82 protein-coding genes, 1 tRNA gene and 4 pseudogenes are annotated in these 82,656 nt (G+C 50.0%); 53 read left to right on the plus strand and 34 right to left on the minus strand.

The genetic code is table 11. The features are described from left to right. Window positions 1–157: urea transporter (locus ABO04_RS08800; protein WP_240141501.1), on the minus strand; the 157-nt coding region annotated here is incomplete at its 3' end. 340 nt (window positions 158–497) lie between these two features. Between ABO04_RS08800 and ABO04_RS08805 the strand changes: the two are divergent. The 3 genes and pseudogenes from ABO04_RS08805 to ABO04_RS08815 all read left to right on the plus strand — a co-directional run bounded on the left by ABO04_RS08805 (window position 498) and on the right by ABO04_RS08815 (window position 2,809). Beyond that, window positions 498–972: pseudogene (locus tag ABO04_RS08805) on the plus strand (recombinase family protein). Window positions 973–1,082: 110 nt separating this feature from the next. Further along, window positions 1,083–1,658: a YceI family protein gene (locus ABO04_RS08810; RefSeq protein WP_160810312.1), complete on the plus strand. Its 576-nt coding sequence runs from the start codon at window positions 1,083–1,085 to the stop codon at window positions 1,656–1,658. Between the two features lie 218 nt (window positions 1,659–1,876). Beyond that, window positions 1,877–2,809 (plus strand): cytochrome c, encoded by a 933-nt coding sequence (locus ABO04_RS08815; RefSeq protein WP_160810313.1) that lies wholly within the window; start codon window positions 1,877–1,879, stop codon window positions 2,807–2,809. A gap of 40 nt (window positions 2,810–2,849) precedes the next feature. Here ABO04_RS08815 and speE read toward each other — a convergent pair whose 3' ends face one another. The 7 genes from speE to ABO04_RS08850 all read right to left on the minus strand — a co-directional run bounded on the left by speE (window position 2,850) and on the right by ABO04_RS08850 (window position 9,949). Beyond that, entirely contained in the window at window positions 2,850–3,800 is a 951-nt protein-coding gene (gene speE, locus ABO04_RS08820) for a polyamine aminopropyltransferase (protein WP_160810380.1), read from the minus strand. Next, a complete protein-coding gene (gene speD, locus ABO04_RS08825; protein WP_160810314.1) occupies window positions 3,800–4,207 on the minus strand; it encodes an adenosylmethionine decarboxylase in 408 nt (135 codons plus the stop codon). Before speD ends, speE begins: the two co-directional genes overlap by 1 nt. Before the next feature lie 558 nt (window positions 4,208–4,765). Continuing rightward, window positions 4,766–5,599 (minus strand): ParB/RepB/Spo0J family partition protein, encoded by an 834-nt coding sequence (locus ABO04_RS08830; RefSeq protein ID WP_160810315.1) that lies wholly within the window; start codon window positions 5,597–5,599, stop codon window positions 4,766–4,768. A 51-nt stretch (window positions 5,600–5,650) separates the two neighbouring features. Continuing rightward, window positions 5,651–6,415, minus strand: a complete 765-nt coding sequence (locus ABO04_RS08835; RefSeq protein WP_160810381.1) for a ParA family protein — start codon at window positions 6,413–6,415, stop codon at window positions 5,651–5,653. A gap of 63 nt (window positions 6,416–6,478) precedes the next feature. Beyond that, window positions 6,479–7,123: a 16S rRNA (guanine(527)-N(7))-methyltransferase RsmG gene (gene rsmG, locus ABO04_RS08840; RefSeq protein WP_160810316.1), complete on the minus strand. Its 645-nt coding sequence runs from the start codon at window positions 7,121–7,123 to the stop codon at window positions 6,479–6,481. Next, a complete protein-coding gene (gene mnmG, locus ABO04_RS08845; RefSeq protein WP_160810317.1) occupies window positions 7,098–9,020 on the minus strand; it encodes a tRNA uridine-5-carboxymethylaminomethyl(34) synthesis enzyme MnmG in 1,923 nt (640 codons plus the stop codon). Before mnmG ends, rsmG begins: the two co-directional genes overlap by 26 nt. 254 nt (window positions 9,021–9,274) lie before the next feature. Further along, the gene (locus tag ABO04_RS08850; RefSeq protein WP_160810318.1) at window positions 9,275–9,949 is read right to left on the minus strand and encodes an EcsC family protein; all 675 of its coding nucleotides are present in this window, start codon (window positions 9,947–9,949) and stop codon (window positions 9,275–9,277) included. 548 nt (window positions 9,950–10,497) lie between these two features. Between ABO04_RS08850 and mdoG the strand changes: the two genes are divergently transcribed. From mdoG to smbP, 6 genes are all read left to right on the plus strand, one after another. Further along, on the plus strand, window positions 10,498–12,036 hold the full coding sequence (gene mdoG / locus ABO04_RS08855; RefSeq protein ID WP_345853316.1) for a glucans biosynthesis protein MdoG: 1,539 nt from the start codon (window positions 10,498–10,500) through the stop codon (window positions 12,034–12,036). Then, on the plus strand, window positions 12,029–14,635 hold the full coding sequence (gene mdoH / locus ABO04_RS08860; protein ID WP_160810320.1) for a glucans biosynthesis glucosyltransferase MdoH: 2,607 nt from the start codon (window positions 12,029–12,031) through the stop codon (window positions 14,633–14,635). The genes mdoG and mdoH overlap by 8 nt, the downstream gene beginning before the upstream one ends. A 669-nt stretch (window positions 14,636–15,304) precedes the next feature. Beyond that, window positions 15,305–15,526 (plus strand): ChaB family protein, encoded by a 222-nt coding sequence (locus ABO04_RS08865; protein WP_160810321.1) that lies wholly within the window; start codon window positions 15,305–15,307, stop codon window positions 15,524–15,526. 174 nt (window positions 15,527–15,700) lie between these two features. Continuing rightward, the gene (locus ABO04_RS12325) at window positions 15,701–16,024 is read left to right on the plus strand and encodes a CsbD family protein (protein WP_345853284.1); all 324 of its coding nucleotides are present in this window, start codon (window positions 15,701–15,703) and stop codon (window positions 16,022–16,024) included. A 301-nt stretch (window positions 16,025–16,325) separates the two neighbouring features. Then, window positions 16,326–16,640: a hypothetical protein gene (locus tag ABO04_RS08875; RefSeq protein ID WP_160810322.1), complete on the plus strand. Its 315-nt coding sequence runs from the start codon at window positions 16,326–16,328 to the stop codon at window positions 16,638–16,640. A gap of 38 nt (window positions 16,641–16,678) precedes the next feature. Then, window positions 16,679–17,020, plus strand: coding sequence for a small metal-binding protein SmbP (gene smbP, locus ABO04_RS08880; protein WP_160810323.1), 342 nt, complete (start codon window positions 16,679–16,681; stop codon window positions 17,018–17,020). A gap of 234 nt (window positions 17,021–17,254) precedes the next feature. Here the strand turns inward: smbP and ABO04_RS08885 are convergent, their stop codons facing one another. Continuing rightward, a complete protein-coding gene (locus tag ABO04_RS08885) occupies window positions 17,255–19,648 on the minus strand; it encodes a hypothetical protein (RefSeq protein ID WP_240141498.1) in 2,394 nt (797 codons plus the stop codon). A gap of 608 nt (window positions 19,649–20,256) precedes the next feature. On the opposite strand from ABO04_RS08885, the gene ABO04_RS08890 reads away from it, so the two are divergent. Further along, window positions 20,257–21,966 carry a di-heme-cytochrome C peroxidase gene (locus ABO04_RS08890; protein ID WP_205012771.1) on the plus strand — a complete coding sequence of 570 codons (1,710 nt, stop codon included), beginning with the start codon at window positions 20,257–20,259 and terminating at the stop codon, window positions 21,964–21,966. 252 nt (window positions 21,967–22,218) lie between these two features. Here ABO04_RS08890 and ABO04_RS08895 read toward each other — a convergent pair whose 3' ends face one another. The 6 genes from ABO04_RS08895 to ABO04_RS08920 form a co-directional block, all read right to left on the minus strand. Next, window positions 22,219–22,671: a DUF3465 domain-containing protein gene (locus tag ABO04_RS08895; protein ID WP_160810325.1), complete on the minus strand. Its 453-nt coding sequence runs from the start codon at window positions 22,669–22,671 to the stop codon at window positions 22,219–22,221. Between the two features lie 80 nt (window positions 22,672–22,751). Continuing rightward, entirely contained in the window at window positions 22,752–23,141 is a 390-nt protein-coding gene (locus ABO04_RS08900; protein ID WP_160810326.1) for a lysozyme inhibitor LprI family protein, read from the minus strand. A gap of 87 nt (window positions 23,142–23,228) precedes the next feature. Beyond that, complete coding sequence (locus ABO04_RS08905) at window positions 23,229–23,912, minus strand: hypothetical protein (RefSeq protein ID WP_160810327.1); 684 nt, start codon at window positions 23,910–23,912, stop codon at window positions 23,229–23,231. Between the two features lie 1,020 nt (window positions 23,913–24,932). Beyond that, on the minus strand, window positions 24,933–25,688 hold the full coding sequence (locus ABO04_RS08910) for an SDR family NAD(P)-dependent oxidoreductase (protein ID WP_160810328.1): 756 nt from the start codon (window positions 25,686–25,688) through the stop codon (window positions 24,933–24,935). Window positions 25,689–25,750: 62 nt separating this feature from the next. Then, on the minus strand, window positions 25,751–26,155 hold the full coding sequence (locus ABO04_RS08915; RefSeq protein WP_160810329.1) for a VOC family protein: 405 nt from the start codon (window positions 26,153–26,155) through the stop codon (window positions 25,751–25,753). Between the two features lie 509 nt (window positions 26,156–26,664). Next, window positions 26,665–27,348 (minus strand): class I SAM-dependent methyltransferase, encoded by a 684-nt coding sequence (locus tag ABO04_RS08920; protein WP_160810330.1) that lies wholly within the window; start codon window positions 27,346–27,348, stop codon window positions 26,665–26,667. 214 nt (window positions 27,349–27,562) lie between these two features. Between ABO04_RS08920 and ABO04_RS08925 the strand changes: the two are divergent. From ABO04_RS08925 to ABO04_RS08935, 3 genes and pseudogenes are all read left to right on the plus strand, one after another. Next, window positions 27,563–27,763, plus strand: a pseudogene (locus ABO04_RS08925) (phage integrase N-terminal SAM-like domain-containing protein); the annotation flags it as partial. 45 nt (window positions 27,764–27,808) lie between these two features. After that, a complete protein-coding gene (locus ABO04_RS08930) occupies window positions 27,809–28,000 on the plus strand; it encodes an SDR family NAD(P)-dependent oxidoreductase (protein ID WP_160810331.1) in 192 nt (63 codons plus the stop codon). Window positions 28,001–28,064: 64 nt separating this feature from the next. Continuing rightward, window positions 28,065–28,343, plus strand: coding sequence for a hypothetical protein (locus ABO04_RS08935; RefSeq protein ID WP_160810332.1), 279 nt, complete (start codon window positions 28,065–28,067; stop codon window positions 28,341–28,343). Here ABO04_RS08935 and ABO04_RS12260 read toward each other — a convergent pair. Together ABO04_RS12260 and ABO04_RS08945 are read right to left on the minus strand one after the other, a co-directional pair. Further along, entirely contained in the window at window positions 28,285–28,512 is a 228-nt protein-coding gene (locus ABO04_RS12260; RefSeq protein WP_345853318.1) for an AAA family ATPase, read from the minus strand. The two genes, ABO04_RS08935 and ABO04_RS12260, sit on opposite strands and share 59 nt — an antisense overlap. Window positions 28,513–28,722: 210 nt before the next feature. Further along, window positions 28,723–29,007, minus strand: coding sequence for an H-NS histone family protein (locus ABO04_RS08945; RefSeq protein ID WP_160810333.1), 285 nt, complete (start codon window positions 29,005–29,007; stop codon window positions 28,723–28,725). Between the two features lie 290 nt (window positions 29,008–29,297). On the opposite strand from ABO04_RS08945, the gene ABO04_RS08950 reads away from it, so the two are divergent. From ABO04_RS08950 to ugpC, 4 genes are read left to right on the plus strand one after another with little or no spacing between them, the layout of a single operon-like run. Then, window positions 29,298–30,548 (plus strand): ABC transporter substrate-binding protein, encoded by a 1,251-nt coding sequence (locus ABO04_RS08950; protein ID WP_205012772.1) that lies wholly within the window; start codon window positions 29,298–29,300, stop codon window positions 30,546–30,548. 2 nt (window positions 30,549–30,550) lie between these two features. Then, on the plus strand, window positions 30,551–31,450 hold the full coding sequence (locus ABO04_RS08955; protein ID WP_160810334.1) for a sugar ABC transporter permease: 900 nt from the start codon (window positions 30,551–30,553) through the stop codon (window positions 31,448–31,450). Next, complete coding sequence (locus ABO04_RS08960; RefSeq protein ID WP_160810335.1) at window positions 31,447–32,277, plus strand: carbohydrate ABC transporter permease; 831 nt, start codon at window positions 31,447–31,449, stop codon at window positions 32,275–32,277. The genes ABO04_RS08955 and ABO04_RS08960 overlap by 4 nt, the downstream gene beginning before the upstream one ends. 22 nt (window positions 32,278–32,299) lie before the next feature. Further along, window positions 32,300–33,475: a sn-glycerol-3-phosphate ABC transporter ATP-binding protein UgpC gene (gene ugpC, locus ABO04_RS08965; protein WP_160810336.1), complete on the plus strand. Its 1,176-nt coding sequence runs from the start codon at window positions 32,300–32,302 to the stop codon at window positions 33,473–33,475. Between the two features lie 81 nt (window positions 33,476–33,556). Here the strand turns inward: ugpC and ABO04_RS08970 are convergent, their stop codons facing one another. Next, window positions 33,557–36,469, minus strand: coding sequence for an EAL domain-containing protein (locus ABO04_RS08970; protein ID WP_240141499.1), 2,913 nt, complete (start codon window positions 36,467–36,469; stop codon window positions 33,557–33,559). Window positions 36,470–36,808: 339 nt separating this feature from the next. On the opposite strand from ABO04_RS08970, the gene msrA reads away from it, so the two are divergent. The 3 genes from msrA to ABO04_RS08985 all read left to right on the plus strand — a co-directional run bounded on the left by msrA (window position 36,809) and on the right by ABO04_RS08985 (window position 41,601). Then, window positions 36,809–38,134 (plus strand): peptide-methionine (S)-S-oxide reductase MsrA, encoded by a 1,326-nt coding sequence (gene msrA, locus ABO04_RS08975; protein ID WP_160810337.1) that lies wholly within the window; start codon window positions 36,809–36,811, stop codon window positions 38,132–38,134. 75 nt (window positions 38,135–38,209) lie between these two features. Continuing rightward, window positions 38,210–40,870, plus strand: a complete 2,661-nt coding sequence (gene pepN / locus ABO04_RS08980; protein WP_160810338.1) for an aminopeptidase N — start codon at window positions 38,210–38,212, stop codon at window positions 40,868–40,870. Window positions 40,871–41,058: 188 nt separating this feature from the next. Beyond that, window positions 41,059–41,601, plus strand: coding sequence for an OsmC family protein (locus ABO04_RS08985; RefSeq protein WP_160810339.1), 543 nt, complete (start codon window positions 41,059–41,061; stop codon window positions 41,599–41,601). A gap of 190 nt (window positions 41,602–41,791) precedes the next feature. On the opposite strand, the gene ABO04_RS08990 is transcribed toward ABO04_RS08985, so the two are convergent. From ABO04_RS08990 to ABO04_RS09005, 4 genes are all read right to left on the minus strand, one after another. Then, window positions 41,792–42,742, minus strand: a complete 951-nt coding sequence (locus ABO04_RS08990) for an alpha-L-glutamate ligase-like protein (protein WP_160810340.1) — start codon at window positions 42,740–42,742, stop codon at window positions 41,792–41,794. Window positions 42,743–42,746: 4 nt separating this feature from the next. Then, window positions 42,747–44,279: an inactive transglutaminase family protein gene (locus tag ABO04_RS08995; RefSeq protein WP_160810341.1), complete on the minus strand. Its 1,533-nt coding sequence runs from the start codon at window positions 44,277–44,279 to the stop codon at window positions 42,747–42,749. Continuing rightward, window positions 44,276–44,866: an ATP-dependent zinc protease gene (locus ABO04_RS09000; protein WP_160810342.1), complete on the minus strand. Its 591-nt coding sequence runs from the start codon at window positions 44,864–44,866 to the stop codon at window positions 44,276–44,278. Before ABO04_RS09000 ends, ABO04_RS08995 begins: the two co-directional genes overlap by 4 nt. 96 nt (window positions 44,867–44,962) lie before the next feature. Next, a tRNA-Gly gene (locus ABO04_RS09005) sits at window positions 44,963–45,033 on the minus strand. A 59-nt stretch (window positions 45,034–45,092) separates the two neighbouring features. Between ABO04_RS09005 and thiS the strand changes: the two genes are divergently transcribed. The 3 genes from thiS to trmB all read left to right on the plus strand — a co-directional run bounded on the left by thiS (window position 45,093) and on the right by trmB (window position 46,871). Beyond that, window positions 45,093–45,293: a sulfur carrier protein ThiS gene (gene thiS / locus ABO04_RS09010; RefSeq protein WP_160810343.1), complete on the plus strand. Its 201-nt coding sequence runs from the start codon at window positions 45,093–45,095 to the stop codon at window positions 45,291–45,293. Between the two features lie 64 nt (window positions 45,294–45,357). Next, the gene (locus ABO04_RS09015) at window positions 45,358–46,164 is read left to right on the plus strand and encodes a thiazole synthase (RefSeq protein WP_160810344.1); all 807 of its coding nucleotides are present in this window, start codon (window positions 45,358–45,360) and stop codon (window positions 46,162–46,164) included. A gap of 32 nt (window positions 46,165–46,196) precedes the next feature. Next, the gene (gene trmB / locus ABO04_RS09020) at window positions 46,197–46,871 is read left to right on the plus strand and encodes a tRNA (guanosine(46)-N7)-methyltransferase TrmB (RefSeq protein WP_160810345.1); all 675 of its coding nucleotides are present in this window, start codon (window positions 46,197–46,199) and stop codon (window positions 46,869–46,871) included. A gap of 249 nt (window positions 46,872–47,120) precedes the next feature. On the opposite strand, the gene ABO04_RS09025 is transcribed toward trmB, so the two are convergent. Beyond that, window positions 47,121–47,498 carry a SaoD/DsrE family protein gene (locus tag ABO04_RS09025; RefSeq protein WP_160810346.1) on the minus strand — a complete coding sequence of 126 codons (378 nt, stop codon included), beginning with the start codon at window positions 47,496–47,498 and terminating at the stop codon, window positions 47,121–47,123. Window positions 47,499–47,844: 346 nt separating this feature from the next. On the opposite strand from ABO04_RS09025, the gene ABO04_RS09030 reads away from it, so the two are divergent. From ABO04_RS09030 to ABO04_RS09110, 18 genes and pseudogenes are all read left to right on the plus strand, one after another. Beyond that, window positions 47,845–48,285: a Fur family transcriptional regulator gene (locus ABO04_RS09030; protein ID WP_160810347.1), complete on the plus strand. Its 441-nt coding sequence runs from the start codon at window positions 47,845–47,847 to the stop codon at window positions 48,283–48,285. Between the two features lie 51 nt (window positions 48,286–48,336). Beyond that, a complete protein-coding gene (locus tag ABO04_RS09035) occupies window positions 48,337–48,537 on the plus strand; it encodes a hypothetical protein (RefSeq protein WP_160810348.1) in 201 nt (66 codons plus the stop codon). A 20-nt stretch (window positions 48,538–48,557) separates the two neighbouring features. Beyond that, window positions 48,558–49,556, plus strand: a complete 999-nt coding sequence (locus tag ABO04_RS09040) for a GTP-binding protein (protein WP_160810349.1) — start codon at window positions 48,558–48,560, stop codon at window positions 49,554–49,556. Window positions 49,557–49,559: 3 nt separating this feature from the next. Beyond that, the gene (locus ABO04_RS09045; protein WP_160810350.1) at window positions 49,560–49,775 is read left to right on the plus strand and encodes a hypothetical protein; all 216 of its coding nucleotides are present in this window, start codon (window positions 49,560–49,562) and stop codon (window positions 49,773–49,775) included. Beyond that, window positions 49,772–50,857 (plus strand): GTP-binding protein, encoded by a 1,086-nt coding sequence (locus ABO04_RS09050; RefSeq protein WP_160810351.1) that lies wholly within the window; start codon window positions 49,772–49,774, stop codon window positions 50,855–50,857. The genes ABO04_RS09045 and ABO04_RS09050 overlap by 4 nt, the downstream gene beginning before the upstream one ends. Beyond that, window positions 50,854–52,269: a cysteine--tRNA ligase gene (gene cysS / locus ABO04_RS09055; protein ID WP_160810352.1), complete on the plus strand. Its 1,416-nt coding sequence runs from the start codon at window positions 50,854–50,856 to the stop codon at window positions 52,267–52,269. Before ABO04_RS09050 ends, cysS begins: the two co-directional genes overlap by 4 nt. Beyond that, window positions 52,266–52,520 (plus strand): membrane protein insertion efficiency factor YidD, encoded by a 255-nt coding sequence (gene yidD / locus ABO04_RS09060; protein WP_160810353.1) that lies wholly within the window; start codon window positions 52,266–52,268, stop codon window positions 52,518–52,520. Before cysS ends, yidD begins: the two co-directional genes overlap by 4 nt. Continuing rightward, the gene (locus ABO04_RS09065; protein ID WP_160810354.1) at window positions 52,514–53,131 is read left to right on the plus strand and encodes a 6-carboxytetrahydropterin synthase; all 618 of its coding nucleotides are present in this window, start codon (window positions 52,514–52,516) and stop codon (window positions 53,129–53,131) included. Before yidD ends, ABO04_RS09065 begins: the two co-directional genes overlap by 7 nt. 98 nt (window positions 53,132–53,229) lie before the next feature. Next, window positions 53,230–53,957: pseudogene (locus ABO04_RS12130) on the plus strand (NAD(P)-binding domain-containing protein). Then, window positions 53,899–54,459: a carbonate dehydratase gene (locus ABO04_RS09075; protein ID WP_160810355.1), complete on the plus strand. Its 561-nt coding sequence runs from the start codon at window positions 53,899–53,901 to the stop codon at window positions 54,457–54,459. The pseudogene ABO04_RS12130 and the gene ABO04_RS09075 overlap by 59 nt, the downstream one beginning before the upstream one ends. 9 nt (window positions 54,460–54,468) lie before the next feature. Further along, window positions 54,469–56,373, plus strand: a pseudogene (gene thrS / locus ABO04_RS09080) (threonine--tRNA ligase); the annotation flags it as partial. 113 nt (window positions 56,374–56,486) lie between these two features. After that, on the plus strand, window positions 56,487–57,362 hold the full coding sequence (locus ABO04_RS11920) for an amidohydrolase family protein (RefSeq protein ID WP_205012775.1): 876 nt from the start codon (window positions 56,487–56,489) through the stop codon (window positions 57,360–57,362). After that, a complete protein-coding gene (locus ABO04_RS11925) occupies window positions 57,359–57,955 on the plus strand; it encodes an amidohydrolase family protein (protein WP_205012776.1) in 597 nt (198 codons plus the stop codon). Before ABO04_RS11920 ends, ABO04_RS11925 begins: the two co-directional genes overlap by 4 nt. After that, window positions 57,948–58,118, plus strand: coding sequence for a hypothetical protein (locus ABO04_RS11850; protein WP_193565790.1), 171 nt, complete (start codon window positions 57,948–57,950; stop codon window positions 58,116–58,118). The genes ABO04_RS11925 and ABO04_RS11850 overlap by 8 nt, the downstream gene beginning before the upstream one ends. Next, window positions 58,115–58,633: a phosphoribosyl-AMP cyclohydrolase gene (gene hisI / locus ABO04_RS09095; protein WP_160810357.1), complete on the plus strand. Its 519-nt coding sequence runs from the start codon at window positions 58,115–58,117 to the stop codon at window positions 58,631–58,633. The genes ABO04_RS11850 and hisI overlap by 4 nt, the downstream gene beginning before the upstream one ends. Window positions 58,634–58,847: 214 nt before the next feature. After that, entirely contained in the window at window positions 58,848–59,660 is an 813-nt protein-coding gene (locus tag ABO04_RS09100) for an ABC transporter ATP-binding protein (protein WP_205012777.1), read from the plus strand. Beyond that, window positions 59,657–60,529 (plus strand): metal ABC transporter permease, encoded by an 873-nt coding sequence (locus ABO04_RS09105; RefSeq protein WP_345853298.1) that lies wholly within the window; start codon window positions 59,657–59,659, stop codon window positions 60,527–60,529. Before ABO04_RS09100 ends, ABO04_RS09105 begins: the two co-directional genes overlap by 4 nt. Window positions 60,530–60,546: 17 nt before the next feature. Next, window positions 60,547–61,440: a zinc ABC transporter substrate-binding protein gene (locus tag ABO04_RS09110; protein WP_160810359.1), complete on the plus strand. Its 894-nt coding sequence runs from the start codon at window positions 60,547–60,549 to the stop codon at window positions 61,438–61,440. Between the two features lie 231 nt (window positions 61,441–61,671). Here ABO04_RS09110 and ABO04_RS09115 read toward each other — a convergent pair whose 3' ends face one another. Further along, window positions 61,672–62,307: a c-type cytochrome gene (locus ABO04_RS09115; RefSeq protein WP_160810360.1), complete on the minus strand. Its 636-nt coding sequence runs from the start codon at window positions 62,305–62,307 to the stop codon at window positions 61,672–61,674. Between the two features lie 114 nt (window positions 62,308–62,421). Here ABO04_RS09115 and ABO04_RS09120 point away from each other — a divergent pair, with 114 nt between their 5' ends. The 7 genes from ABO04_RS09120 (at window position 62,422) to ABO04_RS09150 (ending at window position 69,265) form a co-directional block, all read left to right on the plus strand. Continuing rightward, window positions 62,422–63,024 carry a hypothetical protein gene (locus ABO04_RS09120; RefSeq protein ID WP_160810361.1) on the plus strand — a complete coding sequence of 201 codons (603 nt, stop codon included), beginning with the start codon at window positions 62,422–62,424 and terminating at the stop codon, window positions 63,022–63,024. Between the two features lie 112 nt (window positions 63,025–63,136). Beyond that, on the plus strand, window positions 63,137–63,943 hold the full coding sequence (gene map / locus ABO04_RS09125; protein ID WP_160810362.1) for a type I methionyl aminopeptidase: 807 nt from the start codon (window positions 63,137–63,139) through the stop codon (window positions 63,941–63,943). A gap of 60 nt (window positions 63,944–64,003) precedes the next feature. After that, window positions 64,004–64,732, plus strand: a complete 729-nt coding sequence (gene rph, locus ABO04_RS09130; protein WP_160810363.1) for a ribonuclease PH — start codon at window positions 64,004–64,006, stop codon at window positions 64,730–64,732. 18 nt (window positions 64,733–64,750) lie between these two features. Continuing rightward, entirely contained in the window at window positions 64,751–65,374 is a 624-nt protein-coding gene (rdgB, locus tag ABO04_RS09135; protein ID WP_160810364.1) for an RdgB/HAM1 family non-canonical purine NTP pyrophosphatase, read from the plus strand. Window positions 65,375–65,410: 36 nt separating this feature from the next. Beyond that, window positions 65,411–66,625, plus strand: a complete 1,215-nt coding sequence (hemW, locus tag ABO04_RS09140) for a radical SAM family heme chaperone HemW (protein ID WP_160810365.1) — start codon at window positions 65,411–65,413, stop codon at window positions 66,623–66,625. Next, complete coding sequence (locus tag ABO04_RS09145) at window positions 66,618–68,462, plus strand: copper resistance system multicopper oxidase (protein WP_160810366.1); 1,845 nt, start codon at window positions 66,618–66,620, stop codon at window positions 68,460–68,462. Before hemW ends, ABO04_RS09145 begins: the two co-directional genes overlap by 8 nt. Beyond that, window positions 68,459–69,265, plus strand: coding sequence for a copper resistance protein B (locus ABO04_RS09150; protein ID WP_160810367.1), 807 nt, complete (start codon window positions 68,459–68,461; stop codon window positions 69,263–69,265). Before ABO04_RS09145 ends, ABO04_RS09150 begins: the two co-directional genes overlap by 4 nt. Before the next feature lie 481 nt (window positions 69,266–69,746). On the opposite strand, the gene ABO04_RS09155 is transcribed toward ABO04_RS09150, so the two are convergent. After that, window positions 69,747–69,971 (minus strand): addiction module protein, encoded by a 225-nt coding sequence (locus ABO04_RS09155; RefSeq protein WP_160810368.1) that lies wholly within the window; start codon window positions 69,969–69,971, stop codon window positions 69,747–69,749. A gap of 96 nt (window positions 69,972–70,067) precedes the next feature. Between ABO04_RS09155 and ABO04_RS09160 the strand changes: the two genes are divergently transcribed. The 3 genes from ABO04_RS09160 to ABO04_RS09170 are packed head-to-tail and all read left to right on the plus strand — an operon-like array spanning window position 70,068 to window position 71,091. Further along, window positions 70,068–70,424: a hypothetical protein gene (locus ABO04_RS09160; protein ID WP_160810369.1), complete on the plus strand. Its 357-nt coding sequence runs from the start codon at window positions 70,068–70,070 to the stop codon at window positions 70,422–70,424. A 37-nt stretch (window positions 70,425–70,461) separates the two neighbouring features. Continuing rightward, window positions 70,462–70,752, plus strand: a complete 291-nt coding sequence (locus ABO04_RS09165) for a type II toxin-antitoxin system RelE/ParE family toxin (protein WP_160810370.1) — start codon at window positions 70,462–70,464, stop codon at window positions 70,750–70,752. Between the two features lie 9 nt (window positions 70,753–70,761). Then, window positions 70,762–71,091 carry a HigA family addiction module antitoxin gene (locus ABO04_RS09170; RefSeq protein ID WP_160810371.1) on the plus strand — a complete coding sequence of 110 codons (330 nt, stop codon included), beginning with the start codon at window positions 70,762–70,764 and terminating at the stop codon, window positions 71,089–71,091. A 397-nt stretch (window positions 71,092–71,488) separates the two neighbouring features. On the opposite strand, the gene ABO04_RS09175 is transcribed toward ABO04_RS09170, so the two are convergent. Continuing rightward, window positions 71,489–71,884, minus strand: coding sequence for a hypothetical protein (locus ABO04_RS09175; RefSeq protein WP_160810372.1), 396 nt, complete (start codon window positions 71,882–71,884; stop codon window positions 71,489–71,491). On the opposite strand from ABO04_RS09175, the gene ABO04_RS12135 reads away from it, so the two are divergent. Next, on the plus strand, window positions 71,864–72,157 hold the full coding sequence (locus ABO04_RS12135; RefSeq protein ID WP_275689230.1) for a copper resistance protein B: 294 nt from the start codon (window positions 71,864–71,866) through the stop codon (window positions 72,155–72,157). The two genes, ABO04_RS09175 and ABO04_RS12135, sit on opposite strands and share 21 nt — an antisense overlap. Here the strand turns inward: ABO04_RS12135 and ABO04_RS09185 are convergent. From ABO04_RS09185 to ABO04_RS09220, 8 genes are all read right to left on the minus strand, one after another. Beyond that, a complete protein-coding gene (locus ABO04_RS09185; RefSeq protein ID WP_160810373.1) occupies window positions 72,138–72,449 on the minus strand; it encodes an addiction module antidote protein in 312 nt (103 codons plus the stop codon). The genes ABO04_RS12135 and ABO04_RS09185 overlap by 20 nt on opposite strands. Window positions 72,450–72,517: 68 nt before the next feature. After that, window positions 72,518–72,751, minus strand: a complete 234-nt coding sequence (locus tag ABO04_RS09190) for a type II toxin-antitoxin system RelE/ParE family toxin (protein WP_240141500.1) — start codon at window positions 72,749–72,751, stop codon at window positions 72,518–72,520. A gap of 212 nt (window positions 72,752–72,963) precedes the next feature. Further along, window positions 72,964–73,461: a hypothetical protein gene (locus tag ABO04_RS09195; protein WP_160810374.1), complete on the minus strand. Its 498-nt coding sequence runs from the start codon at window positions 73,459–73,461 to the stop codon at window positions 72,964–72,966. Between the two features lie 59 nt (window positions 73,462–73,520). Beyond that, a complete protein-coding gene (locus tag ABO04_RS09200) occupies window positions 73,521–74,618 on the minus strand; it encodes a glycosyl transferase (protein ID WP_160810375.1) in 1,098 nt (365 codons plus the stop codon). A gap of 481 nt (window positions 74,619–75,099) precedes the next feature. Continuing rightward, window positions 75,100–76,005, minus strand: a complete 906-nt coding sequence (locus tag ABO04_RS09205; RefSeq protein WP_160810376.1) for a DUF6492 family protein — start codon at window positions 76,003–76,005, stop codon at window positions 75,100–75,102. After that, window positions 76,005–77,171 carry a glycosyltransferase gene (locus ABO04_RS09210; RefSeq protein ID WP_160810377.1) on the minus strand — a complete coding sequence of 389 codons (1,167 nt, stop codon included), beginning with the start codon at window positions 77,169–77,171 and terminating at the stop codon, window positions 76,005–76,007. Before ABO04_RS09210 ends, ABO04_RS09205 begins: the two co-directional genes overlap by 1 nt. Further along, a complete protein-coding gene (locus tag ABO04_RS09215) occupies window positions 77,164–79,968 on the minus strand; it encodes a glycosyltransferase family 4 protein (RefSeq protein ID WP_160810378.1) in 2,805 nt (934 codons plus the stop codon). The genes ABO04_RS09210 and ABO04_RS09215 overlap by 8 nt, the downstream gene beginning before the upstream one ends. Before the next feature lie 86 nt (window positions 79,969–80,054). Then, a complete protein-coding gene (locus tag ABO04_RS09220; RefSeq protein ID WP_160810379.1) occupies window positions 80,055–81,497 on the minus strand; it encodes a hypothetical protein in 1,443 nt (480 codons plus the stop codon). 307 nt (window positions 81,498–81,804) lie between these two features. Between ABO04_RS09220 and ABO04_RS09225 the strand changes: the two genes are divergently transcribed. Further along, on the plus strand, window positions 81,805–82,503 hold the full coding sequence (locus tag ABO04_RS09225) for a transposase (protein WP_275689231.1): 699 nt from the start codon (window positions 81,805–81,807) through the stop codon (window positions 82,501–82,503). Window positions 82,504–82,656 lie beyond the last annotated feature (153 nt).

Consider the following 82,656-nt stretch of genomic DNA (forward strand, 5'->3'; position numbering starts at 1 on the left):
ACACCGCCGCCATGAACATCCAGCTGGTCAGGACAAATGGTGAAGTTGAGGCAGGAATATCATAAGGCTGCAGAATTCTCATCAAAGCTGCCAGTACTATAGTTGATAGTATCGAGGCAAGCACCACATACAACCAGAGTTGGGGAGAATTTTCCATTCAGATAAAGTCTTGCATTGCCGATGACGCAGTCACCTCTCAGATTCCCGATTTTTCATCTATTAATGTAGCAGCTCGCAATCAACTTTTGTCGACTCACGCTAATAAGTGAAAATGAAATTTGTCCTCATGATCGCGTTGAGCGCCCTGTTAGGGTATAACCTTAACAGGGCGTCAGGCTGCAAGGCACAAAAGCCGTCAGAATAGAGTATGAATCTCCATTCATTGACATTGCTGTATAAAGGTAATAAATTTCCATTGTACTTTTGGAAATGGTTTGTCAGATAAACGTATTGGTTATGTTCGAGTCAGTAGCTTTAACCCAAACCCGGAATGACAACTGGAAGGCATTCGGGTTGACCACACATTTACGGATAAGGCATCTGGCAAAGATACCCAGCGACCACAACTCGATATGTTGTTAAATTTTGTACGTGAGGATGATACGGTCGTCGTTCATAGTATGGATCGCCTGACACGTAACCTGGTAATTTACGTCGATTGCTTTAAGAGCTTACCGGTTGCGGTATCCGAGTCGAGTTTATCAAAGAAAAATTGATCTTTACCGGTGAAGATTCGCCAATGACTAACTTTACGTTGCCGATCATAGGATCTTTTGCCGAGTTCAAACGCGCGAAGGTATTGTACTTGCCAAACAACAAGGTACTTACCGAGGGCGTAAAAAATCGCTGAACGGCGAGCAGGTTGCAGAAATAAAGCGAAGAGTCATAGAAGGTGAACAAAAAGCACTGATCGCCCGCAACTTAGGCATCAGCCGTGAAACGTTATACCAGTATCTGAAAACGGCAGACTGAAAATATCAATTCCGTATTTAATCTCTGCGGGTTCAGATACGCTGTGTACAAGCCGCTGACAGGTGTTCGATGCCTGCCACACAATACAACAACCAAAACGGATTACGACCATGAAAAAACTCATTCTTGCATTACTTCTGATCAGCGCTGTCAGCACAACGGCCTTTGCCAGCACTGACACCTATGTGCTGGACCCTAACCACACCAACGCACGCTTTGCCATTGGTCACTTCGGCACCAGTACCAACCACGGCGGTTTTTATAATCTGACCGGAGAGATCCGCATCGACAACAAAAACCAGACCGGCGCTATGACAATCGTCATCCCCGTCGCCAGCATCAACAGCGGCAACCAGCAATTTGACGATCACCTCAAGCATGCCGATCTGTTCAATGCTGAACAATTTCCACAAATGACTTTTACCAGCACACAATGGAAATTTGTCGATGGCAAGCCACAAACCATCATCGGCAACCTGGAACTACTGGGAAAAACGCACCCAGTCACCCTCAACAGTACCCGGTTCAACTGCTATGAAAGCCCAATGTTTGATGGTGCCACGGTTTGTGGCGGTGACTTTGAAGCAACCATTGACCGCACCCAATGGGGCATGAATTTTATGGTCGATGCTGGCATCCCAAAAGAAGTCAAACTCAGCATCCAGGTTGAAGCGGTAAAGCAGTAACCAGAAATCAGCGGACAGGTGTCACAACCAACTCTCATTCTGCCACGAGCGATAAGTAAAAGCATCGAAGAGACGTGGCGGGCAACACTCAAATAGGGCATTGGATTGGGTGGCATCTCCAAAAGCAGCGGTTGGTCGTGTCTGCCATAGCGTTGCTGCTTCTAGGCACCGTTAAAATGGAGGGATTACCGATTGAGTAACTGAAGTTTTCAGGACAAATGAAATACAATCGCAAAAATGCTTTCGACTGGCGATACGGTCAATGCCTGCGTATCGCGTCACGCTGTGGATATTTCATATTGAGTGCATGCCTGATGATCGGCCTGATCAATCCGGTTTACGCACAAGCCAATACAATTGGTATCTTCATCGAATTCAAAAATGAGGATGGATACGTCAGATCCCTGAAACCGGAAGCATTCAATACCTTCTCCAGGCAAACAATATTAAGCGTTTTTGAAGTACACGAACGCAGAGAACGCCAGTATAAAGTTTATCCTGTACAGCCGATCTTTGACCAGATATTCGGCCCACGCTGGCGAGCCGCAGATGAAATCATTTTCACTTGCAAGGATGGCTATCAGCCCAGTATTCCAGTTGCAAAATTTCTCGCTTATGATGCCTATTTCGCTGTTGCCCGTGCAGATGATGCTCCTTTTACACTCAACAACGCGCTCCAGAATCATGAGGCTGCGGAATTAGGGCCGGCTTACCTGATCTGGGACAATCTGAAATCTCCCATCCTGCTTGAGGAAGGTGCTTCCGATATGCCCTACCAGATCATCGGCATTGAGCTCGTTTCTTTTGCAACCCGTTTCCCGGGGATGTTTCCACCCGCAGGCACATCTGCGGAGACAAAACGTGGTTTTCTGCATTTCCGCAAATATTGCATGGCGTGCCATACGATCAATGGTCAGGGAGGTGGCAAGGCACCCGAGCTGAATTACCCGGTCAGCGTGACCGAATACTTCAAGCCCGAGTACTTGAGACGTTGGATAGATGATCCAGCCAGTCTGCGTTACAACACAACCATGCCGGCACTGGCGGCAGAAATACCAGAGCGGGAGAAGGTTATAGCGGAAATTATTGCTTATCTGACTGCCATGAGCGCGGTGAAACATATCCATCCCGCAAAAAACAGCAAAAAATAACTCTATTCCTGCTGCTGGCAGCTACGTACGGTGCGTGTTTTCAGGCCGGGATGACAGCAATATCAGGCAGTGATGCGGGGTCGTTGATTCCTTCAAGTATTTCACCCCGGTGAATAGGCTTAACCGGATGCTGCAGAATTTTATGTACGAAATTAGGCAACGCAAGCAGGGCATGGTGCATCGCGCCGTTGTAAAGCTGCAAATCCTGCAATCCATATTGATCCAGGCGTGCATCAACCGCCAGCGAACTCAAGAGGAGAGGATCAATTTCATCAGAAGCCATGGCCATACACCATAACGTACCGTAGAGCGGAACATACTGCAGATAGGGCCGGACAATAGCAAACACCTCCCGTAATGAAGCGGCAACTCTTGCCATGGATGTTTGCAGATGAATGGGGGATCCAATATGCAGTGAAATCACTCCGCCTGGATTCAAGATCTTCTGGCAGGCGCGATAAAATTCAACTGTGTAAAGATCGGTCGCCGGCCCGAACGGGTCTGTCAAATCAAGAAGGATCTGATCGAAGCGCTCGGTACCCTTTTCAATGAAAGGAAGTGCGTCACCCAGACGCAACTCAAGGCGCGGATCGTCAAACGCGCCCTGATGAATGGCCGGCAACCATTCCTGCGCCATCCGGATAACCTCGCTATCCAACTCGGCCAGCACCAGACGTTCCAACCCGGGATATTTGAGCAACTCTTCCGCTGCGCCACCATCACCTCCGCCTACAATCAGGGCTTGACGCACTCTGCCATGGCTGATTGCCGGCAGATGCACCATCGGTTCGTGGTAAAAAAACTCGTCACGCTCCGAAGTCATGAAACAATCGTCAATACGCATCACCCGGCCAAACAATGGGTTTTCTAAAATTTCAATTTTCTGCCAGGCTGAATTTACCTTTGCCAGTTGCCGGCTTTCACGTAAATAAAAACCAAAATCAGGACTCAAACGCTCCGCTACGTAGCGCGCCCTGCCGGATTCTTCCATCACGCACGCTCGACCCGATGCAGATGTGGATCGGCCGGATTAAAGGCTGCCAGAATGCTATCGAACAGCTGCTGTGCCTTGGGGCGATTGTCGGATGAATAGTTACAGACATACACATCCAGCGTCACGTAACCGGATTCTGGCCAGGTGTGTATGGATAAATGGGATTCTGCCAAGACCACTACACCGGTCACCCCCCCTCCTTCACCAAAACTGTAAAAAAGACTGCCCACTATGGTTAAACCTGCTGCAATTACATGCTGCTTACAGAGTGCTTCCAGAAAGCCAGCATCCAGCATCAAACGTTCATCACATGAACAACCGTATAAATCACCTATCAAATGCAAACCCGTTGCACTACGTTTAGTAGTAGGTAGTATAGATGTGGCGGTAATCATAGTATTCATGAATATAACTCCCCTTTCTTTTACATGGTCCGCGAAACCGGCAAACTGTTTTTTTGCGGTGCGAAATCCGCTATCCGCGGCGCTTACACATTGTGTAGTCTTTTGGCGTGTGAATACGACTGGCAGGCGTGTCGTCGGTGATCAAGTTGCCAAGCCTTCATTTCTTCATTTTACTGTCACATAACCCTGCGATAATCTGTTCAAGATTTAAACGGGTTCTAGACAAGCAACGTTGGCTACCCTCTGTCCGGCCAGGAAAGTTTTTAAACCGTTGATTATAACGCTCAAACTAGCCGAAACAAACACCACATACCTAAAAAGCAGGTAATACAGCCACAATCGGCTGAATATCTGCCATTTATGGCTCGATCTGCCATCAACTCAGAAACCACAGCTGGACACTCATCAATCTTTATTTGGAAACTCTGGCAGATAATAAGCTGCTGCTTTTGCTCATTGCCTGGTTGTACTGCTCCTCACTGTAAAAAATAACCATGTCTCTTCCGGAAGAGCTGGTTGATGATTCTGATCGATATTTCATCGATGCTGAACAGGTTCTCAGAACTTCGCAAGAATCCCGTCCAGCTGTTCAAGACTGGCGTAATGGATGATGACATTGCCGGCACCTTTTTTCCCTTGCCTGATGACGACATTGGCACCCAGTCGTGCAGACATATCCTCCTGCAGCCGTAACAAATCCCGATCCGGAAATGACTGCTTTCTTGCAGAAGATGCCTGACTTATTCGCTTGAGCAGATTCTCAGTTTCGCGCACGGACAGCTGCCTTTGCATGATCAGATGTGCAATTTCCAGTTGTTTCCCGGCCTCCAGCGCAAGCAGGGCACGTCCGTGCCCCATATCGATTTTTCCCTGCATAATCAGATCCTGTACTGGCGCAGCCAGATTGAGCAGACGCAGCAAATTTGAAATCGTGCTGCGTGAGTACCCCAGCGCCTGCCCGGCAATCTGGTGGGTCATACCGAATTCTTCGATCAGGCGCTGAATACCCAACGCAGCCTCCAGAGGATTGAGATCTTCGCGCTGGATATTTTCGATCAGGGAAAGTGCAAGCGCGGATTCATCCGGTACTTCGCGCACAATGGCCGGAATCTGCTCCAGCCCGGCAATGCGGGCGGCACGCCAACGCCGTTCCCCGGCAATAATTTCATAACCCTCTGCAACCAGCGGACGCACCAGTATTGGCTGCATAATTCCCTGTGCTTTGATTGATTCTGCCAGATCATGCAGGGATGTTTCATCCATCCTTGTCCGGGGCTGGTATTTTCCAGCCTGCAACAGATCCACAGCGAGATTCTGCAGAGAATCCGCTTTCTGGGAATTATCCGCCAGCAGCGCGTCCAAACCTCGCCCCAATCCTTTAGGCTTTGCCATAGTCACTATACAAAATAAAAATATTCATAGATATTCCGGCAAGATCAGCAATCAGCCAGCTGCCGTCAGAATTTCGTTGGCCAATTCAAGATAAGCCCGGGCACCTCGGGACTGCCGATCATGATAAAGCACCGGCAATCCAAATCCCGGTGCCTCCGCCAACCGGATATTGCGGGGAATGATGGTCTGATAAACCTTGTTGCCAAAGTGTTGTTTCAACTGATCGGATACCTGTTGCGCCAGCAGATTGCGTGGATCAAACATAGTTCGCAACAGGCCTTCTATCCGGATAGAAGGATTAAAACTCGTCCGCACCCTTTTAATGGTATTAACCAGATCACTCAGCCCTTCCAATGCATAATACTCGCATTGCATGGGGATGATAACGGCATACGCCGCACACAGTCCGTTCAGTGTCAGCAGATTCAGCGCAGGAGGGCAATCAATCAGAATAAAATCATAATCCGCCTGTACGGCCTGCAAAGCCTTCTTCAATCGGGATTCGCGCTGTTCCAGCGACACCATTTCCACTTCTGCGCCAGCCAGTTCCTGATTGGCCGGAAGCAGGTCATATTTTCCCGGTTGTGTCGATAAGCGCACTTCAGCAGCAGTGTGTTCGCCGAGCAGTATCTGATAAACAGTCCGATCCAGCAGACGTTTTTCCACACCGCTTCCCATGGTCGTATTACCCTGCGGATCCAGATCAACCAGCAATACCCGCTTGCCGATATTTGCCAGGCTGGCAGCCAGATTAATACTGGTCGTTGTCTTACCTACCCCTCCTTTCTGGTTGGCAATGGCAAGTATCCTGACCATTGAATTACGTTTCCATACCGGCAACAGGATTATAGAATGCACTTATATTCCATTCGATAACCCTCATTCGGGACAGTATTGCATCACAACCAGATGGCGCTTGGCTTTCAGACCGGGCACCGTAACCGGAATAATCTGTTCAACGGAAAACTCCGGAGGCAGTTGCATCAACTCCATATCCGGGAATGCCCCTTTCATGGCAACAAATCGGCAATCACTCCTGTTGTTCGCACACAAGTGCCTGGACAAGTTCATGAAACGCTCGAGACTGGAAAACGCGCGCGATATCACCGTATCCACCTTGGTATCCAGCTTTGTTTTTTCCACGCGTTCCTGCCTGATCGATATATTCGGGACATTCAGCTCAACCGCAACTTGCTGCAGGAAAGCTGCTTTTTTCTGATTGCTTTCTATCAACACCACTTGCCATTCAGGACGAGCCAGCGCAATCGGAATACCCGGTAAACCGGCGCCACTGCCAACATCAACAACATGTGGCCCACCGATATGTGGTAATGCAACCAGGCTATCCAGCATATGCCGTGTAATCATCGATTCGAGATTGCTGACTGAAGTCAGATTATGGGTACTGTTCCACTTTGTGATGAGCTCCATGTAGCGCAACAACTGGCTGCTCAGGTGCTCTGTGTTAGCGGACAATCCCGAAATTGCCTCCAGACCTTCATACAACTGTTTTTCCAGACTCATGTGTTTCTTCCTGTTTAGCTGTCCGGCGTGCCATACCACGCTTCAGATGTACCAGCAATAAAGATATGGCCGCCGGTGTAATGCCGGAAATCCGCGTTGCCTGGCCGATTGTTTCCGGTTGATATTGGTTAAGTTTCTGTGTGGCTTCGCTGGAAAGTCCACGCACGGCGCTGTAATCCAGGTTTTTTGGCAAAATCATGGCTTCGTGCTGCGCATGGCGCACCACCTCCTGTCTTTGTCGTTCTATGTAGCCTTCATATTTGACATCGATTTCCACCTGCTGGGCAATCTGACCATCGACCACAGGCTGCTCCACCATTTCAGACAATGACATCAGCTCCACATAGCCGATGCCAGGGCGCCGCAACAAATCGTACAGCGAATACGAACGATCGTCGGCTGATTGATCCGATGTGTGCAATTTATTTAAGGCACTGGCAAAAACCCAGGTACTACGCAATCTTGTTTTTTCAATTTCAATAGCTACGCGTTTAGCAGCAAAGGCCTGCCAGCGTGCTTCACTTACCAACCCCAGCCGATACCCGGTTTCAGTCAATCGTATATCTGCGTTGTCTTCCCTCAATTGCAAACGAAATTCGGCACGGCTGGTGAACATACGATATGGCTCTGTTACACCACGGGTCACCAGATCATCCACCAGCACACCGAGATAAGCCTCGTCACGATGTGGACACCAAGGCTCCTGCCCTCTTATCTTGAGACTGGCATTCAAACCTGCAAGCAACCCCTGAGCAGCGGCTTCCTCATACCCGGTAGTACCGTTGATCTGTCCCGCAAAGAACAATCCGTCGATTGCTTTTGTCTCCAGAGATCTTTTGAGCGCTCGCGGATCGAAATAATCGTATTCGATCGCATAACCCGGCCGGGTAATATGGGCATTCTCCAACCCCGCGATGGAACGCACCAGCTCAACCTGCACATCGAAAGGCAGACTCGTTGAAATCCCGTTTGGATAAATTTCGCTGGTTTCCAGACCTTCCGGTTCCAGAAAAACAGTATGCGCATCTCTGTCAGCAAAGCGCACCACCTTGTCTTCAATCGATGGACAGTAACGCGGCCCGATGCCTTCTATTTTCCCGGTGTACAGGGGCGATCGATCCAGCCCGGTGCGAATGATTTCATGAGTTTTCTCATTGGTGCGCGTCATCCAGCATGACACCTGGCGTGGATGCTGCGCACCATTGCCCAGAAACGAAAACACCGGTATCGGCTCATCTCCCGGCTGCTCGCGTAAAACCTGGAAATTAATGGTCCGCGCATCAATCCGAGGGGGAGTGCCAGTTTTAAGCCTGCCAACCGACAAGTCCATTTCACGCAAGCGATGCGCAAGCCTGATTGATGCAGGATCGCCTGCTCTGCCTGCCTGAAAATTCTGGTCACCGACATGCGCCAGCCCCCCCAGAAACGTGCCGACCGTCAACACTACGGCGCGCGCCGAGAAAGTCATTCCAAGATGGGTAACAACACCTGTAATCCTGTCCCCATGCAGCAACAGATCATCAACAGTGGATTGCAATATCAGCAGATCAGGTTGTGCTTCCAGCCGTTTGCGTATGGCCTGACGATACAGCACACGATCAGCCTGAGCACGGGTTGCCCGAACCGCAGGGCCTTTGCTTGAATTCAGTATACGAAACTGAATGCCTGCTTCATCGATTGCCGCAGCCATGGCTCCACCCAGTGCATCAATTTCCTTTACCAGATGCCCTTTGCCGATCCCTCCGATTGACGGATTGCACGACATTTGCCCCAACGTATCCAGATTTTGCGTCAAGAGCAATGTTTTCCGGCCCGTCCGCGCCGCTGCCAGAGCAGCTTCCGTCCCGGCATGTCCGCCGCCCACAACGATGATGTCAAAATCTTTTGAAGAATGCATAAGCAGGATTTGCTGGTTACGCAGCGTATCTGAGTAAATTCAGACAACTGCATGATCAGAATTACCAATGGAATTAACGATATTTTATCCTAAAAACTGCATTCGGCCACGTACAAGCACCTGCAAACCCGTCCTCGATCATGGCCCTCTACACCTTACCGCCGTGTTCTTCGCTGATATGCGCTGCTGTGGCAAGACGCTCAACAGTGAAAAACGGTTTGATTGTCTGTCAATAGCGTCAACCAGATAAATTATCAGACAACCGAGTCGGTCACCGAGAAAAAATCCCTTGCCTTTGTCCCGACATACCAGGTCAACCCTTTGTTGGCAGAAAAACCAATGACTACGCCAACACCAAATGGAATAGCCTTTCTTGCAGCTTTCTTTGTGAAAGCTATTCCAGCTTTCCTGAATATTTCCTGTAGGGTTTGAAAAGGTGCCTCATTCAGATATTGTTGCATCATCTTGACGGATGCTTTTTTGCTGGATTCTTTCCCGCCTACCTTCGTCATTTCACTGATCGCGCCGAGCCCCGCAATCATTAAACAAAGGCGTTTTTCTTCCTCTATTGTAATGTCACGGCCGTAAATCGTTGCAATGGCCATTGTCATTTCAATTTGATATTTCATGGAAAGAGCTGCATTGGCTGTTGCACCGCCGAATGTAGCCAGAACAGTGCCAAGTCCAGGGATTGCCCCTGTAAGAGCAGTCGTTCCACCAACAAAGGCGGTATAGTAAGAATAGTTTGAGATGATTTTATCAGCAGCGTAAGTATTGATCTCATCTTCCGAACGATCACTCCCGTACCGGGTTACATATTTCTCCTTGAGTTGGAGCGCCTCCTTTCTGATAGAAGCAGGCTCTGCGAGAACAAGCTCGACTGCTTTCAGAAGGATTGGTTTGTCATTAACTTCAATGACTTTTGACATGTCATACCTCCTTACGTTTTTGCCGTCGCCTAATGTTGCGCTCTGCGGCCAATCGGGAGTGCAGTGGATAATTTATCCGACAGTGGTGCATTGCTCATTAAGGAACCTCTGCAAAACCACCTGTGTTGTCATTTTTTCGTTAAGAATCAACTTAAAATGCTCACTTATCACGTATAAACTCCACTTTTCGCTGATTCTGCCTTGAACTGACCACCTCGCTAACGGTTTCCAGAGGTTCCTTAACAGCTCACAAATACTACTTTAAATTGGTCGGGTGTTTTCGTTCATTAATGATGCGATAACGTAGTCTTCATCCAGAAAATCCGGGATTTTGAACAGATTCCCAGAACTGATCCAGATCAAGCCTGTCGAAGCCGCAGGTAGTGCATATCTTTTGATGAACTCCATGCGAACGGCTTCTGAACGAGCAAATAAAAATTGATACCAGCCAGTAGCAGCTTGGATTATCCGAGTTTTCATTACGAATGGACCGAATCAAATCAATTAATCACATAAAAAAGAACAGACTGATGAAACATAAACCACAAATGATAAAAATGTGTTGGTTAAGTACAGCAGTAATGTTATTAACCCTGTATACCCCGTCGACCTGGGCCTTTAATATTGATGATGTCGCAAAAAAGGCTCAATTATTAGCCAGCCAAAGCTATGAAACGCCTGAAAGCAACTTGCCTTCCATTTTCCGCGATATGAAATATGCGGATTATCAACAGATCCAGTTTAACCATGATAAAGCTTACTGGAGTCAGCTGAATACTTCATTCAAGCTTGAGTTTTACCACCAGGGCATGTATTTCGATACACCGGTTGAGATTAATGAAGTCACTGCTACATCGGTACATAAAATCGAATATAACCCTGATTATTTCAATTTCGGCAATGTCCCGCATGACAAGGATGCGGTGAAAGATCTTGGTTTTGCGGGCTTCAAAGTACTCTATCCGATCAATAGCAAAGACAAAAACGATGAAATTGTCAGCATACTCGGTGCCAGCTATTTCCGCGCGATCGGCGCGGGGCAGGTGTACGGTCTTTCCGCACGCGGCCTGGCTATCGATACTGCTCTGCCTTCCGGCGAAGAGTTTCCCCGGTTCCGAGAATTCTGGATCGAACGGCCTGAACCGACTGACAGGAACCTGACGATTTATGCACTGCTGGATTCCCCGCGCGCAACAGGTGCTTATCGGTTTATCATCATCCCGGATCGCGATATCGTGGTCGATGTCCAATCAAAAATCTATCTGCGCGACACAGTCGGCAAGCTCGGCATTGCACCGCTGACGAGCATGTTCCTGTTTGGCTCTAACCAGCCCTCTCCGATGGCAAATTTCCGTCCCGAGTTACATGATTCTAACGGCCTCTCCATTCTCACCGGTAATGGAGAATGGATCTGGCGTCCGCTGAATAACCCGGAACGCCTGGCTATCAGCAGCTTCTCCATGGAGAATCCACAAGGCTTTGGCCTGCTGCAACGTGGCCACCAGTTCGCACGTTTTGAAGATCTGGATGATCGTTATGATCTACGCCCAAGTGCATGGATAACGCCGGAAGGAGAATGGGGTAAAGGCAACATCGAGCTGGTGGAAATTCCGACCAACGACGAAACCAACGACAACATTGTCGCTTTCTGGACGCCGGATCAACTACCGGAAGCGGGCAAAGAAATAAACTTCAATTACACCATCAGCTTCAGCCACGACGAGGAAAAACTGCATGCACCGGATAACGCATACGTCATGCAGACACTGCGTTCAACGGGCGATGTAAAACAATCGAATCTTATTCGTCAACCTGATGGCACGATTGCCTTCATCATCGATTTCACGGGCGAGGAAATGAAAAAACTACCTCAGGATACGCCCGTTGCAGCTCAGGTCAGTATCGATGACAACGGTACGATCGTCGAGAGCAGCGTGCGTTATAACCCGGTTATTAAAGGCTGGCGTCTGACACTACGTACAGAAGTGAAGGATGTGAAAAAAATCACTGAGATGCGCGCTGCATTAGTCAATGGTGACCAGACGTTGAGTGAAACCTGGAGCTATCAGCTACCTGCCGATGAATAAAGTCACTGAATATATTGACGCGCTGCCGCTGACTGACGCCGAGAAAGCAGCACTGCCAACAACGAACATTCGCATCCTGCATGAGGCACTGAATCCTGAGCATCACGACTATGCGCGTGAAGATGATTTACCACTGGGGTCCGCGAAAACCCGGCTTGAGCAGAGTTGGCCCGACTCTCTGGTTCACGGACAACTGACTCAGGATGACGAGGGACGCACGCAACTGGCGGCAATGCCCCAAACGACCCGCTCACCGATATCGCCGGATCCGTGGCACACCAATCCGATTGGCCGATTCTGGGATTATCTGCGTGGACGCAATGACACATCACATCATCTATCACGGCTGACCGAAGAAGAGCAGGTTCACGAACAAAAATGGAACACCGTTGGCACCATTCGCCGCTACATTCTGCTACTGCTGACGTTATCGCAGACCGCGCTGGCAACCTGGTATATGAAAACCATCCTTCCTTATCAAGGTTGGTCACTGATCAATCCGATCGATATGATCGATCAGGACGCATGGATATCGTTCATGCAGCTGTTGCCTTATATATTGCAAAGCGGCATTTTGATCCTCTTCGCCATTCTCTTCTGCTGGATATCTGCCGGTTTCTGGACCGCGCTGATGGGTTTTCTGCAACTGCTGATCGGTAAAGACAAGTACAGTATTTCCGCATCGCTGGCACGAAAAGATGTACCACTCAATCCCGAACACCGTACGGCATTGATCATGCCTATCTGCAATGAAGATGTGGATCGCGTATTCGCGGGATTGCGCGCGACCTGGGAATCTGTAAAAGCGACAAATCAGCAACAGCACTTCGATATCTACATCCTGAGCGACAGCTACAACCCGGATATCTGCGTTGCAGAACAGAAAGCGTGGATAGAATTGCTTGCAGACGTTCAGGATGAAGGCCAGATATTCTATCGCCGTCGCGGCCGCCGCGTAAAACGCAAGAGCGGCAACATTGACGATTTCTGCCGTCGTTGGGGCAGTCAGTACAGCTACATGGTGGTACTGGATGCGGATTCGGTGATGTCAGGAGAATGCCTGACCAGCCTGGTGCGCCTGATGGAAGCCAACCCGAATGCAGGTATCATTCAGTCGTGGCCCAGAGCTTCAGGCATGGATACCTTCTACGCCCGCTGCCAGCAGTTTGCAACCCGTGTTTACGGACCGCTGTTTACTGCCGGTCTGCATTTCTGGCAATTAGGAGAATCGCACTACTGGGGCCACAACGCCATTATCCGTGTGCAACCATTTATCGAACACTGTACGCTGGCGCTACTACCGGGTGAAGGCACTTTCGCAGGCTCTATTCTCTCTCACGATTTTGTAGAAGCAGCATTAATGCGCCGTGCCGGATGGGGTGTATGGATTGCTTACGATCTGCCAGGCTCTTATGAAGAACTGCCGCCGAACCTGCTGGATGAGCTTAAGCGCGACCGCCGATGGTGTCACGGCAACCTGATGAATTTTCGCCTGTTCCTGGTGAAAGGCTTGCATCCGGTACACCGTGCGGTGTTCCTGACCGGCGTGATGTCCTATCTTTCCGCGCCACTGTGGTTTATGTTCCTTGCACTTTCCACCGCCCTGCAAGTAGTACATGCACTCACGGAACCGCATTACTTTCTGCAACCGCACCAGCTGTTTCCAGTGTGGCCGCAGTGGCAGCCGGAACTGGCGATCACGCTGCTAGCCTCAACCCTGGTCCTGCTGTTTTTGCCCAAGTTTCTGAGTATTTTGCTCATTTGGTGCAAGGGGACGAAAGAATATGGTGGATTTATTCGCGTCACGATCTCCATGTTACTGGAAGTACTGCTCTCAGTACTGCTGGCGCCGGTACGTATGCTATTCCACACTGTGTTCGTAGTCAGTGCATTTCTTGGCTGGAAGGTAACGTGGAAATCGCCACAACGCGATAATGGTTCCACCTCATGGTGCGAAGCCTTTATGCGCCATGGCTCTCAACTGTTGCTGGGGTTGGTTTGGGCCATAGGAATGGCGTGGCTTGATCTGCGCTTCCTGTTCTGGCTGGCACCTATCGTATTCTCGCTGATTCTGTCACCGTTTGTCTCGGTCATTTCCAGTCGCCCGTCTGTTGGCCTGTGGGCCAAACGCTGGAAGCTATTCCTGATCCCGGAAGAGTATTCGCCACCGAAGGTATTGGTCAATACAAACAACTATCTAGCGATGAACCGCAGCCGCACACTGGGCGATGGCTTTATGCATGCTGTATTTCATCCATCGCTCAATGCGCTGGCAACAGCAATAGCTACCGCGCGCCATCGCAAGAACAAAATGCTCGAAACTGCCCGCAACGATCATATCAAGCAAGCGTTAAATGAACCTCCTGATAAACTCGACCGCGAGTGTCGTCTGGCGCTGTTGAGTGATCCGGTCATCATGTCGCGGCTACATTACCGCGTATGGGCAATGCCGGAAAAATACGCTTCGTGGGTGGATTATTATCAGCAACTGACGCTAAATCCGTTAACACTGAAACAACGCGAGCCAAACATCGAAGAGAAAATTGGCTACACGGAATCAATTGCTCAAATTGATGCGGCTCTCCCCAACATACCCTGATGTAACGCTAACGGGCAGATCAGTACTGTACTTTCGGCTCTCCAGCGACTGAAAAGAACGATGCAGCGCAGTAATCACTGATAAGGAAACCCGAACTCAACACCACAGTCCGTCCGCGAGACATAATGTACGACCATGTGAGGCTTGACTAGAGGTTCCTAAGTTCATCCATTGGTTTTTAACCCCTCCACATGAGAGCCGCTTGGATCTACTTGTGCTTTGGCTCATCATCATTCTTACATCACTAAATGACAGGATTTATCAAACTAAATAATCGTAATTTTATGATTAATATCAAACGGTTATGACTGCAACAAATATTTAATGTAAAAATATTGAACGATATAAGATATTAGTACACTTTCTTTATAAGAGAAATAAGAATAGTTCCGATCGCAACATAATCACTTTTTAGAGGATGGATCATGACTATTACTCATCATAAAACTTGTCTTTTACCAGAATGGTTATTCGTAATGATGCCAATACACGAATCCCATTGTTTCAATAAAAAACTCTCTATTTTCTTAAATAAATTCTTTGTCAGATAAACAAGGAATTTACACATTTTTATTTTTATTCAGTTAACTGGATCTGTATAAATCTGATTTACTGGATATCAGTTACACAAACAATCGATCTTACTTTTTGCTAAATGGAGATTTTTATATGCCTTACAAAAAGAACGAAGATCTGCCAGAAAACGTTATTCATATTCTGTCTTCTCATGCGCAAGATATTTACCGCGCTGCATTTAACAGTGCATGGAAAGAGCATGCCAACCCAGCAGATAGAAACGAAGAGAATTCCCGGGAAGAAACTGCTCATAAGCTTGCATGGAATGCAGTTAAGAAACCGTACCGGAAAGAGGGGGATAAGTGGACAAGATAATAAATATTTATTTTGTTTATCAATCTTTCAAATCAGGTATCACTCAGATCATCCCACTGTGGCTTTTAAGTTTAATGCTTAATTATTTTGAGTCATGAGCCCGGTAGATGAGAAATTATTTCTGCATATGGAGAATATATGAAACATACCTACTCAACCAGTGATCTGGGATGTTTGAAGTTCAATAAAAGAAGAGAAGCCATCGGTTGGAATATAGTTGAAAGAAACTGGAAGGAATTAAAAGGCACACTTAAAGAAACATGGTGCGATATGACTGATGATGAGCTGGATGTCATTGCAGGCAAACGTGAGCAACTGGTGGGAAAAATCCAAACCAAATATGAAGTTGCAAGAGAAGAGGCTGAAAAACAGGTTAACGCTTTTGTTCAAAATTGCGATAACCGCAGGAAGAAGCCAACCGGCAGGCTGTATTTCGGCGCCCGGCAAAAAAATGAATTTGTTCTGGGAAATGATAATCGAACCATCATGCAGAAATGATGATTCGATTTAAAGAGCAGAACGGTATTTATGAAACAGCAATAAGTACTGGGACTGCGCAGGCGAGTTGGAATCTCGCCCGTATTACACAAGTAGCAAATGAAACTCTTTTTACTTATTAAATTAACAGGAGTTAACCATGGAGAAGCTGAATATTTTATCAGCATTAGCTGTTACTTCTACCATAACTGCTTTTGCAGGCTTGCAACTCTGCCTCCAGTAGTACAGAAATAGATTTAAAGTGGATGCAACCGGAGAAAGACTAATCGTAGCGTCTTATAAACATACGAGGATATTCAAAATGAAAGCTTACATCCCCAAAGTAAAACTTTCTATTTTAGTTCCAGTAACCTTACTGTCCGGATTTTTTCTGACAGGAAGTACCGTAGCAACAGCCGATCCTGCTTCAGACAACAATCGCACAAACAATGAGCAATACGAAAAGAAGGAAGATGCCAGAAAATATGATCAGCGAAATGATTTGGATGAAAGTAGAAGAGGCATAGAAGGTACAGTAGTACCTGAAACTGATAGCAATTCAACTTATCAGCAAAATCACAATCCTCGCAATCCGTCAGAACAGTCTCCCGCAGAGATTATGCCGGACAGGAACTAATCTACATCAAGATCATTTTCGACAAAAAGAGGAAAGTTATGAAAAAAACATTATCAATCTTATCGAGTATTTTCATTCTGTCTCTATTTACGCCCAGCTCAGTCAGTGCACAGGTAGAGGATATTTATCTGCAAGAGGCAATCAAGCAAACGGAAGCTGTGGTTCTAGCAGTAGACGTCATGACTATGACACAACTGGCGCAGGAAGCAGAAAAGTATGCTGTTGAAGTTAAATCAACACATCCCGAAGACAAGCACCTTCAGGAAGGATTGGAACACCTGGATGACGTTATAAAGGAATCTCGGGCTGGAGAAGCTGCCGCAGCCAGAAAAGCAGCTATTGTTGCATTGAGTAAATTTAACCAAATTGAGAGCAAATAAATACAGACCAGGGCTTGGAATGACAGAACAAAACTATGTTACTCCAAGTCCTGAAGTTCTCAAATTTTGAAGACCCCCAGATTTTTAGTCCTACTTGGATTGAATATACTACATACATTGAAACGCTGATCGATCTGTTCGGACATTATCCTCAGACAGAGAAATTAACCCGTCGTTTTTAACGGACTCTACTGCTGAGAATGGGGAGATTACCTACCAATTTGCCATCGCTGGTTAACGCTGCTTCATAGCCGGTACTGGTTCCGGCACTGGGGCGTTAACTGCTGGATCAGGAGAAATGGCCGGTTCATTTTTGGCTTTTTCCGTGGCAGATCGGGGCGTGCCGTTAACTTCGGTTTGTTTGCCTTCAGCCTCCTTCGCTTCAGGCGATGCCGGCAAAGTTCCCTTTGCTGCCGCCGGATCATCTGTTTCAGCCGATTCTGCATTGCCTGTTAAAAAGCGGTCTTTCAATGTACCGATATGGCCTTTCAGCGTGTCGATCGTGCCTTTATTAAGGTAGCCACTTTGCACGAGATAAGCAATGCTCCCCAGCAAAAGCAGAATAAAAAGATAAAACTTCCATGGACGTTTTTTTTCTGCATAAGGGTCGGTAAGCGAACGCTGGGCACCTGCTGGCAACACCGCCATTTGTGTCAGTGATGTACCGAACGGAATATTGATGATTGCCCGTGTATTAACCGCCCAGCCATTGCCATCAAGCAATGGCGCCAGGTTACGCTTTCTGAGCTTGAGAAAGGCGATCAGGACGGAAGGCCCGGATATCACAAGAATCAGGCCGAGGACTGCAAGCGGCATTTGCCACCAGACCAGACTCAGAAAACCGGTGACAACCGACGCAATCGCAGTACCAATAGCACCAATAGCAAGGCCGATGGCCGCAAAAATACCGGCAAATTTACCGACATCAAAAGGCGCTGCCGGTGGTTTGCCTGCTTCCGTTTTTTGTGAAACATCTGCAATTCCCGCTGCTGCCTGATCCTGAACAGATTTTTCACGCGCACTGGCCACCTTCTCGATTTGTTCACCAATCATTTTGCCAATGCGTTTGTACGGGTACCAGAAAGCCTGACGAACACTGATGGGATGCTCGATGATCCTGATGATGGTGGCATCCCAGTCCTGTCCTTTCCGGTCATAAAAAATACCATTCCGACCCACCATCAGATTGTCGGCATCGCCGTTTGTAAAAGCGGCCGCAATAATCATGGTTTCATTGCCACCCTCGCGCCGGCATTCACAATAAGCCAGATAGGTTCCGCTCAAACCGGCCATGCTGCTGTGCTTCCCGATATCGTCGACACGCAGACAGAAATCGCAGCGACGGCCATCCAGATAAAGCGAGCCTGTCTGAAAAATAGCCTTGTTTTGTGCCGTGTAGAAATCACGAAAGGAAACAAAGTTGTTCAGAAGCTGAAAAAGATGACGGTGATAGCGAATCAACTTCTCAACCGAGTTGATGGCATCGGATACGTTTGCAAGCGCCTGATCCTTCTGCAATAACGCGCCAATGCCGTCCTGAAAACCGCCAGCCAGGATCATGCGTACACGCTGGATCCCGAGGCTTTCCACCATCGCTCCCTGTTTAACGTCCAGCCATGTTTGGTGTGCCGCAAATCGATCACAAAGCGTATGCCATTCATCTGCACTCAAATGCGTCTTGCTTCCCAGCAGAGGTTGAATGACCTGGTGTTTGAGCGCATTGATTGCATCGATCCAGGCCGGATTGATGCCTTCATCAAGCGGCAGCGGTTTATTTGCCTCGATTTTTGCAAGCGGCAATGTGGCGAGCTGTTCGGTGGTACTGGAGAGATTGGTATTGGCAAGCGCCTCGTAATCCGATAAAGCCGGATTCAGCGGATCACCTGCCTTTTGATCGAATTCAACCAGGTTACAGCGGGTAAAGTAATCCTCTATTTTAGCCCTGACTGTATCAAAGATTGTTCTGGCTGCTTCTGTATGTTCTCCCAGCGGCAATATCCCGGCGGCATCCTGTTCCGCATCCTGCCACCATTGCGCATAGGCTTTCACCTCGGTAAAGAATTGCTCAACCTGTTCTGCTGAAATGCCCGGCTGCCCGGATCGATCCTGTAGCGGCTCGACACATTTCATTATGTCCTCAATCACGCCCTGGGTTTCGGTATCACTAGCCGATGCGGCAGGAATGATACCGTCACCATTGAACTGGGTGCTGGCAAAAATCTTGTTGATATCAGCCGTATCTTCCACTGCAATGGCCACTTCATCCTGTTTGCCAGTGTTGTGCAGGATTTGTCTGGCCGACGATAGCAATGTGGCGCCTTCCGGGGTGCTGTCATCGATTGCATCCAGTTGCAGTACATCCGATCCACGCGTGAGATCTTCCGGATTTTTGAGAACGGAGCATGTCCACTGGACTGCCGCGATAATTTCGGGAACACGGATATGGCCATCACCATCTGCATCAATAAACTCAAGCGTCTTGTCATCAAACTCCAGGTTGGCGGTGGGACAACTGAGTGCGGCCCACAGCTTGGGATCAAGCTCCCCAAGGAATCTGATATCGTCTCCCGTCTCCAAACGTACCTGGTCAAAGCCACCCGATCTGAAAAAACGCCATTTATGAGTCATATTCATTCCTTGTTCCCCTTACATAAATTAAATACCTGAAAAATATCCAAGTCGCTTACAGCAAGATCGATCAAGACCAACGGAAAGTATTTTACAGGAAACAGGTTTATCCAAATTTGCGACTAATTCATTTGCGAGCGCACACCCGCTTCAACCAGTGCGCGCGGGTTGTCGCTCTGATTGTTGTCTTTCATCTACAACAAGTGTTGATCAAAAGCCACTGCCCGATCACCGGAGGACAAGTCAATCCGGTTTACCACTCTCCATCAAACTCACAACGATCAAGTAACAAGAGAAAACCGTTCCTGTCCTCTGATTACACCCATTCAGCAACTTCTATACTGTCCGCACATCCACTCCAGACTCGGTGTTGGCAACACACATGACTATTCAACACGATGGTCAGGAAAGAACAAACCCGAGAGTCAGCTCAATCTACTTATAAGTTCTCATCGTCCTGTATGCAGAGCCCGCCAGGAACATAAGTTTGATAAAGGCTCATCTCCTGCAAATATCGCTCCCTGTGTGAGTAGAACACCTACATAACTGGAGGCTGCCATGGATGGTATGAACCTTATATTCCGATTCATTCTTCAAGGAGAGCGTAAGTGCTGAAAATCAGGCTTGTATCCCGTATCGCCTCAATATTTTCCTTGCTGTTACCTGCAGTTTCACTCGCTGCAGAACCAGTAGCTGTCGATCAGGGTAGCAAATGGACAGCTTCTGCCAGAAATGATTTCTATAGTCGGGATCAGGGATCCCGGCTTATACCGCTTCGATGGATAGCAGCTTTAAAGCAGCCAAACGGTAAACCATTCATGGACGAAAGCCTTGATCGCTATGGTTATTTGCCCAATAAAGCGAGTGTTCCCGCCGGGCTGCCCGTTGGATTTACTGTTACCAACGAGGAAAGCGGGCAGGTGATCGGTATGAACTGTTCCGCTTGTCATACACGCCAGATTGAGGTTGCCGGTACTGCGTATCGAATTGATGGTGGCCCTGGAATCGTTGATTTCCAGAGCTTCCTCGCCGATCTCGACGTTGCCGTAAATACGGTCTTGACGAACCAACAGGCATTCGCCGATTTCGCTCACGCTGTACTCGGCCCGTCACCCGACTCGAAAGATCAAAAGAAACTACGGGAAGAAGTGGAAGCCTGGCATCTTCCTTACCACACCTTAGTCAAACGTGCACTTCCCTCACAACCCTGGGGGCCCGCAAGGCTTGATGCTGTATCAATGATCTTCAACCGTCTCGCCGGGCTAGATATCGGCCCTGCACCTACCTATATGATTCCCGAAAATATTCAGCCAGCTACCGCACCCGTGCGCTACCCATTTCTCTGGAATGCCGGAATTCAGGATAAAACACAGTGGCCCGGCTTTGCCAATAATGGCAATAAAATACTGGGGCTTTCCCGGAACCTCGGAGAAGTTTTTGGGGTATTTGGTATTTTCCATCCTAAAAAAGATAAGAGCCATCTGCTCGGTATTGACTATCAGAGCAACAATTCGGCTAATTTCCAGGGATTGATCGCATTGGAAAAGCTGATGAACAAAATAGGTGCTCCCAAATGGCCATGGAAAGTAGATCAGACCCTCGCCAGTAAAGGAAAAACAATTTACGAACGCAAGACTGCAGAAGGGGGGTGCGCTGACTGCCACGGCATTATGCCTGGCGACAAGCCAAAAACCTGGAAAACACCCATCATGGATGTCGGCACGGATTCAAAGGAATACGAAATCCTCGGCCGCACCGTGAAAACCGGAGTGCTCGAAGGTGCAAAGATTCCGTTCCTCGCTAAACCACTCAAGCCCGTTGATACTGCCTTCAGCGTTCTGGGAACTGCAGTTCTCGGTACCATTCTTCAGCATTATGTTCCTATTGTCATGCGGACCAAGGATATGGCACAGATAGATAGCCTGGAATTATCAGCGCTTCCACCAGAAACGGAGTCCCTCCAGGATGCATTCATTGCACCACCCGCAGTATCTGAAGAAACATCAGTCTATGCATATGAATCTCGGGTTCTTGAAGGCATCTGGGCAGCTGCACCCTATCTTCATAATGGATCGGTACCAACATTGGCAGAATTGCTAAAGCCGGCAGCCGAACGAGTCAGCTCATTCAAGATTGGCCCGATTTATGACACTGTCAACATCGGAATTGCTGTTGAGCAAACTAAATTTGATTACACGTTGCAAACTACGGATTGCAGCGACCGAAACTCCGGAAACAGTCGTTGCGGTCACGAATTTGGCACAACACTTTCCCCAGATGACAAAAAAGCTTTGCTTGAATATCTCAAAACACTCTAAATAGCCAAGTTAAATCACAGCATAACCCGCTCCTGGTAAGAATTCATTTTCTGGGGCGGGCCTACCCTTCTGATACCATCACATGATCTGTAAGCATTTCCAGCGTTGCTTATAAAAGTCAGCGAAGCAGTCAGTTCAAGGCAAAAGTCGGCGAAAAAAGCGGAGTTTATACGTAATAAATGCGTATTTTGCGCCGACTTTTAACGCAGAAATCACAACGCAGGTAGTTTTTCAGAGATTCCTTAGCCGCAGTCACTGATAGATCTGTCCGTTGTGTTTTAACCACCCTGCCACGTGGGAGCCGTTTGGATCGTGATGTGTCCAATGCACAACGCCCCCTTTTTCATTCCATTCGTACTGCCCCGAGAATTGAATGGCATCCCCTTTTTTGAGAGAGCTTATTCTCAGCGCGAGATCAATATTATGCGCAATCAAAAGCGTTTGACCGGAGCGAAGGGCAATAATGAATTTTTGATGCCTGCTGCCATCATTGTCGTCCGGGAGCAATTTCGTGACAACGCCTTCTCCGGAAACTTGCAGATTACGCTTACGATTTGAGAAAGCATCCGCAAGCGTTGCATCCGTATCATTCTGGCGCTCCGATAAAGTCGAATACTGAAGCCTGTCTGGTATTAATGTATACGGATTGCCGAGATACGCATAGCCGGCAACTATTGCCACCGCCAGTAGTATGAATTTCTGCATGTTGTTACTTCTAATTTATGGGTAAAACCACACCGCTAAGCGAAGGCAAATAGTCAGCCGGATGCACTGGCTGGATTGATTCACCGGCTGCCTCTGCACGCATCACCTTCTTTCCCAGTGAGCCAACCCGAAAGCTGCTCAATACGATGATTAACCAATGCAGCTTGCTCCAAACAACTGCACATTGGGTAGATCGAACCGTATTCCTCACGCTTGTTATCAGCGGGATAAATAGCTTCCATCTCTGCATCCTGGAACACCAGCCATGCGCTTTGCGCCCTACGTAACCTGGTCGTGAAGTTGGCATCGTCTTGATGCTGCTCCAGGAGCTGCCGATAGATGGCATTGAGCTTTTTGTCCGCTTCTCGATACACCTTGCATGCATCATCATTGAGATCAGCTTGCGTCTGTGCGTTCGCAACCGCACATAAAAGCACACAAACAAAAAAGACAGCGGATCGAATATTCATTTTATTGAAGTCTAACGATTGGGTTCAAGAGTGCGATACGACAGCGACGGCATCCCTTGGAGCTCATTGTTATATGTTTAGGTTGTTTCAACGTCGCAGTGAAGATTCGTCTTGATAAGGCATCGACTGCTCCGAATCGAGAGGTTCATACTTCGCCCATAACAAAAACCGTTTGAATTCCATGAGCTCACTCTTGCTGGTTCGGATCGATCCGATCACCATACCACCAAGCCAAAGTCCTAGCACCGCAAACAGGCTGACATACAAGAGGACCTCAACAGACCAATGCGCTGCGGCAACCCCCATGAGCGCCACAAGCCCAGTAATCAAGAAGGTGATGAGGGGATGGATAGAAATCTTACTGTCTATCTCTGTTGATTCCTGTTCATCAAGAAACCTCAGCGCATCATCGATGCTCCCCGAGTATTTTCCCTCCTGTAGATCATTTCGGAAGCGGAGATAACGCAAGTACTGGTAGTCTCGATAGAAGTGTTGAATCCTATCGCTGTAGAGTCGATACTCCTCAGAAAAGGCCGACTTCCTCGCCAAGAACACGCAAATCGCCCACGACACCGCTGAGACTAGCACCCCCGAGAAGAAGAAGAAGAAGGGTAAATTTGCAAACAACAACACCTCGAAAGTGAGGAAGGCAGCCTTTGAAGCCCAGAGACCAAACTTGAGTCTACTGGATGCGCGTTTGTAAATCTGCTTCGCAGCCCAGATTCGCGACGCCGCACGATAAATCGCTATCAGTCGAATAAAGCTGTCCACTAAAATCTAACGTGGAAATAAGGGACAACGCGACCGTGTAGCGCGGCGGTAACCAACAAGTACAGCTTGTTGACTACCCCTTCCACTGTAGAGCCACACGTTTTATAGAGTGGGATAGACAGTCTTTTCATTGTATTGACTGAATTGAATTCGTCCGACCAAATCAATTTGATGGCGTGCTTGCTCTTCGTACCCATATAGACTACCGCAGTAAGCTCCACTGACTGATATGTATTCAGGGCTCAAGGGGAAATTCTTCAGATACGTCAGATTGGACAATGCAGTCGTTTCCCTCCGAAAACTCAATTGATACGTTTCTGGTTAAAGTCTTTCCTTTATTCCATATTTTAAGCCTGTGTTTATTGCTACTAAGTTTAATGAAATTTGCACCAAGGTCGGCTTTTCTGTTGGAGATTAATTCAGACTCCTCTCTCTCAAGTAGGCGTTGATTTAGCTTCTCTTGGCTTGCAATAAGTGACTTATGCTGATTATTAAACTGCACCGTCTTCCATGCCGAATACGCAGAAATTAGAAGCGCCAAACTGGCGACAATGTCACTAACTGTAATTGAAAGTAGCATCATTTGATTTTTATGAACTTGCTGCCCTTGAAAGCTGAAGCAAGTTGTTTCTTGAGTTGATTGGCAAGATCTCAACTGTTAAATTCGATCCGTTTAAAAACGGCCTGATCAGGCACGAAAGAGAATAAAGCGTCAGCACGACCATTTAAGCTCCGAAAAAAGCCCGCATTTCATGGTTATTTATCTAGCCTCACGGACTGTGATCTTGTGAAAACAGTGGTGGTTATAGTACGAGCGGGGATTGAATTTTTCGTCTTTGCGAATTCTGCAGGGATGAAGCAATCCAAAAACAACACTGGCAGCGCTATTGGATTGTCGCGTCGACCTGTAGCGAATATGGAAGCTCTAGTTCGTGCACACCACCGACAGCCGGCATGAACTCTTCCTGCCGAGCCGAACATACTGGCCCGGCAGTTTAAACTGGTGCTGACTGGCTGCCGTTACACGCTCAGGTATCCACCATCGACCACGATCTGAGATCCACTCACAAACGATGCCTTGTTTGACAGCAGGAAGCAGACGACTTCTGCGACCTCCCCGGGCTCGCCCAGTCGACCGATGGGATGCAGGTGCTCCAGAGTCGACTTCAGATCTGTATCCGTCCACTGCGCGATAAGCGGCGTCATGATATAGCCCGGATGCACGGAGTTAATCCGAATTCCCTGCTTGCTGTACTCGATTGCTGCAGACTTGGTCAGGCCGGCAACACCGTGCTTTGAGGCACAATACGCGCCCAGGTTGGCGATGCCAGTCAGACCAGCGATAGATGAAGTGTTGACGATGGCGCCGCCACCCGCCGCCAAAATCGCCGGTATCTGGTAGCGCATGCCATAGAAAACACCATTCAGATTCACATCGATAACGCCGCGCCATTCCTCGGGCGACAATTCGCCCACATGTTTTTCTGCTCCGATGATGCCGGCGTTGTTGAAGGCCAGATGCAGTGCACCGAACGTTTTTTTAGCAAATTCAACCGTGGCCGCAGCGTCTTCTTCTTTGGCTACGTTAGCGCGAAACGCTGCCGCTTTTCCTCCGGCCTGAGTGAGTTCCTCAGCAACCGATTCCGCAGCCTCAAGACTGATATCAGATAAAACCACGGACGCTCCCCCAGCGCAAAGGAGTCGTGCCGCTTCGGCACCAATGCCTGAACCGCCCCCCGAAACAATTGCAACCTTCCCAAGAAATTCTGTTGACATCACTAAATCTCCTATCGTGGTGGTAATTCGGTCAATGTAGTCTATAGACTGAAGCAGTACAGTTACATCGAATGAAAGCCAATCATATTGCCCTCGGTATCGTTGACAAGGGCGATAAAGCCATGCTTGCCAATTGAGAATTTTTCCTTGAAAATACTGCCTCCATTCTCGGCGGCACGGGCAGCTTGCACAGCACAATCCTCACACCCGAAATAAATCAGTGTGCCACCGCACCCGGAAGGAACGCCAGTCATTTTTACCAGCATTCCGCAGGCGCCATAAGTGGTTTGAGCAGTATCTTTATCTGAGGGGAAGCCCCACATTTCCATATCTTCGCATTCAGTGGTAGGGGCGGGCATCTTTTCCAGTGTAACTGCAAGTACAGCTTCATAGAACGCTTTCGCACGTTCCATGTCCTGGACGTAAATTTCAAACCAGACGACGGGATTACTTTGATTGCGTTTCATGGAATTCCTCCTTTGAGGTGGTCGAGTAAAGTCTAACGCCAGAATTAAGCCGTGCCGCGAGCGACATCGGCTTGAGTGAAACGTTAGGTGCCAACCCGGACAGCGGCGCCTACCAATTCATCATACTCCCAGAACTCGACACTGTCCGGTACAAGATGTCTGCTGAAGATATTAGCCGCACGAGCTTTCCCCGTTCCCTCGCCAAAGATCTCTGAGCACGAACATGATTTTCCGGTACTCTGAGAGGAGCTGCGTGGAAATAGCACATGGCCTTGTTCTAAACCGTCAGCTTGGCATCTGGAGTATTGTGCCCGGACGTCTATCGGTGCGACTTGCACTCAACAAGGATCTTCTGCTACTCGCAGTCCAGATCAAAAGCAGCATCTTCTTTGTCACTCAACCACGTGAGTATTTGATCTTGCTCCTAAACGCTGGACTTACCATTGGCACCTAATGCAGAGCTAGACAAGCCGCTGGAGTAACAGAAGTAGGTCGGCTTAAGTGCTGGGTTAGACAGACTTGATAACCAGCATTTCATTACCGTCTCTCTGAAACTCATAAGGTACGCGTATGGTGTTTACGCTAAGTCCTTTGACTAAGAAATATTCATTTACCGATTTGAGATATGGCGATGATGCGCCGTCAAGAGCAAGCAACGGGAATATTCTAATTTCGTGTGCTACACGCAACATTTCTTGAAGTGTTTGGATATGGAACTCCACTGATAAGTGTGCGCTGTACAAGAATAGAAAATGGGAAGACACGGCAATGTCGAATTGTTTGCTCTCAAAAGGCAAGGAAGGCAATTCGCCTGCGACGTACCGGCCATTTTGCTTTCCCACACTGAAATCAGAGAAAAAATCTTCCATCGCAGACATGCGAATTTTGCCAAGTTGCTCGACCGATGGAATATTTTCCCAAACATAATCATCTTGATTTTTGCGCATCTGGGCTATCACGGTTTCATATGTTTCGGCTACACGGCTTCTGATTTGCGTTGTATTAAAAACATAGATCGGATCAACGGAGACGACACTTCCACCGCGTTTAGTCAACATGGAATTGAACGCGGCGGGACCATCTCCGCAGCCGAGAAAGCGAAGGCTCAAATCTTTATTGGTGAGGTTGAACATGCTGACGTATTCGTAATACGAACGTCCCCACGGAACGACTTTATCTAGCATAAATCCCATAACCGACCTGCTTGTCTAACGTAGTGCGAGGTGAGTAACATCCTCGCGTGGTTGAGCCATACGAAGTATGGCGATGCCCAAAAGGGCGTCGCGGTGAAATTAAGTAAACACCTGGTCAGGTACATAATAATCTTTAAACACGGGTGCATAGTTCTATAAAACGGCCTGTTTCTCTTGCATTTACCATGCTTACTTATTTTTGTATCGCCCTGTTATGAGCTATACAAATACATCGCCGAAACTGCTGGATCAAGTCCGCGACCGTATTCGTACCGAAACCCAATATGCGCAATGGATAAAGCGTTTTATTCTATTCCACGGCACACGCCATCCACAAGAAATGAGGGGCACGGAGACAGAGGCATTTTTAACTCATTTGGCAGTGGTTGGTAAGGTATCGGCCTCGACCCAAAACTAGGAGTTGTCAGCGTTGCTGTTTTTGTAGTATGGCACTGTTATCATGCACCGGCTGGATGTCACTCATCCTGATCAGATCAATGCTCTGGCAGAGGCGCTCGCAGAATACCCGATTGATCTGCTGATCAATAATGCGGGCGTTTATTATGAGAAATATGACCAGCCGAAGCAGGCTATTGATTATGCTGCCTGGGCGGATACGTTTCGCGTGAATACCATAGTGCCATGCGGGTGAGTCAGGCGTTGCTTCCGCATATACAGCGCAGTCAGAAACGTTTGATTGCAGTGATCACCAGCACATGGGTTCGATTGCAGGGATCGAACGTCCTGACAGTTACTATTACCGCTCCAGCAAAGCCGCATTGAATGCTGCCATGAAGGGATTCTCACTGGAAGTAAGCGCACTCAAGATCGGGGTGCTGCTGCACCCGGGCTGGGTGCGAACACGCATGGGCGGCCCGGACGGGCTGCTTTTGCCGCAGGAAAGCATCGAGGGCATGCGCGCCAGGGTGGAAGCATTCACCCTAACGGACAGTGGTCGATTCTTTCGTTATGATGGTAGTGAAATTCCCTGGTGAGCTGGTTCATGCGATACCAAACAATTGCCCTTGTTAAAAGGGCAATTGCAAGTGATACCGAGCCAGCGCGGACGAAAGAGAAATAATACTTGCCTTTCGCTGCCAACTTCAGCGCGAACGGTGTTTTATCAACATAACAATACGATTCTTCTCGAATCTCGCGAAAAATCTAAATAGTGACAGGGAGTTCTTTGCGCGACAAATTTTCCAATACAAAAAAATCAGTCAACAGTAAATACATTACTTGCAATCTTTAATTTCCTGTAAATTGTAAATTGCACTTACATTTCATAAATATATTGCATATCACTGTAATTGCTGCATTTACAGACACATTCATAAAATGGGCATCAGCCTTACCTGAAAAACAAATCTGCAATCAGATCAACAGATCTTTAAGGTCTCCACCAGATTCAAGGTGTTCCACTACCCATTTAGGCTGGCGTCCACGTCCGGACCAGGTTTGGTTTCCCTTTTTGTATACCGCAGGAGATTTAGGTTTTCTCCGTTTTTCACCCAACCCTAAATCTTTCTCTGTCAAATCATATAACTGAATCTTTGCTTTGATATCTTCAATAACATCAGCAATTTCTTTAGCACGAATTTCATCCGCCTGTTTCTGCAGTTTTCTGATTTGCTCTTGAACTTCACTATAGGTTGGCATTATTCTTTTCATCCTTAAATTAAAATAAAACGTATGCAACATTTCGTTATTTTACCGTTACTCGTTCCATAAAACAGCAATAACTCACTCTATACAACCCCGAAATTCTTTTCTTATGAACACAACCGAATATATCTATTTCAATCTTCGGATACTGCGAAACACGGTATCGTATTTCTCTGGCCTGTTTCGGATTGAACCCCTTCTTGAAAATTTCAGAAATGTACCGGATTAGTACATGCTCCATCCAGTCACACTATTGGTTTTCCCAGATCATCAGGAATAAATGAGTGATCAGCATCCGTTTGATTTCCACCTTATGCATTATTAGCCTGACCATGCTGGCGGGTTGCAGTGATCAAAAAAAGAAAGAGGTCACATCGACCTTAAACTGGTATGTTTTCAACGAACCTTCTGGCGCATTTGCCACAGCAGCTCGTAATTGTTCCGAAAACTCTCGAAATACCTATCAAATCAAGCTGGTGCCATTGCCTGTTGACCCCGATCAGCAACGGGAACAACTGGTGCGCAGACTAGCCGCTGGCGACCAATCAATTGATATCATTGGCATGGATGTCATCTGGACAGCGGAATTTGCGCAAGCGGGATGGATTTTGCCCTGGCGCAGCGAGATGAAGAAAGAAGCACTTGCAGGCCGACTTTCTGCGCCGTTGCAAAGCGTGATGTACCAGGACGAAATGTGGGGAGTACCGTATACCACTAACGCGCAGCTGTTGTGGTACCGTACCGACAGGATCAAAGAAGCGCCCGCAACCTGGGATGAAATGATTCATCTGGCCGAAACACTGGGTGAGTCAGGCATCATCCAGGCGCAGGGCGAACGCTATGAGGGACTGACCGCGTTTTTTATTTCATTACTGGCCACGGCTGGTGGATCCGTGCTGGATACACGCCATGAAAAGATTTCACTGGCGCAACAACCAACCCTCCAGGCCCTTTCTACGATGGCCCGTTTTGCTAACTCATCTGCAGCAGATCGCACCTTATCAACAACCCGGGAAGATCAGGCACGCCTGGCTTTTGAAACGGGTCATTCCAGCTTCATGGTCAATTACACATTTGTGTGGTCAAGCATACAGCAGAATGCACCCGGAATCGCCCCGCATATCGGCTGGGCACGCTGGCCTTCATTATCTAAAGACAAGCCGGGCCGAACGGCGATTGGCGGTATCAATCTGGCTGTCAGTGCCCATTCCCGCTACGCGCAGTCAGCCTTTCAGGCGGCTGTCTGTATTGCTTCAGAACAGCACCAGCGTATTGCTGCCACGCTGGGCGGCTTGCCGCCTACCATTGCTGCTTTATATGATGACACCAGAATTCGTGAGACCTTTCCTTTTGCGGATGTCCTGCGCGCTACGCTGCGCGATGCTGTGCAGCGCCCGCAAACACCGCTGTATAACGATGTTTCCCTGGCCATCAGCCGTACGTTACATCCTATGCGTAATATCGAACCCGATAAAGATTATATTCGACTGCGCGATGCAATCAGCCGGGCACTGAGTTCAAAGGGACTGCTTTGACTATGCCGCGGCGCAACGAACAGCCCAAACAGCGGCAGCGACGACATAACGAATGGTATCAGGCCTGGCTGTTATGCGCCCCGGCGGTGCTGGTACTGATCCTGATAACGGCTTATCCGATTCTATACGCCATATGGCTGTCATTTTTTCAGTATGATTTGCGCTTTCCTGATCAACGTACTTTCATCGGTCTGGATAATTACATCAGCATTCTGACTTCCGAAGTATGGTGGCAGGCTTTCGGTAATACCTTCATCCTTACTGTCAGCTCGGTCACGCTGGAATTGATGGTGGCGTTTCCACTGGCACTGATCATGTATCACACTGTACTCTGGCGTTATGCAGTACGAACAGCGACGTTGCTGCCCTATGCGATCACGACTATTATTGCCGCCTTCGCCTGGAAATTCGCTTTTGATCCGACTACCGGTTTTATCAACGCGCTATCAGGCATGGAACAAGCATGGTTGACACAGAGCTGGTCATCGTTTCTTGTCATTATTCTCACAGAAATCTGGAAAACCACGCCATTTATGGCACTCATGCTGCTGGCAGGGTTGACACTGGTGCCACACGAGCTGATTCAGGCTGCACGTGCAGATGGCGCCAATGCCTGGCAACGCTTTATGAAAATCACCCTGCCCCTGGCAAAGCCCGCCATTCTGGTTGCGGTGCTGTTTCGTATGCTGGATGCATTCCGGATTTTTGATACGGTGTTCATATTGACTCGTGGCGCACAGGGTACTGAGACGGTTTCAATGGTTGGCTATAACACATTGATTGTCAGTCTCAATTTAGGACTGGGATCCGCTGTTTCAGTATTGATATTCATCAGTATGCTGATTATTTCTGCATTATTTATCTGGGGGTTTAACATAAAGACAGGAGTAGATCAGAAATGAAGAAAAGCATCGTGGAAAACGTTTTCTGGGTGATGAGTAACGTTCTGGTTATTGCTTATGCCGTTATACCTATGCTATGGATTGTATCGCTCTCCCTAAAACGAGGCAGCGACCTGAACGACCAGCAATTTTTCCCGCAAACTATTAGCTTTGAACATTACCGGAACATCTTCTCGGACATGCAGTTTGCGTCTGCAATCTTAAATTCCATCGGCATTGCTTCGATCGCCGCTTTGTTTTCCGTTCTCCTTGGCATGCTCGCAGCTTATGCAATCGTCCGGCTGGAATTTCCCGGCCGCCGCCTGATGCTGATCGGCATATTGATGACAGCGATGTTCCCGCCTGTTGCCATTATCGGCCCGTTGTTTGATATATGGCGCATCACTGGATTGTACGATACCTGGCTGGGGCTGATCCTGCCTTATATGACATTCACTTTACCTTTGGCAATCTGGATACTGGCTGCTTTTTTCCGCGAGATTCCATGGGATCTGGAGAAAGCGGCGCGTATCGATGGTGCCACCACCGTGCAATCCTTTATCCGCATCATGGTGCCATTGGCTGCCCCCAGTGTATTCACTACTGCCATCCTGGTGTTTATTTTTGCATGGAACGATTTCTTATTCGCCATTTCGCTGACTTCAACTGATAATGCTCGTACGGTACCGGCAGCAATTGCCTTTTTTACCGGTAGTTCCCGTTTTGAATTGCCTATCGGTTCAATTGCAGCTGCTTCAGTAGTTGTTACCGTTCCAGTGATGATAATCGTATTGTTTTTTCAACAGCGTATCATCGCCGGCCTCACGTCGGGTGCAATAAAAGGTTGATATGCCAGAGGATTAAACAGCCATGGCAAAAATCGAATTACGCAATGTCACAAAACAATTCTCTGACGGTACCACAGCAATCAATGCAGCCAGCTTAACGATTCATGATGGGGAATTCTTTATACTGGTAGGCCCTTCCGGGTGCGGCAAATCCACCTTGCTGCATATGATCGCAGGCATTGAAACGATCACCTCCGGTGAAATCCGGATAGATGATGTCATCGCCAATGACATCGATCCAAAGGACCGTAACATGGCGATGGTTTTTCAAAGCTATGCGCTTTATCCGCACATGAGCGTCCGAGAAAATATCGCCTTTCCACTAGTGATGCGCAAGCTCCCCAAACCAGCGATTGCTAAACGTGTAGAGGAAACAGCAGCACTGCTGGAACTGAGCAATGTACTCGACAGTAAACCGCGTGATCTTTCCGGCGGACAACGCCAGCGGGTTGCCATGGGAAGAGCCATCGTACGTAATCCGGTCGTCTTTCTACTTGATGAGCCCCTGTCCAACCTTGATACGCGCTTGCGTGATCAAATGCGTACTGAGATCGCCCGCCTGCAAAAACAACTGCATACAACCACAATTTATGTCACTCATGATCAAACCGAAGCCATGACACTGGGTGACCGCATTGCAGTTTTAAAAGAAGGTGTCATCCAACAGATTGGCACGCCTTACGAATTATACGAACAACCGCGGAACACCTTCATTGCCGGTTTTATCGGTTCTCCCGCCATGAATTTCTTTCCGGTGCAAATTAGAAATAACCAGTTGTTTATCCCCTTACTGAACCTTGAAGCGGAACTTCCTCAAGCGAGCCGCTTAAATGATTGGCCTGATTATGTGATCGCCGGTATACGGCCGGAACATTTCAATCTGTTATCCGATACCGCTGATACAGCCGGGCAAAATAAAAAACAGATCATTTTTGACATCCCGGTGGAAATCGTTGAATGGCTGGGAGCGAATCTGCTGGTGCATTTTCGGATGGAAAATCATTATTGGCCACCTATGCCAGATCTGACAAGCAATCCGAATCTCTCAAAAAAACAGGGCAACCGGCTGCTAGATTTTACAGCGCGGCTGAATACGGATCGCATGATCAAAGAGGGCAATCGCATCAGACTCACTGTCGACCCCGATAAACTGTATCTGTTTGATCCGCAGACAGGGAACTGTTTAAGAAACCTCTGATCAGGTTATTTGAAAGCTGGAGCACTTGATCGAAAGGGTAACAATCAGTATTCACGCAGGCTTCGAAACGATCGGAAGCAATCAGCTGCAACTTCCAAAATAATAAGGCACTGAATGTTCATACAACCAGGCTTCAAGCTCCGCAGCCGGGACAGGACGGTGAAACAAGTGGCCCTGATAATAATCACAGTCATGCAGGCGCAGAAAAGCCAGTTGTTGCTCTGATTCAATGCCTTCCGCCAGAACACCCAGTTTCAGTCCGCGTGCCATGGCAATAATCGTCGCAGCAATTTCACGATCACTGGGATCATCCGCCAGATCACGCACAAAACTCTGATCTATTTTCAGCTTATCAATGGGAAAACGCTTCAGATAAATCAATGACGAGTAGCCCGTACCAAAGTCATCAATTGCCAGGTAAACGCCTAGCGCCTTCAACTTATTCAGTGTTTCAATCGATTGTTCCGCGTGTTCCATGAACATACTTTCGGTCAATTCAAGCTCCAGATAATCTGCCGGAAGCTGTGTTTCTTCTAGAATTCGCCGCACCATTCCAACCAGATTTTCCGACTGAAATTGCCGCACTGACAGGTTGACCGCCATGACAAGCGGGGGCAGGCCGGCATCCATCCAGGCACGAGCCTGCTGACAGGCGCTGCGCAACACCCATTCTCCCAGTGGCACAATAAGGCCTGTCTCTTCTGCGATCGATATAAATTTTCCCGGTGGCACCATGGCTTCACCTGGCGACTGCCAGCGCACCAGTGCTTCCACCCCGACCACATAACCGGTACGCGCATCGACCACCGGCTGATAATGCAGGACAAGCTCCCCGGCGGCGAGGGCATAACGCAAACGATTTTCCATTATCAATCGCTCATTCGCAGCAATACTCAGGGCCGTGGTATGGTAACGATAGGTGTTGCGACCTTCTTTTTTTGCCTGATACATAGCCATATCCGCATGTTGGATCAGCTCGGTTGCACTGCTCGCATCATCCGGAAAAAGACTGATACCAATACTGGCATTGATGAAAATTTCGTGACCGCTGGGTAGTACAAACGGCGAAGCCAGCAGACTGATCAGGCTTTGTGCAACAAACGCAGGATCACCCGGATCACACACGTTTTCCAGTACCAGCAAAAACTCATCCCCACCCAGACGCGCCAGTGTATCCTCTTCACGTACCCGCTCCTTCATGCGCTCTGCCAGCTTGATCAGCAACTCATCCCCGACCGGGTGGCCCAAACTGTCGTTCACATTCTTGAAACGATCGAGATCAATATAGAGCACACTGATCAGCAAATCATGCCGTCGTGCCTGTTCTACGGCATGGTGCAGCTGTGATTGCACCAGCAGCCGGTTGGGCAAACTGGTCAGCGGATCGTAATGTGCCAGTTGTGCCAGTTGCGCTTCAGATTGTTTTATTTGTGAAATGTCAGTAAATACACCAACGTAATTGCAGGGATTGTCTTCGTCACGACGCGATGCATCATATACTGCGCTGATCGTCAACCATTGTGGATAAATCTCGCCATTCCTGCGCCGATTCCAGACTTCCCCACTCCAATGACCGGTTGTTCTCAGAGTGGACCACATTGCCTGGTAAAACGCTTTGTCATGCAGGCCTGATTTGATAATTTTGGGATTTCTTCCCAGTACATATGCTTCATCGTAACCGGTAATCCGAGTGTAAGCCTGATTGACCGCAATGATACGTGGCTCCATATCCGTAATCACCACTCCCTCATGAATAGATTCAAATACCGTGGCAGAGAGCCGCAAGGCCTCAGCCGCATAAGTCTTTTGCACAGCCAGCGCTGCGAAGGAAGCAAACTCATGGATCAATGCCAGATCTTCTGACGAGGGTTCACACACTTTACGATGATAGATAGCGAAAGTACCCAGAACGTGATTATTCGCATCTTTGAAAGGCAGAGACCAGCAGGCATGAAGACCGGCTTTGTACGTTAAATCCAGCAAATGTTCCCAGTACAGATGGCGATTGATATCTGAAATAATCACCATTTCACCCCGGAAGGCAGCGGTACCACAGGAACCAACGCCCTCGCCAACTCCCAGCCCATCAACAGCCGCATTGTAGTCATCCGGCAAGCTGGGTGCAGCACCCAATTTCAGACGCTTTGCCTGCTTATCCAGCAGCAAAATGGAAACCAGCATGTCTGGATTGATGACTTCGAGACGCTTTGCGACGTCACTCAAGATTACTGGAAGCGGCTGATTGGTTACAATCAGATCCAACGTTGACTGCTGCGCCTGTCTGATCAATTCGTCACGTTTCCGCTCACTGATATCCAAGCAGGTACCGACCACTTCATGCAACCGGCCATCGGTATCCCGGATCAACCGCAATTCGTCAAACAGCCAGACAACCCGCCCGTTACGATGATAAAAGCGGTAATCATGGATCAAGCGACCTTCATTCAGCAGAGTGGATTGCCGTGCCAGTACCTGGTCACGATCCTCCGGATGTAAATATGAAGACCACCAGTCAGGAGCACACACCTCTTCCGGGGTGTAGCCAAGCACTTGCTCAACATTCTCACTGACCCAGACAAACTGCGGTATATTCTCTATAAAACGCAGGTTGTACAGCACTACCGGGCTTGCCGCCAGCAGATGGGAGAGGCGCAAATTGGTCTGTTTTACATCAGTCCGTTCACGCGCCAGTTCAGCCAGCCAGCGCACTCTTTCCAATATGGCAGGAATCTCAAGAAGATAACCTTCATGCTTGACCAGATAGTCTTCCATCTCCGGATACAGCACCTGCATAGCGGCCGCATCCATCTCTTGTCCGATAATCGGCACAACAGAAATATCCAGCTTACGTTCCTCACGCACACGCCTGATCAACTCAGAGCCTTCTCTGTCCGGCAGGCAGCAATCAACCAACAGAATATCGAAACCGGCTGGCTGTTCCGGGCCGGCAGGCAGCAATGCCAGGGCATCCCATGCACCTGTTACTATGGTCAAATCGATTGCAGGTGTTGTTTGCGCCAGCGCACATCGCACACTCTCTGCGTCACTTTGATTACACGAGATATAAAGAACACGCATTACTATTGTTTACTCAATTGATCACACCGTTCCGGTAAATTGTCATCTGCTATGCTATATCCATAAAATCACCAAAATTGACCGGCCTAATAGTATAAGAAATCGCCCTGGAATCACAGGCGTATTGAATATTCCGGTTGTCCCTCTGCACAGCAGAGCTCCGGTAAATATGAACTTATGATGGCAATCCGACAAAGCCTGAACCTACAATATTCCAGTATGTCATAAAACTATACTCGCTTAATCACATTAGAAATGAAAACGATTATTACTACATTCACCATCCTGCTAATAGCGATGGTCATAACTGTCTTTGCAATGGAGAAAACCGTGATACCAGACGCTGTTGTAAACCCAAACCAAACTGTTGATTCACAATCGGATTATATTGTTCTGGGAATGGGCTGCTTTTGGGGTGCCGAGAAGCGCATGGGAGAGCTGCCTGGAATACTTGATGTAGAAAGCGGCTATGCAGGAGGCGATCGTGCCGGCGCAGGCTATCAGGATGTTCTGAATTTTGAGCGTGCGTTGCGTATCGGCAAAGCTGCCGGACGCAATCACGCTGAAGTGGTGAAAGTCACATTTGACCCCAAGCGTATATCACTGGAGGGCGTACTGGCAAAATTCTGGGAAAGCCATAACCCAACCCAGGGAGACCGGCAAGGCAACGATATCGGCAGTAATTACCGCAGTACCATCTATTATCATAACGAGCACCAGAAAACACCTGCGCTGGCTACACGTGAAACTTACCAGCAGGCGTTGACAGCAGCCGGTCATGGCCAGATTACGACTGAAATCCTGCCGTTGAAAAATTACATGACCGCAGAGGAATATCATCAGGATTATCTGGAGAAAAACCCGGATGGCTACTGCGGCCTGGGAGGTACAGGTGTCAAATATCCTGCTATGGATTCATCATCCGTTTCCTCTCCCCCTTCCGAACAACCGCTTACCAGCAAAAATTTAAACTTTGATCAGCAACTGGTGGTTTTTGAATCGGAAAACTGTGAATTTTGCGCACAGTTCAAACAGGATATTCTCGATCACTGGCAAGCAGATATTCCCGTAGCTACGGCAATGAATGCCAACCCGCCTACTGACTGGACACTGGATAAACCCTTATTTGCGTCCCCTACAATGGTACTGTTCAGAGAAGGCAGGGAAGTGGCGCGTTATACCGGCTATAACGGGGAAAAAGAGAAGTTCTGGCAATGGCTCGGGTTTGAATTGCTGACACCGGAACAACAAAAAATCGCTTTCGAACAAGGGACTGAACGGCCTTTTACCGGCTCCAATCTGGATGAAAAACGTCCGGGCAGGTTTGTTGATCCGATCACCGGTGCTACGTTGTTTCTCAGCCAGACCAAATTCAACAGCGGAACCGGCTGGCCCAGCTTTTTTGAGCCGATCGAGGGATCCGTCAGCTACCATGAAGATAATTCCGGCTATATGCAACGGATTGAAGTGCGCAGCGCCAGCTCCGGTATCCATCTCGGTCATGTGTTCAATGATGGCCCTCCTCCCAGCCACAAACGCTATTGCATCAATGGCAATGTGCTTAAGTTTGTTCCGGATTAACTCTGACAACTTGAAATCAGAAGGCATAAGTGGGTTAATAGTTATATTTAATCCACTTACTATTTCTTGCCGATCATGTCTGATTTATCTGCTTCACCCGTCATTCCTGTTAACACCGTTACCCGCCTTGCTGATTACCGCGTTCCCGAATTTCTGATTGAAAAAACGCATCTGACGTTTGAGCTGTACGAAGAATATACCGATGTCAGCAGCAGGCTGACGATTACTCGCAATCCAAAGAGCACAAAAGCAGATGATCTTGTTTTGCACGGCGAGCAACTGGAATTGCGCTCGCTGGCGATTGGTGAACGAACATTGCATCCTGGCGATTACCAGATCACGCCGCACAGTCTGACAGTACGCAATGTACCGGAGCAGTTTGTGCTGCATTGCACCGTGCGTATTTATCCGGAAAAAAACACCGCGTTGGAAGGACTGTATTGCTCCAGCGGCATGTACTGCACGCAATGTGAAGCAGAAGGTTTTCGCAAGATTACCTACTACCTGGATCGACCCGATGTCATGAGCGAATTTGAAACGGTGATCATCGCCCGGGAAGGAGCTTTTTCAACCATGCTGTCCAATGGCAATTGTCTGTCCGATACGATGCAGGATGGAAAACGCATTGTGCACTGGCATGATCCTTTCAAGAAGCCCAGTTATCTGTTCGCGCTGGTTGCTGGCAATCTGGTTTGTCTGGAAGATCACTTCATCACCCAATCAGGCCGCGAGGTGCTGCTGCAAATCCACACCGAAGCAAAAGACCACGATAAATGTCATTTCGCAATGCAATCGCTGAAAAAAGCCATGCATTGGGATGAACAGACTTACGGCCGGGAATACGATCTGGATCGTTTCATGATTGTCGCTGTAGATGATTTCAACATGGGCGCCATGGAAAACAAAGGATTGAATATCTTCAATACGTCCTGCGTGCTGGCTCATCCGGCAAGCACGACTGATGCCGCGTTCCAGCGCGTGGAAGGCGTGATCGCGCACGAGTATTTTCATAACTGGTCTGGCAACCGGGTTACTTGCCGCGACTGGTTTCAGTTAAGCCTGAAAGAGGGCTTGACGGTGTATCGGGATTCTGAGTTTTCAGCAGATATGAACAGTCGTGCGGTCAAGCGGATCGAGGATGTCAATCTCTTGCGCAGCGTGCAGTTTGTCGAAGATGCCGGTCCGATGGCGCACCCGGTGCGGCCGGATGCCTATATGGAAATCTCCAATTTCTATACTGTCACCATTTATGAGAAAGGCGCTGAGGTGGTGCGGATGCTGGCCAATATTCTGGGGTCGGAGCGATATCGCCAGGCAACGGATCTGTATTTCGACCGTTTCGATGGACAAGCTGTCACTTGCGATGATTTTGTCCAGTGCATGGAGGAAGTATCCGGCCGCGATCTGAGTCAGTTCCGTCTGTGGTATTCGCAGGCCGGCACACCGCAATTGCATATCAGCGACAGCTACGATGCTGACCACCAGCAATATAGTCTGACTGTTCATCAACATACACCAGCAACCCCCGGACAAACTGAGAAAAAAGCGCTCCATATCCCACTCAAGGTAGCGCTCTACGGCAACCAGGGTGCACTGGCTTTGATCATTGATGGGCAGATCAGAGATGCAGAAACTGTGCTGGATATCTGCCAAACGCAACAAACGATCGTATTTGAACAGGTGGCAGAACATCCGGTACCGTCTTTGTTACGCGGTTTTTCGGCACCAGTCAGGGTATTTTATGACTATCAGCTGGATCAACTGCAAAAACTGATTTTGCTGGATAGCGATGGTTTCTGCCGTTGGGATGCGATGCAAAGCCTGATGCGCATTGTGCTGAGCAAAGCCATCGATAACAAGGGTGATCATGCAGAACAGGCGATGCTGATGGATACGCTCAGACGACTACTGACTGATCACACCGCTATGGATGCGGCGTTATTGGCACGTATGCTGGAGCTGCCTGGTGAGCAATATCTGGCAAGCCTCTATGACAAGGCCAATCCACCAGCGATCAATCAGGCGAGAACGCAACTGCAGCATAAACTCGCAACGCAGTTGCAGACAGAATTAATGAGCTGCTATCAAGCTTTGCAGAACAGTGCGTCCGGGCTATCCGCACAAGCCATGGCGGCACGCAATCTGCGCAATCAGGCACTGATGTATTTGTTGCAGATCGATGACACACACTACCGTGATCTGGCGCAGCAGCAATTTTCCCAGGCAGATAACATGACTGACCAGTTTGCCGCCCTGAGAGGGCTGGTACACGCCGAGCATGCCAGGATCGAAGCACAGGCAGCACTGCAGGTTTTTTACCAACAATGGCAGCATGAAGCGCTGGTAGTGAATATGTGGTTTCAGGTGCAGGCAACACGACCCTGGGGTAATGTCCTGCAGGAAATACAGCAGCTGTTGCAGCACGCAGCATTTGATGCACGCAATCCAAACAAACTGCGTGCCGTGATTGCCGCTTTCGCCAATCAGAATTTTGCCCGCTTTCACGACAGTTCAGGCAATGCCTATCAGTTTCTGGCGGAACAGATTGCCGATATTGATCAGCGCAACCCGCAAATGGCTTCCCGCCTGCTGACACCGCTCACGCACTGGCATCAGTTTATTGATGAACACGCCTCGCTGATGCGCAAAGCGCTGGAATCATTGTCACAACGTGAATTAAGCAAGGACGTGTACGAAGTAGTAAGCAAGAGCCTGAACGAGAGAAATGTCGGCTAGGTGGCCTTATTCATCTCGCAAGAGCAGTACCGGCTATGTTTCCTGAAAACTGTTTGAGCTGTTCAGTTCTCCCCCCATTGATCTTTTCAGCCTTGTCATTCAATTATTTACGGTATATCATCTGCAAAAGAGAACGGACAGTCTACTTTTGATCTGTCTTTCGACCATAGCTACCTGGAGGTTTAACAATGACTGCCCCGGATACCAAAAATATCGTCAACGGAATCAATATCGAGCAATCTTTCATCATACAAAAACAAATCAGCGAAGATCGTAACAGCGAGATAGCCAAACCCAGATATCAGACAACAGTTGTGTGGGATAGCGGCTATCACACCACTGCGAATGTAACCGATGGCCAGACAATTACCGGCGACGAGCCCCCACGTTACGGTGGCGAAGGCATGGGTATTTCTCCTCAGGATTTGCTGCTGACCGCCGTCGGACACTGCTTGGCTGCCTCCTACATCGGTGGATTATCGGCTGCCCGCATCAATGTGGAATCATTACGCCTGCATGTTTCCGGGCGTGTCAATTTCGGCGTGGCTTATGCAGTCGAAGCAGGCAACCCTGGATTTGAAGATATCAACGTTGTCGTGGAGATACAGACTGATGCGCCACAGGAAAAGGTGACCGCGCTGCTGGAAAAACTGAAAACAACGGCACCCATTCCGGATACCATCATGCGCCCGGTACCGGTCAATATCGAGATTCGTCACCCGGCGAAATAATCTGCAATACTTTTCTGATTGAAACCGCAAGGAGATAAAAGATAAAGACCCGTGATATCCATGATGTGGCAGTTCAGGCGATGCTATGACGTTGTAACCCGATGCCATCGCTGCAGGGAGCGGATTTCAAACTGGCTTTTCTAAGCTCAAAATACCCAGCATTATCGACGAAAAAGGCAGATCCAGAGCGTTACAAGTGATCAGGAGTTAAGAGTGTTTGTCCCAGTGTGGCGCGATCTGATGCCGAAGCAGGAATTTTTTCCAGCTTTGCGATTTTTTCCAGCAAACGGCTCATGCCTCTGCGGTTAGCGATCTGGATAGATAAGCCAGGGCGGGCATTTAACTCCAGTACCAGTGGCCCCAGCTCCCGGTCAAGCACAACATCTACGCCCAGATAACCCAATCCGGCCAGTTCATGGCATTGCGCTGCCAGCGTCAACAATTTATGCCAGTGAGGGATTACGAGCCCACTGATCGTGGCGCCGGTATCCGGGTGCTGCTCAATCGGATAATTCTGCCAGATAGCATGAGTCGTGCGACCTGTCTTCATATCGATACCCGCCCCCACCGCGCCCTGGTGAAGATTGGCCTTGCCATCCGACATACGGGTTGGCAGACGCACCATGGAAGCAACCGGAATTCCTCTGAATACGATGGTGCGAATGTCCGGTACACCACGATAGGAAACTGCCTCAAACAATGGATCAAATTTGACCCGATATTCAATCAGTGCCTGATCAGGTTGACCGCCCAGACTGTACAGACCGCTGAGTATATTGGAAACATGATATTTGATATCTTCCTCGGTCAGCAGATCACCATTATTTTGTCGGTAACGACTATTGAGACGCCCTGTAATGACACAGATACCACTCCCTCCCGAGCCGTGCGCAGGCTTGATCACAAAATCTTCATGATCCTTGATCATCTCGGAAAAGCGAGTGACATCATGCTGGATTTCGATCACTCCATATAATTCAGGCACGGCGATACCAGACGCCGTTGCCAGATATTTAGTCCGTAACTTGTCATCCACCAGCGGGTACAGCGAGCGCTTGTTATAACGCAGGATAAAATCAGCATTGCGCTGATTCATGCCGACGACCCCGCTCTGTTTAAGTCTCCCTAAGATACCAAACATGGGATTATGGTTTGTGCCGCGCAAATGCACGGAAGCGCCAAAGCTCTGTCAGCCGGTAGCCCGAGTAGCGCCCCAGTAGCAGAATTATAGCCAGCACCACCAGCAACAGTTCCGGGAAAGCAAAAAACATATACTGGAATTCACTGATATTCATAGCCAAATATCCTATCACTGCTACCAGCAAGCTGCCTGATACCTGTTTGAACGCTTCGGCCGGCCCAGCCTCTTCCCAGGTCAGTGACATGCGTTCGATTGTCATCGTCATAATAACGATCGGAAACAAGGCCACAGACAATCCGGTTTCCAGTCCGAGCTTATGCATGACGATGCTGACACCGGCGATCAGCAGCACTACCATGGTCAGCACTGCTGCCAAACGAGGAACCAGCAGCAGTTTTAGCTGTTCGACATAAGCGCGCAACAGCAATCCAAGACCAACAATCAGACAGAACAAGGTCACACCCCATAATAATTCCGTTTCGCGGAAAGCCAGTGCGATCAGAATCGGCATAAACGTCCCAAAAGTCCGGATACCGATAATGTTGCGCATAAATACCACCATCAGGGCACCTAACGGTACCATCAGTAACACCTTGTACACATTCTGGACATGTACAGGCAGCGAATACAGTGAAAACTCCATCAGATGGAAACCTCTTTCCGCTGAGCGGGAGCCGGCAATATTGATGGTCTCCTGTAGCGCTCTGGCAACGGTATATTGAACACTTGATTCCGCAGCACCTTCAATCGAGAAAACCCGGTCATCGTCAATCTGCCACACCATGAAATTCGGTGGCAACCCTTCCCGACCATCCTTGATATTCAGCGAACGCCACTGCTGACCATCATAAACCTGCAGAAAGTATTCCAGATCCGAGTACTCTTTATTATCCTGCAGACGCAGACCACGAACGATACGGGAAGGAATACGAGCACCGGCCAGTATCCAGCCCATATTTTTTGCCAGACTACGTGTTTGGTTGACGTGCTTCAGCAGCAGTTTCAGCTCCGGCATGGAAGCAGCCGCGTTCAGCTGTTCAATTACACGCTGCGAAAAAGAAACGGTATCGGCAGATTGCTGACGCGCCTTATCCAGCAGCCCTTTAATCACCGGAGTCAGATTTTCCGGATATTCCGGAATCTTCGGATAAACCGGTGCCACATCCGGTTTTTGTGCAGCCTCCGCATTTTCGAATAATACAATCCGGTAAAACAGCGATTGCTTACCCTGCGCCCTTCGTTTGGCCCAGTGCGCAATACGACCAGCGTTATCCTGTTCGATTGCCAACCCGTAATCCGCGCTGACAAAGTCCTCATCAAGAACAGAGTAACCGGGAGGATCAAGCGGCAGTGGCAGCGTTACCTTAATCGCACTATCCGGTTTGGCGCGGAAACTGACGCGCGCCTCGACATCCCATACCTCAGCCTGTTCGGAAGCACTCAAAGGCAAACCAATTACAGCAACTTTGTAATAGGCCAGCCCCAGTCCTACAAGGCATAGTATGAAAGCCAGCAAATACAGATGTAGTTTTCTCATTCAGGTTGCCCGGAATCAATTGGCTCATCATCCTTCTTCTTTTTCTTGGCATGACCACACACGGCCTTGGTGAGATAAGCGCGTGCAGGATCAATCAGCACATAGCCGGCAAGCGCCTTGCGCCCAAGCAACACTGGATAATTCAGGGCCCGGCGATCAATCAGATTGAACTCGACTTCCCGGACTTCATCTGCCAGACAGATCTCCATGGAAATGACCGGACGTTCCTGGGAAGGTCCGTCGTGCTGCTTGATTTTAAGCATCCGAACCAACGGACGTTCTATCTCGACAGAACGTTCCCCGGAGCCCTTCTTGAAATCAAAGGTAAATTTAACCCATTGTTTGCCGTTTTTTCTGAATACATCAATATCGCGAGCGCTCATAGACGAAGTATTGGCACCGCTATCAACACGTGCAGGCATCTTGATTCCCCAAGGTTCCAGGCGGACAAATTCAACCCAACCAAGGATTTTCAGAGAATCCGGGGCAACATCAGATTTTTCTGCCCAGCAGGCAGCACTATAAAGCAACAGCAGCAAAACGGCAGACATGATATGCAACATCTGTCTGGTTGAACGAATAGTCATCAGGTATTCTGGATTTTTTATAACAGTTAAAGAATCACTCTCGGTAACCGGATCATTCCGATAAATAAAATTACATGGGTTGTCAGTCTCTGGATGAGCGGATGAAGGGAATCGAACCCTCGTCGTAGGCTTGGGAAGCCTCTGCTCTACCATTGAGCTACACCCGCATGTTAGAATGAATTGCTTGTTTTAAAGTCTACCTTACCTTGGGTATTTTTTAAATATTATGCAACTCATCATTAACGGACAACAACAAAGTTACAATGGCCCGATCAATGTCCAGCAGCTGGTTGAACACCTGTCACTGCAGAACAAGCGTATCGCCATCGAACGCAACGGTGAAATCATCCCCCGCAGCAGTTTTTCCGAACAGCTCCTCAATGAAGGAGATCAGCTGGAAATTATTGTAGCAGTGGGTGGAGGCTGATTTTCAGATTATTAAAACTCACTTTGGTTCTGCCAACTGACATAAAACAACCACTGGCACGCTTATGGACACATTCGTCATTGCTGGTAAAAGTTATTCCTCCCGTTTACTGCTGGGAACGGGAAAATATAAGGATTTCGCTGAAACCCGTATGGCAGTCGATGCCAGTGGCGCACAAATCATCACCGTAGCGATACGCCGTACCAATATCGGACAGAATTCCGGTGAGCCCAATCTGCTGGATGTACTGCCCCCCTCACAATTTACGCTCCTGCCCAATACCGCCGGCTGTTACACAGCAGCAGATGCCGTCCGCACGCTGCGTCTGGCGCGTGAGCTGCTGGATGGACATGCATTGGTCAAACTGGAAGTGCTGGGCGATCAGAAAACACTGTTTCCTGATGTGATTGCCACCATCGACGCTGCAAAAATTCTGGTCAAAGAGGGTTTTCAGGTGATGGTCTATACCTCGGATGACCCCATCGTCGCCAGACAACTGGAAGATATCGGCTGTGCAGCCATCATGCCGCTGGCTTCGCTGATTGGCTCCGGCATGGGGATCCTCAATCCATGGAATCTGCAGATCATCCTCGACAAAATCAAAGTACCGGTTATCGTCGATGCCGGTGTCGGCACTGCATCGGATGCCGCCATTGCCATGGAACTCGGTTGCGATGGTGTACTCATGAACACTGCCGTCGCCAACGCCCGTAACCCGGTACTGATGGCTTCTGCCATGCGCAAAGCAATTGAAGCCGGACGTGAAGCCTGGCTGGCCGGACGCATGCCGAAGAAAATCTATCAGGCCACACCAAGCTCCCCGTCAGAAGGTATGATCACCCAATCACCACATTCTGCCGCAAACAATTAGGCAGCAACAACGCTTCTTCAGGAAATCAGTTTTTGTCTTCCCACCCACCTATTCGCAGCTATGTGCTCCGTCAGGGATATTTTTCCAGCGCGCAACGACATGCCTACGAATCCCTGCTGCCGCGTTACGGTATTCCATTTTCGGAAAACCCGATTGATCTCAACCTGGCTTTTGGACGCATCACGCCGAAAATACTGGAAATCGGCTCAGGCATGGGAGAAACCACCGCCGAGATTGCCGGACAGCATCCGGAAAAAGACTTTGTCGCCATCGAAGTTCACGCACCAGGAATCGGCAATCTGCTCGGTCAAATCGAGAAACACGGTCTGACCAATCTGCGGATTATTCCGCACGATGCCAAACCAGTCTTGCAGCACATGTTCACTGATGAATCACTGGATGGCATCCACATTTTTTTTCCAGACCCATGGCCCAAGACACGACACCATAAGCGTCGCCTGATCCAGTCGGATTTTGTCTCGCTGCTGTGTAGTCGGCTGAAACCTGGTGGTTATCTGCATATTGCTACCGACTGGGAAGACTACGCCACCCATATCCTGCATGTCTTGCACAATGAACCGCGGCTCATCAATACCACCGCTGACTATGCCTCACGTCCCCCATACCGGCCACTGACCAAATTTGAACAGCGTGGCATGAAACTCGGCCATACCATCCGCGATTTGATATTCAGCAAAACTGCCTGAATCATCTACCCCGCTCTCATCATGTAGAGGTGGCGAATCAAATCTTTCTCCAGGGAATCCCTGATCAATTGATGTTCTAAGCACGCTCACCCAAGCCAGCCATTCTTGCTAAAATCGAGCGGAAGAAGTGCGGCATCAAGTGTTAAATAATCGAACTAATTAACACTACACTAGATGTCGTCCAAGCCGATGTGGCCCGTACACAGGTCGGTACCTTCCTTCGCAGAAGCACTACGGAATAAAAAGTCCTCACAGGCTTATTACGTGGTCCGGCGGGCTACCCGCCAGTGCACTGTACAACTGAGGGAAGCAGCCCAGGCTAACGCCAGTCACCAGCCCGCGCGACCTTACTTGTCCTGAACCACATTGCTCCAATGTGCCCTCCGCCAGATTACGTCGCACCGCGCACTGGTCACAGGCCATCAACAGGATGCTCTGTTCCTGCGCGACATGTGCGAGCCGCTCGCCCACCGGGTCGCCATGGCGAAGGCATAACAGGTTGTCGTCGAAGAAGAACATGCCCACCACCTGCGCGCCATGATTTCCACCTTCCAGCTGCGGAAGAATCATGGTGGCGAGCTTGAAGGTGGAGGCCATCGACGTGGCAAACACATAGGCGATTTTCATAGAGACTCCTTATCTTGTTAAGAAATTGTTGAGAAGGGCTGCTTGGTTACACGACACGTAGGCGTTTAGACTCTCCAGCCGATCCAGCAGCGCACAGCCACTGAGCAGGCTGCTGGATCGTAATATTAAAATCTGCCAAAGATCGCATTGACCGCGTGAAATCTTTTAAGGCAAGTAGTTTCCCGTCGGCATGAAAAGCGCCTACCGTATCCAAGGAGAAGAATAAAATTCCTCATCCCTACGATCAGTGGCGTCACTGCATCACTGTATAGTACGGCCTAGCGTCCCATCATCCGGTGCTGCTTTTTTTGTATTGAATGTTATGTTATAACATAATAAAATAAAAATGAGTAAGCCTGAAATTAATCAAGAGGAGTTTCCCGTGCAACTGACCACCAACCAGCAACGAGTCCTTGAGACGCTACAGCAAGCCAATGGTCCCCTGAGTGCCTATGCGCTGCTCGACCGGCTGCGGGAGCAGGGATTCAGTGCTCCCACGCAGGTGTACCGGGCACTGGAACGTCTGACCGAGCACGACCTGGTGCATCGCCTGGAAACCCTGAACGCCTACGTGCCATGTGCCTATCCTGGCAACTGCCAACACGACTTCAGAGCGTTCGCGATCTGCGACATCTGTGGGCATGTCGATGAATTTGCAGACACTGACCTGCGTCGCTGTCTTGGCCGTTGGATAAACAGCAATGCCTTCTCCCTGCACAACTCCACCATTGAACTGCGTGGCGAGTGCGCAACATGCAATGGGGCCCGCATACCGGCAGACAGCTAAGCGCCTTCAACAGCATATGCCGAGTCACATGCCTTCCTGCGAGACATCACGATGAATATCCAAATTCTGACACCCTCCCAAGCCGAAAGAGCTCCTGTTACTGTCCTTGCCGGTTTCCTCAACCCTGAGCTGTCGCGCACTGACGAGAAGCTGATGGCGATGAGCAACACCTGCATCAGCCGCATCTTGCGCGAAAACTTACCGATGGTAGTCGATCGTCTCGCCATGATCACTGCTAGTCGTTCCCAATAACGAACCTTGAGAAAGTCGTCATGAACCTTATCCCCGTCACTGTCCTTACCGGCTTCCTTGGCAGCGGCAAAACAACACTGCTCAATCGAATCCTCCAAGAACAACACGGACACCGGATCGCGGTGATCGAAAACGAGCTCGGCGAAACCGGGATTGACAATGAATTGCTGGTGCAAGATGAAGGCGAGCAGATTGTCGAAATGAATAACGGCTGCATCTGCTGTACCGTGCGTGGCGACCTGATCCGAATCCTTGGTGAACTACATACCAAGAAACAGGCCGGCACGCTACATTTTGACCGGGTCATCATCGAGACTACGGGCCTGGCCGACCCCGCGCCCGTGGCACAGACCTTTTTTGTCGATAAGAACATCAGCGAGCACTATCTATTGGATGCCGTGGTGACGATGATCGACGCGAAACACGCGGCGCTGCAACTCGACGAACACCATGAAGCGCAGGAACAGGTGGGTTTCGCAGATCGCATTCTCATCACGAAAACAGACGTTGCAGCGCCAGAAGATGTTGTAGCACTGAAAAAACGTCTGCTAAAGATGAATCCCCGTGCCAAGATCGCCGAAGCCCGTCATGGACAAGCTGCCATCAGTGACATCCTGGACATTCGTGGTTTCAACCTCGATGCCATTCTTGAGATCGAACCTGACTTCCTGACCAACGTGGATCACGAGCACGATGATGATGTCACCTCGTTCGTCTTCCGGGAGAAAAGGCCACTCGACCTCCTGCGCATCGAGAACATTCTTGGTGCCATGGTGCAGGTTTACGGTCCTCAGTTGATGCGCTACAAAGGTGTCCTCCAAATTCAGGGAGTTGACCAGCGTATCGTTTTTCAAGGCGTGCATATGCTCATGGGAAGCGATTTAGGCGCACCGTGGAAACCAGGGGAAACGCGCGAGAGCAAGTTTGTCTTCATTGGACGCGACCTGCCCGTTAGCGTATTGACTGACGGATTGAAGCAGTGCGTCGCCGATACAACCGCAGCTTCGCCGGGCACCTGAGAAATGGACGCCATGCTGAAAACCCAAGACTGCACGGAAGATCTGCCAATCCATCCGACGCATGAAGCCAAAATGAAACTCACAGCAACTTCCGCCTTTTTACATGAAGTCATCAAGGAATGGATTTGCGATCCGAAGATGACCATCGCATACGGCCGCTGGAAAGTTTGTGACACGATTACGTCGGCGACCCCGGCACACACAGGAGTCCTTGCATGACCATCGAATCTCCATCCAGCCTGATCCCCGTCATTTTGCTGACGGGGTTCCTGGGCAGTGGCAAAACCACCATGCTCAACCATCTGGTACACCAGCCCGAGCTGGCCGATACGCTGGTCATCATCAACGAGTTCGGTGAAATAGCGCTTGACCATTTACTGGTCGCCCACAGCACCGAGAACCTGATGATGGAGATGAGCAGCGGCTGCCTGTGCTGCACCATCCGCGGCGATCTGGTCAAAACCCTGCGCGACATCACCTGGCGCTTCTCACGCGGGAGCCAGCGGCAGTTCCGGCGCGTGCTGATCGAGACCACAGGCCTGGCCGATCCGGCGCCCATCATCCACACACTGATGACCCATCCGCAGATCGCGCCGAAGTACCGGCTCGACGGCATCGTGACGACCGTGGACATGGCCACGGGCATGCACACACTGAACCAGCACAGGGAAGCAATCAAGCAGGCAGCCGTAGCCGATACACTCTTATTGACCAAGGCTGATCTGGTTTCAGCCGAACAACGCAACACGCTGCTGCGCCGGCTGGATGGCATCAACCCGGCTGCCCCACGCTGGGAAGTGTGCAACGGCGAGATCGCTCCACAGAAAGTATTGAATCTCGGACTGTTTTCTACGGACAGCAAAACCCCAGACGTCGCACGCTGGCTGCGAGAAGAAGCCTATGCATCGTCGCATGAACATGGCCACGATCATCATGAACATGCGCATGACCACCACGACGTGAACCGCCATGACGATCATATCCGCGCCTTCTGCTTTTCCGTCAATGATCCCATTCCAGAGCCGGTGCTCATCGCATGGCTGGATATATTGATGAGCTTTGTTGGCAGCAATATCCTGCGTATCAAGGGCATCCTCAACGTCGAAGGGCAGGATCAACCGGTCGTCGTGCATGGTGTGCAGCATATCTTCCATCCGCCCGTTCCTCTACCGGCCTGGCCAGACAAGGATCGCCGCTCCCGTCTGATATTCATCACCCGGGATGTGGAACAGGACATCATCGAGACCATTTTTCGGGTATTACGCGAGATGTTGCCAGCAACCTCGGAGAATGCCACATGAGCGCAACGATCACTCTCTACAATACGCTCACACGCCAAAAAGAGGCACTGCGTACTGGACACCCGGATCGGGTAACAATGTACGTCTGCGGTCCCACGGTCTACAACTACGCTCACATCGGCAACGCGCGGCCCGCCGTCGTGTTCGACGTGCTGGTCCGACTACTCAGGCATGACTACCGCGAGGTGGTCTATGCCCGCAACTTCACCGATGTCGACGACAAAATCAACACGGCCGCTGCGGCCGCCGGCGTATCCATCGGCACCATCACCGACCGCTACATCGACGCTTACCACGACGATATGCGAGCGCTAGGCGTTCTGCCGCCCGATCTGGAACCGCGCGTCACCGAACACATTCCCGCCATCATCGAGCTGATCCGGGAATTGATCGAGCGGGGGCACGCCTACGTCGAGCGGGAGCATGTGCTGTTCCATGTGCCATCCTACCCTGCCTATGGACAGCTCTCGGGGCGGCGCACCGAGGACATGCTGGCCGGCGCCCGGGTAGAGGTGGCGCCGTACAAGCGCGACCCGACGGACTTCGTGCTCTGGAAACCTTCGATGCCGGATCAGCCAGGTTGGGACAGCCCCTGGGGCCGCGGCCGACCCGGCTGGCATGTCGAATGCACGGCCATGATCGGCCAACACCTGGGCCATACCATCGACATTCATGGTGGCGGGCAAGACCTGATCTTCCCGCACCACGAGAACGAAATCGCCCAGGGTACCTGCGCGCACGGTGCGCTCTACTGCCGTACCTGGGTCCACAACAGCTTCGTTACCGTAGATGGACAAAAGATGTCCAAGTCGCTGGGCAACGTACTCCTGGTGCGCGACCTGCTGGATCAGGCGCCGGGCGAAGCGATTCGCTTCGCGCTGCTCTCCACTCACTACCGGCGGTCATTGGACTGGAATGCCCAGCGCCTTCTGGCTGCGCGACAGACCCTGACACACTACTACGAAAGTCTGTCAAAAGTCACTCAGGTCGTTGTCTTGCCGCAGACTGCACCTGACCCGGAGGTGCTGGAAGCACTGAAGAATGATCTCAACGTCCCTGGCGCGCTGGTGCGATTACACGTCTTGCTAACGCAACTTGACGATGCGAACACAGATGTCCGACGGGCGCATGCCAAATCTGTTCTGTTAGCGTCTGCCGGAGTGATGGGGTTGCTACAGCAGCCGCCGCAAACTGCCCTGCGGGCGCTATGGCCTGCAACATCGATGCCATCTGCGCAGTCGTCCGACGACGCCTCGATCAAAGCCCTGTTGGAGAAGCGCGAACAGGCACGGCGGGATCGCGATTTTGCTAAAGCGGATGCACTGCGCGAGGAGCTGGAAGCCGCAGGCTTCATGGTTGAAGACACCCCTGCGGGTCCGGTGCTGCGGCCGGCTGCGAAGGAGCTCGCATGAGACACTGGCCCGCCGATTTGCTGGTGCTGCTGGTACGCGGCTACCAATTGTTCATCAGCCCGCTGCTCAGTCAACATTGCCGATTGCATCCCACGTGTTCGCAATACGCCATCGAGGCGTTGCGAACGCACGGTGCGTTCAAGGGCTCGTGGCTCACACTGCTGCGCCTGGGACGTTGCCAGCCGTTGCATCCAGGCGGGTACGACCCGGTGCCACCCGTTCGCTCCCGACAGACAGGTGACATGTGCTGATCCGTAAATTGTTCAAGTTCGAGAACGCCCATATCGTGCGCGGATGCAGCACACGACGGTGTTCGCACTCCATCCACGGCCATTCGTACAAGGTCGAACTGCTGCTGGAGGCACATGCGTTCGACAACGGTCAGATGATCTATGACTTCGGCTTGCTCAAAGGATACGTGCACGACCTGATCGATGCCTTCGACCATGCCGTCGCACTGTGGTCAGGCGACGATCCGGACTACCTGGCTGCTATGCGCAAGCATTCCGAACGCTGGGTGCTGATTCCGGTATCGCCCAGTGCGGAGCAGTTTTCACGTCTGTTGTTCCGGCTGGTCGATGTTGCACTCACTTTCACCGAAATGAACAACGGCGAGGCCGACATGCAACTTCACTCCGTCATCGTCCACGAAACGGAAACCGGCTACGCACAGTGTTTCCGAGAGGATGCTGACAACCCGCGCATGGGTCGTATCGACCTCGATGCCATCGAGTTCTCGCCTGCAATCACTCGGGAGTGGCGCGATCCAGTTTTGTTTGAACGCCTCAGAAGCAGTGAGCAGGTGTTGGCTGCCGTCTCCATGGCGGTGAATGCTCCGCATACCGGGGAGCTGACCCCTTGACCCCTTCTCATCAGACAGCAGCCGAAACACGGCATAACGAGACTCGACTCGACGTGATCATCGTCGGGGCCGGCGCGGCGGGAATCGGCATGGCCCTAATGCTGAACAAGTTACCAGGTCTGCAATACAGTGTTCTGGAAAGCGACCACGTGGGCGAGTCGTTCCGGCGCTGGCCGACGCAGACGCGGCTGATCACCCCGTCCTTCTACAGCAATCCCTTCGGCCTGGCCGATCTGAATGCAGTCAGCGAGGCAAGTTCGCCTGCCATCTTCGCCGGCGCAGAGCATCTGAGCGGCCAGCAATACGCGGACTACCTGAACTTCATCGCTGACGCACATGAGCTGCCGATCGCCTGCAACTGCAAGGTACTCAAAGTCGCTCCCGCAGCGGACAGCGGTGCCTGCACTACGCACGGATACCGGACTGGAAGACACTGGTGCCCGGCCACTACACTGTCATCGGTGGCTACGAAAGCGGCGTGGATGCTGCTGTGAATCTACTCAAACTCGGCCACCGCGTCCGTCTGCTGGCGCGCCGACCCACCTGGGATCTGCCGGAGGTCTACGATCCCAGCCAGATGCTCTCGCCCTACACCCGTGAACGTCTGCGCAAGATCGAATCCAGCAACCGGCTGGAAACCGTCTTCGGCGCGGATGTGACCGAGGTGACGACAGGTACCGATGGTGGCTTCCGCATCCATGCGGCCGATGGCCGCCACTGGGACACCGCCGTCCCGCCACAACAAACACATATAAAGAAAGGTCTGCATGATTCGCAAGAACCCGCGCGGCGATCTGCCGCACATCCATCCCAGCGCTTTTATTGATCCGACCGCCATCCTGTGCGGGCTGGTGATCGTTGAAGAGAACGTGTTCATTGGCCCCTATGCGGTTATTCGCGCGGATGAGATGGATGCCAATGGCCATATCGACCCCATCGTGATCGGCGCCCACTCCAACATCCAGGACGGTGTGGTCATCCATTCCAAGTCCGGTGCCAGCGTGCGCATCGGACAGCACACCTCCATCGCCCATCGCGCCATCGTTCATGGTCCGTGCACGATAGGAAACGGGGTTTTTATTGGCTTCAACAGCGTGTTATTCAACTGTACGGTTGATGATGGCTGCGTGGTTCGCTATAACGCTGTGGTCGATGGTGCCCACCTGCCTGCGGGCTTCTACGTGCGCTCGACTGAGCGTATCGATCCCAAGACCGATCTGGCCGCGTTACCCCAGGTGTCTGCCGCCGCCAGCGAATTCTCCGAGGATGTGGCGCGTACCAACAACGCGCTGGTACGTGGCTACAAGGCCATCCAGAATGAGTTTTGAAACATAAGCATGGCACTTTCTCATCCCGTCATCACACTTACCTTGTCAGATGGTTCGACGCGACGCTTTGAACAACCCGTCACTGTTGCCCAAGTTGCGGCAGCGATCGGTATTGGACTGGCTAAGAACACCGTGGCAGGCAGGCTTGATGGTCGGCTCGTCGATGCGTGCGAGGTGATCGACCACGACGCGGTGTTGCAGATCATCACACCCAGGGATGAGGAAGGACTGGAAATCATCCGGCACTCCTGTGCCCATCTGATCGGCCATGCCGTTAAGCAACTCTACCCGAATGCGAAGATGGTAATCGGCCCGGTCATTGAGGACGGCTTCTACTACGACATCGCCTACGAGCGCCCCTTCACGCCCGACGACTTGGCCGCCATTGAAGCGCGGATGAAGACGCTGATTGCCAATGACTACGACGTCATTAAGCGTGTGCTGCCGCGCGAAGAGGTGATCCGCATCTTCAAGCAGCGCGGCGAAGATTACAAGCTGCGTCTGATCGAGGACATGCCCGACGAACAGCAAATGGGCATGTATTTCCACGAGGAATACGTGGACATGTGCCGTGGCCCACATGTGCCCAATACGCGCCTTCTCAAAACATTCAAGCTCACCAAATTGGCGGGAGCCTACTGGCGTGGGAACGCAAAGAACGAGCAGCTTCAGCGCATCTACGGCACGGCCTGGGCCAGCAAGAAACAGCTCGATGCGTATATTCAGTGTATCGAGGAGGCAGAAAAGCGTGACCACCGTAAGCTGGGTCGGGAACTGGATCTGTTTCACTTTCAAGAAGATGCGCCGGGTGCCGTTTTCTGGCACCCGCGCGGTTGGGCAGTGTTCCAGGAATTGATCGCCTACATGCGACGCCGCCAGCAGGACGCCGGCTATGTGGAAGTGAATTCACCCGACGTGATGGATCGCAGCCTGTGGGAAATCTCCGGCCACTGGCAGAACTACCGCGATCACATGTTCACCACCGAGACCGAAGATGGCCGCGCGCTTGCACTCAAGCCAATGAACTGCCCGGGCAGCGTATTGCTGTACCAGCATGGCCTCAAAAGCTACCGAGACTTACCAATCCGCATGGGCGAGTTCGGTAAGGTGCATCGCTACGAACCTTCGGGCGCGCTGCACGGCTTGCTGCGCGTGCGCCACTTCACCCAGGATGATGCGCACATCTACTGCACCCCGCAGCAGATGGACGCGGAATGCCGCGAGATCGTGACCCTGGTGCTTGACATCTATCACCAGTTTGGCTTCGAGGACGTGCGCATCAAGCTCTCGACCCGGCCCGACAACCGCATGGGCGATGAAGCGACCTGGGACTTGCTCGAAGGCGCGCTGATCCGGACGCTGAAAGGCATGGAGCTGACCTACCAGCTCAACCCTGGCGAAGGTGCCTTCTACGGCCCCAAGCTCGAATTCGTGCTGCGCGACGCCATCGGACGGGACTGGCAATGCGGCACCCTCCAGGTGGACATGAATCTGCCCGAACGATTCGGGATCGAGTATGTTGATGAAAACGACCAGCGCAAGCAACCGGTCATGCTGCACCGTGCACTGTTTGGTTCGCTGGAGCGCTTCACGGGCATTTTAATTGAGCATCACGCCGGCAAGCTGCCCGCCTGGCTGGCACCGGTACAAGCCATGGTGCTATCGATCACCGACGATCACGCCACTTACGCGCAGGATGTTGCCCAGCTTTTGCGCGGCGCGGGCCTGCGCACCGAAACCGATGTACGCAACGAGAAAATTGGCTACAAGATTCGTGAGCAAACGCTACAGCGCATCCCTTTCCTGCTGGTCGTCGGGGCCAAGGAACGCGACACAGCTTCTATTGCCATCCGCAGCCGTGACGGGGAGGACTTGGGCGTAATGCCTTTGACGCAAGCCGTGGCGCAGCTACAGCTGGCAGCTCAAGCCCCAGACTTTGCTGCGCGCAAAGCATCGCAACACCGTCTGTGTGTTCTCCTGAACGGCCATGAAACCTCTGCTGCGGCCAACAAACCGGAAGCTGCTTCGTGAACACTACAGGCAATTTGCCTCCGCAATCGTTGAGCTGTCATGCCGATCTTCTGGTGCAAGGCGGAACTGTCATCACCCCCAACGGCACCGAACGTATCGACGTAGCCTGCGCGGATGGCCGCATCGTTGCACTGGGCAACTTGCAAGGTGCATGGAGCGCCGATACCAGGCTGGACGCCACCGGTCTGCACGTGCTTCCGGGTGTCATCGACAGTCAAGTGCATTTCCGCGAGCCTGGCCTGTTGCACAAGGAGAACCTGGAGGCCGGCACCCGTGGAGCGGTACTCGGTGGTATCACCGCTGTGTTCGAAATGCCAAATACCTTTCCGCTGACGTTGGGCAAGACCGATCTGCACGCCAAGCTCGATGCCGCCCGCGAACGTGCGTGGTGCGATTTTGCCTTCTACGTCGGCGGCTCGGCCGTAAATATCGAGCAGCTGGCTGCGCTGGAAAACCTGCCCGGCTGTGCTGGCGTCAAGATCTTCATGGGCAGTTCCTTCGGTGATCTTTTGGCCGACGACGATGAGGTATTGCGCCTCATCCTGCACCACGGCAAGCGGCGTTTGGCTGTTCATGCTGAGGATGAAAGTCGGTTGCGCGAGCGAAAAACCATTGCTCTGGAAAGCGCGGATGTGCGCCAACATCCGGTCTGGCGTGACGTTGAAAGCGCACTGATGGCGACCCGCCGCATCGTACGCCTGGCGGCAGAGGCCAGCCGCCGGCTGCACATCCTGCATGTCTCCAGCGCCGAGGAAATGACCTATCTTGTTGGGCACAAGCACCGTGTGTCGGTGGAAGTCACCCCTCACCATCTAACCCTGCAAGCGCCTGAATGCTACGAACACTTGGGCAGCCAGGAGAATAAGATATGAATTTTATTGATCAGCAGCTGCAAGCGCCTGAATGCTACGAACACTTGGGCAGCCTGGCACAGATGAACCCGCCAGTGCGGGAACAGTACCATCAACATGCCCTATGGCAAGCGATCCGCGACGGCGTGGTTGATGTCATCGGCAGCGATCATGCTCCGCACACGCTACCGGAAAAGGCGAAGCCGTACCCGCAGTCCCCTAGCGGGATGACCGGCGTACAGACCTTGCTGCCACTGATGCTCGACCATGTGCATGCCGGCCGCCTGAGCTTGCAACGGCTTGTGGATCTCACCAGTGCCGGCCCGGCCCGTATCTTTGGTATTGAGGGTAAGGGCCGCATTTCTCTGGGCCATGATGCAGACTTCAGCATCGTCGATCTAAAGGCGCGTCGCATGATCCGCAATGATTGGATTGCCAGTGTCAGCGGCTGGACGCCGTATGACGGCTGGATGGTCACCGGCTGGCCCATCCACACGGTCGTGCGTGGGCACTGCGTCGTTCGAGACGAAGCACTGCTCGGGCGACCACAAGGCGCGGCAATTCGGTTCCTGGAATCGGGGTCGAAGGAAATCACAGGAGCGTTTGATGCCTGAATCAACCGGACTCAGAAGCCGGGGCTTGCAGGCCACCTTGCCCCACCTGCAAATCCTGGAAATCTTTCAGAAAACGAAGATGCGGCACCTGTCGGCTGATGCACAAAACTCCATGCGAACACCGACGCTACGCTGCATGAAATATGACAAGGAAAACACATGAATTCCAATCTTGATACATCCCGCCCCATCGACGCTGCTGCGCGAGTGGCATTGAACCCTAGAACTTCCGTCGAGCAGGTCGAGGAAGGCCGAGAGCTGGCTCCCAAATTCGATCGGGACGGCCTGATCGCTTGCGTTACCACCGATGCTGATAGCGGCGAAGTACTGATGCTGGGCTACATGAATCACGAAGCCCTGGAGAAGACTATTGAGACCGGCGAGGCGCACTACTGGAGCCGATCAAGGCAGACGCTGTGGCACAAAGGCGCAACCAGTGGCCTGGTGCAGACGGTCGAGGAAATGCGCATTGACGATGACCAAGATGCAGTCTGGCTTCGCGTTCGCATCTCTGGCTCCGGCGCGAGCTGTCACGTCGGCTACCACTCGTGCTTCTATCGGCGTGTTCCAGTGGCCGCGCAGCGTGACGTGGGGAGCGAGCTGATCTTCACTGAATCAAGCAAGACCTTTGATCCCAAGCTCGTCTACGGAGATGCACCCAACCCAACGCTGCTGTAAGCAGGCATCCTATTTGATGAAACAGAGGCAGCAGATTGGAGATTCCCCATCTTCATTGCTATCTCGTTATGTTATAATATAACAAAACTGAAAATTCAGCGTATCAGCCTGCCTCTATGCACTCTCACACACCATCGCGCACTAAACCGCTTGTAAGCGGACAGAGCATCTATCAACGAACCACCATGGCCAAAGGGGTAGGATATCGCCTGTTATGGGTAGCTATCGTGCTCGCCGCACTATGGTTGGCCATTATCTGGGCCATTGCTATTCCATGAATACGTATGCAATCCGTTTGTCCGACGTCACATTGAGCTATGACCGGCATCCTGCCGTGCATCACCTGTCCGGCGTTTTTTCTCCCGGTAGTTTGACCGCTATTGTCGGCCCCAATGGGGCTGGCAAGACGACGTTGCTGAAAGCCCTGATCGGGGAAGGAGGACAAGTCGAAGGGACCATCGACTATGGCTTGCTCACGTCTGACGATTTTGGATACCTGCCTCAAGCGACGCGCATTGAACGGCAATTCCCGCTGACCGTGGCAGATGTCGTGATTCTTGGTGCCTGGAGGCGACTAGGGCCCTTTCGTGGCGTAACGTCCGAAATCGCCGAGCAAGCCGAGACAGCACTGAGTGCTGTCGGACTATCGGGATTTGAACGTCGCCGTGTTGGGACGCTCTCGGATGGACAAATGCAGCGCGTCCTTTTTGCACGACTGCTGCTTCAGAATACACGGGTTGTGCTGCTGGATGAGCCCTTCACGACCATCGACGACGCTACGACACGTGATCTGCTGAGTATTGTTCGCCATTGGCACCATGGCGGCCGTACGGTCATCGCCGTGCTGCATGACTTCGATCAGGTGCGCGCACACTTTCCCGAAACCTTGTTAATTTCCCGTCGGGCGATTGCATGGGGAAATACTGCGGATGTCATGACCGAAGACAATTTGAGGCGTGCTCGCAATCATTCCGAAGCATGGAACGACGGTGCTGCAGTTTGCATAGAGTCGGAAGTCATCGCGTGAGTCTCTATGCTGCCGCTGTTCAGCCTTTTTTCGAATACGGATTCATGCGTCGGGCACTGGTGGCTTCACTTTCGCTTGGCCTGAGTGCCGGCCCGGTTGGTGTGGTGTTGATGCTGCGCAGAATGAGTCTGGTTGGAGATGCGATGAGCCATGCTGTTTTGCCGGGCGCAGCAATTGGATTCCTTGTCTCTGGAGGATTGTCGCTGTTTGCTATGGGTATCGGCGGCATGATTGCGGGGCTGACCGTGGCGTTGTTATCTGGTGCAGTGAGCCGCGCTACAGTATTGAAAGAAGATGCCAGTTTTGCAACCTTCTATCTAGCTTCGCTTGCGCTGGGCGTATTGATTGTATCGTTACGCGGCTCGAACATTAATTTGCTGCATGTTTTGTTCGGCACGATTTTGTCTGTGGATCGTGATGCTATTGTGATGGTGGGATGCATCACCTCTTTTACGTTGATTACCCTGGCATTGATTTATCGGCCACTCGTCGCCGAATGCTTCGACCCGGCATTTCTGCGTTCGGTTAAGGGGCGAGGAGCACTGTATCACCTGATATTCCTGTTACTCCTGGTCATCAATCTCATCGCGGGGTTCCAAACGCTGGGCACCCTCATGGCCGTCGGGATGATGATACTGCCGGCTGCGATCGCCCAACTTTGGGGAAGAACACTGTTCACTATGGCAGCGCTGGCTGCGATTGTCGCGATTCTTTCCGGCTATCTGGGCCTGCTGCTGTCCTATTACCTGGAGCTCGCGTCCGGACCCACGATTATTCTCGTGGCCAGCATTCTCTATGTCATTTCGCTGTTAGCAGCGCCTTCTGGCCTGCTGATGCGACGATTCAACCGCTCGCACCTATCGGGCTGAGATAAGAAGAAGTCTGAATGCGATTTCAGCGATTCTTTCGCGCCGCTGGCTGCACCGTAGTTTTCATGGTCTGCATACAGGTGGCTGTGGCCAAGACGATCAATGTCGTCGCGAGCTTCACCGTCCTGGCCGATGTAGTAAAGAACGTCGGCGGAGATCATGTCATCGTCAAGAGTCTTGTGCCGGCCAACGGTGATCCTCATGAGTTTGAGCCTTCTCCGGGCGATGCCAAGTCCATCCGCGAAGCGGCAGCAACTTTTGTCAGTGGAGAAGAACTGGAAACATGGTTCCAACGGCTCGCCAAGGCCTCGGGTGCTCAGGTCGCGCCGGTTGTCGTATCACAGGGCATTAAGACGCACACGTTTGAAGAAGGTGGCAAAGTAGTCACGGATCCTCATGTCTGGAACAGTATTCCGAATGTGTTAGTCTGGGTAAACAACATCGAAACGGCATTGTCCAAAGTGGCCCCCGACGATGCTGAGGTCTTTAAGAAAAATGCAGCGGCATATCGTCAGCGCCTGAATGATTTGGATAAATCGATCCGTGCAAAAATCACGACTATTCCAATCGAACGGCGCAAGGTCCTAACCAGTCATGATGCATTTGGCTACTATGGCAAGGAGTATGGCGTGCAGTTCCTGGCACCTCAAGGACTTTCGACCGAAACTGAAGCATCTGCGGCGAACGTTGCAAAGCTCATCGATCAGATCAAGGCCGAACACGTACGCGTCTATTTCATCGAGAATTCAAACGATCCTCGCCTGATCAAACAAATTGCTCAGGCTACTGGGGCCCAACTCGGAGGAAATCTTTATCCAGAAGCATTGTCGGAAACCGCTGGCCCAGTGCCGACTTACGAGCGATTGATGCAATTCAACACCGACCAGATCGTTACGGCGCTTGGCAAATAGCGACTAGGACGCAGCACATGTCGATGTGCGCTGACTCTGTCGACGAAGTTTCTTCGTGGACGGACACTATGATGGCCGAAGCCACACGCTCGCGAAAGGGCGTGGACATATTCGAGGGGTATTTCAGCAACCTGCATCAGAGATCAGAGGCTGCCTTATTACGATAATACAAAAACAGGAGGCTGATTCCTAATGAATGCCTCCTGTTGATCATGTCAGATAAATAAAGAATTATCTGAGCGTGGAGATATACTCAGAGACTGCTTCCATTTCCTGTTCACTCATGCGTGAAACGATCATTCGCATGGTGTTATTGGTATCATTCTTGCGTGTTCCCAGACGAAACGCCTGCAACTGGGAGAGTGTGTAGGCGGCGTGCTGACCATCAATTCTTGGATAGTGTGGTGGAATGCCCTGCCCATTGGGAGAATGACAGCTGGAGCAGGCAGGAATAGAGTTTTCCAGATTTCCGCCCTGGTAAAGTCTTTTTCCTGCCTCTGCCAGTGATGCATTACCCGCCGTTCCGGGTTTGGGTTGCTGTTGCGAATAGTAAGCAGCAAGGTTTTCAATGTCGCTCTCGCTTAATGTTGCCACCATGGGCGCCATAATCATGTTGTCACGTGCGGCGACTTCTCCACCCGCCGCCTTGAAATCACGCAATTGCTTGGCGGTATATCCAGAATCCTGCCCGGCAAGAATGGGATAAATAGGAATGGTACTGTTACCATCAGCATTGTGGCAGCCTGCACATATTCCGGCTGCAATTTCTTTGCCTTTCTCAACATCGTCTGCGGCTGAGGATTCGGCAAACACGAGGCCGGAAAATATAAGTGCGATTGCTGCTACAGTGGTTCCAATGAATTTCATGATTGTTATGGGCTATAAAGGTTGGTTTTTAATAAAAAGACAGATATATACCTGTATTCTAGCAAGATTTGTTAGTTCCAGTAAACGCTGCTGTTGTTTACGCGTAAACACAAGATGAAAAAACTGTTTCTTTTTTTGCTGCTGGCAAATATGGGCGCTGCTTTTTACTTTCATAGCGTGCCGAAAAATAAATCTTCCGTACAAAAACCGTTGATTCACCCTGAGAAAATAGAGTTATTGCCGGCAAAGGTCGCATGCCTCAGATGGGAAAATTTGGTAGTGCCTGTTGCCAGACTGGCCAGAATGAAAATTTCCGAATGGAAAACAGGAAAAGAGCATGTTACTGAAAACACTCAAGGGAAAATCACGTTTAATTGGGTACATATTCCACCATTACAAAACGCATATGAAACTGCAAAGCAGATCGAGCAATTGAAAAAACTGGCAATTCCTCATCTGCATATCCATGAAAATGCGGATAACCCATGGCATAATGCAATTTCACTGGCAATCCTATCGAACAATTCCGATGCAATGGCATGGGTAGCAGACTTAAAAAGCCAGGGTGTGGAACACGCAACGTATGACGAACAAACTCTGGAGCAATTTGAGTTTGTGATTCGCAACCCGACTGAACAAATCACTGAAAACATTCAGCAGCTGGCTCACCAGCTCCCGAGCACGCAGCTTGAAGTTACCGAATGCAGCCGCTTATAAAAGCTGGCCGCGAGCATTTCTCAAGTAGTAAAATTAACAAATTGTCTATCTATGGTTTTTCATGGATTTTCTGAAATATTAATTATGATCGTTGGAACAATCTGGAGTGGGCGTGGCAGTTCATATTAAAACAGCGCAGGAAATTGAAACCATGCGTGTCGCTGGAAAATTAGCATCCGAGGTACTCGACTACATCGAACCCCATGTAGTACCTGGCATCACAACCGGCGAACTGGATGCGCTTTGCCATCGTTATATGGTCGATGTACAGAAAACAATACCGGCTCCCCTGAATTACGCACCACCTGGTTACAGCCCTTACCCAAAATCTATTTGTACTTCTGTGAACCACCAGGTTTGTCACGGCGTGCCAGGAGATAAAAAGCTCAAAGAAGGAGACATTGTCAATCTCGATATCACCGTTATCTATCAAGGTTATCATGGTGATACCAGCCGGATGTATTACGCGGGTGAACCTTCCATCCAGGCCAAACGATTGTGCGAATTCACCTATGAAGCCATGTGGCGCGGAATCGAAGAAGTACGCCCGGGCAAGCACCTGGGGGATATCGGCTACGTGATTCAACGTCTGGCAGAAAAAACCGGTTACGGTGTTGTCAGGGAATTCTGCGGGCATGGTATCGGCGCAAAGTTTCATGAAGATCCCCAGGTACTGCACTATGGTCGCGCCGGTGCAGGCATCGAGCTCAAGCCTGGCATGATTTTCACAATCGAGCCCATGATCAATGCAGGCAAGGCTGCCATCAAGCAACTTCCGGATGGATGGACAGTAATTACCAAGGACCGCAGCCTGTCCGCACAATGGGAACATACGATACTGGTTACCGACGATGGCTACGAGGTCTTGACGGTATCATCGGGCTCTCCTGCCAAGCCTGCTTACCATTTCTCCGCCTGATGACGTTATCCGACAGTGCGCTGAAATGATCCTTTCCCGATGTAAAAACAGATAATCAATATGCCGCGATACAATCACCGTACGCCTGCGCAAATGCGCCCAGTCAAAATAACCCGCCGCTATATCCAGCATGCCGAAGGCTCGGTGCTGATTGAATATGGCGCAACCAAGGTCATTTGTACCGCCAGCGTCATCGAAAAAGTTCCACCATTTCTCAAGGGAGCCGGCCAGGGCTGGTTAACGGCAGAGTACGGCATGTTGCCCCGTTCCACAGGCGAGCGAATGCTGCGTGAAGCTGCCAGGGGTAAACAGTCGGGGCGCACCATGGAAATCCAGCGCCTGATCGGGAGAGCATTGCGTTCTGTGCTAGCTCTGGAACAACTCGGTGAACGCACCATTCAGATCGACTGCGACGTCATTCAGGCGGATGGAGGTACCCGTACCGCCAGTATTACCGGCGCATTCGTCGCGCTGTCTGATGCCATCAGACATTTGCAGGCGGAAAAAATGATTTCAAAAAATCCGATCAGAGATCATGTTGCCGCCGTTTCAGTGGGCATCCTGCAAGGCCAACCCCTTCTGGATCTGGATTATGCAGAAGATTCCGGTTGCGATACGGATCTGAATGTCGTCATGACCGGCAGCCTGGGGTTGGTGGAAGTTCAGGGCACAGCGGAAAAAGTCGTTTTCAGCCGTCAGGAACTGGATGTCATGCTGAATATGGCGCAACAGGGGTTGCAGGAACTGTTTGATCTGCAACGTCAGGCACTTGAAATCACTGTTTCCTGACAATAACGCAGCGCCATCATGCAGCCATCCCTGAACAAAATCGTCATCGCCAGCAATAATGCGGGAAAACTTGCCGAGATCAGAAAATTGCTGGCTCCGCTGGGCATCGAAGTGATGACGCAGTCATCCCTCGGGGTCACAGAAGCAGAGGAACCTCACATGACTTTTGTTGAGAATGCGCTGACCAAGGCACGGCACGCGAGTCTTGCAACCGGATTGCCTGCGCTGGCAGATGATTCCGGAATATGCGTCAGCGCCCTGCGAGGGGATCCCGGCGTATTTTCTGCCCGTTATGCAGGAGAACCCCGCTCGGACGAACGTAACAACCGCAAGCTGGCCGAGGCACTACATGGCCAGTCCGATCGCCGGGCCTATTACTGCTGTGTCATCGTCCTGTTACGTCATGGGCGCGATCCGCAACCCATCATCATCGAAGATACCTGGCATGGAGAAATTATTGCCGAACCGATCGGTCAGGGTGGATTTGGTTATGACCCACACTTTTTTCTTCCGGAGCTGGATAAAACAGCCGCCGAACTTTCCATCGAGGAAAAAAACAGGATCAGTCACCGTGGCAAGGCACTTGCCAGGCTGGTACGCATGCTGTCAGAAAACAAAACAGCACCGATCGTATCGGCATAACGTATTTACGACCATACGGTCGGCTTGAAGAAAGATATGCCCGTTTTATCCGTACCGGATTCAAAATCCCCTCATCTGACTGAACTGCCTCCCTTGGGGCTGTACATTCACTTGCCCTGGTGCGTTAAAAAATGTCCTTATTGTGACTTCAACTCGCACGCAATCAATCCTGATGGCAATCTTCCTGAATCCGAATATGTAGCAGCACTCAAGCGTGATCTGGAACTTGCGCTACCGCAGATCTGGGGACGTCCGGTCACCAGTGTGTTTTTCGGAGGGGGAACACCGAGTCTGTTCAGTGCAACCGCCATCGATGCAATTCTTTCGTATGCGCGCATGCTGCTGCCTTTTATTCCCGAGATTGAAATTACGCTGGAAGCCAATCCGGGCACACTGGAAGCGCAAAAATTCACGGATTTTCGATCTGCTGGAATCAACCGGTTATCCATCGGCATTCAAAGCTTCAATTCCCGGCATTTGCAGGCATTAGGTCGTATCCACGATGGTGCCGAAGCCGCTCGCGCCGTTGAGCAGGCACTACAGCATTTCAGCAATATCAATCTGGATTTGATGTATGCGCTGCCGGGGCAAACCTGGGACGAAGCGTTGCAGGATATTGAAACAGCCTGTAACTGGGGCGTGGCGCATATTTCCGCCTATCATCTGACCATCGAGCCCAATACTCCATTTTATCGTTATCCACCGCAATTGCCGGACGAGGACACATCAGCCGACATGCAGATCATGATCGAGCAAACTCTGGCGGAACGAGGCTACCGGCACTACGAGACTTCGGCGTTTGCTCAACCCGGCAAGTCGTGTATGCACAATATGAATTACTGGCAATACGGGGATTATCTGGGAATCGGGGCCGGCGCCCACAGCAAAATCAGTTTTCGAGACAAAATCATCCGGCAGATGCGCCATAAACATCCCAGGCAATATCTGGAGCAGGCCATGGCTGGAAATGCCTGTCTTGAGAATCTGCTTGCAACAGAGCAGGAAGTGGGGCCGCAAGACCGGTTTTTTGAATTCATGATGAATGCGCTGCGCCTGACGGATGGTTTTGACCCTGGATTATTTCATACCCGTACCGGATTAACGATTGCATCGATTCAGCAGCAGCTAACCGTTGCCGAACAGCGCGGCCTGATCGACTGGCAGCACGATTGCATCCGACCCACGCCTGCGGGAAGACGATTTCTGAACGATCTGCTGGGGATCTTCCTAAAAACCACCAGGAATGAATGATCTGATTTCAAGACGTGCTTTTCTGAAAAGATCCGGTGCACTGGGCACATTTACCGCTCTGGACTGGATGCTGCCGACCTATGCCCGATCTGATGTCCTGAATACAGCTTCCCCCGCTACGCAGTTGAGTGGCGATGTGATCCACCTCGCTATTGCCAGAACCCCATTTCGCATTGGCGATCACACTGCAACCGCTACAACCATCAATGGTACGGTTCCCGGGCCTTTGCTGCGCCTGCGCGAAGGGCAGGACATTACCCTGAATGTCACCAATCACCTGGATGAGACTTCTTCAATACATTGGCACGGAATTCTCCTGCCTTCTGAAATGGATGGTGTGCCCGGCGTCAGTTTTCCGGGCATCGAGCCGGGGGCGACCTTCTCCTACCGGTTCACGATCAGGCAGTACGGCACGTACTGGTTTCACAGTCATTCGGGAGGCCAGGAGCAGGCGGGCGTATATGCGCCGATGATTATTGATCCGATTGAGCCGGATCCGGTCAGGTACGATCGCGAATATGTGATCATGCTTTCGGACTGGAGCTTTTCTTCGGTGGATTCAATGATCGCAAAGCTCAAAAAGCAACCCGGCTATTTCAACTTTCAGAAGCGTACTCTGGGTGATTTTATCCAGGATGCGATGCGGGATGGCTGGCGCCCGGCACTCGACAATTACTTGATGTGGTCCCAGATGCGAATGGATCCAACGGATCTGGCAGATGTGACCGGCTATGCCTATACCTATCTCATGAATGGGATGACTTCGGCAGCAAACTGGACGGGGTTGTTTCGCCCCGGGGAGCGCATACGGTTACGTTTCATCCAGGTAGGAGTGATGACCTTTCAGGACATCCGTATTCCCGGCCTCAGGATGACCGTAGTGCAGGCGGATGGGCAGAATATACAACCTGTTGCAGTGGATGAATTCCGTATCGGCCCGGCTGAAACCTACGATGTCATCGTTGAGCCCAAAGAAGAGCGCGCTTACACAATTTTTGCAGAAACACTGGATCGCAGTGGTTTTGCACGCGGTACGCTGGCGCCCCGTCCCGGGATGGCCGCAGCCATTCCACCACGGCGGCCTCGCCCGCTGCGCACCATGGCAGATATGGGCATGCAACACACAAATGACACAGATCACAGCAGCCATGAACTTGGCAATGTAATCCAGAGCAGGCCGGACAAAAGCATGCACCACGACACATCGGACATGCATCATGGGGAACACGCAAAGCAGAACCTGCATGGCACGTCTGGTGAGCACGTCCAACCCGGGCACCTCGACAGCCAACCGGTCAGGCATAGTGCTGATGATCATGGATCCGGCAACCAGTTCATTCCAGACTTCACGCAGAACCGCATGGATGAACCGGGTATCGGACTGGGAGAAGATGGTCGCCAGGTGCTGGTCTACACTGACTTGAAGAGCCTCCAACCTTATCCTGACCAGCGCGAACCGGAGCGTGAGTTCGAAATTCACCTCACGGGTCATATGGAACGCTTCATATGGTCATTCGATGGTGAAAAATACTCGGATACGAGTGAATCCATCCTCTTTCGTTATGGGGAGCGGCTGCGCTGGATTTTTGTCAACGATACGATGATGGAACACACGATGCATCTGCATGGCATGTGGATGTATCTGGAAAATGGCGCTGGTGCGTACCTCCCGCGCAAGCACACGGTGCTTGTCAAGCCGGCCGAGCGTGTTTCCGTGGCCATTACCGCAGATGCGCCTGGCCCATGGGCCTTCCACTGCCACCTGCTCCTGCATATGGAAACGGGGATGTTCCGTGTGGTCGAGGTTCTGAAAGCAGCTTCCGGGACAAAATCTTGAAATCCTGCCCACAATTTGTGGTTGGCATCGTTGTGATTCTGTTCCCGGCTGCGGATATGCCGATGGCAAATGCAGAAACCTTACTCAACAAGGAAAAACAGACCTTGTCTGATCGGCCTCATACCCGGGGCGAATACCATCATCCGACTCATAGCGACCAGAACCATGCGTTTCTGCGCACCGATGTTCTCGAATACCGCCCGGGAGGAGATGACAGCGATTTCCGCTGGGATATACAGGGTTGGTACGGAGGCGATTTTAACCGCCTGTGGTTCAAAACCGAAGGCGAGCGAAATACGGCTTTCAAGGCAGATCACGACATTGATATACAGCTTCTGTACGGCAGATTTATCGGAAAATACTATGATTTCCAGATCGGCATACGCGGAGAGACGCAAACCTTCAGAGGGAAAGACGTCGCCCGGGCGCATGCAGTTATCGGATTTCAAGGGCTTGCTCCCTATCGCTACGAAATAGAATCTGCACTCTTTATCAGCCAGGAGGGGGATGTTTCTGTGCGCTTCCAGACATCCCGCGATTTCCTGCTGACACAACGGCTGATCCTGCAAGGACGTTTTGAAGCCCATGCGGCAGTGCAAAAAGTGGAAAAATTCACCACCGGACGGGGACTCAACAATATCGAACTGGGGTTCCGACTGCGCTACGAAATCAGGCGGGAGATCGCGCCTTATATCGGGATCTCGTACGACCGCAGTTTTTTCAGGACTGCGGATTTTGTGCGGGAAGAAGAGGGGGATTCCAGCCAGGTTCGCTTTGTGACCGGCGTACAGCTGTGGTTTTAATCATCCATGCGTGCGCAGCAGCCGCGTAGAATGCGCTCCACGCACCAACTCAACCAACTATGCTCACGCCAACGTGGCAATCCAGCGACTGCAGTATTGTTCTGACTACTTCATTCCCACAAGATCCGTAAATCACAGATTATAAATCTGGAGTGTAGGGTGCACCATGTGCACCGACTCTCATCGTCCTCGCAAGGAAGCGTAGCCGAGTGCTTCTTCCTCAATCTCAAGATGGAACGCGTCTGGCAATCTATCAGGATGTCCGAAATTACTTGACCACTACAGACGGGCGCAAGATTAGATTTCATCCGTGCGCGACCGCCAGTATTCAGGCGACCGATGCAGATGTGCGACGGCGATAATGAAAATTTCCTGATCTGACACGACATAGATGAGTCCATACGGAAACCGATTCATCTGACAGCGCCGGATCGAACTGCATCCTTTAATTCACGGCGAGCAGGTGGCAGAAAGCAAATCTTCAAACCTGCTTCCCCAGATCTGCAAAAACTTGCTCAGCATCTACCGCCGTAAGCTCACCAGTTCGGTATGCAGCAAGTCGATCCTCGGCTTCTTTCAACCATTGAGCGTCCAGTAACGGATCAGGCTTATCCAGGCTGAGAATCAGGTTTTCCACTAAAGCTGCGCGGTCGTTTGCAGGAAGTTTTAGTGCTTGATCTAATACAGATTCTGCTGAAGTGGTCATCGAAAATCTCCAACACTTGTCGATAAAATGTAATGGTAGTTCTTTATGAAATCTAACGTCCGAATTAATCCACAGCACAAAGCAACGTTGGCTTGAATGGCTTGGGAAAATTTCATCGTCAAACCAACAATGGATGCGCGTTATTTTATGTCGGGTAAATATCCGCCGGATTATCTTAGCAGCATTGATAACCCAGGAGGCAGCGATCGAGATTATGTACCGGATCAGTCGTCTGGGGATAAAGATGACGAAATTTCAATCTTATATATCCAGATATCGGCAATAACAACATCACGTCATGGCAAGATCCAACGGGCCGTGGCCACCCAGTACCTTTTCAACCTCGACCCCGTCATGCGAGGAGGCGTAGCCAAGTGGCAATCCAGAGCTATCCTAACAATAAAGGAAACAGATAATTTTGTACATTCTGTTACAGCGCAGTGTATTGTGTAACCCTACACAATACAGTTCAATCCAGCAGGCTGAACTAATGAAGATCAAAAGTGTTGTACATAAAGGATTACGGAGATTCATCGAAAGCGATGATGCCAGTGGATTACCGCCCGATGTTCTCGCTAAAATCAGGCGTATGGTGTCCTTTCTTCAGGATATGGAAAAAGAGAACGAATTGCACACCATACCAAACTGGAAAGCTCACATACTGACTGGCAGCCGCAAAGGTACATGGAGCCTGTTTGTCACCAAAAATTGGCGAATGACATTCCGGATCGATAAGAATGAAATCAAGATCATCGATCTCAATTTTGAAGATTACCACTAAGAGATGACTATGAACGCTAACATTGAAATTCGCTTGAAAAGTCCTGCCCATCCCGGCAGCTTTATCAAACATGAAATTATTGAACCATTAGCTCTATCTGTAAGCAACGCAGCCGAAGTACTGGGTGTTTCACGAACGGCACTTTCAGCATTGCTGAATGAGCGCGCACATCTGTCGCCAGAAATGGCATTACGCATTGAGAAAGCCTTTGGTGTGTCAATGGATACGCTTATGCGAATGCAAAACAGTTACGATATTGCTCAAACACGCAAACGAGCAGAGGAAATCAAAGTTGCGCCGTTCGGTGGAAAGCCAATTGAATCAAACTCAGCAGTCTGATTAACTCAAGCTCGTGGCTCTACAACAAACTGCCCACTCCACCATTGCGAACAGCCTCAATGGCCAAAAGTAGACCTGGTTTCTATCTCCTCTCCTTCTCGCTTAAAACACGCCTATTCCAAACGAGAGTGTTCAAACATAGAAAGATGGAAGTGGTAATATTTGCACCCTGACCCCGTCATGACAAGGCCCAACGGGCCGTGGCCACCCAGTACCTTTGCCACCTTCTCTGCTAGATTGCTTCACGCCGCAGGCAGGTGGGCAAAAGCGGAGGTGGCCGTAGGGTGCACCGCGTGCACCAACCAATGACAACAGCAGATGCGGTGCACATGGCGCACCCTACAAAACTCGCAAGACAGTTTCCCCACCCAATGCTCGAATTGTCAGGAATCCGTTTTCAAACGCCGAAGTGTTGCAGCAACCTGCTCCAACTTTCTTTATCCAGCAAACCCGCTGCTGCGGGAAAAACAACCGCATCCCGATAACGCCACGCCAGATAATCACGCTTTCTTTCCTGGTAGGACTGCCCCTCGCCTTCGAGCTCCGGCAGATATTCCACCAACCACCCCAGCCGGGAGAAATAGGCAAAATCAGCCACATCTGTCACCAGAACAGGCGCCAGAGAAGGCATATCCTGCAAATACAGGGAAAAACCCTCGCAGGCACGCCACAATTCATCACACTCCACACCAAGCGCCCAAATCAGCAAAATACGTGCGTTTTCATCCGCAGAACCATGCTTAAGCGTTGGCAACCATGCTCTCCGCACCACATGCGGTGGCATCAAGCGCATCAATCTCATGCGGCAGTGCAAAAGGTGGAGAAATTCACTACCGGACAGGGACTCAACAATATCGAACTGGGGTTCCGACTGCGTTACGAAATCAGGCGGGAGATCGCGCCTTATATCGGAATCTCGTACGACCGCAGTTTTTTCAGGACTGCGGATTTTGTGCGGGAATGTGGTGGTCAAGTAATTTCGGACACCTCGATAGGTTGTTCTGATCAAGTAAAATCGGACACATTATTAAGCACTTTTCTCGAACTCATGTGCCAACTTCTTTAGGAATTGCTTTTAAATTAATATTAAGCCCATGCAGCACTTTAAATACCGTTTCAAACTGAGGTTTTGAGCCTGCACGAAAAGATTTATAAAGACTTTCACGACCCAGGCCTGTTTCCTTAGCCAGTTGAGTCATGCCACGTGCTTTTGCAATGTAACCAATAGCACGTAGTAATTCATTGCTATCACCTTCAGCCAACACTTGCGTTAAATATTCAGCAATATCCTCGTCATCACGCAAATAATCCGACACATCAAATTCAGCAATTTCATTTAAAAATATTTTTTTACTCATGGCCGTTTTCCCCCAGATCATTAGCCAGCTGAATGGCTTTTTGAATATCTTTACTCTGTGTTGCTTTATCACCACCTCCAAGCATCAGAATGATGGTACCAGCCCTGCTGGACGTAATACATGCGCCAACCCGAGCTAAAAAACTCACGCATTTCAAACACCCCTTCACCCACGGGCTTAACATCACCCAGCAAGCCTTGCCTGGCTTTATCCAGGCGACGAATTAAGCGGATCCTGGTAGGGCGATCCTTCAAACCATCCAGCCATTTATCAAATTCATCTAATCTTTTGACAATATACATGGCTTCTGTATCCTAATGAATACATCGTGATAGATAATATTGCCATTGTTGTTCAAGAAGACCCGGTAATCCGCCCGCAAAAGCGGAGGTAGTCGTAGGGTGCACCGCGTGCACCAACCAATGACAACAGCAGATGCGGTGCACATGGCGCACCCTGCAAAACTCGCAAGACAGTTTCCCCACCCAATGCTCGAATTGCCAGGAATCCGTTTTCAAACGCTGAAGTGTTGCAGCAACCTGCTCCAACTTTCTTTATCCAGCAAACCCGCCGCTGCGGGAAAAACAACCGCATCCCGATAACGCCACGCCAGATAATCGCGCTTTCTTTCCTGATATGAAGTCCCCTCACCTTCGAGCTCCGGCAGATATTCCACCAGCCACCCCAGCCGGGAGAAATACGCAAAATCAGCCACATCTGTCACCAGAACAGGCGCCAGAGAAGACATATCCTGCAAATACAGGGAAAAACCCTCGCGGGCACGCCGCAATTCATCACGCTCCATACCAAGCGCCCAAATCAGCAAAACACGTGCGTTTTCATCCGCAGAACCATGCTTAAGCGTTGGCAGCCATGCTCTCCGCACCACATGCGGTGGCATCAAGCGCATCAATACCAGGGATCGTCTTAACCAGTACCACAGACGCCCCCCCACACCTTTCGGTGGCTTATCTATCAGTAAATCATGGCGTGCCAGAAAGACTCGATCCATCCGATTTTCCCAAACTGCAAACGCTTTCCGTAAAGTATGTGTGGTCTGAATCATATCCATCATCTTTCCCTCACGGAGAGCAAAGCCAGGATCTCTTCTGCGGCCAGAGCAGCGCCATTCATCTGTATCTCTGGCTTCTCAGCAGGGATATCCGCCAGTTTTCCCAGCAGACTTGCAACCGCCCCGCTACGCTGCGCATCCGTTTCACAAGGAGACACCACCGCCGGAATCAGCTCAGCCACCATTTGTGCACGGCGCACCTGGTCATCCGCTAACTTATCATTCGGCACCAACAACGCCGGAATACCCGACTGCACCACTTCACAACAACTGTTATAACCCGTCGCCCCGACAAAAACATCAAAAGCACGCAGATAGCGTGCAAGCGGATATACAGAAACCGGTTTTACCCCGGGAGGCAGTTCAACATCGCGCATAGAAATCGGCGCCCGCGCCCATACCACCTGAAAACCTGCTGCGGTAAACAATCGAATTAAACCATGGCCGATCCCACTGACATCCTTAAGATTGCCCGGCCCAAGCGAAAAAAGGGCAAAACGCCCCTGCTCTGGTAAATTTAACGCTTTGCGCGCCGGCTCTCTCTCCAGCAATTCCTCGGGTTCCAACAAGCATACTGGCGGCACAATTACCCGTTTACTGCCACCCTCAAGCAATAACGCTGACTTTGTCGCACCCAGCTCACCCGGTTGAATAATCAGATCAAACAGTTTTTCATCCACCGTCGTGCGTGCAACATTTTCTTTAAGCAAGCCGCGATTAGACCAGACCAGGGCCGCTGCACCATACGCCTTACACGCCGCCAGAAACCCCTGAAACGGCCAGGTACCATCAAATACCACCACCCTGGGTTGTATACGTTCCAGCATCAACCCAAAACGGAAAGTCAGCTCACTATTCCAGTGAAACGAGGTATTGGTTGACCAGAAATGAGAAACAAAGTAATCCGCCTCAAACCCCATTTCCTCAATCATTTCAATAGCAGATGCCAGAGAAAAGAAAACCGGGCGCGCCCGGCCTCGCATCTGCCTGGCATACGCCAGACAACGGTTCAAATGCCCCATACCGGAGCCGTTTACATTGAAAAATAGAATAGCCGGCAACTTTGACGATTTAAAATCCTGCATCGATTTTGTCACAAGTCATTACCAAACTAATCCCACGTATAAACCTAGCCTTCATACCACCACGCCGGAACGGAAGCGTGGCTACTTTTACAAGCATTAAGACTAATTTGCACGAGATACAGCCTGTATCTAAACATAAGAATGTCCGTCTTGGACATCAGCTCATTTCAAGCATCAGAAGGCCTTGATTCCAGCCTCCTAGAAATAGATCAGTTGCTTCGTAAGCTTCCCTGTCAACTTGACAGGGAAGCTTACGAATTCACCGGGCGAAGCACCGCACAATCCATATCGGTCGCCAACGCACAAAGTCAATGTCAACCAGCGACCAGCGAATTGATCTTCTTGCGGTAGTGTTCGCCGACGAACAGGCGATCCTGATGGTGCTACGCAGCTTCATCATTTAAAAATATAGTGGGCTTCAGGACGTCGTAGTTTTACTAGGAGCGAGCAAGGCGAGGTTCTTGGCATACCTGATTACATTTCACATCCCAACCTAGAAAACAAGCTCATTTTGATGTCGGGAAGCCAAAGTAACAGCATAAAAATTTTTAGACAATGTTTCTTTACTAATGCCTCTGTTTTTTGCATCGACTATATCTTCATCCTTGCTAAAATGGATGCTCAATGGCTCAACGAGATTAATTTCATTTTTGAAGTTACTAAGAGCCCAGTGCCCATACCAAATAGCCTCCCATGGCGAATATAGAAGAAGATCCGAAAAGTTGAGATCAACCTCTCTCAAGGAATACCACATATCACAAACAATTTTGCTTGACCAAACTATAGGTGTTGGCATAAAAAATAAGCGTGTTTGATCTGCTCTACCAAATGAAAAATTGATCAGCCCACCCACTTCAGTAGGCTTTTTTCTTAAGTGAGTTTCATCACCAATTAGCCGCCTATCAATCTGGAATAATCTATCAACAAAAAACTCAACTTTATTCTTATCGAACGGTATCGGAGAAATTTCACCTAGGGCGATAGGAAGCAAGAATTTATTTTTACTTGAGTATCTATAATATCCTTCAGTGGCTATCAAGGGGGTAGAATCCTTCCCTCCAAACAAATCCATTTCAGAAAAATCTTTTATAAATTGACAATCAGAATCAAGAATCAAATATTTATTAGAGGGAAAGGAAACCCCAAACATAAATTTAATAAGCTGCTGCTCTCGCCATCCAGGTAATCTTTTATTTACCGTAAAATAGGCAATATCTTCTTCAGCAATTATATTAACAGAGGATGGCAACACGGATTTAAATCTGCCAATTTCATTATTAGGAACAGCAATAACAAAAGAAGTTCCATCTCTGTTATATCTCTGAACTGAGTCACATAAAATAGATACTCGCTCAATATCAGGAATAAATGTCTTAAGAAATAGATAGTTATCAGACATTAACTTCGCCTATTTAAATTTAAGATATTATTGAAAAAACTTCTGGATACCAACAGAGGTGAGAAATTATCTCTTTGTATCATTAAAGAATTCTTTATCGTAGAAAAATCTACTTTAATTATATTTTTCATTAAAACACCTAGTTGTCCCTGATAATTAATATTGTATCCAAAAGCACAACCATCTCTTATAAGGTCAGCAAAGCCACCTGAGTTTGGTCCAATCACTGGCAGTTCAAATGTCAAGGCCATAAATGCCGCCCCAGAATTCATGGTTCTACGATAAGGGCATACGGCAACATCAGCTGCTCGAAAATAAATCTGCAATTTTTCATTAGGGACAGGAACCATATCTAGTATGACATCAGCCTTAGTCCGTCCCCATCTATTAATTCGTTCAACCAGCGCTTTATCAGATGGTAATCCTGCAATAATCAGCCGGGTTTTCTTTACTGCCTTGTCACGTAGCTGATCATAGGCGGCCATGAGCCAGTCATAGCCCTTGTACTCCATAATCGCGCCGAAGGAGAGAAAGACGAACTCCTCTTCGCTGATCTTCAGATGGCTTCTCGCCTCGCCACGAGAGATATCGTCCGGCTGAGCTCCTTGATAGGTAGGATGTGGTACCAAGAATATCTTGCGCTCATCCAGCTGGTAGTAGGGTTCTGTCAACTTGGCACTGTCGCTTGCCATAACATGCAAAGCATCGGCAGCATCGGCCATCATTTGGTGGATTTTCTTATCTTGCTCCACCCATACAGCTTCGTGAGGCATCACGTTATGCACGGTCCAGACAATCTTGTGCCCATTTTCCTTGATGCGGCACAGCAGCCTCTCCCAATAGGCAACCGCCTCATTCGCCTCTGCTTCGGTCTTAGCGTTTTTGGTTTTATCGTGAAGCCAGTGGAAGTGACAAACAACTTTGCCAGGCCAAGGTATCTCACCGCACAGATCAAGGTTGTGTATAGGCAGAATGCTGACGTTGAACTGGTCCTGAGCCGAGTAAAGCAAGGATTGGAATTGATTACGCTGAGCAACCGGACCATAGGCCAGCACGAAGTGATCGGTTGGATCATCATAAAGCTCTGAGGCGATCACGTATGGTGTTTTGGCCAGCCTGGCACATTCCTGCCAGAGCTTTTCCGGAGAGTCAACGATATTAAGCATACCGCGCCTCCTTTTTACTGATATCGTGGTTCACTATCATGCGGCGATAGATCGCATCGTAACGCTTGGCATTAGCACTCCAGGTGCGTTCAGAAAACACCCAATCCCTGGCTGCCTTAACCTTACTCTGGCATATCACTGGATTATTAATGTAGAGTTGCAACTTCTCGATCAAACTATCGACATCTGCCGGCCGGGCAATGAGCCCCCGCTCTTCGTTCTCTCCTACAACTTCTCTCAGGGCAGGAAGATCGGTAACGATAATCGGTCGTTCAAGCGCCATTGCTTCATAGGGCTTGAGCGGCGTAACCCAGTCCGCAGCATAGTCTGGGATACGAGGTATCACGAATAGATCAATTGCCTTGTAATACCCGTTAATCTGGTAATGGTCAATTTCACCCGGAAAACAAATTATCCCCTCCAGCCCCAACTCATTAGTCAATTTTTGCAGGTTTACATGCTCGGGACCATTACCAACTAATAAGCCTCTAATATCAAGCTTAGTGCGCTTCCTCAATATATGAATTGCACGAATCAAGTATTCGTGCCCTTCTCGACGGGACATATTTGAAATATATCCAACTATAAAATCTGCACCCTTAAGCTCAGGAATTTTTACTGAGTCAAATTTCTTTCCCAAGTATTTTGATTCATCAATTGCATTCGGAATCACTTCAATTTTTTTTGATGGGATTCCACGTTCAATTAGAATTTTCTTCATGCTATAAGAGATTGTGGTTATAAAATCAACCTCATCCATGCAGAAATCTTCCTTGATCACCCTGAGTTGAGTTTTTTCTAGCTGCATTACATCACTACGTACCGGTGTCCATGTATGCTCATGAAAAGATCGGACTTCATATAGTACAGGTAAACCTGTAATCCTCTTCAGCGCTAGTGCTTGAAGAGCAAGCTCATATCCTCGAACACCTGAAGCAGCGTGAATGACACTAGCTCCACGCCTCTTGAGAATTTTTGCGATATGAAACACCGAGTAACTGATACGATCAGGAAACGATATACTCCTTAAGCCGTCCGTATCCGCACCAATTCTGAAGTGCTCAACCCCCTCAATGATTTCGTAGTTCTTTGCATTCAATATCCCTGCTGATCTCGGATAACCTATCGGAGTAACTATATATGGATCAATGCCAATACGTTTCTGTGACAATACTGTATTAAGGCACCGAATCGCACCTCCTGTATTTTCATATGGATACGCAGTCTTATGGAGATGAGCAATTGTAAGTTTATTGGTACGGGGCACCTGTATGGTTGGGTCGCGATAGATCAGTTTGGGCAGCCAAGTACGATCAAGCTCGACCATTTCCTGAATCGCACTATTAAGTTGGACCAAATCCTGCTGGTGATGAGACAGCGTGTATTTATAGTCCAGTAGTGCAAGACGCAAACTAATAGCTCCCTCTCGGCGTACATAAGCTTCAGCAACCTTGATCCATTCAACACCGGCGACACACAGACTCAGCCAGCGCGCCACGTCCTCCACTCGCAATTTGGCAAGCCTAGCAGCCCCTAAGACCAACACATCTGGAGTAGTAAATGCGATGACATCGACTTCTATGGAAGCAACATCGTCAGGGACATCAAAAATTGCTACTCGAAACGGACTTTTCGCTAGTGTAGTATCAACATATAGATATAGCGGATAACGAGCAGAAGTTGCAAAACCGAGCAGCTTCCTTTTAAGTAGAATGCCCTGCGCATCGAAAAATCGAAAGCTGCACACAATACCTTTAGGACTCCCTGCTGATGAAGAAAGAATCTGGAATTCCAAGTAATGAAGACCCGCACTATAAATTGTTTGTTTGATGGTATAACCAGTTTTGGGTTGTAATACAGCTACAGGTTTTATTTGCGACACTTGGCAGCTCGCTTGAGATATGACTCTAAACAAAGCTTCCCAACTATCAGGATCTTCTGGATAAAGGTAGTAACTATGGTCTGCTAACCTCAGACAAGTCTGCTCTATTTTATATTTATGGACAAAATCAAACTGCAAGAAATAATTCTGTATTTCTCTGTCCTGAAATACATCAGAGTAGTGGAGCTGCTCTTTAATAACGGGCAATGAGAGTTTTTTAGCCGCAATGATAGCAGGCAAAGCCGAGGTAAAATCTCCCACAGCCATGACAATTTTAGGACGATACTGTTTGAAATATTTAGCATATATCTCAACGCTAGCAGACAAATAGGCGCCGAGATCAATGGGAATGCAACCACTTTGCCATATACTCTGAACGTAACGGTGGCCTTCTGTTGTTATTTCCATTTCACTTTCAAGACCCGTAGCTCCGCAGCCATCTCTCTGCTCAGGCATGGGTATACAAACCACATCCCATCCTTGTACCTGTATGCGCTCGACTAGCTGCTGAATCCGTCTACTATAGTCAGACTGACTGGTACTCGGAATATGGTTACACACCAACGCAAGTACTCCTTCAACAGAAGGACCAAAAGATACATTGTCAACGCTATCGAGAAGCCTGTGTGCTAGTTTAATCAGTGCATCGACCTCAACCATTGCATCAACGTGCCCTTTCCAACCAGGTGCTGGGCGTATACTCAGCCTCTCATTCAGGTACAGAAAATGCTCTAAGCGTTTTTCGCACAATCGGATATTGACGGAGAAATACTCCATACCCAATATTTTCCCAAGTTGTTTATAAATTTCTAATGCTGCCAAATAATCACCTTTAGCGTACGCCATAGCAGCATGTTTTACTTGAGGGGTCTTCATGGAATCATTAAAGTAATTCATCAAAATATTTTTTGTCATATCAACGCACAATAACTTTATATTCCACGTTGAAGGAAGCTGGTGTTTCACTACTGTACGAACTATATTTTTCTGGCTCAAGACACTCACGAGAGATTCAGTATTCTTGAGATAAAACGGCTTAGACGCATCAGTAGTTGTTTTTCCTGGGCTGATTTCTCGTGTTGTATCCAGCTGTTTGTCTGCTGCAGCTGTACTTGCACATGCTTAAGTTCCGTAAGCTCACAACCACTTGCTTCAACCTGATTTTCTGATACCGTCAATCTTTCCGATAACGTGCTCTTGTCCTGAATCAGTTCTTTATTTTCAAGGTAATAGCGCTCAAGTTCCTCCTGAATTTGATGCATTTGTTGCAACAACAGCTCATTTTCTTGCTCATGCTGGATTTGTTCTTGTTTGAGAGCTTTGATCTCGCGCCCGTGTTCATCAATCTGTTGCACTTGTTCTGCGTTCCGAGCTGCAAGTGCTTCTTTCTCCTGTTGCAGCTGTGCCTGGGCATGCTTGAGTGTTTCAATTTCCTGATCGCGCTCGGCCACACATTTTTCGGCTGTTTCGCACTGCCTGGCTTGCGCTAGTTTCTCCTGTTCTAATTGGCTTTGTTTTTGCTTCAACGAGGCGAGTTCTTTTCCTGTTTTTTCAATTTCGCGGCCACGTTCAGCTGCCAGCTTTGATTGTTCATCTCGCTCCTGCGCGAGGCTATTCAATTGTTTTTCGATTTCAGCGCGGCGCTCAAAGAAAGCTGTTTGTTGCTTTGCCGTGCGCTGGCGCACATGCTTTGCTTCTGAACGCAATTGGTTAGCCTGGCGGGTTTCTGAATCGCTGAATGGGGTATCTGCCGGCAGCAAACCCAGCATGGCTTCGGCTTCGATTGCTTCCCCTGCTTCGTGCAGACGAAAGGCAAGCCATTTCAGCCGGAACGGTTTGGGGTCCAGAGTGTAGGCGCGGCGGGCGGCTTCAGCTGCCTGGGTGCGATCACTAGCCATCAGATGTCTGGCAAGTGTGGTCAATGCACTGGCGTGCATAGCGGGAGAAATTGATACAACGGCAACCAGTTTTTCTACTGCATCAAAACCGTTTTCATCGTACGCGGCAATGATCTTATCGAAATCTTTGCCGCCCAGCGATTTAGGGGGAGTTTGTTGATTTTCCTCTTTCCAGATTTTTCTAAGTTTGCCGGGTACTGAAAGCAATGATCCGGATGGAGCCACGCTTTCGATGAGAATATTACCCAACCTGACGTTCAAGGCATTTTGTGTTTCGAGCTGGTGAATTTTTTGTTGTACTTCAACCAGAGTTTGCAGGCGGCGATTTTCAGCCAGTGCATCCGGCAGTTCATCATCCACCCAGCCTTTGGCTGACGAGGCGGTATTCTGCAACTTGCCTGCCTGCCCGCTCTCAAGCGCTTTGTTTCGCAGATAGTATTTTTCCAGCTCTTCCTGTACCAGATGAAGCTGCGACAACAGCAGCTCATTTTCTTCTTGCAGTTCTTTAATGTGGGGGGCTTCGGCTACTTCAGCAGGGACTGACATATCCATTCTTAAGCTCACTGTTCGTTATTCTGGATCGCTGGAACCTGTTCATCCGCTTGAGGCTGGTAATCGAAGGAAAAGCGGTTCCGGTCGTTGTGAGCATTCTTCATCAGAACGGCATGAATCATTTCGACGAGTTAAGGGGATTTTTGGCGCCTTTCTGTATGCAATGCAGATAAGACCTTTTGTCATGTCAGAAAATGGCGAGAGGAGTCGGTGCACATGGTGCACCCTACGACTGCTGCCATGGTTGGTTGGTGGTGCACAGGGTGCACCCTACAGCTGCTGCCATGGTTGGTTGGTGCACATGGTGCACCCTACAGCTGCTGCCATGGTTGGTTGGTGCACATGGTGCACCCTACAGCTGCTGCCGCGGCTGGTTGGTGCACCCCACGGCTATCAGAAACAAGGAGGTAGGGTGCACCATGTGCAACAACCCGTCTCAACTCCGTGGCCGGAATGCCGAATTACTTCCATGTCAAACTACCGCAGAGTGCGTGCCGGGGGTGGGGTTTATTTTTTCACGCTTGTCACCCGGCATCGACAAAAAATTCTTTGTCATGAAAACATCCGGCAGGCGCTACGCGCCGGGATCGAAACCACGCGGCTTGCCCGGCCGTTTGTAATTCATGGCTGGGTGCTGCTGCCGGATCATCTGCATTGCATCTGGGCCTTGCCACCCGACGATGCTGATTTCAGTGTGCGCTGGTCCATGATCAAACGCTTCGTCACCCAACAATGCGGCCTGCAATCATCCACCGGACAACGAAAAAACGAATCCTCTCTCTGGCAACGTCGGTTTTGGGAACACCAAATCCGGAATGAACGGGACTACCGCCGCCACATGGATTATCTGCATTACAATCCAGTTAAACATGGACTGGTCACAAAAGTGAGCGATTGGCCCTATTCAACCTTTCATCGTCACGTTCGTCTGGGCACGTATGAACCCGATTGGGCGGGAACCACGCCGGAACCCGAACCTGCCACCACCGGCGAACCGTAGGGTGCACCCTGTGCACCGCGTTCGTCGTTCGCGTTGGTCACAACCCGCATTTTTCACCGTGGTGATACATGGATGTTGTGTCTCCGGCCCGGCTACGTGCCATGGTGGCTATGGCGAATCTCGTATGCCGCCTCCTGATTGGCAAATAAAAAA

This window comes from Nitrosomonas sp. HPC101 (genome assembly GCF_009833125.1).
GTDB lineage: Bacteria > Pseudomonadota > Gammaproteobacteria > Burkholderiales > Nitrosomonadaceae > Nitrosomonas.

What these genes read in the sequence shown, in the direction of transcription:
- ABO04_RS08810 (WP_160810312.1), top strand. Translation starts at nt 1,083, where the DNA reads ATGAAAAAACTCATTCTTGCATTACTTCTGATCAGCGCTGTCAGCACA.
- ABO04_RS08815 (WP_160810313.1), top strand. Translation starts at nt 1,877, where the DNA reads ATGAAATACAATCGCAAAAATGCTTTCGACTGGCGATACGGTCAATGC.
- speE (WP_160810380.1), bottom strand. Translation starts at nt 3,800, where the DNA reads ATGGAAGAATCCGGCAGGGCGCGCTACGTAGCGGAGCGTTTGAGTCCT.
- speD (WP_160810314.1), bottom strand. Translation starts at nt 4,207, where the DNA reads ATGAATACTATGATTACCGCCACATCTATACTACCTACTACTAAACGT.
- ABO04_RS08830 (WP_160810315.1), bottom strand. Translation starts at nt 5,599, where the DNA reads ATGGCAAAGCCTAAAGGATTGGGGCGAGGTTTGGACGCGCTGCTGGCG.
- ABO04_RS08835 (WP_160810381.1), bottom strand. Translation starts at nt 6,415, where the DNA reads ATGGTCAGGATACTTGCCATTGCCAACCAGAAAGGAGGGGTAGGTAAG.
- rsmG (WP_160810316.1), bottom strand. Translation starts at nt 7,123, where the DNA reads ATGAGTCTGGAAAAACAGTTGTATGAAGGTCTGGAGGCAATTTCGGGA.
- mnmG (WP_160810317.1), bottom strand. Translation starts at nt 9,020, where the DNA reads ATGCATTCTTCAAAAGATTTTGACATCATCGTTGTGGGCGGCGGACAT.
- ABO04_RS08850 (WP_160810318.1), bottom strand. Translation starts at nt 9,949, where the DNA reads ATGTCAAAAGTCATTGAAGTTAATGACAAACCAATCCTTCTGAAAGCA.
- mdoG (WP_345853316.1), top strand. Translation starts at nt 10,498, where the DNA reads ATGATAAAAATGTGTTGGTTAAGTACAGCAGTAATGTTATTAACCCTG.
- mdoH (WP_160810320.1), top strand. Translation starts at nt 12,029, where the DNA reads ATGAATAAAGTCACTGAATATATTGACGCGCTGCCGCTGACTGACGCC.
- ABO04_RS08865 (WP_160810321.1), top strand. Translation starts at nt 15,305, where the DNA reads ATGCCTTACAAAAAGAACGAAGATCTGCCAGAAAACGTTATTCATATT.
- ABO04_RS08875 (WP_160810322.1), top strand. Translation starts at nt 16,326, where the DNA reads ATGAAAGCTTACATCCCCAAAGTAAAACTTTCTATTTTAGTTCCAGTA.
- smbP (WP_160810323.1), top strand. Translation starts at nt 16,679, where the DNA reads ATGAAAAAAACATTATCAATCTTATCGAGTATTTTCATTCTGTCTCTA.
- ABO04_RS08885 (WP_240141498.1), bottom strand. Translation starts at nt 19,648, where the DNA reads ATGACTCATAAATGGCGTTTTTTCAGATCGGGTGGCTTTGACCAGGTA.
- ABO04_RS08895 (WP_160810325.1), bottom strand. Translation starts at nt 22,671, where the DNA reads ATGCAGAAATTCATACTACTGGCGGTGGCAATAGTTGCCGGCTATGCG.
- ABO04_RS08900 (WP_160810326.1), bottom strand. Translation starts at nt 23,141, where the DNA reads ATGAATATTCGATCCGCTGTCTTTTTTGTTTGTGTGCTTTTATGTGCG.
- ABO04_RS08910 (WP_160810328.1), bottom strand. Translation starts at nt 25,688, where the DNA reads ATGTCAACAGAATTTCTTGGGAAGGTTGCAATTGTTTCGGGGGGCGGT.
- ABO04_RS08915 (WP_160810329.1), bottom strand. Translation starts at nt 26,155, where the DNA reads ATGAAACGCAATCAAAGTAATCCCGTCGTCTGGTTTGAAATTTACGTC.
- ABO04_RS08920 (WP_160810330.1), bottom strand. Translation starts at nt 27,348, where the DNA reads ATGGGATTTATGCTAGATAAAGTCGTTCCGTGGGGACGTTCGTATTAC.
- ABO04_RS08930 (WP_160810331.1), top strand. Translation starts at nt 27,809, where the DNA reads ATGCACCGGCTGGATGTCACTCATCCTGATCAGATCAATGCTCTGGCA.
- ABO04_RS08935 (WP_160810332.1), top strand. Translation starts at nt 28,065, where the DNA reads ATGGGTTCGATTGCAGGGATCGAACGTCCTGACAGTTACTATTACCGC.
- ABO04_RS08945 (WP_160810333.1), bottom strand. Translation starts at nt 29,007, where the DNA reads ATGCCAACCTATAGTGAAGTTCAAGAGCAAATCAGAAAACTGCAGAAA.
- ABO04_RS08955 (WP_160810334.1), top strand. Translation starts at nt 30,551, where the DNA reads ATGCCGCGGCGCAACGAACAGCCCAAACAGCGGCAGCGACGACATAAC.
- ABO04_RS08960 (WP_160810335.1), top strand. Translation starts at nt 31,447, where the DNA reads ATGAAGAAAAGCATCGTGGAAAACGTTTTCTGGGTGATGAGTAACGTT.
- ugpC (WP_160810336.1), top strand. Translation starts at nt 32,300, where the DNA reads ATGGCAAAAATCGAATTACGCAATGTCACAAAACAATTCTCTGACGGT.
- msrA (WP_160810337.1), top strand. Translation starts at nt 36,809, where the DNA reads ATGAAAACGATTATTACTACATTCACCATCCTGCTAATAGCGATGGTC.
- pepN (WP_160810338.1), top strand. Translation starts at nt 38,210, where the DNA reads ATGTCTGATTTATCTGCTTCACCCGTCATTCCTGTTAACACCGTTACC.
- ABO04_RS08985 (WP_160810339.1), top strand. Translation starts at nt 41,059, where the DNA reads ATGACTGCCCCGGATACCAAAAATATCGTCAACGGAATCAATATCGAG.
- ABO04_RS08990 (WP_160810340.1), bottom strand. Translation starts at nt 42,742, where the DNA reads ATGTTTGGTATCTTAGGGAGACTTAAACAGAGCGGGGTCGTCGGCATG.
- ABO04_RS08995 (WP_160810341.1), bottom strand. Translation starts at nt 44,279, where the DNA reads ATGAGAAAACTACATCTGTATTTGCTGGCTTTCATACTATGCCTTGTA.
- ABO04_RS09000 (WP_160810342.1), bottom strand. Translation starts at nt 44,866, where the DNA reads ATGACTATTCGTTCAACCAGACAGATGTTGCATATCATGTCTGCCGTT.
- thiS (WP_160810343.1), top strand. Translation starts at nt 45,093, where the DNA reads ATGCAACTCATCATTAACGGACAACAACAAAGTTACAATGGCCCGATC.
- ABO04_RS09015 (WP_160810344.1), top strand. Translation starts at nt 45,358, where the DNA reads ATGGACACATTCGTCATTGCTGGTAAAAGTTATTCCTCCCGTTTACTG.
- ABO04_RS09025 (WP_160810346.1), bottom strand. Translation starts at nt 47,498, where the DNA reads ATGAAAATCGCCTATGTGTTTGCCACGTCGATGGCCTCCACCTTCAAG.
- ABO04_RS09030 (WP_160810347.1), top strand. Translation starts at nt 47,845, where the DNA reads ATGAGTAAGCCTGAAATTAATCAAGAGGAGTTTCCCGTGCAACTGACC.
- ABO04_RS09035 (WP_160810348.1), top strand. Translation starts at nt 48,337, where the DNA reads ATGAATATCCAAATTCTGACACCCTCCCAAGCCGAAAGAGCTCCTGTT.
- ABO04_RS09040 (WP_160810349.1), top strand. Translation starts at nt 48,558, where the DNA reads ATGAACCTTATCCCCGTCACTGTCCTTACCGGCTTCCTTGGCAGCGGC.
- ABO04_RS09045 (WP_160810350.1), top strand. Translation starts at nt 49,560, where the DNA reads ATGGACGCCATGCTGAAAACCCAAGACTGCACGGAAGATCTGCCAATC.
- ABO04_RS09050 (WP_160810351.1), top strand. Translation starts at nt 49,772, where the DNA reads ATGACCATCGAATCTCCATCCAGCCTGATCCCCGTCATTTTGCTGACG.
- cysS (WP_160810352.1), top strand. Translation starts at nt 50,854, where the DNA reads ATGAGCGCAACGATCACTCTCTACAATACGCTCACACGCCAAAAAGAG.
- yidD (WP_160810353.1), top strand. Translation starts at nt 52,266, where the DNA reads ATGAGACACTGGCCCGCCGATTTGCTGGTGCTGCTGGTACGCGGCTAC.
- ABO04_RS09075 (WP_160810355.1), top strand. Translation starts at nt 53,899, where the DNA reads ATGATTCGCAAGAACCCGCGCGGCGATCTGCCGCACATCCATCCCAGC.
- ABO04_RS11925 (WP_205012776.1), top strand. Translation starts at nt 57,359, where the DNA reads ATGAATTTTATTGATCAGCAGCTGCAAGCGCCTGAATGCTACGAACAC.
- ABO04_RS11850 (WP_193565790.1), top strand. Translation starts at nt 57,948, where the DNA reads ATGCCTGAATCAACCGGACTCAGAAGCCGGGGCTTGCAGGCCACCTTG.
- hisI (WP_160810357.1), top strand. Translation starts at nt 58,115, where the DNA reads ATGAATTCCAATCTTGATACATCCCGCCCCATCGACGCTGCTGCGCGA.
- ABO04_RS09100 (WP_205012777.1), top strand. Translation starts at nt 58,848, where the DNA reads ATGGGTAGCTATCGTGCTCGCCGCACTATGGTTGGCCATTATCTGGGC.
- ABO04_RS09110 (WP_160810359.1), top strand. Translation starts at nt 60,547, where the DNA reads ATGCGATTTCAGCGATTCTTTCGCGCCGCTGGCTGCACCGTAGTTTTC.
- ABO04_RS09115 (WP_160810360.1), bottom strand. Translation starts at nt 62,307, where the DNA reads ATGAAATTCATTGGAACCACTGTAGCAGCAATCGCACTTATATTTTCC.
- ABO04_RS09120 (WP_160810361.1), top strand. Translation starts at nt 62,422, where the DNA reads ATGAAAAAACTGTTTCTTTTTTTGCTGCTGGCAAATATGGGCGCTGCT.
- rph (WP_160810363.1), top strand. Translation starts at nt 64,004, where the DNA reads ATGCCGCGATACAATCACCGTACGCCTGCGCAAATGCGCCCAGTCAAA.
- rdgB (WP_160810364.1), top strand. Translation starts at nt 64,751, where the DNA reads ATGCAGCCATCCCTGAACAAAATCGTCATCGCCAGCAATAATGCGGGA.
- hemW (WP_160810365.1), top strand. Translation starts at nt 65,411, where the DNA reads ATGCCCGTTTTATCCGTACCGGATTCAAAATCCCCTCATCTGACTGAA.
- ABO04_RS09145 (WP_160810366.1), top strand. Translation starts at nt 66,618, where the DNA reads ATGAATGATCTGATTTCAAGACGTGCTTTTCTGAAAAGATCCGGTGCA.
- ABO04_RS09155 (WP_160810368.1), bottom strand. Translation starts at nt 69,971, where the DNA reads ATGACCACTTCAGCAGAATCTGTATTAGATCAAGCACTAAAACTTCCT.
- ABO04_RS09160 (WP_160810369.1), top strand. Translation starts at nt 70,068, where the DNA reads ATGGCTTGGGAAAATTTCATCGTCAAACCAACAATGGATGCGCGTTAT.
- ABO04_RS09165 (WP_160810370.1), top strand. Translation starts at nt 70,462, where the DNA reads ATGAAGATCAAAAGTGTTGTACATAAAGGATTACGGAGATTCATCGAA.
- ABO04_RS09170 (WP_160810371.1), top strand. Translation starts at nt 70,762, where the DNA reads ATGAACGCTAACATTGAAATTCGCTTGAAAAGTCCTGCCCATCCCGGC.
- ABO04_RS12135 (WP_275689230.1), top strand. Translation starts at nt 71,864, where the DNA reads ATGCGGTGGCATCAAGCGCATCAATCTCATGCGGCAGTGCAAAAGGTG.
- ABO04_RS09175 (WP_160810372.1), bottom strand. Translation starts at nt 71,884, where the DNA reads ATGCGCTTGATGCCACCGCATGTGGTGCGGAGAGCATGGTTGCCAACG.
- ABO04_RS09185 (WP_160810373.1), bottom strand. Translation starts at nt 72,449, where the DNA reads ATGAGTAAAAAAATATTTTTAAATGAAATTGCTGAATTTGATGTGTCG.
- ABO04_RS09190 (WP_240141500.1), bottom strand. Translation starts at nt 72,751, where the DNA reads ATGTATATTGTCAAAAGATTAGATGAATTTGATAAATGGCTGGATGGT.
- ABO04_RS09195 (WP_160810374.1), bottom strand. Translation starts at nt 73,461, where the DNA reads ATGGATCGAGTCTTTCTGGCACGCCATGATTTACTGATAGATAAGCCA.
- ABO04_RS09205 (WP_160810376.1), bottom strand. Translation starts at nt 76,005, where the DNA reads ATGTCTGATAACTATCTATTTCTTAAGACATTTATTCCTGATATTGAG.
- ABO04_RS09210 (WP_160810377.1), bottom strand. Translation starts at nt 77,171, where the DNA reads ATGCTTAATATCGTTGACTCTCCGGAAAAGCTCTGGCAGGAATGTGCC.
- ABO04_RS09215 (WP_160810378.1), bottom strand. Translation starts at nt 79,968, where the DNA reads ATGACAAAAAATATTTTGATGAATTACTTTAATGATTCCATGAAGACC.
- ABO04_RS09220 (WP_160810379.1), bottom strand. Translation starts at nt 81,497, where the DNA reads ATGTCAGTCCCTGCTGAAGTAGCCGAAGCCCCCCACATTAAAGAACTG.
- ABO04_RS09225 (WP_275689231.1), top strand. Translation starts at nt 81,805, where the DNA reads ATGGTGCACCCTACAGCTGCTGCCATGGTTGGTTGGTGCACATGGTGC.